105 protein-coding genes, 2 tRNA genes and 2 riboswitches (2 of these 109 running past the window's edge) are annotated in these 115343 nt (G+C 63.3%); of the genes, 78 read left to right on the top strand and 29 right to left on the bottom strand.

What is annotated here, in order from left to right; translation table 11 throughout:
• The 4 genes from AC50X5_RS01055 to AC50X5_RS01040 form a co-directional block, all read left to right on the top strand.
• Window positions 1-488: the 3' portion of an ATP-dependent Clp protease proteolytic subunit gene (locus tag AC50X5_RS01055; RefSeq protein ID WP_493984814.1), read on the top strand. Its footprint begins 148 nt before the window's first position; only the last 488 of its 636 coding nucleotides appear in the window; its start codon lies off the left edge, out of view; it ends in the stop codon at window positions 486-488.
• Window positions 489-525: 37 nt separating this feature from the next.
• Window positions 526-1185, top strand: coding sequence for an ATP-dependent Clp protease proteolytic subunit (locus tag AC50X5_RS01050; RefSeq protein WP_493984742.1), 660 nt, complete (start codon window positions 526-528; stop codon window positions 1183-1185).
• Between the two features lie 182 nt (window positions 1186-1367).
• Window positions 1368-2654, top strand: coding sequence for an ATP-dependent Clp protease ATP-binding subunit ClpX (gene clpX / locus AC50X5_RS01045; RefSeq protein ID WP_494974343.1), 1287 nt, complete (start codon window positions 1368-1370; stop codon window positions 2652-2654).
• Window positions 2655-2686: 32 nt separating this feature from the next.
• Window positions 2687-3301 carry a mycothiol-dependent nitroreductase Rv2466c family protein gene (locus AC50X5_RS01040; protein ID WP_494974342.1) on the top strand — a complete coding sequence of 205 codons (615 nt, stop codon included), beginning with the start codon at window positions 2687-2689 and terminating at the stop codon, window positions 3299-3301.
• A gap of 323 nt (window positions 3302-3624) precedes the next feature.
• Here AC50X5_RS01040 and valS read toward each other — a convergent pair whose 3' ends face one another.
• Window positions 3625-6246, bottom strand: coding sequence for a valine--tRNA ligase (gene valS / locus AC50X5_RS01035; RefSeq protein ID WP_494974341.1), 2622 nt, complete (start codon window positions 6244-6246; stop codon window positions 3625-3627).
• A 51-nt stretch (window positions 6247-6297) separates the two neighbouring features.
• Here valS and AC50X5_RS01030 point away from each other — a divergent pair, with 51 nt between their 5' ends.
• Window positions 6298-7104 carry an SDR family oxidoreductase gene (locus AC50X5_RS01030; protein WP_494974340.1) on the top strand — a complete coding sequence of 269 codons (807 nt, stop codon included), beginning with the start codon at window positions 6298-6300 and terminating at the stop codon, window positions 7102-7104.
• 19 nt (window positions 7105-7123) lie between these two features.
• On the opposite strand, the gene AC50X5_RS01025 is transcribed toward AC50X5_RS01030, so the two are convergent.
• Window positions 7124-8164, bottom strand: a complete 1041-nt coding sequence (locus AC50X5_RS01025; protein WP_494974339.1) for an endonuclease/exonuclease/phosphatase family protein — start codon at window positions 8162-8164, stop codon at window positions 7124-7126.
• A 416-nt stretch (window positions 8165-8580) separates the two neighbouring features.
• Here AC50X5_RS01025 and ileS point away from each other — a divergent pair, with 416 nt between their 5' ends.
• From ileS to ndk, 4 genes are read left to right on the top strand one after another with little or no spacing between them, the layout of a single operon-like run.
• On the top strand, window positions 8581-11940 hold the full coding sequence (ileS, locus tag AC50X5_RS01020) for an isoleucine--tRNA ligase (protein ID WP_494974338.1): 3360 nt from the start codon (window positions 8581-8583) through the stop codon (window positions 11938-11940).
• 4 nt (window positions 11941-11944) lie between these two features.
• Window positions 11945-13303, top strand: coding sequence for a bifunctional folylpolyglutamate synthase/dihydrofolate synthase (locus tag AC50X5_RS01015; protein WP_494974337.1), 1359 nt, complete (start codon window positions 11945-11947; stop codon window positions 13301-13303).
• A gap of 3 nt (window positions 13304-13306) precedes the next feature.
• Window positions 13307-13759: a DUF4233 domain-containing protein gene (locus AC50X5_RS01010; protein ID WP_494974336.1), complete on the top strand. Its 453-nt coding sequence runs from the start codon at window positions 13307-13309 to the stop codon at window positions 13757-13759.
• A gap of 37 nt (window positions 13760-13796) precedes the next feature.
• Window positions 13797-14210, top strand: a complete 414-nt coding sequence (gene ndk, locus AC50X5_RS01005; protein ID WP_494974335.1) for a nucleoside-diphosphate kinase — start codon at window positions 13797-13799, stop codon at window positions 14208-14210.
• Between the two features lie 92 nt (window positions 14211-14302).
• Here ndk and AC50X5_RS01000 read toward each other — a convergent pair whose 3' ends face one another.
• Window positions 14303-14983 carry a vitamin K epoxide reductase family protein gene (locus AC50X5_RS01000; RefSeq protein ID WP_494974334.1) on the bottom strand — a complete coding sequence of 227 codons (681 nt, stop codon included), beginning with the start codon at window positions 14981-14983 and terminating at the stop codon, window positions 14303-14305.
• 446 nt (window positions 14984-15429) lie between these two features.
• Between AC50X5_RS01000 and AC50X5_RS00995 the strand changes: the two genes are divergently transcribed.
• The 12 genes from AC50X5_RS00995 (at window position 15430) to AC50X5_RS00940 (ending at window position 28370) form a co-directional block, all read left to right on the top strand.
• Window positions 15430-18612, top strand: a complete 3183-nt coding sequence (locus AC50X5_RS00995) for an Rne/Rng family ribonuclease (RefSeq protein ID WP_494974333.1) — start codon at window positions 15430-15432, stop codon at window positions 18610-18612.
• Window positions 18613-18689: 77 nt separating this feature from the next.
• A riboswitch (TPP riboswitch) is annotated at window positions 18690-18787 on the top strand.
• Window positions 18778-20346: a bifunctional hydroxymethylpyrimidine kinase/phosphomethylpyrimidine kinase gene (locus AC50X5_RS00990; RefSeq protein ID WP_494974332.1), complete on the top strand. Its 1569-nt coding sequence runs from the start codon at window positions 18778-18780 to the stop codon at window positions 20344-20346. Its footprint overlaps the riboswitch before it by 10 nt.
• Before the next feature lie 339 nt (window positions 20347-20685).
• Complete coding sequence (gene rplU / locus AC50X5_RS00985) at window positions 20686-20991, top strand: 50S ribosomal protein L21 (RefSeq protein WP_463937905.1); 306 nt, start codon at window positions 20686-20688, stop codon at window positions 20989-20991.
• 61 nt (window positions 20992-21052) lie between these two features.
• Window positions 21053-21316, top strand: coding sequence for a 50S ribosomal protein L27 (gene rpmA / locus AC50X5_RS00980; RefSeq protein ID WP_009372867.1), 264 nt, complete (start codon window positions 21053-21055; stop codon window positions 21314-21316).
• 112 nt (window positions 21317-21428) lie between these two features.
• The gene (gene obgE / locus AC50X5_RS00975; protein WP_494974331.1) at window positions 21429-23024 is read left to right on the top strand and encodes a GTPase ObgE; all 1596 of its coding nucleotides are present in this window, start codon (window positions 21429-21431) and stop codon (window positions 23022-23024) included.
• Window positions 23017-24162, top strand: coding sequence for a glutamate 5-kinase (gene proB / locus AC50X5_RS00970; RefSeq protein ID WP_494974330.1), 1146 nt, complete (start codon window positions 23017-23019; stop codon window positions 24160-24162). The genes obgE and proB overlap by 8 nt, the downstream gene beginning before the upstream one ends.
• A 151-nt stretch (window positions 24163-24313) precedes the next feature.
• On the top strand, window positions 24314-25582 hold the full coding sequence (locus AC50X5_RS00965) for a glutamate-5-semialdehyde dehydrogenase (protein ID WP_494975194.1): 1269 nt from the start codon (window positions 24314-24316) through the stop codon (window positions 25580-25582).
• 172 nt (window positions 25583-25754) lie between these two features.
• The gene (locus AC50X5_RS00960; RefSeq protein ID WP_494974329.1) at window positions 25755-25994 is read left to right on the top strand and encodes a hypothetical protein; all 240 of its coding nucleotides are present in this window, start codon (window positions 25755-25757) and stop codon (window positions 25992-25994) included.
• An 11-nt stretch (window positions 25995-26005) separates the two neighbouring features.
• The gene (nadD, locus tag AC50X5_RS00955; RefSeq protein ID WP_494974328.1) at window positions 26006-26665 is read left to right on the top strand and encodes a nicotinate-nucleotide adenylyltransferase; all 660 of its coding nucleotides are present in this window, start codon (window positions 26006-26008) and stop codon (window positions 26663-26665) included.
• 7 nt (window positions 26666-26672) lie between these two features.
• Entirely contained in the window at window positions 26673-27737 is a 1065-nt protein-coding gene (locus tag AC50X5_RS00950; protein WP_494974327.1) for a hypothetical protein, read from the top strand.
• 49 nt (window positions 27738-27786) lie between these two features.
• Complete coding sequence (gene rsfS, locus AC50X5_RS00945) at window positions 27787-28188, top strand: ribosome silencing factor (RefSeq protein WP_493984761.1); 402 nt, start codon at window positions 27787-27789, stop codon at window positions 28186-28188.
• A 106-nt stretch (window positions 28189-28294) separates the two neighbouring features.
• Window positions 28295-28370 (top strand) — tRNA-Ala (locus AC50X5_RS00940).
• 55 nt (window positions 28371-28425) lie between these two features.
• Here the strand turns inward: AC50X5_RS00940 and AC50X5_RS00935 are convergent.
• Window positions 28426-28593, bottom strand: coding sequence for an alpha/beta hydrolase (locus tag AC50X5_RS00935; protein ID WP_494975193.1), 168 nt, complete (start codon window positions 28591-28593; stop codon window positions 28426-28428).
• 125 nt (window positions 28594-28718) lie between these two features.
• On the opposite strand from AC50X5_RS00935, the gene AC50X5_RS00930 reads away from it, so the two are divergent.
• From AC50X5_RS00930 to AC50X5_RS00910, 5 genes are all read left to right on the top strand, one after another.
• Window positions 28719-29198: a hypothetical protein gene (locus tag AC50X5_RS00930; RefSeq protein ID WP_494974326.1), complete on the top strand. Its 480-nt coding sequence runs from the start codon at window positions 28719-28721 to the stop codon at window positions 29196-29198.
• A gap of 98 nt (window positions 29199-29296) precedes the next feature.
• A tRNA-Ala gene (locus tag AC50X5_RS00925) sits at window positions 29297-29369 on the top strand.
• A 201-nt stretch (window positions 29370-29570) separates the two neighbouring features.
• Window positions 29571-30737 (top strand): NAD(P)-binding domain-containing protein, encoded by a 1167-nt coding sequence (locus AC50X5_RS00920; protein ID WP_494974325.1) that lies wholly within the window; start codon window positions 29571-29573, stop codon window positions 30735-30737.
• Window positions 30734-31891, top strand: a complete 1158-nt coding sequence (locus tag AC50X5_RS00915) for a class I SAM-dependent methyltransferase (protein WP_494974324.1) — start codon at window positions 30734-30736, stop codon at window positions 31889-31891. The genes AC50X5_RS00920 and AC50X5_RS00915 overlap by 4 nt, the downstream gene beginning before the upstream one ends.
• Before the next feature lie 92 nt (window positions 31892-31983).
• Window positions 31984-33186: an ROK family transcriptional regulator gene (locus tag AC50X5_RS00910; protein WP_494975192.1), complete on the top strand. Its 1203-nt coding sequence runs from the start codon at window positions 31984-31986 to the stop codon at window positions 33184-33186.
• A gap of 31 nt (window positions 33187-33217) precedes the next feature.
• Here the strand turns inward: AC50X5_RS00910 and AC50X5_RS00905 are convergent, their stop codons facing one another.
• Window positions 33218-33421 (bottom strand): hypothetical protein, encoded by a 204-nt coding sequence (locus AC50X5_RS00905; protein WP_493984766.1) that lies wholly within the window; start codon window positions 33419-33421, stop codon window positions 33218-33220.
• A 171-nt stretch (window positions 33422-33592) separates the two neighbouring features.
• Between AC50X5_RS00905 and AC50X5_RS00900 the strand changes: the two genes are divergently transcribed.
• Genes AC50X5_RS00900 through AC50X5_RS00870 form a run of 7 tightly spaced genes read left to right on the top strand, consistent with a single transcriptional unit; the run spans window position 33593 to window position 39775 of the window.
• Window positions 33593-34558: an AAA family ATPase gene (locus AC50X5_RS00900; RefSeq protein ID WP_494975191.1), complete on the top strand. Its 966-nt coding sequence runs from the start codon at window positions 33593-33595 to the stop codon at window positions 34556-34558.
• A gap of 3 nt (window positions 34559-34561) precedes the next feature.
• On the top strand, window positions 34562-35437 hold the full coding sequence (locus tag AC50X5_RS00895; RefSeq protein WP_494974323.1) for a DUF58 domain-containing protein: 876 nt from the start codon (window positions 34562-34564) through the stop codon (window positions 35435-35437).
• Entirely contained in the window at window positions 35427-35894 is a 468-nt protein-coding gene (locus AC50X5_RS00890) for a hypothetical protein (protein WP_494974322.1), read from the top strand. The genes AC50X5_RS00895 and AC50X5_RS00890 overlap by 11 nt, the downstream gene beginning before the upstream one ends.
• Complete coding sequence (locus tag AC50X5_RS00885) at window positions 35885-36868, top strand: vWA domain-containing protein (RefSeq protein WP_494974321.1); 984 nt, start codon at window positions 35885-35887, stop codon at window positions 36866-36868. The genes AC50X5_RS00890 and AC50X5_RS00885 overlap by 10 nt, the downstream gene beginning before the upstream one ends.
• Entirely contained in the window at window positions 36865-37908 is a 1044-nt protein-coding gene (locus AC50X5_RS00880; RefSeq protein WP_494974320.1) for a vWA domain-containing protein, read from the top strand. Before AC50X5_RS00885 ends, AC50X5_RS00880 begins: the two co-directional genes overlap by 4 nt.
• Window positions 37905-38684, top strand: a complete 780-nt coding sequence (locus AC50X5_RS00875; RefSeq protein ID WP_494974319.1) for a hypothetical protein — start codon at window positions 37905-37907, stop codon at window positions 38682-38684. The genes AC50X5_RS00880 and AC50X5_RS00875 overlap by 4 nt, the downstream gene beginning before the upstream one ends.
• A gap of 53 nt (window positions 38685-38737) precedes the next feature.
• Window positions 38738-39775, top strand: coding sequence for an MsnO8 family LLM class oxidoreductase (locus AC50X5_RS00870; RefSeq protein WP_494974318.1), 1038 nt, complete (start codon window positions 38738-38740; stop codon window positions 39773-39775).
• A 21-nt stretch (window positions 39776-39796) separates the two neighbouring features.
• Here AC50X5_RS00870 and AC50X5_RS00865 read toward each other — a convergent pair whose 3' ends face one another.
• On the bottom strand, window positions 39797-40663 hold the full coding sequence (locus AC50X5_RS00865; RefSeq protein WP_494974317.1) for an AraC family transcriptional regulator: 867 nt from the start codon (window positions 40661-40663) through the stop codon (window positions 39797-39799).
• 467 nt (window positions 40664-41130) lie between these two features.
• On the opposite strand from AC50X5_RS00865, the gene AC50X5_RS00860 reads away from it, so the two are divergent.
• Window positions 41131-42093 carry a methylenetetrahydrofolate reductase gene (locus AC50X5_RS00860; RefSeq protein WP_494974316.1) on the top strand — a complete coding sequence of 321 codons (963 nt, stop codon included), beginning with the start codon at window positions 41131-41133 and terminating at the stop codon, window positions 42091-42093.
• Between the two features lie 67 nt (window positions 42094-42160).
• Window positions 42161-44491 carry a 5-methyltetrahydropteroyltriglutamate--homocysteine S-methyltransferase gene (gene metE, locus AC50X5_RS00855; RefSeq protein ID WP_494974315.1) on the top strand — a complete coding sequence of 777 codons (2331 nt, stop codon included), beginning with the start codon at window positions 42161-42163 and terminating at the stop codon, window positions 44489-44491.
• A gap of 193 nt (window positions 44492-44684) precedes the next feature.
• On the opposite strand, the gene AC50X5_RS00850 is transcribed toward metE, so the two are convergent.
• Window positions 44685-45191 (bottom strand): DUF2004 domain-containing protein, encoded by a 507-nt coding sequence (locus tag AC50X5_RS00850; protein ID WP_494974314.1) that lies wholly within the window; start codon window positions 45189-45191, stop codon window positions 44685-44687.
• A 45-nt stretch (window positions 45192-45236) separates the two neighbouring features.
• Window positions 45237-46154 carry a LysR family transcriptional regulator gene (locus AC50X5_RS00845; protein WP_493984778.1) on the bottom strand — a complete coding sequence of 306 codons (918 nt, stop codon included), beginning with the start codon at window positions 46152-46154 and terminating at the stop codon, window positions 45237-45239.
• Between the two features lie 363 nt (window positions 46155-46517).
• Here AC50X5_RS00845 and nrdH point away from each other — a divergent pair, with 363 nt between their 5' ends.
• From nrdH to AC50X5_RS00820, 5 genes are all read left to right on the top strand, one after another.
• Entirely contained in the window at window positions 46518-46763 is a 246-nt protein-coding gene (gene nrdH / locus AC50X5_RS00840) for a glutaredoxin-like protein NrdH (protein WP_463933700.1), read from the top strand.
• Between the two features lie 69 nt (window positions 46764-46832).
• The gene (gene nrdI, locus AC50X5_RS00835) at window positions 46833-47300 is read left to right on the top strand and encodes a class Ib ribonucleoside-diphosphate reductase assembly flavoprotein NrdI (RefSeq protein ID WP_494975190.1); all 468 of its coding nucleotides are present in this window, start codon (window positions 46833-46835) and stop codon (window positions 47298-47300) included.
• A 47-nt stretch (window positions 47301-47347) separates the two neighbouring features.
• Complete coding sequence (gene nrdE / locus AC50X5_RS00830; RefSeq protein ID WP_494975189.1) at window positions 47348-49468, top strand: class 1b ribonucleoside-diphosphate reductase subunit alpha; 2121 nt, start codon at window positions 47348-47350, stop codon at window positions 49466-49468.
• 104 nt (window positions 49469-49572) lie between these two features.
• Window positions 49573-50547 carry a class 1b ribonucleoside-diphosphate reductase subunit beta gene (nrdF, locus tag AC50X5_RS00825; RefSeq protein ID WP_494974313.1) on the top strand — a complete coding sequence of 325 codons (975 nt, stop codon included), beginning with the start codon at window positions 49573-49575 and terminating at the stop codon, window positions 50545-50547.
• Between the two features lie 169 nt (window positions 50548-50716).
• Window positions 50717-51703, top strand: a complete 987-nt coding sequence (locus AC50X5_RS00820) for a hypothetical protein (protein ID WP_494974312.1) — start codon at window positions 50717-50719, stop codon at window positions 51701-51703.
• Between the two features lie 312 nt (window positions 51704-52015).
• On the opposite strand, the gene AC50X5_RS00815 is transcribed toward AC50X5_RS00820, so the two are convergent.
• On the bottom strand, window positions 52016-52882 hold the full coding sequence (locus AC50X5_RS00815; RefSeq protein WP_494974311.1) for an SAM-dependent methyltransferase: 867 nt from the start codon (window positions 52880-52882) through the stop codon (window positions 52016-52018).
• 275 nt (window positions 52883-53157) lie between these two features.
• On the opposite strand from AC50X5_RS00815, the gene AC50X5_RS00810 reads away from it, so the two are divergent.
• The 5 genes from AC50X5_RS00810 (at window position 53158) to AC50X5_RS00790 (ending at window position 57976) form a co-directional block, all read left to right on the top strand.
• Window positions 53158-54174 carry an ABC transporter substrate-binding protein gene (locus AC50X5_RS00810; protein WP_494974310.1) on the top strand — a complete coding sequence of 339 codons (1017 nt, stop codon included), beginning with the start codon at window positions 53158-53160 and terminating at the stop codon, window positions 54172-54174.
• Between the two features lie 30 nt (window positions 54175-54204).
• Window positions 54205-55038 (top strand): ABC transporter ATP-binding protein, encoded by an 834-nt coding sequence (locus AC50X5_RS00805; protein ID WP_494974309.1) that lies wholly within the window; start codon window positions 54205-54207, stop codon window positions 55036-55038.
• Between the two features lies 1 nt (window position 55039).
• Window positions 55040-55933 (top strand): ABC transporter permease, encoded by an 894-nt coding sequence (locus AC50X5_RS00800; RefSeq protein ID WP_494974308.1) that lies wholly within the window; start codon window positions 55040-55042, stop codon window positions 55931-55933.
• Window positions 55930-56727, top strand: a complete 798-nt coding sequence (locus AC50X5_RS00795) for an ABC transporter permease (protein WP_494974307.1) — start codon at window positions 55930-55932, stop codon at window positions 56725-56727. Before AC50X5_RS00800 ends, AC50X5_RS00795 begins: the two co-directional genes overlap by 4 nt.
• Window positions 56728-56869: 142 nt before the next feature.
• The gene (locus tag AC50X5_RS00790; RefSeq protein ID WP_494974306.1) at window positions 56870-57976 is read left to right on the top strand and encodes an LCP family protein; all 1107 of its coding nucleotides are present in this window, start codon (window positions 56870-56872) and stop codon (window positions 57974-57976) included.
• A gap of 58 nt (window positions 57977-58034) precedes the next feature.
• Here the strand turns inward: AC50X5_RS00790 and AC50X5_RS00785 are convergent, their stop codons facing one another.
• The 4 genes from AC50X5_RS00785 to AC50X5_RS00770 form a co-directional block, all read right to left on the bottom strand.
• Window positions 58035-58955 (bottom strand): alpha/beta fold hydrolase, encoded by a 921-nt coding sequence (locus AC50X5_RS00785; protein ID WP_494974305.1) that lies wholly within the window; start codon window positions 58953-58955, stop codon window positions 58035-58037.
• Between the two features lie 97 nt (window positions 58956-59052).
• Window positions 59053-59820, bottom strand: coding sequence for an SCO1664 family protein (locus AC50X5_RS00780; RefSeq protein WP_494974304.1), 768 nt, complete (start codon window positions 59818-59820; stop codon window positions 59053-59055).
• Complete coding sequence (locus AC50X5_RS00775) at window positions 59820-60365, bottom strand: DUF3090 domain-containing protein (RefSeq protein WP_494974303.1); 546 nt, start codon at window positions 60363-60365, stop codon at window positions 59820-59822. The genes AC50X5_RS00780 and AC50X5_RS00775 overlap by 1 nt, the downstream gene beginning before the upstream one ends.
• A gap of 16 nt (window positions 60366-60381) precedes the next feature.
• A complete protein-coding gene (locus tag AC50X5_RS00770; protein ID WP_494974302.1) occupies window positions 60382-61095 on the bottom strand; it encodes an MSMEG_4193 family putative phosphomutase in 714 nt (237 codons plus the stop codon).
• A gap of 410 nt (window positions 61096-61505) precedes the next feature.
• On the opposite strand from AC50X5_RS00770, the gene AC50X5_RS00765 reads away from it, so the two are divergent.
• Together AC50X5_RS00765 and AC50X5_RS00760 are read left to right on the top strand one after the other, a co-directional pair.
• On the top strand, window positions 61506-63359 hold the full coding sequence (locus AC50X5_RS00765; RefSeq protein ID WP_494974301.1) for a S8 family peptidase: 1854 nt from the start codon (window positions 61506-61508) through the stop codon (window positions 63357-63359).
• A gap of 212 nt (window positions 63360-63571) precedes the next feature.
• The gene (locus AC50X5_RS00760) at window positions 63572-64849 is read left to right on the top strand and encodes a multidrug effflux MFS transporter (RefSeq protein ID WP_494974300.1); all 1278 of its coding nucleotides are present in this window, start codon (window positions 63572-63574) and stop codon (window positions 64847-64849) included.
• Window positions 64850-64912: 63 nt separating this feature from the next.
• Here the strand turns inward: AC50X5_RS00760 and AC50X5_RS00755 are convergent, their stop codons facing one another.
• The 3 genes from AC50X5_RS00755 to AC50X5_RS00745 form a co-directional block, all read right to left on the bottom strand.
• On the bottom strand, window positions 64913-65425 hold the full coding sequence (locus AC50X5_RS00755) for a 2'-5' RNA ligase family protein (protein WP_494974299.1): 513 nt from the start codon (window positions 65423-65425) through the stop codon (window positions 64913-64915).
• A 7-nt stretch (window positions 65426-65432) separates the two neighbouring features.
• Window positions 65433-66830 carry a dihydrolipoyl dehydrogenase family protein gene (locus AC50X5_RS00750; protein WP_494974298.1) on the bottom strand — a complete coding sequence of 466 codons (1398 nt, stop codon included), beginning with the start codon at window positions 66828-66830 and terminating at the stop codon, window positions 65433-65435.
• A gap of 61 nt (window positions 66831-66891) precedes the next feature.
• Window positions 66892-67956, bottom strand: coding sequence for a spore photoproduct lyase family protein (locus tag AC50X5_RS00745; protein ID WP_494974297.1), 1065 nt, complete (start codon window positions 67954-67956; stop codon window positions 66892-66894).
• Window positions 67957-68138: 182 nt separating this feature from the next.
• On the opposite strand from AC50X5_RS00745, the gene AC50X5_RS00740 reads away from it, so the two are divergent.
• The 5 genes from AC50X5_RS00740 to AC50X5_RS00720 all read left to right on the top strand — a co-directional run bounded on the left by AC50X5_RS00740 (window position 68139) and on the right by AC50X5_RS00720 (window position 71846).
• Window positions 68139-69533: a GAF domain-containing serine/threonine-protein kinase gene (locus AC50X5_RS00740; protein WP_494974296.1), complete on the top strand. Its 1395-nt coding sequence runs from the start codon at window positions 68139-68141 to the stop codon at window positions 69531-69533.
• A gap of 123 nt (window positions 69534-69656) precedes the next feature.
• Entirely contained in the window at window positions 69657-69974 is a 318-nt protein-coding gene (locus AC50X5_RS00735; protein WP_494975188.1) for a putative quinol monooxygenase, read from the top strand.
• Between the two features lie 121 nt (window positions 69975-70095).
• Window positions 70096-70608, top strand: coding sequence for a DUF2231 domain-containing protein (locus tag AC50X5_RS00730; protein WP_494974295.1), 513 nt, complete (start codon window positions 70096-70098; stop codon window positions 70606-70608).
• Between the two features lie 41 nt (window positions 70609-70649).
• Window positions 70650-70913, top strand: a complete 264-nt coding sequence (locus AC50X5_RS00725) for a DUF3072 domain-containing protein (protein ID WP_494974294.1) — start codon at window positions 70650-70652, stop codon at window positions 70911-70913.
• 42 nt (window positions 70914-70955) lie between these two features.
• Window positions 70956-71846, top strand: coding sequence for a ribonuclease Z (locus AC50X5_RS00720; RefSeq protein ID WP_494974293.1), 891 nt, complete (start codon window positions 70956-70958; stop codon window positions 71844-71846).
• 105 nt (window positions 71847-71951) lie between these two features.
• Here AC50X5_RS00720 and AC50X5_RS00715 read toward each other — a convergent pair whose 3' ends face one another.
• Together AC50X5_RS00715 and AC50X5_RS00710 are read right to left on the bottom strand one after the other, a co-directional pair.
• Window positions 71952-72794, bottom strand: coding sequence for a LysM peptidoglycan-binding domain-containing protein (locus AC50X5_RS00715; protein ID WP_494974292.1), 843 nt, complete (start codon window positions 72792-72794; stop codon window positions 71952-71954).
• A gap of 3 nt (window positions 72795-72797) precedes the next feature.
• Window positions 72798-72965: riboswitch (cyclic di-AMP (ydaO/yuaA leader) on the bottom strand.
• Between the two features lie 84 nt (window positions 72966-73049).
• On the bottom strand, window positions 73050-73616 hold the full coding sequence (locus AC50X5_RS00710) for a GNAT family N-acetyltransferase (RefSeq protein WP_494974291.1): 567 nt from the start codon (window positions 73614-73616) through the stop codon (window positions 73050-73052).
• 179 nt (window positions 73617-73795) lie between these two features.
• On the opposite strand from AC50X5_RS00710, the gene AC50X5_RS00705 reads away from it, so the two are divergent.
• Both AC50X5_RS00705 and AC50X5_RS00700 read left to right on the top strand, forming a co-directional pair.
• Window positions 73796-75100 (top strand): aggregation-promoting factor C-terminal-like domain-containing protein, encoded by a 1305-nt coding sequence (locus AC50X5_RS00705; RefSeq protein WP_494974290.1) that lies wholly within the window; start codon window positions 73796-73798, stop codon window positions 75098-75100.
• 13 nt (window positions 75101-75113) lie between these two features.
• Complete coding sequence (locus tag AC50X5_RS00700) at window positions 75114-75635, top strand: DNA alkylation repair protein (RefSeq protein WP_494974289.1); 522 nt, start codon at window positions 75114-75116, stop codon at window positions 75633-75635.
• A 6-nt stretch (window positions 75636-75641) separates the two neighbouring features.
• On the opposite strand, the gene AC50X5_RS00695 is transcribed toward AC50X5_RS00700, so the two are convergent.
• Window positions 75642-76535 carry a glucose 1-dehydrogenase gene (locus AC50X5_RS00695; RefSeq protein ID WP_494974288.1) on the bottom strand — a complete coding sequence of 298 codons (894 nt, stop codon included), beginning with the start codon at window positions 76533-76535 and terminating at the stop codon, window positions 75642-75644.
• A 165-nt stretch (window positions 76536-76700) separates the two neighbouring features.
• Here AC50X5_RS00695 and AC50X5_RS00690 point away from each other — a divergent pair, with 165 nt between their 5' ends.
• Entirely contained in the window at window positions 76701-77261 is a 561-nt protein-coding gene (locus AC50X5_RS00690; RefSeq protein WP_494974287.1) for an NUDIX domain-containing protein, read from the top strand.
• Here AC50X5_RS00690 and AC50X5_RS00685 read toward each other — a convergent pair.
• Window positions 77255-77926, bottom strand: a complete 672-nt coding sequence (locus AC50X5_RS00685) for an endonuclease/exonuclease/phosphatase family protein (protein ID WP_493985354.1) — start codon at window positions 77924-77926, stop codon at window positions 77255-77257. The two genes, AC50X5_RS00690 and AC50X5_RS00685, sit on opposite strands and share 7 nt — an antisense overlap.
• A gap of 149 nt (window positions 77927-78075) precedes the next feature.
• On the opposite strand from AC50X5_RS00685, the gene AC50X5_RS00680 reads away from it, so the two are divergent.
• Together AC50X5_RS00680 and AC50X5_RS00675 are read left to right on the top strand one after the other, a co-directional pair.
• Complete coding sequence (locus AC50X5_RS00680) at window positions 78076-78879, top strand: thioesterase family protein (protein ID WP_494974286.1); 804 nt, start codon at window positions 78076-78078, stop codon at window positions 78877-78879.
• A 7-nt stretch (window positions 78880-78886) separates the two neighbouring features.
• Window positions 78887-79636: a lipoate--protein ligase family protein gene (locus AC50X5_RS00675; protein ID WP_494974285.1), complete on the top strand. Its 750-nt coding sequence runs from the start codon at window positions 78887-78889 to the stop codon at window positions 79634-79636.
• Between the two features lie 102 nt (window positions 79637-79738).
• On the opposite strand, the gene AC50X5_RS00670 is transcribed toward AC50X5_RS00675, so the two are convergent.
• Window positions 79739-79996 (bottom strand): mycoredoxin, encoded by a 258-nt coding sequence (locus AC50X5_RS00670; RefSeq protein ID WP_463933662.1) that lies wholly within the window; start codon window positions 79994-79996, stop codon window positions 79739-79741.
• Between the two features lie 150 nt (window positions 79997-80146).
• Here AC50X5_RS00670 and AC50X5_RS00665 point away from each other — a divergent pair, with 150 nt between their 5' ends.
• Window positions 80147-80896, top strand: coding sequence for an SOS response-associated peptidase (locus AC50X5_RS00665; protein ID WP_494974284.1), 750 nt, complete (start codon window positions 80147-80149; stop codon window positions 80894-80896).
• Between the two features lie 150 nt (window positions 80897-81046).
• Window positions 81047-81334, top strand: a complete 288-nt coding sequence (locus AC50X5_RS00660; RefSeq protein WP_494974283.1) for a chorismate mutase — start codon at window positions 81047-81049, stop codon at window positions 81332-81334.
• 2 nt (window positions 81335-81336) lie between these two features.
• On the opposite strand, the gene AC50X5_RS00655 is transcribed toward AC50X5_RS00660, so the two are convergent.
• Entirely contained in the window at window positions 81337-81726 is a 390-nt protein-coding gene (locus AC50X5_RS00655; RefSeq protein WP_463933656.1) for a hypothetical protein, read from the bottom strand.
• Between the two features lie 154 nt (window positions 81727-81880).
• Here AC50X5_RS00655 and AC50X5_RS00650 point away from each other — a divergent pair, with 154 nt between their 5' ends.
• The 6 genes from AC50X5_RS00650 to pdxS all read left to right on the top strand — a co-directional run bounded on the left by AC50X5_RS00650 (window position 81881) and on the right by pdxS (window position 90101).
• The gene (locus tag AC50X5_RS00650; protein ID WP_494974282.1) at window positions 81881-82234 is read left to right on the top strand and encodes a hypothetical protein; all 354 of its coding nucleotides are present in this window, start codon (window positions 81881-81883) and stop codon (window positions 82232-82234) included.
• Window positions 82231-85731: a DNA polymerase III subunit alpha gene (locus AC50X5_RS00645; protein ID WP_494974281.1), complete on the top strand. Its 3501-nt coding sequence runs from the start codon at window positions 82231-82233 to the stop codon at window positions 85729-85731. The genes AC50X5_RS00650 and AC50X5_RS00645 overlap by 4 nt, the downstream gene beginning before the upstream one ends.
• Window positions 85732-85806: 75 nt before the next feature.
• A complete protein-coding gene (gene thrS, locus AC50X5_RS00640) occupies window positions 85807-87822 on the top strand; it encodes a threonine--tRNA ligase (protein WP_494974280.1) in 2016 nt (671 codons plus the stop codon).
• Window positions 87823-87837: 15 nt separating this feature from the next.
• The gene (locus AC50X5_RS00635; protein ID WP_494974279.1) at window positions 87838-88419 is read left to right on the top strand and encodes an HIT family protein; all 582 of its coding nucleotides are present in this window, start codon (window positions 87838-87840) and stop codon (window positions 88417-88419) included.
• Complete coding sequence (pgsA, locus tag AC50X5_RS00630) at window positions 88409-89038, top strand: phosphatidylinositol phosphate synthase (RefSeq protein ID WP_494974278.1); 630 nt, start codon at window positions 88409-88411, stop codon at window positions 89036-89038. The genes AC50X5_RS00635 and pgsA overlap by 11 nt, the downstream gene beginning before the upstream one ends.
• 136 nt (window positions 89039-89174) lie before the next feature.
• Window positions 89175-90101, top strand: a complete 927-nt coding sequence (pdxS, locus tag AC50X5_RS00625; RefSeq protein ID WP_494974277.1) for a pyridoxal 5'-phosphate synthase lyase subunit PdxS — start codon at window positions 89175-89177, stop codon at window positions 90099-90101.
• A 216-nt stretch (window positions 90102-90317) separates the two neighbouring features.
• Here pdxS and AC50X5_RS00620 read toward each other — a convergent pair whose 3' ends face one another.
• Both AC50X5_RS00620 and asnB read right to left on the bottom strand, forming a co-directional pair.
• A complete protein-coding gene (locus AC50X5_RS00620) occupies window positions 90318-92345 on the bottom strand; it encodes a M3 family metallopeptidase (RefSeq protein ID WP_494974276.1) in 2028 nt (675 codons plus the stop codon).
• Window positions 92346-92466: 121 nt separating this feature from the next.
• Window positions 92467-95142, bottom strand: a complete 2676-nt coding sequence (gene asnB, locus AC50X5_RS00615; RefSeq protein ID WP_494974275.1) for an asparagine synthase (glutamine-hydrolyzing) — start codon at window positions 95140-95142, stop codon at window positions 92467-92469.
• A gap of 106 nt (window positions 95143-95248) precedes the next feature.
• Here asnB and pdxT point away from each other — a divergent pair, with 106 nt between their 5' ends.
• The 9 genes from pdxT to AC50X5_RS00570 all read left to right on the top strand — a co-directional run bounded on the left by pdxT (window position 95249) and on the right by AC50X5_RS00570 (window position 105048).
• Complete coding sequence (gene pdxT, locus AC50X5_RS00610; RefSeq protein ID WP_494974274.1) at window positions 95249-95938, top strand: pyridoxal 5'-phosphate synthase glutaminase subunit PdxT; 690 nt, start codon at window positions 95249-95251, stop codon at window positions 95936-95938.
• A 3-nt stretch (window positions 95939-95941) separates the two neighbouring features.
• A complete protein-coding gene (locus AC50X5_RS00605) occupies window positions 95942-96697 on the top strand; it encodes a YebC/PmpR family DNA-binding transcriptional regulator (protein WP_463933640.1) in 756 nt (251 codons plus the stop codon).
• A 31-nt stretch (window positions 96698-96728) separates the two neighbouring features.
• On the top strand, window positions 96729-97307 hold the full coding sequence (ruvC, locus tag AC50X5_RS00600; RefSeq protein ID WP_494974273.1) for a crossover junction endodeoxyribonuclease RuvC: 579 nt from the start codon (window positions 96729-96731) through the stop codon (window positions 97305-97307).
• 90 nt (window positions 97308-97397) lie between these two features.
• Window positions 97398-98042 carry a Holliday junction branch migration protein RuvA gene (gene ruvA, locus AC50X5_RS00595; protein WP_494974272.1) on the top strand — a complete coding sequence of 215 codons (645 nt, stop codon included), beginning with the start codon at window positions 97398-97400 and terminating at the stop codon, window positions 98040-98042.
• Window positions 98035-99120: a Holliday junction branch migration DNA helicase RuvB gene (gene ruvB / locus AC50X5_RS00590; protein WP_494974271.1), complete on the top strand. Its 1086-nt coding sequence runs from the start codon at window positions 98035-98037 to the stop codon at window positions 99118-99120. Before ruvA ends, ruvB begins: the two co-directional genes overlap by 8 nt.
• Window positions 99121-99290: 170 nt before the next feature.
• The gene (gene yajC / locus AC50X5_RS00585; RefSeq protein ID WP_494975187.1) at window positions 99291-99695 is read left to right on the top strand and encodes a preprotein translocase subunit YajC; all 405 of its coding nucleotides are present in this window, start codon (window positions 99291-99293) and stop codon (window positions 99693-99695) included.
• Window positions 99696-99741: 46 nt separating this feature from the next.
• Window positions 99742-101496, top strand: coding sequence for a protein translocase subunit SecD (gene secD / locus AC50X5_RS00580; RefSeq protein WP_494974270.1), 1755 nt, complete (start codon window positions 99742-99744; stop codon window positions 101494-101496).
• Entirely contained in the window at window positions 101497-102513 is a 1017-nt protein-coding gene (secF, locus tag AC50X5_RS00575; RefSeq protein WP_494974269.1) for a protein translocase subunit SecF, read from the top strand.
• A gap of 144 nt (window positions 102514-102657) precedes the next feature.
• Window positions 102658-105048 (top strand): RelA/SpoT family protein, encoded by a 2391-nt coding sequence (locus AC50X5_RS00570; protein ID WP_494974268.1) that lies wholly within the window; start codon window positions 102658-102660, stop codon window positions 105046-105048.
• Between the two features lie 713 nt (window positions 105049-105761).
• On the opposite strand, the gene AC50X5_RS00565 is transcribed toward AC50X5_RS00570, so the two are convergent.
• The gene (locus AC50X5_RS00565; protein ID WP_494974267.1) at window positions 105762-107354 is read right to left on the bottom strand and encodes a DUF349 domain-containing protein; all 1593 of its coding nucleotides are present in this window, start codon (window positions 107352-107354) and stop codon (window positions 105762-105764) included.
• A 70-nt stretch (window positions 107355-107424) separates the two neighbouring features.
• Window positions 107425-108243 carry a peptidylprolyl isomerase gene (locus AC50X5_RS00560; protein WP_494974266.1) on the bottom strand — a complete coding sequence of 273 codons (819 nt, stop codon included), beginning with the start codon at window positions 108241-108243 and terminating at the stop codon, window positions 107425-107427.
• Between the two features lie 271 nt (window positions 108244-108514).
• On the opposite strand from AC50X5_RS00560, the gene hisS reads away from it, so the two are divergent.
• Complete coding sequence (gene hisS, locus AC50X5_RS00555) at window positions 108515-109858, top strand: histidine--tRNA ligase (protein WP_494974265.1); 1344 nt, start codon at window positions 108515-108517, stop codon at window positions 109856-109858.
• Here hisS and AC50X5_RS00550 read toward each other — a convergent pair.
• Window positions 109855-111114, bottom strand: coding sequence for an APC family permease (locus AC50X5_RS00550; protein ID WP_494974264.1), 1260 nt, complete (start codon window positions 111112-111114; stop codon window positions 109855-109857). The genes hisS and AC50X5_RS00550 overlap by 4 nt on opposite strands.
• A gap of 95 nt (window positions 111115-111209) precedes the next feature.
• Here AC50X5_RS00550 and aspS point away from each other — a divergent pair, with 95 nt between their 5' ends.
• The gene (gene aspS / locus AC50X5_RS00545) at window positions 111210-113000 is read left to right on the top strand and encodes an aspartate--tRNA ligase (protein WP_494974263.1); all 1791 of its coding nucleotides are present in this window, start codon (window positions 111210-111212) and stop codon (window positions 112998-113000) included.
• A 78-nt stretch (window positions 113001-113078) separates the two neighbouring features.
• Window positions 113079-113870 carry a GNAT family N-acetyltransferase gene (locus tag AC50X5_RS00540; RefSeq protein WP_494974262.1) on the top strand — a complete coding sequence of 264 codons (792 nt, stop codon included), beginning with the start codon at window positions 113079-113081 and terminating at the stop codon, window positions 113868-113870.
• Window positions 113871-113943: 73 nt separating this feature from the next.
• On the opposite strand, the gene AC50X5_RS00535 is transcribed toward AC50X5_RS00540, so the two are convergent.
• Window positions 113944-114591 carry an acVLRF1 family peptidyl-tRNA hydrolase gene (locus AC50X5_RS00535; RefSeq protein ID WP_494974261.1) on the bottom strand — a complete coding sequence of 216 codons (648 nt, stop codon included), beginning with the start codon at window positions 114589-114591 and terminating at the stop codon, window positions 113944-113946.
• Between the two features lie 61 nt (window positions 114592-114652).
• A complete protein-coding gene (locus AC50X5_RS00530; RefSeq protein ID WP_494974260.1) occupies window positions 114653-114964 on the bottom strand; it encodes a hypothetical protein in 312 nt (103 codons plus the stop codon).
• A gap of 171 nt (window positions 114965-115135) precedes the next feature.
• Between AC50X5_RS00530 and AC50X5_RS00525 the strand changes: the two genes are divergently transcribed.
• Window positions 115136-115343 carry the 5' portion of a replication-associated recombination protein A gene (locus AC50X5_RS00525; protein WP_494974259.1) on the top strand. Its footprint extends 1226 nt past the window's final position, so the window shows 208 of its 1434 coding nt (coding positions 1-208); the start codon lies at window positions 115136-115138; the stop codon falls past the right edge of the window.

Genomic DNA, 115343 nt, shown 5'->3' with positions numbered 1-115343 from the left:
ACAAGGACATCTACCTCTACATCAACTCGCCCGGCGGCTCCGTCACGGCCGGCATGGCCATTTATGACACCATGCAGTTCATCCCGAACGACGTCGTTACCGTCGCTACCGGCCTGGCCGCATCGATGGGCCAGTTCCTGTTGTCTTCGGGTACCAAGGGCAAGCGTTACGCCACCCCGAACGCCCGCGTGCTGATGCACCAGCCCTCCGGCGGCATTGGCGGCACAGCCTCGGACATCAAGATCCAGGCAGAACTCATCCTGCACATGAAGAAGGTCATGGCTGAGCTCACCGCAGAACAGACCGGGCAGACCGTGGAGACCATCCTTCGGGACAACGACCGCGACAAGTGGTTTACCGCTCAGCAGGCGCTTGAATACGGCTTCTTCGACAAGATCGCCGGCCATGCAAGTTCGGTGTCAGGCGGCGGCGGTACCTCTAACGGCTCAAACAGCTCATCTGACGCGCAGCAGTCGTCCGAGCAGTAATCCGGCATTCAGAATCCAAGATCAGGAGCAACCACACATGAACTACAACTTCGGATCGTCTGCCGGCAACCTGCCTACCAGCCGCTACGTCCTGCCCCAGTTCGAAGAGCGCACGCCTTATGGCTTCAAGCGCCAGGACCCCTACACCAAGCTCTTCGAGGACCGCATCATCTTCCTCGGCGTGCAGGTGGACGACGCCTCTGCCGATGACGTGATGGCGCAGTTGCTGGTTCTGGAGTCCACGGACCCGGACCGCGATATCACGCTGTACATCAACTCGCCGGGTGGTTCCTTCACGGCCATGACGGCCATCTACGACACCATGCAGTACATCCGGCCGGAAATTCAGACCGTTTGCCTCGGCCAGGCCGCCAGTGCAGCGGCCGTCCTGCTCGCCGCCGGTACCCCCGGGAAGCGGCTCGCGCTGCCGAACGCACGCGTCCTCATCCACCAGCCGGCTCTGTCCGGCGGGCAGGGCGGTCAGGCCTCTGACCTCGAGATCCAGGCCGCAGAAGTCATGCGGATGCGTTCCTGGCTGGAAGACACCCTGGCCCACCACTCGGGCCGGACGTCTGAACAGGTCAACAACGACATCGAACGCGACAAGATCCTGACCGCCGCCGAGGCCATGAATTATGGCCTGATCGACCAGGTGCTCGACTCGCGCAAGATCAAGCCACAGGCAATCACCCGTTAGGATGAGTGCCCCGGACGCCGGTGCAGCCCTGTTTTTTTGGGCCGCACCGGCGTTCGCATTCCACCCAAGACGTCCAATGTGACCTAGAGTGGATGTTGTCACTGCCGGGCAACCCGGCAGGACGGAACTACAAGCAAACGGTGCATTGCTGCATCGGCGGCAAGAAACTAAGGGGTTCCCACATGGCTCGGATTGGCGAGAGCACCGATCTGTTGAAGTGCTCTTTCTGTGGCAAGAGCCAGAAGCAGGTCCGCAAGCTGATTGCCGGTCCCGGCGTCTATATCTGCGACGAATGCATCGAGCTCTGCAACGAGATTATCGAAGAAGAGCTTGCAGAGGTAGCAGACCTGGGCAGCTTCGAACTTCCCAAGCCCCGCGAGATTTTCGACTTCCTGCAGGAATACGTCATTGGCCAGGAACCCGCCAAACGTTCGCTTGCTGTCGCCGTCTATAACCACTACAAGCGGATCCAGGCCGGCCACGCCCCCAAGAGCAGCAGCCTCGCGGACGGCGGACACCACGACGACGTCGAGATTGCCAAGTCCAATATTCTCCTCATCGGCCCCACCGGCTGCGGGAAAACCTACCTGGCACAGACTCTTGCCCGCAGGCTCAACGTTCCCTTCGCCGTCGCGGATGCCACCGCACTTACGGAGGCCGGCTACGTTGGGGAAGACGTGGAGAACATTCTCCTGAAACTCATCCAGGCCGCTGACTATGACGTCAAAAAGGCCGAACAGGGAATCATCTACATCGATGAGATCGACAAAATTTCCCGCAAGAGCGAGAACCCGTCCATTACCCGCGACGTCTCCGGCGAAGGCGTCCAGCAGGCACTCCTGAAGATCCTCGAGGGGACAGTCGCTTCGGTACCGCCCCAGGGCGGCCGGAAGCATCCGCACCAGGAATTCATCCAGATCGACACCACCAACGTGTTGTTCATCGTGGCAGGTGCTTTCGCCGGGCTGGAAGAGATCATCGGCTCGCGCTCCGGCCGTAAGGGGATCGGGTTTGGCGCCCCCCTGAATGAGGTCAGCAAAAATGCCGATTCCTACGGCGAGGTGATGCCGGAGGACCTCCTGAAGTTCGGGCTGATCCCGGAATTCATTGGCCGCCTGCCGGTCATCACCACCGTCTCCAATCTGGACCGCGACGCCCTGATGCAGATTCTGTCCACGCCCAAGAACGCCCTGGTCAAGCAGTACCAGAAGATGTTCCAGATCGACGGCGTCGAACTCGTCATTGATGATGGCGCGTTGGAAGCAATCGCCGACCAGGCACTCGAGCGGGGCACTGGCGCACGCGGCCTCAGGGCCATCATGGAGGAAGTCCTCCTCCCCGTCATGTTCGACCTCCCCAGCCGGCAGGACATCGCCAGCGTTGTGATCAACGCGGACGTTGTCCTCAACGGCGCCGAACCTGCGCTCATTGAACACGAACCTCCCGCAAAGCGGCGTAAGTCCGCCTGAGGGTACTCCGCTCACCAAACGTCAAGGATCCCATGACTGAAACCTCACTGAACCGCGCCGATTTCTGGTTCGATCCGCTGTGCCCCTTCGCTTGGATCACCTCCCGCTGGATCGGCGAGGTGGAACAGGTCCGCAACATCAAGACCGAATGGCACGTGATGAGCCTTTCCGTCCTCAATGAAGGACGCGAGCTGGAACCGGCCTACCGCGAATCCATGGATAACGGCTGGGGGATGGTCCGGGTCATCATCGCAGCGAAGGAGCAGCACGGCGATGCTGTGATCAAGCCGCTGTACGACGCCATGGGCAGCCTGATCCACGACGGCGGCGAGAAGGACCGCGCCCTGGTCATCAGCAAGGCCCTGGCAGACTGCGGATTACCGGCCGCATTGGCAGAAGCGGCCGGCACGGACGAGTACGACACCCAATTGCGGGCCAGCCATGAGGAAGGCATCTCCCTGGTTGGCCAGGATGTCGGCACGCCTGTGGTGGCGTTCAACGGCACCGCTTTCTTCGGCCCGGTGCTGACGCGCATCCCGCGCGGTGAGGAAGCCGGCCGTCTCTGGGACGCCACCGTTACGCTGGCTTCCTACCCGCATTTCTTTGAGATTAAGCGCAGCCGCACTGAGCGGCCCGCCTTCGACTGAACGCAAAAGAGCCCCGGAAGAACTACTTGGATGTAGTTCTTCCGGGGCTCTTGCGTACCCTGGCGGGCAGGACCACAATGGTTCTTACCCACTTCGAAAGAAGAGGGACGCAGGAACCAAAGATTCAGTGATGTGTATCTGACGCAGCCATCGTCAAAGTCAGATACAAGCTACCAGTGACGTGGTAGGAAGACCTGGAGCTCTGAGGATCCTGCCAGACCAGCAAGTCGTCACCAGATGGCCGAAAGTCGAAGCCCCACCAACGGCAAAACGCTGATGGGGCTTCCCCTTTGCCCAAAAACAGGGGGTCGGCAGCGGGCGGCTTATGCCTGGGAAGGCTCCTCGGCCGGAGCCAGCTGGACGTCACTGACGGTCAGCTCCACATCGCCGGCAACCAGCGTGATGTCGCGGGCATTGGAGGCCGCCTTGAGGTCACCAAGGCCTGCCTTCAGCTGCGTCGTCAGCAACTCGGATGCAGTAATGGTCGCGGACAACACCTCGGTACGCTGCTTGACCTTGGCCTCAGACTTCGCCTTGCGCACGCCGCTGAGGGCTTGTCCCACCGTGGCCAGCATGGTGGTGTCGCCGCCAGTTACGTCCAGGGAAGCCGGCCAGTTGGCCTGGTGGACGGAGCCGTTCCGCCACCAACTCCAGACCTCTTCCGTGGCAAACGGCAGGAACGGGGCAAAGAGCCGCAACAGGGTGTCCAGGGTAGTGGCCAGGGCAGCCAGCACCGAGGCCTGTTCCTGCTCACCCGCGGCACCGTAGGCGCGGTCCTTGATGAGTTCCACATAGTCGTCCGTGAACTGCCAGAAGAAGCTCTCCGTAATCTGCAGTGCCCGGGCGTAGTCATAGTTCTCGAATGCCTTGGTTGACTGCGCCACAACCTCTGAGAGCTGCGCCAGGACGGCGCGGTCCAGGGGATTGGTCACGACTGCCAGGTCGTGGGAAACCACCGAGTTCTCCGTGGCACCCAGGTTCAGGACGAACTTGGAGGCGTTCAGGAGCTTGATGGCCAGGCGGCGGCCGATCTTCATCTGGGCAATTTCGTAGGCCGTGTCAGCCCCGAGCTTTGCCGAGGCTGCCCAGTAGCGCACAGCATCCGAGCCATATTCCTCCAGCACGTCGGTGGGTACCACCACGTTGCCCTTGGACTTGGACATCTTCTTGCGGTCCGGGTCCAGGATCCAGCCTGAAATGGCGGCGTGCTTCCACGGTGCGCAGTTCTCCAGGGCATCTGCGCGCACCACGGAGGAGAACAGCCAGGTCCGGATGATGTCGTGGCCCTGGGGGCGGAGGTCAAACGGGTAAACCTTGCCGAAGAGCTGCTCGTCACGCTTCCAGCCGCCCACGATCTTGGGCGTGAGCGAGGACGTGGCCCAGGTGTCGAGGATGTCGGCGTCTCCGGTAAAGCCGCCGGGCACGTCACGCTGGGCCTCATCGAAGCCGGGAGCGGCATCAGCTGCGGGATCCACGGGGAGTTGCTCGTCCGACGGAACGATGGGGGAGTCGTAGTCGGGATTGCCGTCCGCGTCCAGGGGGTACCAGACCGGAATCGGCACGCCGAAGAAGCGCTGACGGGATACCAGCCAGTCCCCGTTCAGCCCTGAAATCCAGTTCTCGTAGCGCGATCGCATGAAGGCCGGGTGGAAGTTGATTTCGTGCCCACGCGCGATCAGCCTCTCCCGGCGTTCCTCGTCCCTTCCGCCGTTGCGGATGTACCACTGGCGCGAGGTGACAACTTCGAGGGGCTTGTCGCCTTTTTCGTAGAAGTTCACGGGGTGCATGATCTTCTTGGGCTCGCCATCGAGCAGCCCGGAAGCACCGAGAAGTTTCACCACTTCTTCCTTGGCGCTGAAAACGGTCTTGCCGGCGATGGCGGCGAACGCCTCGCGACCGGCGCCGGTGGTGATCCACTCAGGAGCTTCACTGATGATCCGGCCGTCCCGGCCCACGATGGCACGCGTGGGCAGTTGCAGCTCGCGCCACCAGGTGACGTCGGTCAGGTCGCCGAAGGTACAGACCATGGCGATGCCGGAGCCCTTGTCTGCCTTGGCCAGCGGGTGGGCCCTGACCTCAACCTCAACACCGAATACCGGGGACGTGACCTTCTTGCCGAACAGCGGCTGGTACCGTTCGTCGTCGGGGTTGGCAACCAGCGCGGCGCAGGCGGCCAGCAGTTCAGGACGGGTGGTCTCGATGTAGACCTTTTCGCCGTCTTCGGTGAAGAAGGGATAGCGGTAGTAGGCGCCTGCTACTTCGCGGTCTTCAAGCTCGGCCTGGGCAACGGCCGTGCGGAAGGTTACGTCCCACAGAGTAGGCGCTTCTGCCATATAGGCGTCCCCGGCAGCCAGGTTGGCCAGGAAGGCGCGCTGCGAGACTGCCCGCGAGTTGTCGTCGATGGTGCGGTAGGTGAGCTCCCAGTCCACGGACAGGCCAAGGGTCTGGAACAGATTTTCGAAGACCTTCTCGTCCTCCACGGCAAGTTCTTCACAGAGCTCGATGAAGTTCCGGCGGGAGACGACGTCGAAGTCCCGCTGGTTCTTCGCAGGCTGCGCAGGCGCACGGTAGTCAGGGTTGTACGGGATGGACGGGTCGCAACGGACGCCGTAGTAGTTCTGCACGCGGCGTTCGGTGGGCAGGCCGTTGTCGTCCCAGCCCATGGGGTAGAAGACGTTCTTGCCGTTCATGCGCTGGTAGCGGGCCAGGACGTCTGTTTGTGTGTAGGAGAACATGTGCCCCACGTGCAGCGAACCCGATGCGGTGGGCGGGGGAGTGTCGATCGAGTAGACCTGCTCCCGTGTGGTGTCCGGGTTGAACTTGTAGGTGCCTTCGCTAAGCCAGCGCCGCGTGAGGGCAGCTTCGAGGCCCTCAAGGGCAGGCTTGTCGGGGACGTTGATAGGGGCGGTTTCGGGCGTGTCTATGCCCTGCGTGGATTCAGCCATTCCCCAATTGTTTCATGGCCCGCACCTGCTCGATGCCGTTAGGGTGGTGCCATGACTGACGATTCCCAGGACAAGACAGCACCGGAAAAGGACGCACCGGAAAAGGCCGCATCGGAAAAGGCGGCAGTCGTCACCGGGGCCAGCACCGGAATCGGCGAGGCTACGGTGCGCGCCCTGCGGGCGGATGGCTGGACGGTCTTCGCGGTCGCCCGGCGGGCGGACCGGCTCGAGGAGCTGGAACAGGAGACCGGTGCGGTAGCCGTGCCGGCGGATATTACTGACGACGCCGACGTCGAACGTGTCCTGCAGACCGTCTCCGACGCAGGTGGTGCGGGAACACTCATCAACATTGCCGGAGGCGCCCGCGGGGCGGACCGGATTGGCGAGGCGAAAGTTGAGGACTGGGATTGGATGTACCAGGTCAACGTGCTGGGCACCATGAAACTCATCCGTGCTTTCCTGCCGCAACTGCGGGCAAACGGTGAAGGCACCGTGTTGAACCTGACGTCGACGGCGGGACTTGCCGCCTACGAAGGCGGGGCCGGCTATAACGCGGCCAAGTTCGCCCAGCATGCGATGACCGTAGCGCTCCGGCTGGAAGAAGCGGAACACAACGTCCGCGTTATTGAGGTGGCACCAGGCCTGGTCCAGACCGAGGAATTCGCGCTAAAGCGGCTGGGCAGCCAGGCTGCCGCGGAAAAGGTGTACCAGGGCGTTGAAAAGCCCCTTACTGCCGGGGATGTTGCCGACGTCGTCAGGTACGCCGTGAGTGCCCCGCACCACGTGAACCTGGACCAGATTGTGATCCGTCCGGTTGCGCAGGCGGCCAACCATAAGCTGATCCGCAAACCCAGCTAACGGGCACCGGGAGGGCCGGTCAGGCCGCCGGAATGCTGAGGGTGGCCATGATGGCGGCGTGATCCGTACCTGGCACGGTATGGACGGCATAAGCGGAACTGCCCACGCCCGCGCTGGTCACCAGGTGGTCGATCGCGATGCCCGGCAATAACTGTCCTTCCATGGGCCAGGTGGGGACCAGCCGCGAACCGGCTGCTGCTGCCACGTCAGCCATGCCGGCCCTTTCTGCACTATCGGTAGGGCCGGGCGACAGGATCCTGCGGAACTCGGCGTGGTCCAGCGTGGCATTGAAATCACCAGCCAGGAGCCGGTGGCCCGGCCCCTGGCCCACTCTTCCTATGGCGTCAAGGTCGCTGCGCCACTGGGCCACCCTCACATCCACCGGCGGCAGGGCATGGACATTTGTCACTTCCAGAACGGCAACGGATCCACCTGAGCCTGCCGTCAACCGCACCGTCGGCATCTGGAAGGGCGTATCGGGGATCAGGCCGGCGTGCTCCAGTGGATAGCGTGAGTAGGTCGCGCTCCCGGCACCGTCGTCAGTAGGATCACTGATCCTGAAGGGGAGTATCCGCTCCAATCCCTCCCTGGAGAGCCTTTCCTGCAAGCCCAAAGTATGTTCCTGAATGGTCAGGAGTCCAATGCCGTTGTCCCGGACCAATTGCACGATGCTGCCCGCATCCGCTTGTCCGAACTCCGCATTGATGTTCATGACGTTCACCTCAACGGCCGGGCGGCCGGCGGCGTCAGCCTGGGCAGGACGTCCGGCATCGGGCGGGAACAGCCAGAACAGCTGGCAGGCCACCAGGGCGCCCGTGACTATCTGCATCCAGCGGCGCCGGGACAGGAGTGCAAAGGCCAGGGCGCACACGGCGGGAACAGCAAGCCACGGAGTGAACGCCAGCAGTTGGACCACCAGGACAGGCCATTCGGCCGGGATGGCACGGAAAACCGACAGCACCAGCACGGGCACGGCCGCCAGGACGGCGAACCAGCCAAAGATCACTGCCGAGCGTGTTCCGGGGACTGTGTCGTTGCCGGTGCCGGTGGTAGCAGTCATGGGAACGAGTCTAGGCAACAGATCGCACCACTTTTCCAAAAGATGTAACGCTTGTGTCGCTGAAGCGGCGGGGCCGCCGGCCGTGGCAGCGAATGGCGGGATAAGCTGCGGCGATAGTAGACTGAAAAGACAGCTTCGACCCGGCTATCACCGGTGAGCTTCCGGAAGAACGCGCGGTCCGCCAGGGAACTGGCAGATTGCGTCAGTAGAACCGGACGGGTAAGCCCGTCACAGCAGTAATGAGCGGCCGACGCCGGAGCGGACTTTCGTCAGGAAGTCCCGTTCCGAAGTGGGCAAGTGAGGTGGTACCGCGGCAGGTGCAACGCCCAAGGGCGCGGCATGAACCGTCCTCGCATCCTGAACGGAGCCTGGCAGCGATCCTGCCCGGTTCACCAGCTCAACCCAGGATGATGAGAATGACGTACTACCCCAAGGCTTCAGCCACTACCGTCGGCACCCACTCGAAAAGAGGTGCAGCGGGCGTATCCGCCTCCGTGAAATTCCCGGAGATCGAGGAACGGATCCTCAAGTACTGGGATGAAGATGGTACGTTCCAGGCCAGCATTGACCAGCGCCCGGCCGAACTCCCCGGCGGAGCTCCGGGAAGCAATGAGTTTGTTTTCTACGACGGCCCGCCCTTCGCCAACGGCCTGCCGCACTACGGTCACCTGCTGACCGGCTACGTCAAGGATCTCGTCGCCCGCTACCAGACACAGCGCGGCAAGCGTGTGGAGCGCCGCTTTGGCTGGGACACCCACGGCCTGCCCGCCGAACTGGAAGCCATGAAGCAGCTGGGCATGACCGACAAGACCCAGATCGAGGCCATGGGCATCGACAAGTTCAACGACGCCTGCCGTGCTTCCGTGATGAAGTACGCCGGCGAGTGGAAGGACTACGTCAGCCGCCAGGCCCGCTGGGTGGACTTCGAGAACGACTACAAGACGCTCAACGTTGAGTACATGGAGTCCGTGCTCTGGGCCTTCAAGCAGCTGCACGAGAAGGGCCTGACCTACAACGGCTACCGCGTGCTGCCGTACTGCTGGAAGGACGAGACCCCGCTGTCCAACCATGAGCTGCGCATGGACGACGACGTTTACAAGAACCGCCAGGACCAGACCGTCACCGTGACCTTCCCGATCAAGGCGGGCGAATCGGAACTGTCCAGAACGCTTGAAGGCGTGCAGGCACTCGCCTGGACCACCACGCCCTGGACGCTGCCCACCAATGCCGCGCTCGCCGTCGGCCCTTCCATCTCCTATGCCGTCCTGCCGGTCGGTCCGAACGGTATCAAGGCAGCATCAGCAGACGCTCCGGTGAATGGCAGCTTCCTGCTGGCCGCGGACCTGGTGGGAAGCTATGCCAAGGATCTGGGCTATGACGACGCCGCGGCTGCACAGGCCGCCGTTGTCTCCACCCACAACGGCACCGAGCTCGAGGGCCTGGAGTACCAGCCGCTGTGGCACGACTTCGCCGACACCGAAAAGTACGGCACCCAGAACGCCTGGCGCATCCTGGTGGCGGACTACGTCACCACCACCGACGGTACCGGCCTGGTCCACCAGGCGCCGGCCTACGGTGAAGAGGACCAGAAGATCTGCGAGGAAGCAGGAATCCCGGTGGTGCTTTCGGTCGACGAGGGCGCAAAGTTCCTGCCCTTGTTCGCCGGCGGCGACCTTCACGACATCGTCGGCCTGCAGGTGTTCGAGGCCAACAAGCCCATCACCCAGGTGCTGCGCGCCCAGGGCCGGCTGGTGCGCCAGGCGAGCTACGAACACAGCTACCCGCACTGCTGGCGCTGCCGCAACCCGCTGATCTACCGTGCGGTCTCCTCCTGGTACGTGGAGGTAACCAAGTTCAAGGACCGGATGTCCGAGCTCAACCAGGACATCAACTGGATCCCCGGCAACGTCAAAGACGGCCAGTTCGGCAAGTGGCTGGCCAACGCCCGCGACTGGTCCATCAGCCGCAACCGCTACTGGGGAAGCCCCATCCCGGTGTGGGAGTCCAGCGACCCCGAGTACCCGCGCACCGATGTGTACGGCTCCCTCGCGGAGATCGAGGCAGACTTCGGCAGGCTGCCGCTGAACAATGACGGCCAGGTGGACCTGCACCGGCCGTTCATCGACGAACTCACCCGCCCCAACCCGGACGATCCGCGGACTCCCGAGGAGGGCCAGTCCGTGATGCGCCGCGTGGAGGACGTCCTGGACGTGTGGTTCGACTCCGGTTCCATGCCTTACGGCCAGGTGCACTACCCGTTCCAGAACGAAGCATGGTTCGACACCCACAACCCGGCCGACTTCATTGTGGAGTACATCGGCCAGACCCGGGGCTGGTTCTACATGCTGCACATCCTGTCTACGGCACTGTTTGACCGCCCGGCGTTCCGCAACGTCATCAGCCACGGGATCGTGCTGGGCTCGGACGGCCAGAAGATGTCCAAGAGCCTGCGCAACTACCCCGACGTCACCGAGGTCCTGGACCGCGACGGTTCCGATGCGATGCGGTGGTTCCTGATGGCCAGCCCGATCCTCCGCGGCGGCAACCTGGTGGTCACCGAACAGGGCATCCGCGACGGCGTGCGCCAGGTCATCCTGCCGCTCTGGAACGTGTACAGCTTCTTCACGCTGTACACGAACGCCTCCAACGCAGTGGATGGGCAAGCGGAAGGTTATGACGCCACGCTTCGTTACGACGGCTACAGCGACACCCTGGACCAGTACCTGATGGCCAACACGGGAGACCTGGTGCGCACCATCACCGCCCGCATGGACGAGTACGACATCTCCGGAGCCTGCGATGCTGTGCGCAGCTACCTGGACATGCTCACCAACTGGTACGTCCGCCGCAGCCGCCAGCGCTTCTTCGACGAAAGCACTGACGCGTTCGACGCCCTGTTCACGGCACTGGAGACAGTGTGCCGGGTGTCAGCGTCCTTGCTGCCGCTGGTGTCCGAGGAGATCTGGCGCGGCCTCACCGGCGGCCGATCCGTGCACCTGGCCGACTGGCCAGATGCTTCGCTGTTCCCCGCCAACCCGGACCTGGTGGAGGCGATGGACCGGGTGCAGCAGATCTGCTCCACCGGATCGTCACTCCGCAAGGCCGCCAACCTTCGGGTACGCCTCCCGCTGCAGGAACTGACTGTGGTGGCACCCGGCGCGGATTCGCTGCAGGGTTTTGCCGCCGTCGTCGCGGATGAACTGAACCTCCGCTCGGTCCGGTTGCTGGACGCCGCAACCGCCTCTCCGGAGGAATTCGGGATCCAGCAGAAGCTGGTCGTCAACGCACGCGCCGCAGGCCCGCGCCTGGGCAAGAACGTCCAGCAGGCCATCAAGGGCTCCAAGTCCGGCGACTGGACTGTGGACGAACAGGGTGTGGTGACGGCGGGAGGACTTGCGCTGGAACCCCATGAATACAGCCTGGAAACCGTTGTTGCAGAGTCCGACGGCGGCGCGGGGGCATCTTCTGCTGTAGCAGTTCTGCCCGGCGGCGGCTTCGTTGTGCTCAACACCGAGGTCACCCCCGAACTTGAAGCCGAAGGGATGGCGCGCGACATGGTCCGTGCCATCCAGCAGGCCCGCAAGGACGCAGGGTTGAACGTCAGCGACCGGATCCGAACCACGGTCAAGGCACGGCAGAACGTGGTGGACGCACTGGCGGCCAACGCCGAACTGGTCAAGGTGGAGACTTTGACCCTGGTGCTCGAAACGGAAGCGGCAGACCTTGCCGACCCCGACGTCGTTGTAGAAAAAGTTGAAGAAAAAGTGGGGGCCTAAGCCTATGAGTGACGAATTCTCCGTGGAGAGCGTCTACGCCGAGCTCCTGGGCCGCGCACCGGAAAACAAAATGGAACCCCGGCTTGCTCCGCTGTTCCGCGCCATGGACGTGCTCGGGGAGCCGAACAAGTCCTTCCCGATCATCCACGTGACCGGCACCAACGGCAAGACCTCCACCGCCCGGATGATCGAGGCCGGGCTCCGCGCCCATGGCCTGAGCACCGGCCGGTACACCAGTCCGCACCTGAGCAAGGTGACGGAGCGGATCAGTATTGACGGGCACCCGGTGCCGGACGAGACGTTTGTCCGGATCTGGGACGAGATCCGCCCTTACCTGCAGATCGTGGACGCCGAACTGGAGGCCGCCGGCGAACCCCGCCTGACCTACTTCGAATGCCTCACTATCCTGGGCTTCGCCGTCTTCGCCGACCAGCCAGTCAACGTGGCCGTCATCGAGGTAGGCCTTGGTGGAATCACCGATGCCACCAATGTGGGGGACGGGCTCGTTTCCGTCGTCACGCCCATCTCGCTGGACCACACGGACCTGCTGGGTGACACCACCGAGGACATCGCGTATGAAAAGGCGGGCATCATCAAACCCGGCGGGTATCTGGTCAGTGCCGCCCAGCCGGTGGACGCCGCCCAGGTTCTGCTGGAGAAGGCCCGCGAGGTACAGGTTCCCTTCCGCTTCGAAGGCGTGGAGTTCGGCGTCGAATCCCGCACGGTCGCCGTGGGCGGGCAGGTGGTGACCATCCAGGGCATTGCAGGCCGGTACCCGGAGGTTCTGATTCCCCTGCACGGCGCGCACCAGGCCCAGAATGCCGCCGTCGCTGTTGCAGCCCTTGAGGCATTCTTTGGCGGCGAAAAGGAGCTCGACGCCGAGGTGCTCCAGGAAGCCTTCGCCAGCGTCACGTCGCCTGGCCGTCTCGAGGTGGTCCGGACCGCGCCCACCATCATTGTGGACGCCGCCCACAATCCGGAGGGCATCAGGGCGTCAGCGGAAGCGATCGAGGAGGCTTTCAGCTTCACCCGGCTGGTGCCGGTGGTGGGTGTCCTCAAAGAAAAGGACGCCGAAGAGATCCTGCGCCAGCTCAAGGAATCCCTCGGCGGGCTGGCCGAGGAATACTGCTTTACGCAGTCAAACTCGCCACGCGCCGTACCAGCTGCCGAACTGGCCGAACTTGCCGTTGAAATGGGCTTTGGCGAGGACAACATCCACATCGCCGAGAAGCTGGACGACGCCTTGGAATGGGCTGTGGAACGGGCAGAAGCCAATGAGGACCTCTCCGGCGGCGTGCTGGTGACGGGTTCCATCACGCTCGTTGCCGAAGCACGGATCCTGCTGGGAAAGACGGAGGCCTAGGCCATGGCGAAGCTGACTAAAGCCCAGCGCGAATGGAGACCCGGCATGCCAAAGAAACGCCGGTCCACCAAAATCATGTTCGCCTCCACCGTCCTCCTGCTGGAAGCATTCGTGGCCTTCTTCGCAACACTGGCCGTGTTTGGACTACGGCGCGGCGAATTCCCGCCGGCCATCATCTTGTCCGTCGGCATCGTGCTGAGCCTGGTGCTGGTGTTCGCCTGCGCCGTCCTTTCCCGGCCCTGGGGGATGACGGTTGGCTGGGCATTACAGGTGGTCCTGATCCTGACCGGCATCATCGAGCCCACCATGTTCGTTGTGGGGCTCCTGTTCGCGCTCGCGTGGTGGTACGGCCTCCGGGCCGGCGCCCGGATAGACCGGGAGTCCGCCGAGCGGGCCCGGGAGCAGGCCGAATGGGAAGCCAGCCACCCGGAGCCCCCGCCGCCGGCAGCACCGTAGAATAACGAGCAAAACCACCCGATGTATTGGAGCAGCTGTGACCACTGAACGCACCCTGGTACTGATCAAGCCCGACGGCGTAGCCCGGAACCTCACGGGCGCCATCCTTGGCCGGATCGAAGCAAAGGGCTACACCCTGGCCGAACTGAAAAAGGTGCACGCCAGCCGTGAGCTCCTGGAGCAGCACTACGAGGAACATGTAGGCAAGCCGTTCTATGAGCCCCTGGTGGAATTTATGCTCTGCGGACCCGTCGTGGCCGCGATTTTTGAAGGCCACCGGGTGATCGAGGGTTTCCGCTCCCTGGCCGGGACCACTGATCCCACTACCGCCGCCCCCGGTACCATCCGTGGCGACTTCGGCCGCGACTGGGGCGGGAAGGTGCAGCAGAACCTGGTCCACGGCTCGGATTCCCCGGAATCCGCCGAGCGCGAGATCAAGATCTGGTTCTAAGCCTCATCAAAGTGACAGGAAAGGCCAATGTTCATCGCGAACATTGGCCTTTCCTGTTATGCCGGCGGTGGCTCCAGCTGAGGAAAAGTTATCTAGAAGCCGGAAGTTCCGGCGAAGATCTGGATAAACGCGAAGAAAATCGAGGCGATGACGGCGACGTAGAGCAGGGCCACAATGATCCAGCCGGAATCTCCCACAAGCTTGGTTGCCCTGGCTGGCAGCGGGATCACGCCCGCACTGATATTGCGGATGGTCACCCAGACAAAGAGCGGGATCATCGCCGCCCACACCACCATGCAGAACGGGCAGAGCACGCCGATGTCGTAGAGCGCCTGGGACCACAGCCACACCACAAAGGCGAAGCCCAGCGTGACCCCGGCCTGGAGTCCTAGCCAATACCAGCGCGCAAACGTGGCACCGGCCAGCAGCGCCATCCCCGTGGTGATGACCACGGCAAAGGCCACGATGCCCATGAACATGTTGGGGAACCCGAACACCGAACTCTGCCAGGTCATCATCACCTGCCCGCAGGATATAAAGGGGTTTACGTCGCAGACGGTCACGTAGTTGGGGTCCTTGAGCGTTTCCAGCTTCTCCAGGACCAGCGCGCCGGAGGCAAGCCAACCCACGACGCCGGTGATCACCAGCAGCCAGCCGATGTTTTTGTTCCGGGCCGGGGCAGGCAGGGCCGGGGAAGTGCCGCCCGTCGACGTGACGGGGGCGGTTGCTGCTGCGTTGTCCGCAGGCCCACCGGCAGGAATGGTCTTAGACATGGAAATTCGGCGTCCTTAGGTTGGGGTGCTCCTTGGGCGATTGTAGCGCCGCCTGCTGAATATGTGTCCCAGTTTGGGCTCACGCCTACCTCCTGAACCTGTGACGGTGTGAGAGAATAAACGTGGCTGGAGGCCGATCCACATTCGGGCTCCGGTCCGGTGACTTGTCTCCAAGACCGCCAATGATGGGCAGGCAGCCCGTGGATCATTCAATCCCGGCGCCATGCAATGCCATTGGAAGGCACCTGTTGTGGCCGGTTGTAGATACCGGTTGAACAACAGGTTCAACGGCAAAGCCGCCGGCTCTCACGGGCTGCCGCACCCCACTGCCGGTGCGAACCTGGGAGCATCCAATTGACTTCTGTCAACGCCTGCGGGTTTTGACAATATGTGCCCCAATGGGTGCCGGATGTGGCGGTACGTCAGGGGCAGGAGTGTTGCCACATATGGATAATGACCAGGTATTAGCCGTTGACGAAGCATCGGCCGCAATGGACGCAGGGGAAACTGCCAAGAAGGCTACCCGTACGCGGAAGAAGGCAGCGCCCAAGGCCAAAGCCGCGGCCGCTGTTCCTCCTGAAGCGAATGGAGTCGAAACTGACGGCGAGGCAGCCGCCCCCGCTGAAGCTATTGAACCTGCCGGCCAGGCAGCCGCCCCCGCTGAAGCGCCGGCAAAAGCAGTCCGCCGCACGCGCGCCCCGCGCGCCAAAGCAGCTGTAGAAGAGGCCGTTGCGCCGGAAGCGGCTCAGGAATCGGCCGTGAACACAGCAGCGGACGTGCCGGTTGAAGAAGCAGCCGCACCTGTAGCGGACGTCCCGGAGAAGCCGGTACGACGCCGTCGGGCAGCGACGCGCAAGGCCGCGTCACCCGCTGTCGCCGAGGAACCCGTGGCCGCCGAGGTGCCCGTAGCTCCGGTGTCTGCCCCGGAAGAACCTGCCGTGCAGGAAGCTCCGAACCAGGCCCTGCCTGCCGCCGGGGCCGAAAGCCCTGCGGCAGCTGATGCGGAAGCTCCTGCCAATCCGTTTACTTCACTGTTCCTGGAACCTGCCCCGGCATCGGTGCTTTTCCAGGCACCCGACCTCAGCGCCGTGGTGCGCCCCGCACCTGTCGAGGACGAGGCCGAAGCCGAAGAGCAGGACGAGAACGACGACGAGGCCGGTGAGGATTCCAGCAGCCGGCGCCGCCGCCGCAGCCGTGGGCGCCGGAGCCGGGGACGTGCCGACCGTGATGAAGACGGTGAGTCGGCAGGCGAGGGCTCCGAGGATGAAGCCGAAGGTGAAGGCGCCACAGCTGAAGACGGTGTGACGTCACGCCGTCGCCGGCGTCGCCGCCGTGGCGACCAGGACCTCGAACTGACTGGTGGCGAGGATGACGATCCGCCCAACACCGTGACCCGCGTCCGTGCGCCCCGCGCCGTCAGCGAGGCACCCGTCAACAACCGCGTCACCAGCGTCAAGGGATCAACCCGCCTGGAGGCAAAGAAGCAGCGCCGCCGTGAATCGCGCGACACCGGACGCCGCCGCACCGTCATCACCGAGGCCGAGTTCCTGGCCCGCCGTGAGTCTGTGGACCGCCAGATGATCGTGCGTCAGCGCGACGACAGAATCCAGATCGGCGTCCTTGAGGACGGCGTTCTGGCCGAGCACTTTGTGTCCAAGACCCAGCAGGATTCCCTGATCGGCAACGTGTACCTGGGCAAGGTACAGAACGTGCTGCCCTCCATGGAAGCTGCTTTCGTGGACATCGGACGCGGCCGCAATGCCGTGCTGTACGCCGGTGAAGTCAACTGGGAAGCTGTCAACCTTGAGGGCAAGCAGCGCCGGATCGAGAACGCGCTGAAGTCCGGCGACACCGTCCTGGTCCAGGTGACCAAGGATCCGGTAGGCCACAAGGGCGCCCGCCTGACCAGCCAGATTTCGCTTCCGGGCCGTTACCTCGTGTACGTACCCGGTGGATCCATGACGGGCATCTCACGCAAGCTGCCCGACGTCGAGCGTAACCGCCTCAAGCGGATCCTCAAGGACCGGCTGCCCGAAAATGCCGGGGTGATTGTCCGGACTGCTGCCGAGGGTGCCTCGGAAGAGGAACTGACTCACGACATCAACCGCCTCCGTGCGCAGTGGGAGGGCATTGAAGGACAGGCCAAGTCCACCAAGGTCCTGGCCCCGGAGCTGCTGTACGGAGAACCTGACCTCACCATCAAGGTTGTCCGCGATGTCTTCAACGAGGACTTCTCCAAGCTGATCGTGTCCGGCGAGGAGGCCTGGGACACCATCGAGGCCTACGTGACCTACGTGGCACCGGACCTGGTGGGCCGCCTTGAGAAGTGGACCCAGGACCAGGACATCTTCGCTGCCTGGCGGATCGACGAGCAGATTGCCAAGGCCCTGGACCGCAAGGTCTTCCTGCCTTCGGGCGGTTCGCTGGTGATTGACCGCACGGAAGCCATGACCGTGGTGGACGTCAACACCGGCAAGTTCACCGGCAGCGGCGGCAACCTGGAAGAGACAGTCACCAAGAACAACCTCGAAGCTGCCGAGGAAGTGGTTCGCCAGCTGCGCCTGCGCGACATTGGTGGAATCATCGTGATCGACTTCATCGACATGGTGCTGGAATCCAACAGGGACCTGGTGCTGCGCCGCATGGTGGAGTGCCTGGGCCGTGACCGCACCAAGCACCAGGTCGCTGAGGTCACATCACTGGGCCTGGTCCAGATGACGCGCAAGCGCATGGGCACCGGTCTGCTGGAAGTCTTTGGTGAGCAGTGTGAGGTCTGCGCAGGGCGGGGTGTAGTCACGCACGACGAACCTGTGGAGCACCGCCGCGCCAATGTTGTGGCTGCTGACCACCACGCGTTCCGCAGCGACAACCAGCGCAGCGAGGCACCCCGCATTGAGGCACAGCCTGCACGGGGCGAACGTAAGCGCCGTCGCGGACGCGGCGGCCAGCAGCTTGACGTTGCAGCACCGGCGGCCGTGGTGCACACGGTTCAGTCCGAACCGAACGACGCCGAGCGCCACGCCAAAGCCGAGGCAACCCGCGCGGCACTTGCCAACATCGCCGCCGCCGCACATGCTGCCCACCAGCATGACCAGGAACACGCGGCTCCGGCAGCTGCGCCGGCCGCTGTTGAAACGGTGCGCGAAACACGGGAACCTGAAACCACGGCTCCCCAGCCTCCGGTCGCTGCTCCCGCCGCTGTTTTGACGTTCGGCGGCGAGAAGGTTGCACTGCCTTCGGTCGCCCACACGGACGAGGAACAGCCGCAGCCCAAGCTCACGCTGGACAGCCTCGCCGAAGCGTTCGCCCACCTGGGTGAACCTGCAGCCGAAAAGGTCACCGAGACAACTGGCGCCCGCACGGTGTCCGCTGCTCCGGCAGCCGCTGCCGCTCCCGAAGCAGCAGACCCGTCACGCTCACGCCGTCCGCGCCGCAACCGCAGTGCCAGCCGTGCGCAGGGTGCAGCGAACGAGACCAGCGTAGAGCAGCACGCGCCTGCTCCCGCTGCCACAGGTTCACACAGCCATGAAGCGAAGGCTCCGGTCTCTGCGGCAGCTGCTCAGGCCAGCAAGCCTGATGCCTCCCAGCCGATCATCCTGGGCGTGGGCGTACCGGCATCTGAGCTCTAGCGCTGACTGAGTGAAGGGTCCGGTCCCGGCGGTTGCAGGCCGCGGGACCGGGCCCTTTTTCGTCTGCGTTAGGCTGTAGTACTGACACGGGGTGCCAGGCATCGGAGCCGGCTGAGATAAGACCCGTTGAACCTGTCCGGTTAGCACCGGCGAAGGGATGTCCACGTGACTTCGTCATTCATACTGCCTGCAACGTCAACCAGCACAGCCAGCAATGGCACGTCCAGTCAGCCCCCAAGGCACTCGATTCCCCGGGTGCTGTCCATCGCGGGTTCGGATCCATCCGGCGGCGCCGGAATTCAGGCTGACCTGAAGAGCATCGCGGCCAACGGTGGTTACGGCATGGCCGCCATCACGGCGCTCACCGCACAGAACACACGCGGCGTCCGGGGCATCCACGTACCGCCGGAGTCGTTCCTGGCGCAGCAGTTGGACGCCATCAGCGAGGACATCACCATTGATGCCGTCAAGATCGGCATGCTGGGTGAGGAGGAAGTGGTCACGGTGGTCGGGGAGTGGTTGCGGAAGGTGCGTCCCGCCGTCGTGGTCCTGGATCCTGTCATGGTCGCCACCAGTGGGGACCGGCTGCTCAAGGAACAGGCCGAGCAAGCGCTGCTCAGGCTGCTGCCTCTTGCGGACCTCGTCACGCCCAACCTTCCGGAACTGGCAATTCTCCTGGGGGAGGAGCCCGCACAGGACTGGGCGGGCGCACTGGAACAGGGTAAGCGCCTATCCACGGCCAGCGGAGCCACGGTCCTGGTCAAGGGCGGACACCTCGACGGCGGTACCTGCCCTGACGCCCTCGTCAACAGTGCAGGGCTGCTGTCCTCGGAGGTCGTGGAGTTCCAGGGGCGCCGGATTGCCACAAATAACAGCCATGGCACGGGTTGCTCGCTGTCCTCCGCCATGGCCACCGTGATGGCGAGGCTAGGCAACTGGGAGGAAGCGCTGGCGGTGGTCAAACCTTGGCTGGAAGGGGCGCTTGCCGGGGGCGGCAGCCTCGCCGTCGGAAGTGGAAAGGGCCCCGTCCATCACTTTCACCACCTCGTCCCTGCGGGTGCAGACGGCGCGGGGACTGACCTGCCCGGCAGTTTCTCTGACCTTCTCCGGCGGGAAGCGGAGCCTTACCTGGACGATATCTACGCACTGGACTTTATCCGGGAACTGGCGTCCGGAGCCCTGACCGAGGAGCACTTCGCGTATTACCTGAGCCAGGACTCCTTGTACCTGAACGGCTACTCGCGGGTGTTGTCGCGGGCAAGCGCGTTGGCGCCCACAGAGGCGGAGCAAATGTTCTGGGCGCGCTCGGCGCTGAGCTGCCTTGAGGTCGAATCGGAGCTGCACAGGACCTGGCTGGCTGGCCGCCCGTCGCCCACGGGCCAGGGTCCGGTGACCAAAAGCTACGTCGATCATCTTCTGGCGGCCTCGTCCGTTGGCAGCTACGGCGTCCTGGTGGCAGCGGTGCTGCCGTGCTTCTGGTTGTATGCGGAAGTGGGGGAGCGTCTCCACGGTCAGTTCCTGGCAGCCGAATCACCGGCGGGACATCCGTATGCAGACTGGCTCCGTACCTACGCGGACGAAGCTTTCGCCGAAGCCACCCGGCAGGCGATTGCCATCGCCGACGCTGCGGGAAGGAACGGATCTGCGGCCGACCGCTCGGCCATGCTGGCTGCCTTTACCCAGTCATGCCGGTTCGAGGTGGACTTCTTCGACGCGCCGCGCCGGTTTGCCTGAGCCTGGCGGACATGTCCTGTGCGTACGGGTAGGATAGTCAGGCACGGTTCCGGATGTGCGTTCAGCATTGCTGAGAGAAATTGCTTAGTGATTTGTACGGTACAGCCCGGAACCAGCCTCATTTGCGGCCGGAGCCAGATTTAGCGTAAACTGGATCTTCGGTGCTTACGCCAACACTTGGGTTATGACTCCCCGGACCAGCCAATCGGCAAGTCCAGGTAATAGCTCACGGGTCCCCCCGGGGAATCCACGGCGTTGAGGCACAGCGGGAACCGACCACTTTGAGTCCAGGTTCCGCACGCAAATTTAGTAATGACGTCGAGAGAAGTGAGTTCCCCAGTGTACGCGATTGTCCGCGCAGGTGGCCGCCAAGAGAAGGTTTCCGTTGGAGACTTCGTTACCATGAACCGCGTCCCCGGTGGAGCCGGCAGCACTATTTCGCTGCCCGCGCTGCTTCTGGTGGACGGTGACAAGGTCACTTCCGCTGCCGCGGACCTGGCCAAGGTGACTGTTACGGCTGAGATCCTTGAAGACCTCCGTGGTCCCAAGATCGTCATCCAGAAGTTCAAGAACAAGACCGGTTACAAGAAGCGCCAGGGTCACCGTCAGGAACTGACCAAGGTCAAGATCACCGGCATCAAGTAACTTCGGTTACTCGTTCAGGTTTCCCCTCAGATTCCCAGAATTCCTAAGGCAGGCATATCAAATGGCACATAAAAAAGGCGCGAGCTCCACTCGCAACGGTCGTGACTCCAACGCCCAGTACCTCGGCGTAAAGCGCTTCGGCGGCCAGGTCGTTTCCGCAGGCGAGATCATCGTCCGCCAGCGCGGCACCCACTTCCACCCGGGTGCAGGCGTAGGCCGTGGCGGCGACGACACCCTGTTCGCACTGACCCCGGGAGCCGTTGAATTCGGTACCCGCCGCGGTCGCCGCGTTGTTAACATCGTTGCTGCTGCAGCTGCAGAGTAACAACCAGATCTGTTGCGGTGGAGCGGACCATTGGTCCGCTCCACTGTTCTTTTAACCGCATTACAATCATCTTGGCGTTCCTGACGTCCGGAAACAGCAAGAGGAGATCCACGTGGCCAGCTTTATAGACCGGGTAGTACTGCACGTATCCGGCGGTACCGGCGGCCATGGGTGCGTCTCTGTACACCGTGAAAAGTTCAAGCCTCTGGGCGGTCCCGACGGCGGCAATGGTGGCAACGGCGGCGATGTCATCCTGCGCGTCGACCCCCAGACCACCACGCTGCTTGACTACCACCACGCACCCCACCGTCACGCCACCAACGGCGGGCCGGGCATGGGCGACTGGCGCGGCGGCAAGAACGGTGAAACCCTCATCCTCCCCGTCCCCGAAGGCACTGTGGTCAAAGCCAAGGACGGCACCGTCCTGGCGGACCTGGTCAGCCCCGGCATGGAGTACGTTGCTGCTGCCGGTGGCATCGGAGGCCTGGGCAACGCTGCCCTGTCTTCGCAGAAGCGCCGTGCTCCCGGCTTTGCGCTGCTGGGCATCGAAGGCGAGTCCAGTGACATCATCCTGGAACTGAAGTCCATTGCGGACATCGCCCTGGTGGGCTTCCCGTCAGCCGGAAAGTCCAGCCTGGTCGCTGCGATGTCTGCAGCCCGCCCCAAGATTGCCGACTACCCGTTCACCACGCTGATCCCCAACCTCGGTGTTGTGCAGGCCGGCGAGGTCCGCTTCACCATCGCGGACGTTCCCGGACTGATTGAGGGCGCCAGCGAAGGCAAAGGACTGGGGCACAACTTCCTCCGTCACGTTGAGCGCTGCGCCGCCTTGGTGCACGTCCTTGACTGCGGCACGCTGGAATCGGACCGAGATCCGCTTGCGGACCTCGCCATCATCGAAGCAGAGCTTGAGAAGTACGCCGTTGACATGAGCTACGCCGGCACGGACGGCGAAGTGGTACCCCTGAACCAGCGCCCCCGGCTGGTGGCCTTAAACAAGGTGGACCTTCCGGACGGCCGCGACATGGCCGGGTTTGTCCGCCCGGACCTGGAAGCGCGCGGCTACCGCGTCTTTGAAGTCTCTGCCACCAGCCATGAGGGCCTCCGCCAGCTCGGCTTCGCGATGGCAGAGATTGTCAAGACGGCCCGCGAGAACCTGGCAGCTGCACCGCCCAAGGTCCAGCCGCCGGTGCTGCGTCCGCGTGCCGTCAATGCTGCAGGATTCCGCATCCGCCGCGAAGAGCAGAACCTGGAACCGCTGTTCCGCGTGATTGGTGAAAAGCCTGTCCGTTGGGTTAAGCAAACCGACTTCACCAATGAGGAAGCCATTGGCTACCTCGCTGACAGGCTGGCCAAGCTCGGCGTGGAAAACGAACTCTTCAAGCAGGGTGCCAAGCCAGGCGATGCCGTGGTAATCGGTGAGGATGACGGCGTCGTCTTCGACTGGGAGCCCACCATGATGGGCGGTGCGGAACTCCTTGCCGCCTCGCCTCGAGGCACGGACATCCGCTTCGCCGACATCGGCGACCGCCCCACGCGTGGCCAGAAGCGCGAGGAACAGCAGGAACGCAAGGACGCAAAGGCCGCCGCCCGCGCGGAACTCGAGACCGAACGCAAAGCGGGCATTTGGACCGAATCGGTCAGCAAGCGCCGGTCCGCCAACCAGCCGCTCAGAGAGAGCGGACTGGCCTCGGAAGACGATGCCTAGCCCCGCCCTGGCCAGCCAGCCCGCAGCAATAGACCGCAGTGTGCTGGCCAGCGCGCGCCGGATTGTGGTGAAGGTCGGTTCGTCATCCCTGACCAGCATCAAGGGCGGCATATCCGAAGAAGCGCTTACGGCGCTGGCCGATGCCCTCGCTGCCAAGCGGAACAGCGGCACTGAGATCATCCTGGTGTCCTCGGGTGCCATCGCCGCTGGACTGGCACCGCTGGGCCTTGCCAAGCGGCCGCGCGACCTTGCCACGCAGCAGGCCGCGGCCAGCGTGGGGCAGGGGCTCCTGATGGCGCGCTACACACACGCCTTCGGAGCGCACGGTGTGACAGTCAGCCAGGTCCTGCTGACTGCAGACGACCTCATGCGCCGCAGCCAGCACACCAACGCGCTCCGCGCCCTGGACCGGCTCCTGAACCTTGGCGTCGTTCCCGTGGTTAACGAGAACGACACCGTCGCCACCCACGAGATCCGCTTCGGCGACAACGACCGCCTGGCTGCCCTCGTAGCGCACCTGGTACGTGCCGATGCCCTGGTGCTGCTTTCCGACGTCGATGCCCTGTACGACGGTCCGCCGTCGAAGGGCGCCAGCAGAATCCCTCTGGTTGCCGGACCGCAGCACCTGGAAGGTGTCTCCATTGGCGCGGCCGGAAGGGCAGGAGTCGGCACCGGGGGCATGATGACCAAGGTCGAGGCCGCCACGATCGCCGCCGGCTCCGGTATTCACGCGTTGGTGACCTCCACTGCCAACGCCGGCAAGGCGCTGGCAGGGGAAGACGTCGGCACCTGGTTTACCGTGAATGGCGCCAGGAAGCCTGTTCGGCTTCTCTGGCTGGCCCACCTCGCGTCGGTCCATGGGCGCCTGGTGCTCGACGCCGGCGCCGTCAAGGCCGTGCGCGACCGCCACACTTCGCTGCTGCCGGCTGGCATTTCCGGTGTGTCCGGGGACTTTGAAGCCGGGGATGCCGTGGAGATGGCGGGACCGGACGGCACTGTCATTGCCCGTGGCCTGGTTAACTACTCTGCCGGTGAACTTCCGCAGATGCTGGGCCGCTCCACCAAAGATCTGGGCCAGGCCCTGGGGCGTGGCTATGATCGCGAAGTTGTTCATGTTGACGACCTGGTGCTCCTCTAAGCGAGAGGCTCGCTAAACTTGAACCATGACTGAGGCACTGACCCACCACAACGCCGCCAAATCCGACGCTGCTAAATCCAACGCTGCTGTTTCCGACGCCGCCATTGCTGATGGTGCCATCGGCGACGCGGCCGCCCCGGAGAGCGCGCCGATGGATGCCGCAGGCGTTGAGGCGGCAGTCCACGCGGTGGCGGATCGTGCCCGTAAGGCGTCGCGTCCCATGTCCCGTGCCAACCGGGCGTGGAAGGACCGCGGACTCCGCGCCATCGGCAAGGCTCTCGTGGAGAATAAGGGGTCCATCCTCGCTGCAAATGCCCAGGACGTGCGTGCCGGCAAGGCCAACGGCACGTCTGCGGCCATGCTGGACCGCCTGACCCTGAGTGATGCACGGATTGACGGCCTCGTCGCTGCCTTGGAGAATCTTGCCAACCTGCCTGATCCCGTAGGCAACGTGGTGCGCGGCCAGACCCTCCCCAACGGCCTTCGCCTGCGCCAGGTCAACGTGCCCATGGGTGTGGTGGCAGCCATTTATGAGGCCCGCCCCAACGTAACGGTGGATATCGCCGGCCTGGCACTCAAGAGCGGCAACGCCGTGATCCTGCGGGGGGGGGGGGGGGCCCCCGCCACAAACGAAGCCCTTGTCCATGTGCTCCGTGGCGCGCTGGATTCCGTTGGCCTGCCTGCCGATGCTGTGCAGACCGTCGACCAGTACGGCCGCGACGGCGCCAACGTGCTCATGCGGGCCCGCGGCAAGGTCGATGTCCTGATTCCCCGCGGCGGCCGCGAGCTGATCCAGACCGTCGTCACCAATTCCGCTGTCCCCGTCATCGAGACCGGCGAAGGCAACGTCCATATCTTCCTGGACGAGTCCGCGAACGAGGACATGGCCGTTGACATCCTTTTGAACGCCAAGACCCAGCGGCCCAGCGTCTGCAACACCGTGGAGACGCTGCTGGTGCACTCCGGGTCTACGGTGCTTCCCGCCGTCGCAAAGGCGCTTGCCAGTGCCGGCGTCAGGCTGCACGTTGACCAGAGGATCCGTGAGAACCTTCCCGACGGCGTGACTGCAGAGGACGCCACGGACACCGACTGGGGCACCGAGTACATGGATCTGGACCTTGCCGTAGCCATGGTGGACAGCCTCGATGACGCCGTGAAGCATATCCGCACATGGTCCACCGGCCACACGGAAGCCATTGTTACGAACAATCTCGCCAACGCCGAGCGCTTTATTGCCGAAGTGGATTCCGCTGCTGTGATCGTCAACGCCTCCACGCGTTTTACCGACGGCGGCGAACTTGGCCTGGGTGCCGAGGTGGGCATCTCGACCCAAAAGCTTCACGCCCGTGGTCCTATGGGCCTGACCGAACTGACCACCACCAAGTGGATCGTGCAGGGCGAAGGCCAGGTCCGAGGGTAGCAGGGGCCCGACCTGAGCGAAGCGAGGGTTGGGAGCTGGTTGGGGCCCACGCCGGCGAGGGGCCCGACCTGAGCGAAGCGAGGGTTGGGAGCCCGCGGGGAGTAACATAGTACAGAAGTCCGGAACGGCTGAATCATCCGCCGTCGAAGTTCCTTGAACATTAGGGGAGAACATGCTGCTCGAGCAGATCGCCATGACCGTTGCCGCCGCAGGCGAGGCCGAACACGAGGAACTGGCCCCGTTGTGGGCTGACCCGCTGGTCTTTGGTCTGGTCATGTTTGCTTTCATGCTGGTCCTCCTGTTCATCACCTGGTCCTATTCCAACCTCGGGAACCGTCACGCCGCCGTTGAGGAGCACGCTGACCCGCACCGCCAGCACCCCAACAAGCACGATCACGGCCAGGGACACTGAACGTTCCCATAGTGCTTCCCAAAGGCAGTGGAACGGGCCGGCTGAGGCTGGGCGTGATGGGTGGAACCTTCGATCCCATCCACCACGGGCACCTCGTTGCCGCCAGTGAGGTGGCGGCAAAGTTCGGTCTGGATGAGGTAGTTTTCGTTCCCACCGGGCAGCCCTGGCAGAAGTCGCACAAACGGGTCAGCTCCGTTGAGCACCGGTACCTCATGACGGTGATCGCCACGGCGTCGAATCCCCGCTTCACGGTGAGCAGGGTCGATGTGGACCGTCCCGGTCCGACATACACCATCGATACCCTGCGGGACCTCAGGAGCCAGCGCCCGGATGCGGACCTCTTCTTCATCACGGGTGCCGACGCTTTGGCGCAGATCCTGTCCTGGAAGGACATTGACGAGCTGTGGTCGCTGGCGCACTTTGTGGGAGTGACCCGTCCCGGCCACGTGTTGGACGGGATGGGACGCAAGGACGTCAGTCTCCTGGAGGTCCCGGCCATGGCCATCTCCTCCTCGGACTGCCGGGCACGCGTCGCAGAGAACAATCCTGTCTGGTACCTGGTGCCGGACGGGGTGGTGCAGTACATCGCAAAGTATGGGTTATATGCGGATGGGGAATCCGCAATTGAACAGCAGCCAGAAACGTCCGCCGAATCCGCCAGTACTGAATGAGTTTGTTATGAGTCAGGAACAGCCACCACTGCGGAGCCGTCGCGAACTGCGGCAGGCCCGAGCCGAGGCCGCGCCCGAATCCGGCCTGACATCAAGGCAGCAGCAAGCGCCCCCGCCGCGTACGGACCGGGTCCGCCGGGTATCCGCCAACCCCATGGATTCCGTACCGGAGCGTGGAGGGGAGCGCTCCTCTCAGGTCCGTGCCCGCGACAGGGCAGCCCTTCGTGCCATGAAGGAACAGCAGGACAGGGAAGAGCCGGAGCTCAGCACGGGGCCGCCCACGCGCCGCCAGATGCGCCTGCGCCAGTTGCAGGAACAAAGTTCGACGTCGGCAGTACCGGTAGTGCGGGCTCCCGGCCGGAAGCCACAGCCAGCCGCCGGCGGAATGACCGTTGAGCAGGCCCTCGCCGCCCGTTCAGACCTCGCGGAGCAGGCAAAAAGTCACCTGCAGCGGCTGGAACAGTCTTCCGCGGCGGATCCGGAAACTGTGGATCCGGAGATCCTGAAGGAGCAGTTGGCCCTGGCTGAGCGGGCCGCTGTCATTAACCGCAGGAACGTTCACCATCAGCGCCCGGCGGATCCGGATTCCGCAACCCCGGTCCGTTCCGATCCCGCTGAAGCCAGCAATCTTGGAATGGTTACCCCGTTGGAGTTTGTCCAGGTTCCTGGCGTGGACCGGCCAGTGATGAAGCCTCCTGCTACCTCGTACGTTCCGGTGGTGACGCAGTCCGGGCCCAAGCTGGCGCGGTCGGACGTCAGCAAAGCGGAAACTTCCAGCAAACGTTCCTGGGTCATTGCCCGTGCGGAGGCCGCCGCCCGGGCCGCGGATCGCCCCGCAGCCCAGGACCCGTCAGCTTCCCGTCCCGAGCCTGAACTGCCTGCCGCGCAACTTCTCGAGGAACAGGCGCCCATCGCTGCCAGTAGCGCCTACGGGCTGGAGCCGCTGGACGCCGCCACGGCTGGACTGGCCCGCGCACAGCGGATGAAGTACATCCAATACGGTGTCCTTGCGTTTGGTGCCCTGGCACTTGTTGCAGGACTCGTTCTCATCATCAGCGGTATGACGCGCTAAAGCGTCGTTTCCGCACATTCTTAGCTTTAGAAAACCAACAAGGAGTCCCGTGACTGCAATCGATTCATCCGTAGAATTAGCCCGCCATGCAGCCAGGGCGGCAGCAGACAAAATCGCCCAGGACATCGTGGCGTTGGATGTCAGCGAGCGGATGGCCCTGACCGATATCTTCGTGATCGCCTCTGCCCCCAGTGAACGCCAGGTTAATGCCATCGTTGACGGCATCGAGGAGGAGCTCAGCAAGCTGAATCGCCAGCCTGTCCGCCGTGAGGGCAGGTCCGGCGGGCGCTGGGTCCTGCTCGATTACTCAGACATCATCATCCACGTCCAGCATGAGGAAGATCGCGTTTTCTACGCGCTGGAGCGGCTCTGGAAGGACTGCCCGGTCGTGGACCTGCAGCTTGCTGACGATGCGTCCGCGAGGCCTGCAACGTCCGGGGACTCCCTCTAAACAGACCCCCAGCCGTGCAATATTCCGGATTTGGAATTTTCGGAAATGCTGTTCTAAGATATTCGAGTTGCTCCGGAGGAATCCGGTTCAATATCCGGCATTTTCCGGGGCTGTGGCGCAGCTGGTAGCGCACCTGCATGGCATGCAGGGGGTCAGGGGTTCGAGTCCCCTCAGCTCCACCAGAAGAGGTCTCATGCAAAAATGCCCCGCCTGATGGCGGGGCATTTTTCGTACCCGTCAGGGCCGCTTTGTCCTAATTGCTTCAAGAACCTCGGGCAACGAAGTGACGCCATCAGAGGCAAGGAAATGGCCCGCTCCCGGGATTACCCGGGCGGGTATTCCGAGGAGGCCGGCAAGGCGCTCGGTATGGCCAGCCGGTACATACGGGTCCTCGTCTGACCGGATAATTGTGAGGCGACTGATGTGGTTACTTTGCCGTTAGGTGAACGGCGACCTGGCAGGACCGGTTGAATTTCGCGGTACTCCCGTTGGGCCTTGCCTGGTGCCGCCCCGCCAACGGACCATGGGGCATGACGTTAATTCGCATCCGTCGCAGCTCCCTGGCCCTTGCCGGCATTGCGCTGGTGCTTGCCGCTGGTGGCTGCTCCAACACTTTGGGGAAAGAGCCGCCGTGTATGCCGCCGGAGTATTCGGTCAGCCCGGAGAGCGCCATGCCTGGGGAGACGGTGACTATTGCCGCCGTCGATGTGCACTGTAATCCCCGCTACGGTGCGGACGCCCTGATCCGGACCAGCGTCACTGACCAGGCGGGCACTGAGATGATCACCGCCACCACCGAGATGAATGATGCCGGCGGGTTCAGCCACTCCTTTGAAGTGCCTGCACGGGCGGCCCCAGGGCTGGCACAAGTGACGGCCATGCCCTATGGAATCGACTGGTGCGATGACACCGGCACCAACAACAGAGATGCGGGAGCGGCAGCGAACGTTGAGAGGGTTTCCTGTGCGATACCGGTGAAGCCACTGACCATCACAGCCGGCGCCCGGTAGTGCGGCGATGCGGGCCGCCAATTAGGTCCCGTCGGGATTCTGCACTAAGCTAAACGGGTTGCTTCCGGTGTTGAAGGTTGGCTTGGGAGCACGTGTTCGGGGCTGTGGCGCAGCTGGTAGCGCACCTGCATGGCATGCAGGGGGTCAGGGGTTCGAGTCCCCTCAGCTCCACCGATTACACCCCGGTCTTCGGACCGGGGTGTTTTTTGTTGCCTTCCCGGGGAGGGGAAATCTACCGGTGCCCTTCACCCGCGACGGCGGTGCAGCCACCAACGCTATCGCTGCCCTGAACCGCGAAGCCGCAGTACGCCCCGACTATTATTGTCAGATGAATTGAGCCTTCGCGCCCACAACCTGGCCGGCGGTGGCCCAATGCAACGCAAATTACCAGTAGCGAAGAAGGTCCAGCTGAACACCGAACCGCAGCAGGCCAGCGTCGTCGTCATCGGCGCCGGCCAGGCCGGCCTCTCTGCCGCCTACCACCTGCAGCGCCGCGGCCTTGTCCCGGCGGGTAGTGACGCGGCCCGGGACGCCGGTAACACCGGAAGCTATGTGGTGTTCGACGCCGAGGAAGGGCCTGGAGGTGCATGGCGCCACCGCTGGAAGAGTCTGCTCATGGCCACGGTCAACGGCATCAGCGACCTGCCGGGGATTCCCAAGCCCGACGTCGATCCCTCCGAACCCAGTTCCGAATTCCTCACACGCTACTTCGGCGGCTATGAACAGCAGCTGAAACTGGCGGTGCAGCGGCCGGTGAAGGTGGCAAAGGTCCGCACGGCCGATGACGATCCTTCCGGCCGGCTGCTGCTCGAGACTTCGGCGGGGTCATGGTCAGCCGCTGCCGTCATCAATGCCACCGGCACCTGGACCAGGCCATTCTGGCCGATCTATCCCGGCCAATCGAGCTTCAAAGGGCGCCAGTTGCACGTTGCCGACTACGTCTCCGCTGAGGAGTTCCGCGGCCGGCACGTCATCGTGGTGGGCGGCGGCATTTCCGCAGTCGGCCTGCTCGAAGAGTTCTCCAAGGTGACCACCACCAGCTGGTTCACCCGCCGCCCGCCGGTTTGGCGCGATGGTGAATTTGATTCCCAGGCGGGCCACGACGCAGTTGCCCTGGTGGAAGAACGCGTACGGCAGGGACTTCCGCCGCAGAGCGTCGTGTCCGTGACCGGCCTGATTTGGACTCCTGCACTGCGGGCAGCAGCAGAGCGCGGTGCCTTGGACAGGCAGCCAATGTTCACTGCCATCGAGCCCGACGGCGTCAGGCTGGCGGACGGCAGCCTGCTCAAGGCCGACGTGATTTTGTGGGCCACCGGGTTCCGGGCCGAACTGGAGCACCTCGCCCCACTGCATCTCCGGGGACCGGGAGGCGGCATCGCCATGAACGGAACCCAGGTGGCTGCGGAGCCGCGCGTGCACCTGGTGGGCTACGGCCCGTCGTCGTCCACGATCGGAGCCAACCGGGCAGGCCGGGCCGCGGTCAGCGCGATCCTCCGGCTGCCCGCACTGGCAGAGACGTTGAAAGGGACCAAGGCATGACTTTACAATCCGTAGAGGCGCTGTTTGGGCAACTGCGCCGTTTCCCGGACATCGAAGCGGAGAACCTGCAGTCCTGGGATGCCACCGACCGTCTCCTGCTCGAGGCAGCCTTTGAGCTGCCTGCCGTGCACAGAGCTGCAAAGCCTCCTGTTCTTGCCGTCATCGGCGACCGTTACGGCGCGCTCACCCTCGGTGCGCTTGGACATCCCGAACATCAGGCGTTCAGCGATGTCCGGGTCCACCAGGACCTCACCACCGGGATCCGCGCGCTTGAGCATAATGCGGCGGCAGCGGGACTGACCGGCTGGCGGCAGCTGCCGCTGGGGGAGGAACTGCTGGCTGGCGCCGGCGTCGTACTTCTTCAGTTGCCAAAGACGCTGGCTGAACTTGAGGAGATTGCGGAAGCCGTAGCGCGCTGGGCACTGCCGGATGCCACGCTGTTGGCAGGCGGGCGCGTGAAGCACATGAGCCTGGGCATGAACGCGGTCCTGGAGCGGTATTTTGGCCGCGTCCAGCCACAACTGGCTCGTCAGAAGTCGCGGTTGATCGTTGCGGACCAGCCATTGCGGCCGGAGGGCCAACCCAGGTTTCCGGTGCGCGAGTACAACCAGGAACTGGACCTGACAATAGCCGCCAGGGGAGCGGTTTTCGCAGGCACCCGGCTGGACATCGGCACCCGCTTCCTGCTCACATTCCTTCCACAGATGGCCGCGGCAGACCATGCTGTGGACCTGGGCTGCGGCACCGGAATTTTGGCCGCCATGTATGCCCGGCATAATCCGGCCGCGCAGGTCACCGCCACGGACCAGTCCGCTGCCGCGGTGGACTCCGCGCGCGCCACCGCAGAAGCGAACGGACTGGCAGGCCGGGTCAACGGCCTGCAGGACGACGCTCTTTCCACCCTGGCGGACGCCAGCGTCGGCCTCGTGTTGCTGAACCCGCCTTTCCACCTGGGCAACTCGGTGCATTCCGGCGCAGGGCTCAAGTTGATCGAGGCGGCGGGCCGGGTACTCAGGCCCGGGGGCGAGTTGTGGACGGTGTTCAACAGCCACCTGGGCTATCTGCCGGCCCTGCAACGGACAGTGGGCCAAACGAGTGTGGCAGGCCGGAACCCGAAATTTACAGTGGCGCGCAGCGTCCGCACAGAACGGTGACGTACCATTTCAGACACTAGCCGAACCGCATAGGGGATAACGTGAGAGAGACCCGCCAGCCCTCGCCAAGGCGCGGCACCAACCTGCCGCGGATGGGCGACTTCAACCTCACCGTCATCCTGGACGCGATCCGCCGCTCCACCGGGGGGCTCAGCCGCGTCGAACTTGCCCAGATCGTCGGGCTGTCACCCCAGACCATTTCCAATATTTCGCGGCGCCTCCTGGACCAGCACCTTATTGTGGAGGCCGGCAAGGAAGGCAACGGGCCGGGCAAGCCACGCACCATCCTGCGGCTGAACCCTGGGGGCCAGTACGCGATCGGCGTCCACCTCGATCCCGCCGTGACCACCTTCGTTGTGTTGGACCTGGTGGGCGAGGTGGTGCAGCACGCAAGGATTACTACGCCCGGTGGCACCAATCCGACGGCGGTGATCGCCACGATCGCCAGCACCATCGAGACCCTGATCGCCGATTCCGGGGTGGACCGCAGCCGGATCGCAGGTATTGGCGTGGCAGCACCCGGACCCATCGACCTGAACCAGGGCACTTTGGTGAACCCGCCGCTGCTGCCGGGATGGGACCGGGTGGAACTGCGCGATGCGCTCCGCGACGCCACCGGCTACCCGGTGCTGGTGGACAAGGACGTCACCAGTGCCGCCGTGGCAGAGACCTGGGCCGGCGGACCAAGCGGGGCCGGCAGCTTCATCTTCATGTACATGGGAACAGGCATCGGCTGCGGCCTGGTCCTCAATGACGAGGTAGTCCGCGGCACGTCCGGGAATGCCGGTGAAATCGGCCACATCATGGTTGACCCTGACGGCCCGGAGTGCGACTGCGGGCTCCGGGGTTGCGTCAAGTCCTCCTGCATACCCCAGGCACTGGTGGCAGAGGCCGCCACTGCCGGGATTCTCGACGGGCCGTTGAACGGCCTCAGCGCGGCAGAGATCCAGGACAACTTTGCCCGGCTGTGCCAGCTGGCTGATGACGGTAACAGTGCAGCGGCAGCTATCTTGGACCGTTCAGCCGTGCTGGTGGCGCGGGCCGCTTCCGTGGTGGCGAATGCACTGGATGTGGAGCGCGTGGTGTTTGGCGGGCCGTTCTGGGCGCACATCTCCGCACGCTACCTGGCCGTTATCGCGGACGCCATCAATGACGCCAGCGCCGCCGCGGTGATCCACGACGTCGAGGTGGTCAGCTCCGGCGTCGGCGAAGACGTAGGCGCCGTAGGCGCCGCTTGCCTGGTGCTGGAGCACACGCTGGCCCCGCGGGCGCAGCGCCTATTGCTGGAAACCTGAGGCGCTACGCTGCGACTCGCGGCATCCTGCGTCAGTCGATGTCCTCGAAAACAACCCCGTAGGGAAGCGTGTCATCGATGTGCGCCTGGTGACCTGTGGAGCCGGTGTTGTAGGTGACCCGGACGCCGTGCAGCTCATCTGCTGCTGATTGCTGCAGGACAGGTCGGACCGCGGCAACCACCCTCTCGCTCTGGTTGGCGAGATATTGCTTGTAACTTTCTGGAAGCTCTTTCATGGCATCAGGGTAGTCCTCGGCGGCGCTGATGGGGAGGCCTCCCCATTGCGGCTTTGGGGCCAGGCCGCTTGGATAGGATGGCCGATGGCGGACCTCATTTCACCCAGACAGCAGCAAGGGGCTAATTCAGTGCAGTTGACCAGCGAGACAGCCAGGATAGATGCCGTTGAAATGGCCCGGGCTGTGCAGGTGGTTGCCAACATCTCCCGGAGCTTCGAAGCCAAGGTGGTAGGGCAGGCCAGGCTTCGCGAGACCTTGCTGATCGGCCTGCTGACCGGTGGCCACATCCTGCTGGAAAGCGTTCCCGGACTGGCCAAGACCACCGCCGCGCAGACCATCGCGGATGCGGTCAGCGCCGATTTCCGCCGCATCCAGTGCACGCCCGACCTCCTTCCCAGCGACATTGTCGGGACTCAGATTTACGACGCCGGCAAGGGGACTTTCGTCACCCGGCTGGGCCCGGTGCACGCCAACATAGTCCTGCTGGACGAAATCAACCGGTCCAGCGCCAAGACGCAGAGCGCCATGCTGGAGGCCATGCAGGAACGGCAGACCTCCATCGGCGGCCAGGAGTACAAACTCCCGTCACCGTTCCTGGTGCTCGCTACGCAAAACCCCATCGAGCAGGAAGGCACCTACCAGCTGCCTGAAGCCCAGATGGACCGCTTTATGCTCAAGGACGTGCTGGATTACCCCAGCCCCGTCGAGGAAATGGAAGTTATCCGTCGCCTCGATGCCGGCGTCTTCAGCCAGGACCAGAAGCCTGCGGCCGCGGCATCGCTCGACAGCGTGATCGGCGTCCAACAGTTGGTGGGCCGGATTTACCTGGACCCGGCCATCCTCAACTTCATTGTCGGACTGGTGTATGTCACCCGCAATGCCGGCAGTTATATCGACCAGCGGCTCGCAGGTTTCATCGAGTTCGGTGCCAGTCCGCGTGCCAGCATCGCTTTCAGCCAGGCGGCCCGCGCCCGGGCGCTGCTGCACGGCAGGGACCACGTGATCCCCGAAGACGTCAAGGCGCTGGCACACCGCGTCCTCCGGCACAGGCTGATCCTGGGTTTCGAGGCTGTGGCCGAGGACGTTCCCGTGGAATCGGTGATCGACGCCATCGTCGCTGCCGTCCAGACTCCCTGACGCATGGCAGCCCTCCTGCAGCGCGTGAAGTCGAAGATGTTTATCTTCGCCCATAGAAAGGTCCGGGGACTGCTCGACGGCGAATACGGTTCAGTGTTCAAGGGCAGCAGCCTGGACTTCGACGATCTCCGCGCCTACGTGCCGGGGGACGATGTCCGCGCCATTGACTGGAAAGCCACCGCCCGGCACAGCTCGCCCCTGATCCGGCGCTATGTGGCGGTCCGGAAACAGAACGTCCTGCTGGTCACGGATACCGGACGCAACATGGCGGCCGCCTCCCGCGGCGGGGAAACCAAAAAGGACCTTGCCGTCCTGGCCCTCGGCGTGATCGGTCTTTTGGCCCACAACCATGGCGATGCCGTGGGGCTGGTATCCGGAGACTCCCAAGGATCCCGGCACCTTCCGGCCAAGTCCGGGGAAGCGCACCTGGAGCGGTTGTTGCGTGATGTGGACACCGCCTCGCTGACCTCGCCGCAGAGCAGGCTTCAGAACCAACTTGAATACATCGCTTCCACCTTCGGCCGGCGGATGCTGCTGTTTGTTGTGGCGGACGAGGTCGCCGCGGATGCAGGCCTGGAGAAAGTGCTCCGGCGCCTGCGGGCGCAGCATGAAATCCTGTGGCTGACCATCCGCGACGCAGAACTGGTTTCCGCAGCCGGTGACGCCATGTTCAGCGTGGATGGCCTCGCCCCGCTGCTCCACCGCCTGGCCCGTTCCCACGAGGTGGCAGAAGCCTACGCGGACTCGACAGTCCGCAGGGACGCGGACCGGAGCGCCATGCTCCGCAGGGTGGGGATTTCCGAAGGGGAACTTGGCAGCAGCGGCGAGGTCATTCCTGCCCTGTTCGCCCTTTTGGAAAGGCACCGGCGTGCAGGATAACGACGGCTTTTACGCTCCACTGGCCTATGGGTCCTGGTGGGGCGTGTCAGGAGTGATGGTGCTGGCGCTTGTTGCCGCCTGGTTTGCCTATGTGCTCCTGTCCACACGCAGGCTCACCACTGTAAAAACCACCCGATTGACGCCGCAGGCCGATGGCGCCATGCTCCGCGAAACCTACCTTGAGCGGATGGACGCCGTGGTCGAAGATGCCAGGTGCGGAAGGATCCCCTTGCGTACGGCGCACCAGGAGCTCAGCGTGCTCGTTCGTAAGTACGTCAGGGATGCCTCCGGGGTTGATGCTCCGCGAATGACCTTGGAGGAGATCGCCCGCCATCCGCTGCCAGGGCTTGCCAGCGCTTTGGAACAGTTGTATCCGGGGGAGTTCGGCTTGGAGCCGCTGCCGTCCATCGACGCCTCGGCGGCAGCCGCGAAAGCGGTGGTGGCCTCATGGAACTGATCAACTGGTGGCTGTTGCCGCCCGCCGCCCTGCTCCTGGCAACAGCTGCGTGGTGGGCAATGAAGCGCCGGGACCGGGCACCCCGCGGAACGCCCGCAGCCCACACCCAACGACTCACCGCCCTTCCCGCCTACCAGAGCGCGGTCCGCCGCTATCGGATGCTGCTGGCGCTGCTGACAGCGGCCGGCGTCGTTGTGCTGGTGTCCGCCGGCGTCGCCGCTGCCCGGCCGGTCCAGAGCGTGACGGACCGTCCGGAGCAGCGCAACCGGGACATCATGCTGTGCCTGGACGCCTCCGGGTCGATGAGCGACGCCGATGCCGCCGTACTCGGAGTCTTTCGGGAGCTGGCGGCTGAGTTCGATGGCGAACGGATCGGCCTGACGCTGTTTGACAGTTCAGCTGCCCAGTTGTTTCCGCTCACCGATGACTATGAACTGGTGCTGGACCAACTGGAGCAGGCTCAGGCCGCCTTCGAAGGGACGGCGGACGGTACTGCCATCCTCTCCGGGACGTGGCTGGGGCCCGGTTCGTCCCTGATCGGCGACGGCCTGGCATCCTGCGTGCAGGGCCTGCCGGGGCCCAACGACGGATCCCGGCCGCGGTCGGTGGTGTTCGCAACAGACAATATGCTGGCGGGCGAACCGATTTTCACGCTGGAGGAAGCGGCGGGACTCGCAGTGGACAAGGAAGCCCGCATCTACGCGTTGAACCCCGGCGATTTTGATTACGGCGATGCTGCAGACCAGCCCGGAAAGCAACTGCGCGCCGTGGCCGAGGGGAGTGGCGGCGCCTACTACAGCCTGGAGAGCAGCGAAGCGGTACCGGAGATCGTGCGCCAGGTTCAGGAAAGGGAAGCCGCAGCCGTCCAGGGTTCACCCCGCCGCATCGTCCATGACCAAGCCGGTTGGCCGCTGGGAATCGCGCTATTGGGCGGCGTGTTGCTGGTGGGCCTGGCGTGGAGGGCCGAGCAGTGACCTTCCTTCCGGTATTTCCCTGGTGGCTACTGGCTGTTCTCATGCTTGCGGCACTGTTTCCCGCCGTCGTCATTCTTGTACGCACCTCCGCCGCTGGTGACAGGAGAAAGCAGTTGCGCACATGGCTGTTCCGCGGTGCCATGCTGATTCTGCTGGCAACGGCGGCCGCCAGGCCGGGCACAGGCGGAGGAACGGTCCAGGCCACGGCAGTGGACGTGGACGTCTATCTTGTGGTGGATACGTCCAGCAGCATTGCCGCAGAAGACTTCGGAGACGGGACAAGGCTCGACGGCGTCCGCCAGGACATTGCCGCCCTCGCCACGGAACTGGCCGGTTCCCGCTTCTCCATGATCACCTTTGATTCCGGCGCTGCCGTCAGGATGCCGCTGACCACGGATACCGGGGCGGTGGAAACGCTGGCAGCTGTCCTGGCGCCGCAGGTCACCGATTATTCGAACGGCAGCAGCATTACTGCGGCCGGACCCATCCTGGAGGAGCGGCTGAAGGCCGGCCGGGACAGCCACCCCGAGCGGCTGCGCTTCGTTTTTTACCTGGGCGATGGCGAACAGACCAGCGCGGACAAACCAGGCCCCATGAAGGTGGATTCCTCTCTGGTGGATGGTGGAGCAGTGCTGGGCTACGGGACTGAAGACGGTGGCCGGATGCTGGAATACGCTGGCTTGCCGCTCTACGACGACACCGCAGGGGAGCCGCGCGGCTACATCCAGGACCGCTCGGGTGAGGTCGCCATGGACGCGGTATCCCGGATCGATCTGCCGGCCCTGCAGGAGATCGCCACCCAGCTGGGAGTTCCACTGGTGCACCGGCAAGCGGGGAGCCCGGCGTCGGACATGCTGGTGGCGGCGCGCCCCGACCAGCTGCAGCGGGTGGCGGCTGCGCCTGGAACGCAGCACGATGAATCGGTTCCCGGACGCGTCGAACTGTACTGGATTCCTGCCTTCGGCGCTTTCGTTCTCGCGGTCAGGGAAACCGCGCTGACAGCGAGGAAGCTGAAGGAGCTCGGGGGGAACAGGATATGACACAGGAGACCGGGACCCGGCACGGGGCAGGGCCGGACCGGCGACGGCTGGACCGGCGACGCAGGTTGCTGCTGTGGTCCGTCCTGCCGGTCCTGCTCGCGTTGCTCCTGGCGGCGAAACTGCTCAGCGTGGCCCTGTTCAGTGCGCAGTCCGTCAACGCTTTTGAAAACCGGGACGCAGCGGCTGTGGCCGGGGCCGCAGCAGGATTAGGCGTGGTGAACTTCCTGGAAACCCACAAGCAGGCCTTCGCGGAAGGGGATGCGCTGGTGCTGGCCGGGGACTTCGCCGGAGCCAGGCTGTGGTTTGAGGAAGCGCTGGCGGCCGGTCCCGGCGCTGATGAATGCCGCATCCGGGTGAACCTTACCCTCAGCATCGAGCGGCTGGGGGATGCCGCCGCCGAAGCGGGGGAGGCGGCTGCATCCACTTTGTTCCAGGAGGGCCTTGACGTTGCCCAGGGAGCTTCGGAAGGTTGCTTTGTCGAAGGTGCCGACGCCACACCGGGCTTCAATGAGGCAGGGGAAGGCGAACACCTGGCAGCGGCCCAGGAGCGGCTGCAGGAGAAGCTTGACGACGCCGGCAGCCGGGCAGGTGCCGAAACCGAAGAGCCCCCCGGGCCAGATCCGGAAGAAGAGCCTGAACCCGCCGATGCCGGCCGGCAGAGCCAGCTGGAACGGCTCAAGGAGATGGCAGGGCGCGCCCTGCAGGACCGGACTGAGAGCGAAGACCGCCAAAAGTATCTGGAAGACACCGGCCCGCCTGTCGATAAGCCGTGGTGACGCCATGAGCAGCAGCGTCAGGTGTCCGGATGAAAAACGCTGCTACCTGCGTTATGACTGAAATGCAGCTGCCTTCGATCCCCGTCTCCATCCTGGACCGCGCCAATGTCCGGGAGGGGGCTACGGCAGATGCTCTTGCTGCCACGCTGCGGCGGGCACAACAAGCCGAGCAGCTGGGCTATCACCGGTTCTGGGTCGCTGAGCACCACGGTGTGCCAGGGATCGCCGGTTCGGCGCCGACAGTGCTGATGGCCGTGGTGGCTGCACAGACCGAACGAATCCGTGTTGGTTCGGGCGGGGTCATGCTCCCGAACCATCAGCCGTTGGTCGTAGCCGAGCAAATCGCCACCCTGCAGGCACTCTTTCCGGGTCGGATAGACCTCGGAATCGGACGCTCGGTGGGCTTCACGTCCACGGTTCGGGCTGCGCTCCGACAGGACCGGGACGCCGCTGACCGGTTCGAGGCGGACCTGGCGGAGTTGTTGTCCTACCTCAGCGGGACCTCCGTCATGACTGCACGACCGTACGACGACGGTGCAACCCCTCCTTTCGTTCTGGCCACCGGCAAAGGTGTTGACATCGCCGCCGACGCCGGTCTGGCCATTGTTGTTGGCGGCCCGGTCTTCTCCGCCCGTAACGCGGAACGTGCCCGTGGCGTGCTGGAGCGCTACCGCAGGAACTTCCGGCCCTCCACGTATTACCCGGAACCGTACGTCATTCTTTCCACGAACGTGGCCGTAGCGGAGTCTTTCGAACAGGCGCAGGATTTGCTGCTGCCTGAGGCCTGGGCGATGGCTGAATCGCGCACCCGCGGGCAGTTTCCACCGCTTATACCGGCGGAGTCCATCAAGGAGCGGCCGATGACCTCCCGGCAACGGGACATCGTCGCCGAGACGCTGAGCGCGGCCGTGTATGGAACCGCCGAGCAAGTGATGCAGGGACTCAACTCGTTGCTGGCGGCGACCGGCGCCGACGAACTCATGGTTACCACCAACACCTTTGACACGGCCGCCCTGGCAGCTACTGACCGGGCGCTGGCCGGAATTTTCGCACTGCCAGCTTTTGCTCTTATGACGAGCAGTTCTGAATAGTCCTTGCCAGTATCAGCTTGATCAGGCGCGTTCTACCGGGAGCCACAACTCACAGCTGGCTGTGCTGAAGTCCGTGGAACGGTCAAGGATCGCCACGATCGAGGGTCCGGGACGCAGCCGCCACGGGCTTGACGGAAACCAGTCGGCAGCCGTGGCTGCCCACGTCGACTGCAGAGCCGCCGGGTACTCACCCTCTGTGTGGAACACCGCCCAGGTGCCCGCCGGAATCTCGATGGCATCAAGCCCCTCAGGGGTCGGCGTCGAGGCCTGCACGGCGATGCCGTGGAGGTAGGTCAGCTCGCTGCCTTCGGTATAGTCCGGGTCGACGTCGGCACTGACCTGTAGCAGGCCTGCCGGCTCAGTGTTGCTCATTTCCTTGAGCCGGGCGTGCTCGGCTGCTGGCAGTGCAGCGATGTGCGCCTGGATGTGCGGGTTGGTTCCCTCGTGGATGAGCGGCACACGGGCGGAGTGGCCGACGAGCCTGAATGCCGGTCGATCTGCGATACGAGCGTCCATAGTGGTGTTCCCTTCGACGGTCAGGCGGAACCTGAGCTGTGGTTGTGTACGAAGGGGGCCTCTCTGTCGGCGCATGTCACCTGGGCCGACGCCATGCACGGATCGGAACGCCCGTCCGAATGCTTCGGTCGAACTGTAGCCGTACCGCACCGCAATACCCAACAGGTCACCGTCGCCGAGAACGTCTCCGGCGGCCACAGCCATACGGCGTCGCCGGATGTACTCGGAGAGGGGCATGCCGGCCAGCGATGAGAACATTCGCCGGAGGTGATACTCCGTCGTTCCAAGACCGATTGCCAGCTTGGTTACGTCAATCTCGTCCGTCAGATGATTCTCAACGAACTCGACGAGTTGATTCAGCGCTCCGATCACGGTTCCCCCTTCGGTGTCTATCCTGCTAGGCCAACCCGACCGTCACCCTACTATCGCGGTCCGATGCAGTCGCTCCTGATCGCAGACCGGGCCTGAGGTCCCCTCACCTCGACATCTGCTTCTCCTGAGGCTCTTTGGCGAACATTGTTCAGCCTCTGAGATTCATCTCCCGTAAAAGTGCGTCTTAATTCGACAACTGACTTGTTCCCACGGGACGCCTCTCCTAGAGTTCAATACAAGTTACCGACGTAACGTGTCAGCGATCCTCCGATCAGGAGGGTGTGGGTGCCCCCATGTGGGCCTGACATTTGCTCACGGACCAACTTCATTTCAGGAGTACCAGTCGCGACTGGCGCTCTGTTGGAGTTCCTTCCGTGCATCCCAAACTCAACACATTGAAACTCCCGCGACGTCCGCCTTTTGACGGTGGCCGTTACAGACGATCAGTGACCCAGCCAAGGACGCAAATGTCACCACCAAGCCTTATTGACGCACATCCCGATCTCAGCGGTACAGCCCCCGTTGCGCTCTCCTACGAACTCTTCCCGCCGCGCTCGCCGGCAGCAGCAGAAAATCTTTGGAACACCATCCGGGAGCTCGAAAGCACCGATCCGGACTACGTCTCCGTGACGTATGGGGCCAGCGGCTCCAACCGGGACACCGCCGTCGAGCTTATTAACCGGTTGCTCCTTGAAACCACCCTGCGGCCGTTGGCTCACCTGACGTGTGTTGGCAACACGCCGCAGGAACTCGCAGAAATCATCGGCGAACTGTTGGACCATGGCGTTCGCGGCATCCTGGCCCTTCGTGGCGACCTTCCCCGGGACGGCGCCAAGCCGGTTTCCGGTTCGCTGCGGTACGCCCAGGACCTGATTGAACTGATCCGCCGGGTGGAGCAACGCCGTTCAGCATTGTTGTGCGCCGGCAAGATCGCCATTGGCGTGGCGGCATACCCTACCCGGCATCCGGAGTCACCCACAGAGGCGCACGACGTCGAGGTGCTGCTGGCCAAGCAGCGTTCCGGAGCGGACTTTGCGATCACCCAGGTGTTCTTCCGTACGGAACAGTACGCGGACCTCGTCAGCCGGGCACGCCGTGCCGGGGTCACCATCCCGATCATTCCGGGAGTGATGCCGTTGACCAGCCTTCGTAGGGTCACCCGCCTGGGCGAGCTGACCGGCGTCGAACCTGCCCCGGAACTGCTGGAGCGCCTTGCCGTTGCCGACAGCGACGCCGAACGCCAGCGAATTGGCGTCCGTGCCACGGTGGATCTGGCCAACGCCGCACTCGACGCCGGTGCCCCCGGCCTTCACCTCTATACCTTCAACGAGCACCAGAGTGCCCTTGAGGTGCTGGACAAGCTTGCCCTGCCACGCAACCCGCGCAGTGCCGGGCGACGCCTGGCCGCCAGCCGCCAGCTCGCCGGCTGAGCTACCCCAAGTACCTTTCCCTTTTTTGCCCGTCATTCATTGACGTAACAAACCCAAGGAATTTTTCATGACTGAACAGCGCACACCTTTCCCCGCAGCCTCCCTCCTGGGCTATCCCCGCATCGGCCGCCGCCGTGAATTGAAGAAGGCTGTGGAAGCCTACTGGGCCGGCACGATCGACGCCACCGCCCTGGAAGCAACCGCGCTGGACATCCAGCTCGGCACCGCCCGGCGGCTGCAGGAACTCGGCCTGACCGAAGCGGCTGCCGTTCCCGGCACCTTCTCCTTCTACGACCAGGTACTGGATACCACCGCACACGTGGGCGCCGTACCGGCCCGTTTCGGGAAGCTCCTGAACGCCGACGGCCAGCTGGACCTGGACGCCTACTTCACCCTGGCCCGCGGCAACGCGGAGCAGCAGCCGCTGGAAATGACCAAGTGGTTTGATACCAACTACCACTACCTGGTGCCGGAAATCGGCCCGGAAACCGAGTTCAGGCTCGCCTCCACCCGGAAGGTGGACGAGTTCTCAGCCGTCCTGGACAACGGCATCGAAACCCGCCCCTACATCGTTGGTCCGGTCACCTACCTGCTGTTGTCCAAGGCATCCGACGACGCCCCTCCCGGCTTTGAGCCGCTGTCCCGGCTTGAGGACATCCTGCCCGTTTACGTTGAACTCCTGGGCAAGCTGGCTGCTGCCGGCGCCAGCTGGGTGCAGCTGGACGAGCCTGCCCTGGTGGTTGACCAGGACATCCCGGCCGCGCAGGTGCAGGCCGCCGTGACCCGTGCCTATGAGGTCCTGACCGCTGCCGCCGGCCGCCCCCAAATCCTGGTTTCCAGCCCGTACGGTGCCCTCGACGGCCAGCTCGGCACGCTGGCCGCCACCAACATCGAGGCCCTGCACCTGGATGTGTTCAAGGGTGCTGTTCCGTCCGCTGCCGCACTGACGGGCCTGGGTGACAAGACCCTGGTGGCAGGCGTGGTGGACGGCCACAACATCTGGCGCAATGACCTGGCTGCTTCCGCCGGAAAGCTGGATGCCCTGAAGGCCGCAGCCGGCCGCGTTACCGTGAGCACTTCCACTTCCACGCAGCACGTCCCGCACGATGTTGCCGAAGAAACCCAGCTGTCCGAGCAACTGCGCAGCTGGCTGGCGTTCTCGGACCAGAAGGCAGTTGAGGTCCGCACCCTGGCCGACTACCTCGCCAATCCAGCAGCCGCAGAGGCAGCCATCGAAGAAGCGTCAGCCGTCATCGCTTCCCGCGCCACCGCCGAGGGGGTTCGCCGCGACGAGGTCCGCGCCCGTACGGCCGCCCTGACAGCGGCTGACTTCAGCCGCTCGGAGTACGGCGTCCGCGAGGCCGCCCAGACGGAGGCGCTGGCACTGCCGCCGCTGCCTACCACCACCATCGGCTCCTTCCCGCAGACGTCGGAAATCCGCTCCGCCCGTGCCCGCAACAACAAGGGCGATCTGACCAACGAGCAGTACGAGCAGCTGATGAAGGATGAGATCAAGCGTGTTGTCCAGCTGCAGGAAGAGCTTGGCTATGACGTCCTGGTGCATGGTGAGCCGGAGCGCAACGACATGGTCCAGTACTTCGCCGAGAACCTGGAAGGGTTCGACGTGACGGTCCACGGCTGGGTCCAGTCCTATGGCTCACGCTGCACGCGTCCTTCCATCCTGTGGGGCGACGTCACCCGCTCGGCGCCGATCACGGTTGCCTGGGCCGAGTACGCGCAGTCCCTGACCAGCAAGCCCATGAAGGGCATGCTCACCGGTCCGGTCACCATCCTGGCGTGGTCCTTCGTCCGGGATGACCAGCCGCTGGGCGAGACCGCTAACCAGGTTGGCCTGGCCCTCCGGGACGAGATCGCTGACCTCGAGGCCGCCGGCATCAAGATCATCCAGGTGGACGAGCCCGCCCTGCGCGAACTCCTGCCGCTGCGCAAGGCTGACCACGCCGATTACCTCAAGTGGTCCGTTGACTCGTTCCGCCTGGCCACGGCCGGTGCAGCCGATGCCACGCAGATCCACACCCACCTCTGCTACTCGGAGTTCGGCGTGATCATCGACGCGATCGACGGCCTCGACGCCGACGTGACCTCGATCGAAGCAGCCCGCTCCCGTATGGAGGTTGTCCATGACCTGGAGAGCCACGGCTTCGGCCGTGGTGTTGGCCCGGGCGTCTATGACATCCACTCGCCGCGTGTCCCGGGCGAGGGCGAAGTTACCGACCTGCTGTCCACGGCTGTCAAGCACGTTCCGTCCCGCCAGCTCTGGGTCAACCCGGACTGCGGCCTGAAGACTCGCGGCTACGCCGAGACTGAAGAGTCCCTGCGCAACCTGGTGAAGGCTGCCAAGACGGTCCGCGCCGGACTGCTGGAAGCAGCCAGGTAGGAATCTGCTGATCGAGCTCGTCGAGATCCGGGTTTCGACAAGCTCAACCACCGGGAATCTGCTGATCGAGCTCGTCGAGATCCAGGTTCCGACACCTCAACCACCGATTAGACAACGACGCCGGCGGGTCGCCTTGCGAAAGGCGACCGGCCGGCGTCGTGCTTTAAGCATTTCTTCTGCCGTCATTGGGGTGTCAGGATTCCCAGAGGATTTCGTCGTCCACCACGCCGTCCTGGTCAGCCGAAGCCACGAGCACTTCATCGGTGAAGTGTTCGCCCAGGGTGAAATCCAGCACGAAGTAGCGTTCGGGCGAGCCGGGAAAAATCCCTACATGGCCGAGCCTGAGTGCCTTCAGGAAAACCTCGTTGGTCAGCTGACGTTTGTCAGTGACGCCAAAGACTTTCTGCAGGTGCTCGTCCTTGATGGCGTTGCAGTGGAAGTGGAGGTACTCCCGGGGGCTGGTGCCCTCCTGTTCGAGTTCCTCCGCGATCATCTGCAGCACCTCTTCCACCACTTCCGGGAGGTACCGGAGCCGGTAGTCCACCTTGTGCATGGCAGCTTCGTCAAAGTGGTCGTGCGACGTGATGTTCAGGTCCAGTTCCAGTGGTTGGCCGGCCAGCTCATGTTGGGCTACGAAGTAATGATCGCGGCCGTGATTGAACTCAATTTCACCAAAATGACGGCTGGCTACCTTGTTCATGTCCTCAACATAGTCCCCGAACGCCGCTCATTCCAGCATTCCCGGCTAATTTGCCGAGCTGCCCAGGGTGCTGAACGTCTCGGCCAGCAGGTCCACGAACAACTGCACTCGGGCGGTTTTCTTTTCGTTGATCAGGAGGGCGAAGACGTTCCTGGCCAGGCGGATCTCGGGCACATCAAGGACCACGACGCCGGCCGGACGGTGCTGCAGCGCGAGTTCCGGGACCAGGGCCGCGCCCAGGCCTGCTGCCGCCATTTCAAGGCTGGCGTGGAAATCATCACTGTGCGCCACCACGCGCGGGTGCAGGTTGCAGCTGACGAATAGTCTTTCGATGACCGTGGCGTCCGCGCTGCCGGGATGGTGCATGATCCAGGGCATTTCGGAGAGATGGTCCGCGGCAACTTCAGCTTCCGCACGGAAGCCCCAGGCAGCAGGGAGCACTACCCGGTAGTTGTCGTCACCGATCCACTGGCGGTTGATCGTGTGCGGCCAGGCAAGCCCGGTCTGGCCCACCTGGAACACCAGTGCGAGGTCCAGTCCGCCGCCGTTCCGCAGGCCCTGGATGGTCTGGCCCGGCTCGCCGACTGATACTGTCAGGTCAATTCCCAAATCCTTCCACGCGGGGTTCTGCAGGATGCGGGGGAGGACGTAGGTAGCCAGGCTGGGAAAGATACCGACCCGCAGCTCTTGCCGCACCATGTCCCCGCTGCGCGAAGCTGCTGCCAGCAGGGCATCGATGTCGGTCAGGACTTTGCTGGCGTGCCGGATCATCACCGCCGCTGCTTCCGTGGGAACCACGCTGCGCGCGGAGCGTTTGAAGAGTTCGACGCCGGTATCGCGTTCCAGCGCCGACATCTGCTGGGACACGGCTGAGGAGGTATAGCCCAGGCGGGCGGCTGCAGCCGCGAAGGAACCCAGCCGCACCACTTCGATGAGTGTCTTGAGGTGAACGGGGTTGATCAAGGGGGTCCTCCAATGCGGTGCAGGCGCGCGGCGAGAAATCGTGCCCGGCGCGCTGCGGCCGGCACGCGCTCCATTCTGGCACGGGGGCGCGACACGCCGCTTGGGCCGCGACACGCGGAGGATTAATTGTGCCTAACTACTCCACAGGGTGTGGATGGACGCCCTCGGACTGGCGGAATCCCGGGCAATTTTCGGCGCCGTGCCTGTGGATTAAAAGTGCATAAAATGACATACTTGTAATACATCATCTAGGGGTTCCGTCCGTCGGTCTGCACAAGATGTAGTATCAACTTACGGATTGGGCGGAGCGGAAGTTTGCTCCTCCTGGAAGAGAAGAAGACGTCGAAAAAGGGGAATGGAATCATGACCGTCACGGTTTACACGAAGCCGGCTTGTGTTCAGTGCAATGCAACGTACCGCGCGCTGGATAAGAAGGGCATCGCCTACCAGAGCGTTGATATTTCGCAGGACGCTGAGGCCCTGGACCGCCTCAAGGCCCTCGGCTACATGCAGGCTCCTGTTGTTGTGACCGATCAGGATCACTGGTCAGGATTCCGCCCGGACAAGATCGAGGAACTGGCCCTTGCTTCAGTTTCCTCCGTCGCCTAAGGCCATCCCAAACCTACCCTTCGAACACCATTTCAAGCAGCTGAGGTGACTCTCGTGGCAGCACTGGCAATGACGGGAGCGCCGGCAGGATCCCAGCTTTCCGCAGGCCCCCAGGTCACGGAAAGCCAGCTCATCTTTTTCACTTCGTCGTCCGGGAATACCGGCCGGTTTGTCAGCAAACTGGGCCGGGACGCGGCACAGATCCCCCTTTATTCCAAGGACGCACCGCTCCTTGCCACCCTGCCCTTCGTTCTGGTGGTGCCTACCTATGGCGGAACCGGGGGAGAGGGATCAGTACCCAGGCAGGTCATCCGGTTCCTGAACAACCCGCGGAACAGGCAGCTGATCCGCGGTGTCATCGGAGCCGGAAACACCAACTTTGGGGACAACTACTGCATGGCCGCGGACATCATCGCCGCGAAATGCGGGGTTCCCCGCCTCTACCGCTTTGAACTAATGGGCACGCCAGAAGACGTGGCCCGCGTAAACCAAGGATTGGATACGTTTTGGACACGACTGTCTCAGACACAGAAGTAACCAGGGCCCACGGCACTGTCTCAACTGCCGCCGTCGAAAAACCGGAGATGCCCGCCGCCTACAAGGGCTTGGGTTATCACGAGCTGAACGCGATGCTGAACCTCTACGGTCCCAACGGCGAGATCCAGTTTGAGGCTGACCGCGAGGCCGCCCATCAGTACTTCCTGCAGCACGTTAACAACAACACTGTGTTCTTCCACGACCTGGAAGAGAAGCTCGATTACCTGGTGAAGAACCAGTACTACGAGCGCGAAACCCTCGACCAGTACACGATGAACTTCATCCGCGAACTCTACAACCGCGCGTACAAGAAGAAGTTCCGCTTCGAAACGTTCCTGGGCGCCTTCAAGTTCTACACGTCCTACACGCTGAAGACGTTCGACGGCAAGCGCTTCCTGGAGCGCTACGAGGACCGGGTCTGCATGGTTGCCCTGCACCTGGCCCGCGGTGACGAGCAGCTGGCGCTGCAGATGGTGGACGAGATCATCGAAGGCCGTTTCCAGCCGGCTACTCCCACCTTCCTGAACGCCGGCAAGAAGCAGCGCGGCGAGCTGGTCTCCTGCTTCCTGCTCCGCATCGAAGACAACATGGAATCGATCGGCCGGTCCATCAACTCCGCCCTGCAGCTCTCCAAGCGCGGCGGCGGCGTGGCGTTTGCCTTGACCAACATCCGTGAAGTGGGCGCGCCCATCAAGCAGATCGAGAACCAGTCCTCCGGCGTTATCCCCGTGATGAAGCTCCTCGAGGACAGCTTCTCTTACGCCAACCAGCTCGGTGCCCGCCAGGGTGCCGGCGCTGTGTACCTGCACGCACACCACCCGGACATCTACCGCTTCCTGGACACCAAGCGCGAGAACGCCGACGAGAAGATCCGCATCAAGACCCTCTCCCTTGGCGTCGTCATCCCGGACATCACCTTCGAGCTGGCCAAGCGGGACGAGGACATGTACCTGTTCTCGCCGTACGACGTCGAACGCGTCTATGGCATGCCGTTCTCTGACGTCTCGGTCACCGAGAAGTATTACGAGATGGTGGACGATTCCCGGATCAAGAAGACCAAGATCAAGGCGCGTGAGTTCTTCCAGACCCTCGCCGAGATCCAGTTCGAATCCGGCTACCCGTACATCATGTTCGAGGACACCGTGAACCGGGAAAACCCGATTGACGGCAAGATCATCATGTCCAACCTGTGCTCGGAGATCCTCCAGGTTTCCCAGCCCACCACGTACAACGATGACCTGTCCTATGCGGACACCGGCAAGGACATCTCCTGCAACCTGGGCTCGCTGAACATCGCCAAGACCATGGACAGCCCGGACTTCGGCCTGACCATCGAGACGGCCATCCGGTCCCTCTCGGCAGTGTCCGACATGTCCAACATCACCTCGGTGCCGTCCATCGCCAAGGGCAACGATCAAAGCCACGCCATCGGCCTGGGCCAGATGAACCTGCACGGCTACCTTGCCCGCGAGCGGGTCCACTACGGCTCCGAAGAAGGCCTGGACTTCACCAACATCTACTTCTACTCGGTGGTGTACCACGCCATCCGCGCCTCCAATAAGCTGTCCATCCAGACCGGGCAGACCTTCGGCGGGTTCGAGAAGTCCAAGTACGCGTCGGGGGAGTTCTTCGACAAGTACACGGAGCAGGAATGGGTTCCGCAGACCGAGAAGGTCAAGGAACTGTTCAGCCACATCCACATCCCCACGCAGGATGACTGGCGCGAGCTGAAGGCTTCTGTCATGAAGTACGGCATCTACAACCAGAACCTGCAGGCCGTGCCGCCTACGGGCTCGATCTCCTACATCAACAACTCCACCTCCTCGATCCACCCGGTAGCGTCCAAGATTGAGATCCGCAAGGAAGGCAAGCTGGGCCGCGTGTACTACCCGGCTCCGTACCTCACCAACGACAACCTGGAGTACTACCAGGACGCGTACGAGATCGGCTACGAGAAGGTCATCGACACCTACGCTGCCGCTACCCAGCACGTGGACCAGGGCCTGTCCCTGACGCTGTTCTTCAAGGACACCGCCACTACGCGTGACATCAACCGGGCCCAGATCTACGCCTGGAAGAAGGGCATCAAGACCATCTACTACATCCGTCTCCGCCAGCTCGCGCTGGAAGGGACCGAGGTAGAGGGTTGCGTTTCCTGCATGTTGTAGTCCCGTTGGTCGAGCTTGTCGAGACCATGTGAAGTACGACGGCGGGTGGCCGCCCGCCGTCGTACGCTTTAACTCAGTATCCACCCAACTTTTTAGGGGAAGACATGACCGAGAAGGTCAAGCTGCTCAGCCACGTCGAGGCAATCAACTGGAACCGCATCCAGGACGACAAGGACGTGGACGTCTGGAACCGCCTGGTCAACAACTTCTGGCTGCCGGAGAAGGTGCCGCTGTCCAACGACATCCAGTCCTGGGCCACGCTCACCCCGGATGAGCAGCAGCTCACCATGCGCGTGTTCACCGGCCTGACGCTGCTGGACACCGTGCAGGCGACTGTCGGGGCTGTGTCGCTCATTCCTGACGCGTTGACCCCGCACGAGGAAGCCGTCTACACGAACATCGCGTTCATGGAGTCGGTGCATGCCAAGAGCTACTCCTCGATCTTCTCCACGCTGGCTTCCACCAAAGAAATCGACGAGGCCTTCCGCTGGTCCACCGAGAATGCGAACCTTCAGAAGAAGGCGCAGATCGTCATGGACTACTACCAAGGCGACGACCCCTTGAAGCGCAAGGTGGCTTCCGCACTGCTGGAGAGCTTCCTGTTCTACTCTGGCTTCTATCTGCCTATGTACTGGTCCTCACGGGCCAAGCTGACGAACACGGCCGACCTGATCCGCCTGATTATCCGCGACGAGGCCGTACACGGCTACTACATCGGCTACAAGTTCCAGAAGGGCCTGGAAGGCCTGTCCGAGGAGCGCAAGCAGGAGATCAAGGACTACACGTTCGAGCTGCTCTTTGAGCTGTACGAAAACGAAGTCCAGTACACCCACGATCTCTACGACTCCGTCGGCCTGGCCGAGGACGTCAAGAAATTCCTGCACTACAACGCCAACAAAGCCCTGATGAACCTGGGCTACGAGGCGATGTTCCCGGCCTCCGTCACCGACGTGAACCCGGCCATCCTGTCGGCGCTGTCCCCGAACGCGGACGAGAACCACGACTTCTTCTCCGGGTCCGGTTCTTCTTACGTCATCGGCAAGGCTGTCAACACCGAGGACGAGGACTGGGACTTCTAGTCCTCTCGGTTGCCTTTACATTGTGACGGCTTAGACCGCCGCCACCTAAATGCCCGGCGTTTCGAAGACGCCGGGCATTACTGTTCCCAGATTGGCATGGAACCCTCTAGCAAATCGTCAATTACCGCCGGGAGTTCACTTGGCGACGAGACAAGGACCTGTATCGCATATGGAAAACCATCAAACTGGAAAAACTCCGGATGCGCGTCCAGACAGAGTGGAAAAGTCGACTGGCAGGAGGGTACTAATCCAGATTGGGAGCCTGTTGGCAATCGCACTGGTCTCCATATTTCTGCTGGCCAAGGTCACTGTTAGCCCCGAGTTCGTAAGCCCAATGAAGGACGCTCTGGACTCGCAGCAATCTTCGGCTCTGGCAATGGCGGGCTCGGCTTCGGGTCTCTCAATTGTGCTCGCAGCTGTGCCAACTGACGCTACAACCCCTGTGGCGAACCAGTTGGCGAATCTAAGTTCCTTTTTCGTCATCAGTATCGCTGCCATCATTCTCCAGAAGGCCCTCATATCGGTCGTCGGCTACGTCTCCTTCACGTATCTCATACCTCTCGCCTGCGGATTAGGGATCACCTACCTAATCTTCAGGAAGGAAGCTCTGCGAATTATGGCAGTCAAGTTGGCTGCGCTCGGCCTGATCATCGTCGCGGTTATCCCAGCCTCCCTCGCGGTTGGAGCAGGGATAACCGACTCATACGAGAAATCCGTTGAGGAGACCGTAGCCGCAGCTGACTCCACAGCAGAGAAGGTGGAGGCGCTTGCCTCACCGAAAGAAGTCCCAACGGGTACGAGCGGCAATGTCTTCGACCAAGCCCAGGAAGCCCTTGAGGGCGCCGTGCAGTCAGTGACTGGGACTATTCAGGGTGGTCTGACCGCCGTTGAAGACGTCAAAAACGAGGCAGTCGCTTCGCTGAACTCGTTTGTGGAGCGGACCGCCCTGCTCATTGTCACCACCTGCTTGATACCAGTTTTGACGGTTCTCTCTTTCGCATGGCTGGTCAAGCTTTTTTTGGGCATTGATACCCACGTTGGAAGCACCGGGCGATCGTTGCACTCCATGACGGCTCGGAGTATCAGAAGGGCTGGCCGAACCGTGGGCGACGGGATAAGGACCGGCCGGATGTCTGCCGAACGTCGCGAGAGCTAGGAGTTCCAACTCGTCCTTTCCAGGGAGGAATGATGGATAACGAGAGAGGTACCGGGCAGGCGCGGTAATCTGCCAGAGCGTCACCAGCAGATGCCCCGGGTCACTTGAAACTCAGGATCGTTGAAATTGGCCCAACTGGAGGGGCGATTGCAGTCCAACGACCACATGCCGCTGATTTGGACTCGAACTCGCGCAAAGTGATGCCGATTTCGCAGTCGCGACGAACCATAACCAGGACCCGGCAAGGCCGGACTAAGGGAACGTGAGTGGCGCCTCGCTTTACGTGCTGACCGCAACGCTTGTCCACCGTGCTCATAGGGCAGGCGGCCGTGGTGCACCGTCCTCGCCCGCCTTCGACAGCGTGAAGATCCCGTACCGCATCGCACCGGTGCGGTAGGCCAGAATCAGGCGGGGGAGACTCAGCATGAAGACGCGATTGCGAGCGCGGAGGGCGAAACGGCGGGTCTCGCGCTCGAGTACCAAGGCTTTCAGAACCCGCAGGGCGCAGATTGTCCAGGTCCGGGCTACGCGGCGGCTCACATCCTCATAGCCGGTGATGGCAAAGCCTGCTGCCCTTGCCATCGCCTCGTATTCCTCGCGCGTACCCATCGAGGGCAGGCGTCCTTCACGGCAGATTGGCTCGAGCAGGTGGCGGACCTTCCAACCGTTGGCTTCGGATTCGGCGAGCCACGCGCAGATGACGAAGCGCCCGCCGGGCGTCAGGACGCGATGTGCCTCAGTGAAGAACCGGGGCTTGTCCACCATGTGCTCACTGGACTCGATCGCCCATGCGGCATCGGCCGAGGCATCGGGCAGCCCGTTGGCGAGCCAGTCGCGGAGCTGGATGTACACATCGGGTACAGGATGCTCGGCGGCGTAGCGGACCTGCTCAGCGGAGAGCGTGAAACCTGTAACGCGGATCCCGTGTGTCGCTGCAAGCTGCCTTGCCGTGGAGCCGTAGCCGCAGCCGATATCGACGCAGTCCTCGCCGGGTCTGAGGCCCAGCCGGTCACCTACGGCGTCGACGAGTGCCTCAACGGCCTCGACAGGCGTCTCGCGACCCGTTGCCCACAGCCCGTGATGGACATGATCGCCCCACAGACGACGATAGACGGGATCGAGCTCGTCGTAGTGATCTGCGACGGCTACGGCGTCCTGGGAGATATCGGGAACGATCACGCCCTCACCCTACAAGGCTGATCCGTGCCAGTGGAAGGTTCTTCTCCGGGACCCGCAGCTTCCAGGTATGCAGCCAACGGCCCTGGCGAGCCAACCTGATCTTGTTACCCATCGGAAACATGCTGCTCCCTGTTCGAAATAAATGCTCCATATGGTGGAATCCTCCGGTGCGATGGTGCCACCGGAATCGGCCGCATCCCGATATGGAGAACAACATGAACAGCATTCAGGAACAGGCCACGGCCCACCCTTCACGCAGGACCCTACTAATCGGAATGTCGTCACTTGGCCTGTTGGCCCTCACCGGCTGTGGCACGGAATCGGCGGCCGCGCCGGGCTCTTCGTCTGCAGCCTCATTCGGGCCACTTGAGGTCCAGCTGTCATGGCTTAAGAATGCAGAGTTTGCCGGCGAGTACTTTGCCGACTCCCAGGGCTACTACAAGGAAGCCGGCTTCCCGGAGGTCAACCTGATTGCCGGCGGCCCTGGCGGTGCCTCTGCCGAGACCATGGTTCTGTCGGGCAAAGCCCTGGTGGGAACGTCATCACCCGTAGGCGTGGCCCCGGTGATCCTCAATGAAGGCGCGCCGTTGAAAATCATCGGAACCACCTACCAGAAGAACCCCTTCACTATCGTCTCGCTGGCTGGCAATCCGATCACGAAGCCCGAAGACCTGATCGGCAAAAAGATCGGTGTACAGGCCGGTGTCAACGAGACCCTGTTCGATGCGCTCCTCCAGGTCAACAAGATCGACGCCGGCAAAGTCACGAAGGTGCCGGTCCAGTATGACCCGCAGCCGTTGATCAACGGCGATGTCGAAGGCTTTTTCGCGTACCTGACCAACGAGGTCCTCACGCTGGAACTCGGTGGACACACGACGGCGGTGCTGCCGTTCGCAGACAACGGCCTGCCGTTCATCGCGGAAAGCTTCGTAACGACGGAAGACTCCATCAAGGACAAGCGTGCCGAACTGAAGGCCTTCCTGCTTGCTTCCATCAAGGGCTGGAAGGATGCCGTGGCGGATTCCGAGGAGTCCGCGCGCCTCGCCGTCGAGGTTTACGGAAAAGAGCTTGGCCTGAGCATGGACAAGGAGAGGGGCCAGGCTGAAGCGCAGAACACCAAGCTGGTCACAAGCGACGAAACCGACGCCAACGGCCTGTTCACCATCTCCCAGGAGCTGCAGGAGAAGAACATCGAGATCCTCAAACTGGCCGGGTTCGACACCACGGCGGACAAGATTTTCGACATGAGCCTCCTCGAAGAGGTCTACGAGGAAAACCCGGGCCTGAAGTAGCTGTTGAATACCCAGGCAAGGACTGTGGACATGGAAACAAACGTTGAGACCTCCCCGTCGCCGGACACCCGGTTCCTTTCGGGCACTGGCATCAGCCTCAAGGAGCTGGGCAAGACCTTCACCTCAGGCCGTCGCGAGGTGGTGGCTCTGGAGCAAGTCAATCTGAACACGTCCAGGGGATCATTCCTGTCCTTGCTTGGGCCTTCGGGGTGCGGCAAGTCCACCATCCTCAGGATCCTGGCGGGGCTGGAGAAACCGGGCACCGGTCAGGTGCTGGTGGACGGGCTCACTCCGGCAGAGCTCCGCGCCGGGAACGAACTCGGTATCGCTTTTCAGGACTCGGCGCTGCTGCCCTGGCGCAGCGTGGAGGCCAACATCCGCTTGCCTTTCGAGGTGGCGGGAAAACCGGTGGACCAGGGGATGGTGGACGAACTGATCGGCTTGATCGGCCTGAAGGGTTTCGAACAGGCCAGGCCGGCAGAACTTTCCGGGGGCATGCGCCAGCGTGTGTCAATCGCCCGTTCGCTTGTTCTCAAGCCCTCGGTACTGCTCCTGGATGAGCCGTTCGGTGCCCTCGACGACATGACCCGGCAACGCCTGAACCTGGAGCTGCTGCGGATCTGGACTGAGAAGCCGGCCACCACGCTCATGGTGACCCACGGTATTTCCGAGGCGATCTTCCTCTCGGACGTGGTGGCCGTCATGAGCGCCCGCCCTGGACGCATCAAGGAAATCATCACCGTGGATCTGCCACGCCCACGCACCCCGGAGATGATGCGCACACCGGAATTCCATGCCTACTGCGACCGGGCTTCCGAACTGCTTTTCGGTGACGTCGGGGCAGCAGCGGAAGCGGCGCACTGAAATGGCCGGCACTGAGATGGCCGGTACCAAGGTGACCGGCACTGGCAGGCTCGCCAGTCTCTTGGCCCGCCGTGACAGTCTTCCGCCGTGGAGCTTCGGCCTCGCCGGCGTCCTTATCGCGCTGGCCCTGTGGTGGATTGGCGCGGTAACGGTGCTGGCAGGCGTCGGGGCCTCCGCCGACGGCAGGGGTGGAGCCATCCCGACCCCGTTCGACGTCGGCCGCCAGCTGTTTGCCGACGGCTTGGGTTTCTACTGGCCCAACGTGAACGTCACTGTCACGGAAGCCGCCGTCGGCTATTTCTGGGGCAACCTGGCGGGCCTGCTGCTGGCTGCAACGGTTCTGCTGGTTCCTGCCTTCGAACGGCTGGTTACCCAGCTGGCGGTGATCAGCTACTGCCTGCCAATCGTGGCGATCGGCCCGCTGGCATTCATCATCATCGGCTCACCCGGGCGTGGCGAGCCGTCGGGGACTGCGGTGCTGTTGGCGGGCATTTCAGTCTTCTTCACTACCGTGGTGGGTGCCGTGTCCGCACTCAAAAGCGCCGACAAATCCAGCCTTGACCTCATTGCGGTCTATGGCGGCGGCCGGCTCAAACAGCTGCTCAAGGTCCAACTCATGTCTGCGCTGCCCGGTATTCTGACGGCCCTCAAGATCGCGGTCCCGGCCGCCGTTTTGGGCGCGGTACTGGGTGAATACGTAGGCGGCGTGGACCAGGGGATAGGCCCGGCGATGGTCAATGCCCAGCAGAACCTGCAGATTGCGCGGGCATGGGGCGTTGCGTTAGTGGCCGGACTTGTTGCAGGCCTTGGCTATGCAGCCCTTGGCGGCATCACCCAACTGCTGGTGCCATGGTCCGCCTCAAGCGCCAGCATACGAAAAGGAAGCTCGAAATGACCGGATCGCTCCTGAAGGGCCTCGACCAAAGCCTGATCAACCTGGTGGTGTCACTGGGAGTGGTTGTGCTGCTGTGGATGGGACTGCTGCAGTTCTTCCAGATCTCACCGTTCGTAGGCAAGGGCCCGCTGGATGTGTTCAGCTACCTTTTCACGGTGCCCGCCGCGGAGGCGAACAGGACTTCAATCCTCCTGAACCTCGGCCAGACACTCATCGATGCCTCCATTGGCTTCGCTGCGGGCATCGCGGGAGCAGTGGTCATTGCGGCCTTGTTCGTGGTGTTCCGCGGCGTGGAACATGCCCTCATGCCCATCGCCATGTTGCTGCGTTCCGTGCCCCTGGTGGCATTGGCGCCCATCATCATCCTGATCTTCGGACGCCAGGAACCCGCAGTGGCGGCCATCGGTGGCATCGTCGTGCTGTTCCCGGCGCTGGTGACCGTAGTGTTTGGGCTTCGCTCTGCGTCGCCAGCCATGCTCGAGCTGATCGAGGTGTACGGCGGATCGCGCTGGACCTCCCTGGTGAAGGTGGCGCTGCCGTCGTCGTTGCCCGCGTTCTTTACGGCCCTGCGGATCTCCATACCGGGAGCCATCACAGGTGCCCTCCTTGCTGAATGGCTCGCGACCGGCAAGGGAATCGGCTACGCCATCATCTCCGCCGTGTCCCGGGCCAAGAACAACGAGGTGTGGGCCGCCGTCGTGGTCATCACACTTGCGTCGATCATCCTGTACTCCTTGGTCTCGCTTCTGGAGCAGATGGTTCTGCGCCGCGCGGGTCACACTAGCGAAAACTAGCCCGCCAAAAGGTGATACACCCACGTGGCAGGTGACAGTTTGGATACACCTGTAGCCAAGGGGATGCCTGGAGGCGGAGACTGATCCCATCCAGGACAGCCTGGGGGCGGCACGCCGACGTGTGAGCACCAAAGGGGACACCATGAGTACACCCGCTTCTGATCCATCCGGCTCCCGCCCGCACGCATTCGGCTGGATGCCGCATGGCCGCCGCCGCTGGATCGCCGGGTTGCTGGCACTGGCACTCGTGGTGGTGGCCGTCGTCGCGATCTTCAACCTCAATGCCAATCTCAACCGCACCGGCACTGAAGCGGTGCCGGTTGCCACGCAGGACCCGTCACCGACGGCGACGCCGTCTGTGACTCCTTCCGAAACACCGCCGCCGGCTCCGCCGCCCCCGCCGCCTCCGCCACCACCCATTGCGGAGCTTCCGGCCGAGGCGATGAACATCCTGGTGGTGGGCAGCGACAGCCGCGGAAACGCACGCGACGAGGCTGCGCACACGGCAAACACCGGTCAAGGGTCGGACCATCGCTCGGACACACTGATGGTGGTCCACGTACCCGCCGACCGGCGGAGCCTTTCCGTCGTCTCCATCAACCGCGATCTGTGGGTGGATATCCCCGGCTACGGCGGAGCCAAGATCAACGCTGCACTGCAGCTTGGCGGCCTGGATCTGGTGGACCGCACGGTTGAGCAGCTGCTTGGTATTCAGATCAACCACACCCTGATGATGGACTTCAATGGCTTCCGCGCGCTGATCGACGGCCTGGGTGGACTCGACGTCAACGTGACGGTGCCGTTCCAGTCCACACACGACACCCAGCAGTACTTCCCACCGGGAGTAAACCATTTGTCCGGCCAGGCCGCCCTGGAGTTCGCCCGTGAGCGGTACGCGTTCGCGGATGGCGACTTCCAGCGGGTCCGCAACCAGCAAACGCTGCTGAAGGCCATCCTCTCCCGCTTCACCACCAGCGGCGGCTTGCACGATGTCACGGTGGTGCGGTCACTGGTTCATTTTGCAGCCTGCTGCCTCACCGTCGACGGCGGCTTCGACCCCGTTCAGGCGGCCATCCTTGCGTACAGCCTGCGGAACCTTGATGCCAACGCGATCGGCACCATGACACTTCCGACGGCGGGAAGCGGCTTTATCGCCGGCCAGTCGGTTCTGCTTCCGGACTACGGCTCCATTAACGCGGTAGGCGCGGCGCTGCGGGAAGGCCGGATCGGCGAGCTTGCCCGGCCGTAGGGGGCGGGGTCCACGCCTGTTAAGGCGACACCAGGTGTAGGAATTCAAAAAGGCTGAATCAGGTGCAGTGCAGAATTTTGAGCAACTGTTGCACCCGCTCCGGCTGTTCGACGTGCGCGAAATGGCCGCAACGATCAATAGTGGCGGTTTGGAGGTGCGGAATCATGCTGCTCAGCCGGCTGAGGTCAGATGGCGGGGTGAACACGTCGCTGTCTCCCCGGATGGCGAGCGCCGGGCAGCATATGCCGTGCCATTGGCTGAAGTCATAGCAGGCTGCCGCCTTGGCAGCAGCTGAGAAGCTGGCCGGCCTGGCGTCATGGCCGAGCCTGCGGATCACGTCCGGGGAAGCGGCTGTGGGATCAGCGAAGAACGGTGACATCAGCGGTCCCATGACGGGGGTGGCACTCACGGCCCGTACCAGGGCTGACCCTGCCGGGCCAAGGGCGGCCAGGGCGCGCATCAGCAGCAACATGCCGACAAATGCCGGATTCTTGAACAGAGTGCGCAGTGGAATCCGGGCTGCCTCCGCAGCAGCGAATGTCGTGGCCGAAATGGTCGCCACGCTGGCCGTTCGGTCAGGTGATGCCGCGGCCATATGGAGCGCCAGGAATCCGCCCATCGAGTGGCCCACCAGGTTCCATCGCAGGTAATTTAGCGAGCTCAGTATCCCGGTCACAGCCTGTGACGTCGCTTCAAGGCTGAGGCTTTCCATCCGGGCGCCTTGGGTGGACTCGCCCCAGGCCGGCAGGTCAATCAGCACCCTGTCCCGCACCGGCGTCCCGGAAAGCAACGGGCGGAAGGTGGCCCAGGTTCCCGCAGCACCATGCAGGTAGACGTCCGCCACGCCGGAGGCGACTGACCGGTCACCGATGCTCCGTTGCACACGCACCATGCACGGACCCAGATCGGTGGGAAAAACCTGCTGCGTCATAGTGGCCGCTTCCGGGACGGCGACTTCCTGCTCAACGATGCTGATCAACTCCTGGGCCTCGGGCTTCCCCTTTTATTCGTAGCCGCCCGCCTCATGGACGGTGTCGGCTCGTTGAGGGTACTTATTTCGCCCGTGACGATATTCCTCAGAACAGCGGCCAGGGCATGGCGGGCATCTCACCACTCGGAGCCGGAAACCGCCCTGCCATACGCAACGTTTCACAGCGCGCCGAGAGCGAATCGATTTCTTCGGCGCTGAGCAGGTCCGCCAGGTTTCGGCCCAGCTCGCCGTGCAGTCCTTCGCCGACACGATTGACGCCGTCGAGTTCCTCAGCTGTCAGTGCGTCTCCGAGCCATCCCCACAGCACAGTGCGCAGCTTGGGGTCGCTGTGGAAGGTAAGCCCATGGTCCACGCCGTGCCGGTGTCCGTCGCCCATGGCAAGGATGTGATCGCCTTTGCGGTCGGCGTTATTCACGACGACGTCGAACACGGCCATGCGTCTGAGCGCCGGCGTGTCCTCGTGAATGAGGGCGACCATCCGTCCCTTCTCATCCTGACCCTCGAGGACGTGTTTCCAGCCGGTCTCCGGTACGTCATCCATCGCGACGAGGTCCACCGCATCCTGGTCGGGGTCGGTCACCTGCCAGAGCTGCACCATCCCTTCGCCCAACGGACCGTCGCGCAGCCAGGTGCGAGGCACCACGTTCCAGCCGAGGACCTCCGAGACCAGATAGGCGGCAACCTCCCGGTGGGCAAGGCATCCGTCGGGAAAATCCCACAGCGGTTTCTCGCCCCGTATCGGCTTGTAGACGACCGTCGTGTCGCCGATGCTGCCCACAAAAGTGGCGTTTGACGCCGTCGTGATGCGGCCGGTGAGAGTCAGCTCGGCGGTCAGCAGGTCGGGCGCCGGCATCAGACCTCGGGAAGGGCGCAGGTGTGCCCGTCGGCGTCGATGGGCTCCCCACAGATGACGCAGATTGGACGCCCGGCGCCCACCACCTCACGGGTGCGCTTGGCGAAGGCCCGCGCAGTGCCAACCGGCATGAGCACCCGCAGCACTTCGGACGCGTCCTCATCGTCATCAGGGAAGGCGCCGTCGGGCTCGATAGCGGGGATCGGGTAGGCCTCGATGACGATTTGCGCCGTCGTCGGATCCCATCCCAGGGACATGACCCCAGCTCGGAACTGCTCCTCGACAGCCTCGAGCTGGTCATTGTCGACAAGCTCAATGGGAGTACCGGTGGGAACGCTGAAGGGGTTGCCCTCGAGGGTGATGAGCTGATCGAGAACTTCGTCGATCTTTTCGGCGAGCTGGGCCGACTGCTGCTTCTCCAGGGCGATGCTGACGATCTGCTTCCCTGTGCGCACCTGCAGGTAGAACGTGCGCTGTCCCGGATCGCCGATGGTCCCAACGACGACCCGGTCTGGCCAGGCGAACTCGTGAACGGTTGTAGGCATGGGATCTATTTTAGGCTCATCGGGCCGGTGGCGCCGTGTGCCCGGCGCCACCGCCGACCGGCGCATCGTCGGAGCCGGTGCTGTTCGACAGCCATGAGAGGTCGCCGGCGTCGGTATTGGTGGCGTATACGCTCGGCCGGCTTGCACCGTAGCGCACGATCGACGCGGAGGCGGGGCCCACGTTGATTCGCTGGAACAGGTCAAGGTGCATGCCGAGCGCATCGGCGAGGATGGACTTGATGATGTCGCCGTGACTTACGGCCACCCACACGGCTCCGGGCCCGTACTCGGCTTCCAAGGCCGCATCGTGGCGTCGGATCGCAGCCACCGCGCGAGCCTGCATCGCGGCCATGGATTCACCGCCGGGAAAGACGACGGCGGACGGCTGCGACTGTACAGCCGACCACAAATCTTCGGTCGCGAGATCATTGAGCGTGCGGCCCTGCCACTGGCCGTAATCGCACTCGATGAGATCGGGATCGACAGTGATATCGACCGGCGCGAACGCTGTGTCGGCACGTCGGTCGAGGATGAGCTGGGCGGTCTGCTGACATCGCTCCAGGGGACTTGATACCACCGCGACGACGGGCACGGCCGCAAGCCGGTCTCCGGTTATAGCCGCCTGTTCCTGCCCAAGCTGGTCCAGGCTGACGCCGACGGCCCGCCCGGCCAGCAGCCCGGTAGCGTTGGCTGTGGTGCGGCCGTGCCGCACGAGGATAACTGTCGCCATCCACCCAGCCTAACCACCCGCTCGAGCAGCAGCGGCCTGGTGAGTACAGGTGGGGGTGTGCCTCAAGGGATAGAGCGCCGGTTTGCCAGAGGTGATTCACATTCAGTTTGCAAAGCAGAATCTTGAGCATGGCGTTCTCCTGTTACGAAGCATGCCTGCCGGTAGAACTTAGCGGCCTGCTTCACACGTTCAAGCCCACCCCTATCGCCCGCCCGAAGCTTTGTTGCCCGGATGGGTCGCTACGTGCGCTGTCACGATTTTGTGCCGCTATATTGATAATTGTCTCTGAGCATAAATTCAGGGGAGTGCGGGCCACAATGGCTCACAAAGTATGGGCCCGGTATTTATGAGGCCGCGCTGCGTGATCATACGGCTTCCACCCATAAGCCGTTTCAGCAGAAGGCAGCCGCATGAAGATGGGTCTTTCCTACGCCGCAAAGGCCGTTAGTTCGGCTGCACTTGCTTCCGCAGCTCTGTTGCTGATTCCGGCTGTTGCTTATGCTGAGCCCGCGACCGAGGCCCCAGCGGCCCCGGACGTTACGTCTTCCGCTGCTTCTCCGGAGGGAGAGCGAAGGTACATCGTCCAATATGGCGAGCACGCGAATTCCGAGGCTGAGTCTGCTTCGCTGGAGCAGAAGGGAATTGAGGTAAAAGAAACTCTTTCCCACGCAATAAAAGCATCAGTTGTCGTAGCTACCCCGGGGGAAATAGAGAATCTGAAGAATTCCGACGTCGTGGCCTCCGTGGAGTTCGACACTCCCGTTTCGGTTTTTGGCGCTACGTCCCTGTGGGGCCTGGACCGGATAGATCAACGATCAGGACGGGACGGTGAATACTCCATCGGCGACGAAGGAGCCGGGGTTCTTCTTTACGTCATTGATACAGGCGTCAACACCTCCCATACGGACTTCGCCGGCAGGGTTCCCACCGGCTGGACCGGAATTCACGACGGCAGGGGATACCAGGATTGCGGAGGTCATGGCACACACGTGGCAGGAACCGTGGCCGGAACGACGTACGGCGTGGCCAAGAAAGCGCAGATCATTCCCGTGCGGGTGCTGCAGTGCGACGGAAGCGGTTGGTCCTCGGAAGTTATGGCAGGGATCGACTGGGCAATCTCCCATCACGCTGCCGGTCAGCCTGCCGTCATGAACCTGAGCGTGGGTGGTTTTACCAACAGTTCATTCGACGAAACCGTGCAAAGTGCCGTCAATGACGGAATTACGGTCGTGGCAGCGGCCGGCAACGACGGAATGGATGCCTGTGGTTCATCTCCTGCCAGGGTCCCATCGGCTATCACTGTAGCGGCCACGAACATTTATGACGCGCAGGCACCGTGGTCCAACTACGGCTCCTGCGTAGATGTGCAGGCGCCCGGAACCTTCATCAGGTCGGCCTGGATCAACTCGACCAACGGATACAACACGCTGGACGGTACTTCGATGGCTGCTCCGCATGTTTCCGGCGCAGCGGCCATCCTGCTGTCCCGCGACCCCGGGCTAAGCCCCTCGCAGGTTCACCGGGCTGTCATCACCAACGCGACGACGGGGCTGATCACGGCCGACAAAGGTGCAACTCCCAACCGGTTGCTGTTCATCCCCGCGCCCACTCCCGCACTTCCTTCTTGTTCGGATCTGCGACCCGGTGGTGCGTGGGCCGGCGTGGGCCTTCATTGCGGACTTCAGGGCACAGCCGGTTCCGCCGCTTCTCCTCCTGAAGAGTTGATAACGCCCACTGAAGATCCGGCGGCAACTGCCGTCGAAGTGACTGTCGAAGTGCCTAGCGAAGCGCCGGGCCAAGCTCCTGAGTCCACTCCGGAAGTGGCAGCTCCCATTGAGAAGTCCGCCCCCGCTCACGAACTTGAAGAGCGAGCCACAGTTCCAGAGCCTGAACCTGCGCACACTCCGTTGTCCGCCGAACAGGTTCAAGCCGCCTCCCCCCGCAGCATCGCTGGAGCCGACACCGGGAAGCAGGACGCAGCGGTTGCCCCCGACGTTATAGCCCCTGATGCCGTGGCGGATGAGGAGACCCGGCTACGCGCGGCGGCGAACCAGTCGGGAAGCGCAGCCGTGAGCTCATCTTCCGTCCCGGCGACCGGTGGCGCCGCTGCCATCGCCGCCAATGAAGCCGCGATCGAAGGCGCCACGGAGCTCAAGGCCGCCACCGGAACAGATAATGCCGCCTGGGCTGTTATTGCCGCGCTGGTTCTCGCGGCACTCCTGATTGCCTTCGCTATCTTGAGTCGCCGGGGTAAGACAGGGTAGGCCAAGTACTTGTCTCCAAGGTGGGCCGCTTGCCGGCCACCGGTGAAGATAACCTTGAACCACCTTTGACCAGGCATGGCTTCCTTTCGCCACATAGCGGACGCCCGTTCAGGAAGGCTCAGCCGGGGTACTAGCATGGCTTCAGTTGAACCGCTCAAGCCACGCGGCGGACCCACACCCCGGGGTGCTTCTACAGACGTTAGGTTTGCCGCGTGACAGATCGGTCCCACCTTCAAACCACCAGTAAGCAGTCACCGCGAAGCCTGAAGTACATTCTCATGCTTGGCGCCCTGGCCGCGCTCCCTGCCGTCACTACGGACATGTACCTGCCCACCCTGCCCGCAGTGGAGGCTGATCTCCGAACGTCCCAGACCGCCGTCCAGCTGACGTTGTCCGGAACCCTCGTCGGGGCGGGCATCGGCCAGCTGGTGATCGGCCCGTTCTCGGACCGGTTCGGACGCCGCCTGCCGCTGTTCATAGGCATATCGCTGCACGTGGTCATTTCCTTGTTGTGCTCCATCACGCCGAACATCGAAACGCTGACAGGGTTGCGCGTGCTGCAGGGGTTCTTCAACGCGGCCGCTGCCGTGGTGGCGCTCGCTGTGATCCGTGACCGCTTCGTTGGTTCGGCTGCAGCCCGGCTGATGTCCCGGCTGATGCTGGTGATCGGCGTCGCGCCGCTCCTGGCCCCCACCGTGGGCCAGGCCATCGCCGGGCTATGGAACTGGCGTGCCATTTTCTACGCTTTGGCGATCATCGGCGTGGTCCTGGTGGCGATCGTCTGGAAGTTTATGCCGGAGACGCTGCCGCAGGACCGACGCAGTCCCGGCCACCCCAGGCATGTGGCTGGCGCCTACTGGGCGCTGCTGCGGGACAAGCAGTTCATGGCGTTGGCGGTCATCCCCGGGCTTGGGCTTGCGATGATCATGAGCTACGTGGTGGGTTCCCCTTTCGTCTTCCAGAATGAATACGGCCTCACCGCCCAGCAATTTGCCCTCGTCTTCGCGTTTAACGGGGCCGCGCTGGTCCTTTCGGCTCAGCTGAATGCCGCCCTGGTTCGCAAATTCGCTCCCGTCAACCTCCTGCGCACCGCCCTCCTGGTGCAGTTGGGCTTAGCCCTGCTGCTGCTCGTAGTGGTAGCGACAGGGGTCGGCGGACCGTTCGGCCTGATCGCAGGTCTGTGGCTGGTCCTGTCAGCCCAGGGCATGATTCCGGCAAATGCCTCCGTGCTGGCCCTACACAATTACGGCCACATGGCGGGAACGGCGGCAGCGGTTATCGGGGCCCTGCAGTCCGGTGTCGCCGGGCTCGTCAGTCCCTTGGTTGGGGTTTTGGGCGGAAATGCGCTGTCGATGATCACTGTCATGATTGGCTGCTGTCTCCTGGCCGTGATGGTGCTTGCGGCCGGGACTCCTGCCTACCGCAAGGGCGGCTGGCCGGAGCACACGGGACGGGATGATGACCGGCGGGTCAGTCCCGGCGATCGGTGAGATCAGCCTTTGCCGGTTCTGCCAAGCGCTGGTACCCGGTTGAGACGGCGAGTGCCTTGCGCGTTACGCCCCGGCCCCGCTGAGTGCAGTCAAGGTCCTGGTGCTCCTGTCCCACAGCCTGGCCTGTGAACACTGCCCGCCGGTTCTGGCGTCCAGGGCATCAAGGGCTGCGCCCAGCTGGTGGCCGGGGATGCGACGTGCCAGCGTAACGTGCGGCGTCCAGGCATCTGGCTCTGTATGCGCGAAGGCGCCGGTGCAGTGCCCGTGCAGGGCAGCATGCAGTGTCAGCAGGGTCCGCGACATCACCACCGCCCGCGCCAGCACGTACTTGCCCCGTCCCGCATCAAAAACTACAACCCCGGCAAACCGGACATCAAACGGCAACCCGTTGTCCCACAACTCCTGCGCACCGGGTCCAAGACTAAGCTCGGCTCCCGCGGCCAAGGTGATGTGGGGGCTGTTGCTGGGGGAGGTGTGGGCAGCCAGGCTGGGCAGGCCCAACTCCGCCAGCCGTGCCCAGTCAGCCCTGATCTGGTCATCAAGGGACGCGTCGAAGGTCAGCTCAACGCTTCGCATGCAACCGTCACCAGGACTCTTTCCCGGCTCCCCGAACCAGCTTCCGTGCCGCATGGCCGATGATGGAGCTGTACGTGGGATAGGCGAACTTCACCCGGGCAAGGGTGGCTACGTCCGTGCCGGCCGCCATCGCCGACGCCACCGCCTGGATGACCTCCACCGCATTTTCACCTACCGCATGGGCGCCGAGGATCAGCTCCCGGTGCCGGTCCGTGACCAGCTTCAGGAAGCCCTGTTCCCGGTCGTCGATAATGGGCCGTTCCACCGATCCATAAGGCACGACGACGACGGCGCACTCCGCGTCGCGTTCCTTCGCCTTCGCTTCGGTGAGGCCAACGCCGGCATAGTCGGGATCGGTAAAGCCGCCCTCCGGCAGCAGGTGGTGCGGGCTGGTCCGGTGCGCACCCAGGACGGCGTTTTCGGCGGCGGTTTCACCTTCAAACACCGCGGCCTGCACCAGCATGGAGGTTCCGTTCGCGTCGCCGGCGACAAAGATGTGCGGGACATTGGAGCGAAGGTAGTTGTCCACGGGAATGGCGCCCCTGCCGGTGGTGACGCCTGCCGCCTCGAGGCCGAGGCTTTCCATGTTTGCCGGCCACCCTGCAGCCATGACGACGGCGTCCACCTGTGCCGACTGCGCGCCGTCCTCCCGCTGCCAGCGGATCTCGAGGCCGCCGTCGTCGTGTCTTTCAATGCCGTCCACCCCGCCGATGCCGACGTCGACACGCACTCCCCGGGAACGGAACCCGTCCGTAACTGCGGTGGAGACGTCGTCGTCCTCTGTGGTGAGGATGCGCGGCGCGAGGTCCAGCAGGGTGACCTGGGAGCCGAGGGCATCGAAGATGGTGGCCAATTGTGCGCCGGTATGGCCGCCGCCAATAATCGCGAGGGAGCGCGGCAGGTCAGGAAGGTCCAGGATTTCGTGGGGAAGTACGGCAAGCTCAGCGCCGGGAATGGGCAACCGGCGGGCACTGCCACCTACGCAGAGAATGATCGACGAGGCAGTGACCACGCGCCCGTCGATCGAAACCTCCTGCGGACCTGTGAATGCCGCATCCCCTTCCAGAAGCGTGATTTTTAGCCGCTGCATGGTGTCGCCATACGCTTTCGCTTCCAGGACGCGGTCCACGGTGGCGCGGACCCGGCGGACCAGTTGCGGCCAGTCCACGGAAGGTTCGTGCAGCACAATCCCATAGTCCCGGGCGGTACGCACCTCCCGGTACAGGCGTGCGGTCTTGGCCAGCACCCTGGTCGGCACGCAACCGGAGTTCACGCAGGTGCCACCCAGGCGTGCACGCTCCACGACGGCGGTACTTGCTCCCAGCTCCGCTGCCCGCGTTGCCGCGGCCATACCCGCCGGTCCCGCTCCGATCACCAGCACGTCAAAATCCATATCGGCCTCCATGGCTTCCATCCTGCCCCAACCAACGGCCTTTGGTCAGGGGTGCAGAGCGCGTAGCCCGGCCTCAGAAGGCGTAGCGGATCCGGCAGTACGGTGCGATGTCGTTGATCAGCGCAGTCAGTTGCCGTACGTAAGCGCCCTTGGTTCCGGTGCGGTACCGGACGTTGGTGAAGCCGTTGGAGGAAACTTTCGCTTCCTGCAGTTCCGGGCGCCACAGCACTTCCTCGGCCTTCGGATGCCAGCCCAGGTTCACTTCGTGAAGCCGCTCGTTGTGGGTCAGAAAGATTACCTCGGCTGCGAGTTGCGCTTTAGCGGCGGGTGTCAGGGTCGCATCGAGCTGGCGTAGCAACTGCTCCCAGTCACTGAGCCAGGTGTCGGTGATGATGACGGGGGAGAAGTTCACGTGCACCTCATAGCCCGCCTCGACGAAGTCGTTGATCGCGGCCATGCGTTCGGCCACCGGCGAGGTCCGCACATCGATCGACTTGGCAAGGTCCGCGGGCATCAGCGAAAAGCGGATCCTGGTGTGGCCACCGTGATCCCAGCTGAGCATGGCCGGGTTCACGTACTTGGTGGCGAAGGACAGTTTGGCGGTAGGGAGGTCGCGGAAGAGGGTGACCAGGTCCTCGACGTTGTCGCTGATCAGCGCGTCAACGGAACAGTCGCTGTTTTCGCCGATGTCATAAACCCAGAGTTCGGGATCGCACTGGTTGGGTTCGAGTTTGAGGCCCTGGCGGTTTACATGGCGCTCAAGTGATCTACTAATCTGGTCGATGTTCGCAAACACGGTCACCGGATTGCTGTACCCCTTGTGCCGGGGAACGTAGCAGTACGCGCAGGCCATGGCGCAGCCGTTCGCCGTCGACGGCGCAATAAAGTCCGCGGACCGGCCGTTCGGCTTGACGGTCAGCGCCTTTTTGACCCCGAGGATCAGCGCTTCAGTCTTGATTCGGGACCAGCGTGGCACGTTCGTTTCATCGCCGTGCACTTCCGGGATGTTCCAGTGGTTTTCAACGGGCACCACCTCCGCATCCGGCCAACGCGCGACAATCTCACGACCCCTGGGCAGTTCCAGGGCGGCACTCTGCGCGTAGATGCGCCGGATCTGCAGAAGCCGGTTGAATTCCATGCTTCAATTCTCCCAAATCGCTGGTCTCCGCAACGGAAATTAAGCCGACGGCGGCATCCGTAAAATTCCCGGCAACTGCCCTTGCTCCACTACCATGAAAGGTGAGCTGCATAACACTCCAAACCCGGCCGAATGACGTCGTCCCGAGGGCGGCTGTGGCAGGGCCGGGTACGTGAGGAAGCATGATTGTGGGATCGGTACGGATTGGGCACCTCCTCAGCGGACGGTATCGGGTCGAAAAGTTAATTGGCATCGGAGCACAATCAAGCGTCTACCGTGCTGCTGACCAGTTGCTCCGCCGCGACGTGGCAGTCAAGGTATTCCGTCATCACGACGGGGACGTCGAGCAGGTCCGCCGGCAGGAAGCGGAGGTGCGCATCCTGGCAGGCATGAGCCATCCCGCACTGGTCACCCTTTTCGACGCCGGTGCGGATCTGAGCAATCCGGATAATCCCCTCAGCTACCTGGTCATGGAACTGGTCCGCGGCCCGGACCTTCGCAGCCAGGGGGCTGCCGGTCCCATGTCGGCCGCACGCATGGCTCATATCGGGCATGACCTTGCCGACGGATTGGCTTACATTCATCACCACGGAATAGTGCACCGGGACGTCAAACCCGCCAATGTCCTGCTGGTGGAGGATGGCAGCGACAGCAGATTGAAGGCCAAGCTCAGTGATTTCGGCGTCGCGCTTTTGCTGAGCGATGGCCACCCTGCGCCGGCGGGAGCTTCGTCCGGTACACCGCACTACCTCAGCCCGGAACAGGCTGTTGGAGAGCAGCCAGGGCCCGCCAGCGACGTCTACTCCCTTGGGCTGGTCCTGCTGGAGGGGCTGACAGGAAAAATCACCTATCCCGGTGCTCCCATCGAATCAGCGGTGGCCCGTCTGCTGCGGGATCCCCACATACCTGAAGCAATAGCTCCCAGATGGGTCAAATTGCTGACGTTCATGCTCGCCCGGAACCCCGCGGACAGGCCCACGGCGCTGGAGGTGTCGCTGTCCCTGCGGAAGGAAATCGCCATCAATATGGGCCGCCGCAGTATCGAATCCACCGGGGCGGTACAGGACGAAGAGGGGAGAATGCGCGCCGTCCACCGCTACCGCATCCTGGATACTCTTCCGGATGGGACATTTGACCGCGTGGTGGCAGTTGCTGCCCGGATGTTCGCGGTACCCGTGGCAATTGTCAGCATCGTTGACCATGACCGCATCTGGTTCAAGGCCCACCACGGCACCGATTTGGAGGAGACTGGAAGGGATCCCGGCTTGTGTGCCTCGGCCATCCTTCAGGACAAGCCCTGGGTGGTGGAAAACGCAACACTCGATCCGCGCGCCCTGGCCAATCCGCTGGTAGCCGGCGAGGCGAACATGAAGTTCTACGCGGGGGTGCCGCTGCGGACGCCTGACGGATACAACTTGGGAACCCTGTGCGTCCTGGACCGGGAGCCAAGGGAATTCAGTGCTGACGATGCCGAAACCTTGGAGAACCTGGCCGCGATCGTTATGAATGATCTGGAACTCAGGCTCCAGACGATGCACATGCTCGCCACGACTGAGAAAGCGGAAGCGGGCAGATAGAAGGTGCGGTGACTACCTGGTTTGGGCATGGCAGACTTCAAAGTGCCGCTCAAGCCGTTGCGGCGCCCACGAAAGAAGCGCGGATGCCGTTGTCGCCCGTGCCAGTCCAGCTAAGGAATGACATTGATCTTCATCACCGCAAAATTCCCCGTCCAGCCCGAACACGCAGATGCCTGGCCGGAAATCTCCAGGGCTTTCACCGAGGCGACCAACGCCGAAGAGGGCTGCCTGTTCTTCGAATGGTCCCGGTCGCTGGATGAGCCGAACACCTACGTGCTGATTGAGGCGTTCCGGGATGACGAGGCCGGCGGCACCCACGTACAGTCGGCACACTTCCGGGAAGCTGCCCGCACCCTGCCGCAGTACCTGGCGGCGACTCCGGACATCATCAATGTCAAGGTGGACGGGTGGTCCAAGCTGGCGGAGCTGGCGGTCGACTGACAGGAACTGGCCAGATCATACTGCGCGCTGGCCAATACAAGTAAGTATGCTTACTGTTGAGGGAAGAACATATTGCAGGTGTCCCGGTTCTGTGCGGGACAGACGTAGGAAGGCGCGGACTGTGGAGAGCAGGGCTAAAGCTGCAGGACACCCTATTCATCAGCAGATGGTGGTGTTTCCCCTCGGATTACTTGCAACCGCAGTGGTGTTCGACATCATCGGCCTGCTGTTCAGCACCGAGCAATTCACCTCGGCCGCCTACCTGATGATCGCCGCCGGGGTCCTGGCCGGTCTCCTGGCGTCGGTGTTCGGCACAATCGATTACCTGGCCATTCCGGCAGGAACCAGGGCCAAAAGGATCGGCCAGCTGCATGGCGGAGGAAATCTGGTCCTGCTCGCACTTTTCGCGGTGAGCTGGATTATGCGGGCGGGAACGGAAGCCAATGTCCCTTCCACCTTTGTTCTGATCCTGGAAATCATCGCTCTTTTGATTTCCTTTGCCACGGGCTGGCTCGGCGGCGAGCTGGTGGGCCGGCTGGGCGTAGGTGTCGATAACGATGCAAACCTTGATGCTCCCGCGAAGCTGACTACCGGAATCTCCGTCAGGGGTGCCGGCGGGGGCGAGAAGCTCTAGTCAACAACAATGCCCTTCGGGCCTGTTCTAAGGTGGATTTTATGAGCAGTTCAGACAACGAGACACTTGGCAGCCCTGTTCCCGAACCGGACGCAGGCCTGAACCGCGACCCCAAGGAATGGGTGACGGGCGACGAGCCCATGACGGCTGCCCAGCGCAGCTACCTGGACACACTGGCGCGCGAAGCTGGCGAGGAGATCCCAGCTGACATCAGTAAAGCCGAGGCTTCCGAGCACATTGACCGGCTGCAGCAGCGCAGCGGCCGACTTTCCGGCGGCGGCGTCGAAAAGCAAATCGGAGGCTGAGCCGGCAGCTGGCCAGCCGAGCCTGGCGGCTCCATCAAAAACATGCGCGAACTCATTGTCCTCGGCACTGCCTCGCAGGTTCCCACCCGGACCCGGAACCACAACGGTTACCTGCTCCGGTGGGATGGGGACGGCTTGCTGTTCGATCCGGGTGAGGGGACGCAGCGGCAGATGATCCACGCAGGCATCTCAGTCACCCAGGTGACGCGCATCTGCCTCACCCATGTGCACGGCGATCACTGCTACGGATTGCCGGGCGTGCTCTCGCGCATGGCGCTCGACGGCGTTACGCACCCCGTGCATCTGCATTATCCGGCGTCGGGCCAAGACGTGGTCCGTGCCCTGGTATCGGTCGCGACCCCGGGCCTTGACCTGCAGTTCCACCCGCACGGGGGCGCTGGGGCCATAGCCGATGGCCTCGAGGTCCGGCCGCTGAAGCACCGTATCGAGACCTACGGCTACCGGCTTACGGAACCTGACGGCAGGAGCCTGCTGCCGGAGCGGCTTTCCGCGGCCGGGATATCCGGGTCGGACGTCGGGCGCCTGCAACGGGATGGGGCTCTGGCCGGGGTGCGGCTGCAGGACGTCAGTGTTCCGCGGCCAGGGCAAAGCTTCGCATTTGTGATGGATACGGCCGAATGCGCGGGGGCTGAGGAACTGGCATCCGGCGTTGATCTACTCGTGGCCGAATCAACCTTCAGTGATGAGGACGCTGCGCTCGCGGAAGAATACCGCCACCTCACCGCCGGTCAGGCAGGAAAGTTGGCGGCCAGCGCCGGCGTCGGCACGCTGGTCCTTACGCACTTCTCTTCGCGGTACGGGGACGATACCTCACTCCTTGCCGGTCAGGCGGCTTCGCGGGCGGCAAGTTCCGCGGTTATCGCGGCTATGGACATGGACAGGATCGGGCTTCCCAAGCGCCGGCAGCGGTAGTCCCAGCAGCCCATGGAGGTGGGTGCCGGCTTAAAGAGGAGCGGCCCCCACCCTCGCCGTCAACGTGACGGTGAGGATGAGGGCCGGTACCAGCTGCGCTAAGAGTTACGCAACGCGGACGAAGGAAGCTCCGCTGAGCCAGCTAATGGAGTGGACCTCGGTCTTGTTACCGTCCACGCCACCGCTGACGACCTGGCCGTCACCGGCGTAGATGCCGACGTGGCCGGCCGTGATGACCAGGTCACCGGGGGCCGGGGTGGAAACAACGCTGCCGAAGGCGAAGAAGTGGCTGGGAGCGATGTCGCCGACGCTGATGCCGACGGACCGGAGGGCCTTTTCAACCATCGCGGTGCAGTCCTGGTAAGTACCAAGCTGGCTGTACGCGTTTGCCAGCAGGGCTGCTCCGGTACCGGTACCGGTTGACGCTGCAGTGGAGGACATTGCAGTGATGTTGACCGCCGAGGCGGCCGGAGCCGGGGCGGGTGCCGGTGCGACTGTGGTGGCTGCTGCAGGTGCTGCCACAGCCGGTGCTGCTGCTACGGAACCTGCACCAGGAATCTGGATCTGGTCACCGGGGTAGATGATCGTGGTCAGACCCAGGCCGTTGACAGCCAGAACGTCGTTCAGGCTAACGCCGTACGCTGCGGCAATTTTGCCCAGGGTGTCACCTGAAACCACGGTATGGATGTCGGCCGCAACAGCTGCTGCCGGCGCGACGGGTGCTGCTGCAGCCGCTTGAACGGTGACGGAACCGGACTCATCCACTGCGTTGACGCTTGCCTGGGCAGGGGCGCCAATGCCGAAGATCAGTCCGGAAGCCGCGGCAACGGCCAGGGCCGGGCGACCAACGGTAAGGGCGTGGGACTTGGCCGAGTGGCTCAGGCCTGCAAGGGCGACTGAGCCGGCAGGGGTTGCCCGGTGACGGGCGGTGATAGCGTTTTTTGACACGGTTGATTGCCTCTCCCATGCCTGCGGGGTGAGCTGTCGGGTTCGGGTAGGAGATACCCGGCCGGTGTTCTCTGCTGAACAGAGCAGAACCGACTTAACCCCAAGGCCTCAGAAATGAAGCCGCGGAAACTTGGTTCCCCCGTCCCTGCCATGATCAAGCGATGGGGTCCCGGATCCAGTGGCAGGGCTCGGCATACTGGCGGGAATGTCCCGAGTTGGGCGGGACACCCATCGACATTACCTTCTTCTCCGCCCCTATGTCACATTGGGATAACGGAATGGGCTTTTCGGCGTGTCGAGTCCCTCCGATGTCACGTGTCCATATACGTCTCGTTTTCTTGCTCGCGACCCGCGCCGGCTAACTAAATCGGGAAGTTCCAGATGCAGGATCGGGTAGGGGCGGCCGTCACCGTCAAGCACGCTACGGCGCACCTGCACGAATCCTCGGCTGATGTAGAAGCGGTGAGCGTCCGGGTTCTGCTCGTTCACGTCGACTCTGGCAACCCCGTTGCTCGCAATTGCTTCAGCCAGCAGTGCGCTGCCAATCCCATTCCCACGGACATCATTCGAGACGAACAACATTTCGAGGTTTCCTTCTGCAATGCCTGCGAAGCCGACAGGCCTTCCCCCATGTTCGGCCACGACCAGAGTCACGGCCGGGAAGTAAGCCGAAGCGAGGCTGCCTTCGATGCGCTTGAAGTCGGCTTCTTCGAGGAAGTCATGCGTAGCGCGAACGGCGCTGCGCCAGATCTCGACCAAGGCAGGATATTCCGAGACGCCCAGGGCTGGCCGGATAGTGAATTCGATAGTGTGGTTTTGCATCTTTGACCTTTGTGAAGCTGCCGCGTGATACTGATGACAGCCTGTCAGTGGGCCCGGACCATTGTCCATTTGGTGTGCCGAATGCTTTTCCTGGGGTCCAGCGTCTTAGCTGGATGCGGTGCGGCGACCAGGTGAATCCACAAAGGTCCGCTTCAGTCGTGCAGGTAGGCTGGGGAACTATGCCTCCTTCTGCCTTCAGAGTCATACGTCCCCTGCTCGCGGGATTCCTGGCGCTTGCCCTTGCGGGTACCATCGTGCTTCCCTCAGCCACCGCAGACGAGGCTCCGCCGGGCGGCTACCCCAGCTGGCAGGACGTCGAAAAGGCCAAGCAGAATGAGTCGGCCACTGCCTCCGAAATCGCCACCATTACCGGACTGCTGGACGGGCTCCGGTCCCACTCCGAAGAGCTGGGAGACGCGGCGGTGGCTTCGGCCGCAGAGTACGCCATAACCCAGGATGCCCTTGCTGCGGCCACAGCGAAGCTCGAGCTGGTTACCGCCCAGGCCGCTCGGGCCAGCGCCGAACTTGCCCGCTACAAGAAAGAAATCGGTGGCCTCGCAGCCGAGTCCTATAAAACCGGCGGCACCAACATGGGCATCTTCGTGGCCCTGGACGCCGTCCAGTCCGACAGCGTCCACGGCCTGAACATCGTTCAGATGGTGGGTGATAAAACAGCGGCACTGGTAGCAAAGGCCGCCGCTGCAGAAAAAGCAGCCCGGGCCCGGGCCGGCCAGGAACGCGTAGCCCAGGCTGAGCGCGAGCGCCTTGCAACCGAATCCACATCGAAGCTGGATGCCGCGCGTACCGCCCAGGCCGCCGTGGCCACCCATCTGGAGGAGCAGCAGAAGCACAGCGCCGAACTCACCGCCCAACTGGCCTCCCTGAAAGGAACGACGGCCACTGTCGAGTCTGAATTCCGCGACGGTCAGGTGGCGCTCGCGGCCTACCAGGCCGCCCAGGCCGCTAAGCGCGCCGCTGCGGAGGAACAAGCCCGCCAACAGGCAGCGGCCGCTGCCCGCGATGCGGCTGTTGGCCGTCCGGTTCAGGGATCCGCCAACCCGGCACCTGCCGCCCCTGCACCGCCCGCCCCGCCTGCCGCCGTCGTACCTGCTCCGCCGCCCGTCACTGTCACCCCTTCGCCGCCGGTAGTCCCGGTAGTGCCCGGAGGCGCCGTCAACGATCCCGCCGGTGCGAAGGCCTACGCCTCCTCCCGGCTGGGTGCATTCGGCTGGGGCCAGGACCAATTCCAGTGCCTGGTGAATTTGTGGACCAAGGAATCCAACTGGCTCACCACTGCCACCAACCCATATTCAGGCGCCTACGGCATTGCCCAGTCCCTCCCGGCCAGCAAGTATGCCAGCGCCGGCAGCGACTGGCTCACCAACTACCGGACCCAGGTGGAATGGGGCCTGTCCTACATACAGGACAGGTACGGTTCGCCCTGTGCGGCCTGGGAGCATTCGGTGGCGGTGAACTGGTACTGAAGTGGTTCCGGCCGTGAAAGAGCAGGTGGAGCAGGCCACCGGATTCCTTGACCGCACCCTGCAGAACGAAGGTGCCTGGTACAGGGCGGATGACGTCGAATCCCGGCTCGGTGGCGTCCTGGCCTCATATGGCTCTTCCATCGGCGCTGTCCGTGGCACTGTCCGCGACGCGCTGAACAAGTTCAGGGAGTTGGACCACGACGGCGTCACCATGCTGGCATCCGCCCTTTGGGGGCGTCCCCGGCCGGAAAGCAAGCCAGTCTTTGAAAGGCGTCTCGCCGCCGTGGTCCTGCTGCAGTCGCGGGTGGGTCTCCTTCGGCATTCGGACTTGACGAGGATCGAAGGCTTCCTGCGTTCTGCCGAAACCCAGGAGCTTGCCGGGCCGCTGGTCAACGACGTCATTCTGCCGCTGCTCGCCGCGCTGAGCGGGCGGAACCGGCAGAAGGCCGACGTCGTTATTGCCCGCTGGCGGCAGGATGCAGACCCGCGGTTGCGGCAGGCCGCCCTGCTGGCGAAACCGTCGGACCCACCCTAAGTCGCTTTATGGTGTGGGGTTGCCACCGTTGACATTCAGTGTTTCGCCCACCACATAGCTTGACTCGGCCGACGCCAGGAACACGTAGGCCGGCGCCAGCTCTGCCGGCTGTCCGGCGCGGCCCAGCGGCGTGGACTGGCCAAACTCAGGCAGCTTTTCCTTGGGCTGGCCGCTGCTGACCTGCAGCGGCGTCCAGATGGGTCCGGGCGCCACCGCGTTGACACGGATGCCCTTCGGTGCCAGCTGCTGCGCGAGACCCTTGGTGAAGTTGTTGATGCTGGCCTTGGTGGTGGCGTAGTCAATCAACGTAGGTGACGGGTTGTAGGCCTGGATCGACGTGGTGTTGATGATGGTGGAGCCGGCCGGCATGTGCTTGACGGCCTCCTTGGTCAGCCAGAACATTGCGTAGACGTTGGTCTTCATGGTGTGGTCGAACTGCTCGTCAGTGATGCCGCCGATCTCTTCCTGAGCGACCTGCTTTCCCGCATTGTTAACCAGGATGTCCACGCCGCCAAGGACCGCAATTGCGGTGTCCACCAGTTCGCGGCAGGTGGCCTGGTCCTTCAGGTCACCGGGTACCTTGACTGCTTTCCGGCCGGCGGCCTCGATGATGCCGGCAATCCGAGCCGCGTCCTCTTCTTCCTCCGGAAGGTAGGACAGTACGACGTCGGCACCCTCCCTTGCGAATGCGATGGCGGTGGCCGCGCCGATTCCCGAGTCAGCTCCGGTGATTATCGCTTTCCGACCGTCAAGCCTGCCGGTACCGCGGTACGTTTCCTCACCCAGATCAGCTTTGGGTGTCAGTTCTGCATCAAGGCCGGGCTCCGGCTGGTGCTGCTTGGGCGGGGAAATCTCCGGGTAGGCGGTCACGGGGTTCCGGAAGGTGTACTGGTCCGTCATGGTCGCTCCTCTTGAGTGGCTTGACTCTGCACCTGCAGGCGATGCAACTGCAGACAATGGCATCTGCAAACAATGCTAAGCATGCTTACGTTCCTAGCCTAGGGGTGGCCAGGCGTTTATGCCAAGCCGGACCCACCTACGGATGCGGCCTGTCAGACTTGGAGGATGAACTACGATGCAGCAGCCACCTCAGACGCGCGTATCGACAGTGCGCGGAAGGCCGAGGCGCTGTCCTCCGAGGCTCCGCCGAGTATCAGAAACAAGCCCCGGGACGCGGGTGACGCCTGGGTGGACGGCGAGCGCGGCCGGTTCTGGGGCCGCTTCGGAGCCGCGGGAGTACTTGCCTACGATCCTGCCAAGGGCGTGCTGCTGCAGCATCGCGCGGTCTGGAGCCACAACGGCGGAACCTGGGGGCTGCCGGGCGGCGCCCTGCATCAGGACGAGGATCCGGTGACCGGAGCCCTGCGGGAAGCATCTGAGGAAGCGGCAGTGCCTTCGGACGGCGTCGAAGTCCTTTTCACGTCGGTACTGGACCTGGGCTACTGGTCCTACAGCACGGTGGTGGTGCAGGTGACCGAACCCTTCGAACCGGTGATCAGCGATCCGGAAAGCATCGAACTGCGATGGGTTCCGGTTTCCGAGGTCACCGCCCTGGACCTTCATCCTGGCTTCGCCGCGGCCTGGAATTCACTGAGCGCCAGAATGCTGGCACTGGCCGGTCAGTAGCCGTATTCGGCGGTGACCAGAATGGGGAGGTGGTCTGACTTCCCCCGCGGCATCGTCTGCACGCTGGTGATGTTCAGCCCCACGGACGTCGCGAAGTCAAAATGACCCTTGAAGACCTTGTAACGGGTGTAGGTCCGCTTGTCACTCAGTGACAAGGCATAGCCCGAGTTCTTCATGTGGGTGTCCAGCTTTTTGGTGAAGAAGGGGTAGTTGAAGTCACCCACCATGAGCGTCATCAGGCCGCTTCCCATGGTGAGCAGTTCCGCATGCGCGGCGTGGATCTGCTTGCGGCGGAGCGAGTTTGAGGCGGTCAGCGGGGCGGCGTGGAATGAGCCAATCACCAGATGGTGGTCTGTTTCGTTGTCCACCACGCGGGTGCCGATCAACCGCTCGTGGGCGGGGGCCAGGATCCTGTCATGAAAGGACTTCTGCAGGGCAAAGGACTGGGTGCTGACAGCCGTAAAGCGGTCTTCACGGTAGTAGATGGCCAGTCCCAGGCGGTTGGTCTTCGTGGTGTCCGCGAGTTTCAACGGCCCAAGGGTGGCGGGCAGGTCTTTGGAATCGCACTCCTGCAGGCACATTGCATCCACGCCGAATTCGGTGGCCAGATGCAACAGTTCGCTGCTGGCCGCGTGCTTGCGGAGGTTGTAGCTGATGACGCGCATAAGGAACCACTTCCTCCAAAGGTTGATGTCACGAACAGGCAACGAGTCTAACCATAACGGCTGCCCGCAAGCTTTCTGGCGGCAGTGCCGTTACAAGGCGATAAAGTGAATTCCAGACTTGATTGACGCCATTGAAAGGGCTTTTTCCGTTGACTGCTGATCCGTCGGGCCTTGCTGAAGGCGATCACTACTACAAGTCGCTGGGCGAGGGCCGCTACCGGTCCACGATCCACGCCCAAGGTGCCTGGAACGACCACGAGCAGCATATGGCGCCCGCCTCGGGCATCATGGCCCACGCCTTGGAGAACTTTCAGCCTCGGCCGGAATTGCGCATGGCCAGGCTTAGCTACGAGATCCTGGGCCTGATCCCGGGCGGTGAATTCCAAGTCACCACCACACTGCTGCGTCCGGGAAAGACCATCGAACTGGTGCAGGCGGAGCTCACAGCCAACGGCCGCCCGGCCATCCGTGCCACCGCCTGGCGGATGCTGACTTCGGATACGTCGGAAGTGGCCGCCGTCGAGGATCGCCCCATCCCCGGCCCCCACGATTGCAAACCCTATGACGCCGCGACCATCTGGCCCGGCGGCTACATCCGTTCGCTGGAATTCCGGGTAGCGGACGGACACCGCCCCGGCGCGGGCACCGTCTGGCTGACTACGCCGCACCCGTTGACCGACGGAGGTACGCCCAGCGATCTTGCGCGGCTGGTCGGGCTCGTGGACACTGCCAATGGCATAGCCACCCGGGTGCCTCCAGGCAAGGACAGCTACGTGTTCCCCAATCTGGACCTGCAGATCCACATGTACCGCAAGCCCGCGGGGGAGTGGCTGGGGCTGGAGAACAAAGTGTCGTTCGGCTCGGACGGAATCGGGCTTACTTCCAGCGTGCTGCACGATCTCCAGGGACCCTTCGGGCGCGCCGAACAGATCCTGACGTTGCGCAAGAGCTGAAACGCCAATGACCGCGACAGAGGCTGCAGGATTTTCCCACACCGGCGCCCGCCCGGTTCTGGCTGTTATGAAGCAGCAGGAAACGCTCGGCGCCGCCGGAGACCTTGACCGTGCCCTGGAGCTGCTTGCGCAGGCGAAAGGAGGCCGGATCGGCCCCACCCTGAGGCTCTACCGCCCTGAGCCAACGGTGGCATTCGGCCAGCGGGATGCCAAAATGCCGGGCTTCGAGGCGGCGACGCAGGCCTGCCGGCGGCTGGGGTTCGAACCGCTGGTCCGCAAGGCGGGAGGCCGCGCGGCCGCCTACCATCGCAGCAGCCTGGTGGTGGACCATATTGAGCCCGCCGCGGACGCGATCTCCGCAGTAAAAGCGCGCTTTGGCCTGTTCGGCAGCCTGCTGGCCGGAGCGCTGCAGAATGCCGGCGTAGATGCTGCTGTAGGCGAAATTCCCGGCGAATACTGCCCGGGAGAATTTACTGTCCACGGTGTGGACCCTGCGGATTCCGCACACCGGATCAAGCTGATAGGCACCGCGCAGCGCGTTGTTGCCGGAGCCTGGCTTTTCAGCTCGGTGATAGTGGTGGAGGACTCCGGCCCCATCCGTGAAGTCCTTACCGATTGCTACGCCGCGCTCGGCCTCGACTGGGACCCGGCAACGGCAGGGGCAGCCAATGACCTGGTCCCGGGCATCGACGTTGGCATCGTTGAACAGGCCGTCATCGATGCCTACGCCGTACACAACCGGCTGGAATTCACCTGACCTCCCTGTCGCGGGCACTGCCGGGCAAAAACAGATCAGGGCCGGGGGATACCCGGCCCTGATCTGCCTCTTAAACTGCTCCCACTGCGGGAGCTGCAGCTGCTAAGCGGCCAGCCGGCTCTTGACCTCGGCGGCTGACGGGTTGGTCGCGGCAGTGCCGTCCGGGAACAGGACGGTGGGTACCGTGCGGTTGCCGCCGTTGAGCTGTTCGACGAGGTCCGCGGTACCTTCCACTTCCTCGATGTTGATCTCCGTGTAACCGATGCCCTGGGCATCCAACTGCTTCTTCAGGCGGTTGCAGTAACCGCACCAAGTGGTGGAAAACATGGTGATGGTGCCGGTCTCGGGGGTGAAATCCACGAAATTCTCCTAAACGATGGGGTTCTCGACTGTCTCAACGGTAACCCGCATCGGAAGTATTCCCGTCGCCGTGGCCGTGGATGCGCCCGGATGACAGCGGTTGCCGCGGTCCCGGATGACACTCGTCGGTGACGATGGCATGCTGGTGCCATGTGTGGACGCTACGTGATGGCCAGGGCGGTCGGAGACCTGCTGGCCCAGTTTGACGCCCGGTTGGAGGAAGAACTGGAGGTTCCGCCGTCGTGGAATGTGGCGCCGACGGATCCGGTGCCCATCGTCCTGGAGCGGATATTGGACGGTGATACTGTCCGCCAGCTTCACGTGGCGCGGTGGGGACTGGTGCCGTCGTGGGCCAAGGACCCGAAGATCGGTGCCAGCATGATCAACGCACGCAGCGAATCGGTGCTGGAGAAACCCGCCTTCCGCAAAGCGATCAAGGCCCGCCGCTGCGCTGTTCCGGCCGACGGCTACTACGAGTGGAAAAAGGGCGCCGGAAAGGCCAAGCAGCCGTACTTCGTACATCCCGGCGACGGCCACGGACTGGCCTTTGCCGGGTTGTACGAATGGTGGAGAAACCCGGCCGTACCCGAAGGGGAACCGGGGCAGTGGATGCTGTCGACGTCGATCCTCACAACCGATACCCCACCTCCGGGATCCGAGTCGACGGTCTTTGGAAAGCTCACCGAACTTCATGACAGGGTTCCGCTGCCCATGAGCAAGGAAGCTATGGAGGCCTGGCTGGATCCTGAAGCTGACGACGCCGCGGGTCTGGTTGATTTGGTCAGGTCCGGAGTCAAGGACGCGGCGGCGGACTGGCATGTCGATTCGGTGGGTCCCGCCGTCGGGAATGTGCGCAATAACGGGCCTGAACTCATCCAGCCCGTGGAGGCACTGTTCTAACCGACAGGCTCCAAGACTCCTGCATAACGCCGACAGGCAGGTGCGCACATCACCCGGACGACGGCGCGAAGCGTTCGACTACGGCAAGCAGGCTCGCTAGTGTCGAGGAATGGCCGCAATTTACGGGAATGATGAAACAACAGAGACGCTTTGGCCGACAAGGAACAGCTCGCCGCAGTCCGTGTTGCTGTTGATGAAGTGGATGAGCAGATCGTCACGCTGATCGCCAGGCGGGAGCGGCTCATCCGCATTGCCGGAACGCTCAAGGGAGACGACGCCGAGGTCCGTGCGCCAGGACGCGTTGAGCGGATTATTGAGCACGTCAGGGACGCCGCCGAAAAGAAGGACATCGATCCGGACATCGTGGAGCGGACCTACCGGGAAATGATCTCCGGTTTCATCGAACTGGAGATGAAGGTCCACAAGCAAAGCAGCTGAAGCTAGAGCGCTTCCTCAACGGGAACGCCTGACTGGAACTCCCTGCCGTCAGCTTCGCTGAAGGCCGATATCACATGCCCCTTGCCTAATCCATGGATGGCGTCGATGGGGAAATGGCCGGTAATCGTGTTGCCTGAGTGGGTCACCCCGCCCAGGTCGTAGTTTTCTTCAGTACCCTGTTCATGGTTGAACGAGTAGAAGGCAATGGCCTCCCCGTTCATAAATTCGATCCCCAGCCGTCTCTGTGACGAGTAGTCCGGGCTGGCAGCGACCAGCCCAACCACATAAGCGCCCGATCCCGGGATGTTGCCGTCGACGTCGAAGCGGGCAATGAGATCGGAGCCGTTGGCCTCGATGTTGACCTTTTTGAGGAGTGCGTCATGGGTACTCATGCCACCATCCTGCTCCCCGCAGTGGTGTCCGTCCACCCCATGTAGTTTTTGTCCTGGGCCGGGCGTAGACTTTGGTTATTCGAATATGTGTTCGAGTGTTCTTGAATAATCCGTTTGAGTAGCAAGTTTTAAGTGACCAGTTCCAGGAGGTGCCATGGGCATGTTCAGCGAGTCGGTAGACGTCGTCTGTACCACTGCCGGGCAGCCGTTGCGGCTTCGGTGGGCCGGCAGGGAGTACACCCTTTGTGCCGATCCGGTGCGCTGGTATGAACGGCGCCAGTGGTGGGCGGAGGAAAGCCGGGCTCCGCTGGGCTCCGGCCCAGGACTGGTGGACCACGAAATCTGGCGGGTCCAGGTCCGGGAGGACACCCCCACCGGAAGGAAACCTGCCCCCGGGCCTCAATCAGAATTGCCGGACAGCCTCACGCTTGACCTGGTTCGGCACGCGGCCAGTGGCCGTTGGCGGCTGCTGCGTATCCACGATGCCCTTCGATCCCAAAGCGCATGACCTTTACCCACCTCCACGTCTCCACCGCCTTCAGCGCACACTATGGCGTTTCCTGGCCGGATGAACTGGCCCAGGCCGCCGCCTCGGAAGGGGCCACCGCGCTCGCCTGCACGGACCGGGACGGCCTCTACGGCACTGTCAAACACCTTAAAGCCTGCATGAGCGCAGGAATCGATCCCATAGTCGGGGTGGACCTCGCGATTTTCGACGACGAGGGCGATCTCCGCACCCAGACCTCCGGCAGGGTAGTGGTACTCGCCCACGGGCACAATAACGGAGCAGGTTACCGGGCGCTGTGCCGGCTTATTTCTGACGCGCACGCCCGCACCTCCGGCAAAGCCGGAGGCGCGGTCCCGGTGGCGGTCACCCGCGCGGAGCTCGCGTCCCGGGTGCTTGATCCCGTTACCTTGAAGCCGGTCCTGACCGTGCTGCTGGGACCCGATTCCGACGTCGGACGTGCCATGGGCGGCCGCCGGTACCTCCGCCCCCGCACCCTTTTCAAACAGTGGATCGACGCCATGCCGCCGCGCTCGCTGGTTGCCGAGGTTGTCTCCCAGCTGAGCGCTCCTGGCCAGCCCATGAGTACCGCACAGGCCGTCCGCATGCTCCGGCTGGCCGAAGAGCACCACGTCACCGCGATTTTGAGCAACGCGGTCCGCTACTGTGCCGAAGACGGTGCGGCTACGGCCGACGTCCTGGATTCGGCCCGGACCCTCAAATCCCTGCCTGAGCTTCTCTCCGCCGAGCCCGTCCTCGCTCCTAATGGCCAGGCCTGGCTCAAACCGCCGGCACTGATGCGGGAGCTCGGCAAGGAAATCATTTCCGCCGCCGGGTACGGAGGTGCAGACCTCAAACAGATCCTGGCCCAGACCGAGGCGCTCGCAGACCGTTGCCGCTTGGATCCGGTAAGTGACATGGGCTGGAAACAGCCAGTGGTGCCGGAGGCATCTGTCATTGGCATTGACCAGGAGCCTTATCTGGAGCTGAGCCAGCGGTGCGAGGCCGGCATCGGCAGGAGGTTCCCGGGGATGACGGGCAAGGCTGAGGCCCTCATGCGCCACCGGCTTGACCATGAACTGACGATCATCCAAAACCTTGGTTTTTCCTCCTACTTCCTCACAGTGGCGGAGGTGTCACGGATGATCCAGGACATGGGCGTCAGGTCTGCCGCACGTGGCTCGGGAGCATCCAGCCTGGTCAATTACCTGATTGACGTCAGCCAGGTGAACCCGTTGCAGCATGACCTCATCTTTGAGCGTTTCCTCTCCCGGGACCGGGCCACCCTGCCGGACATCGATATCGACGTCGAAAGCGCCGAACGGCACAACGTGTACCGGCGGATCTTTGAACGGTTCGGTTCGGAACGGGTCACCCTGATGAGCATGCAAAACGGCTACCGGGCCCGTGGCGCGGTCAGGGACGCCGGCATGGCACTGGGGATGGACAACGACGACGTCGGCCAGATTGCCAAGCAGCTTTGGCGGTTTTCGGCGCGGAACTTCCGTGAAGCGCTGGTGGAAAAACCCGAGTTGAGGGAGTTCGCCGGGCGGGTGGAGCAGCGGGACTACAGCGAGAACCAGCAGCTCGACATGCTGGTGGACCTGACGGAGCGGCTGGACCGGTTGCCCCGGCATATTTCCATGCACCCCTGCGGAGTAATCCTGGGGGATGCCACGCTTCTGGACCGGACGCCCGTCCAGCCAAGCGGCCTTGGCCTGCCCATGAGCCAGTTTGATAAACACGACATGGATCCGATGGGCATGCTCAAGCTGGATGTCCTGGGCGTCAGGATGCAAAGCGCCATGGCCTTCGCGGTGCGGGAGGTGATCCGCATCCATCCGGGAAAGGCGGAGGTGGTGGCTGCCGGCCGCCACCCCGCCGGCCAGGATGGCCGAGGCCCGGACTATATTGCAGAAGACGGCCACATAGATCTCAACGCCGTGCCGTTGGATGATGAACCCACCTATGAACTGATCCGCAGCACCCACACCTTGGGCTGCTTCCAGATTGAATCGCCCGGGCAGCGTGAACTGATCGGGAAAATGGCTCCCCGGAATTTCAACGATCTCATCATTGATATTTCGCTCTTCCGGCCTGGCCCCATGCAGTCGGATATGGTGCGGCCGTTCCTGGAATCCCGCCATGGCTTTGCGCCGGAGGTCTATCCGCATCCGGACCTGTTGCCGGTGCTCCAGGAAACCCACGGTGTCACGGTGTTCCACGAACAGATCCTGAAAACCTTCAACGTGATGACGGGCTGCGGGTTGGCCCGGGCAGATGAATTCCGGCGTGCTTTAGGAAACGAGGCACGGGAAGGGAAGGTGGAGGAGTTCTTCCGGAAGGAAGCCCATGCCAAGGGCTACTCCCCGGAGGTAGTGGACAAGGTCTGGGGCACGCTGAAGGCCTTTGGCAGCTTTGGTTTCTGCAAAGCCCATGGGGCTGCCTTCGCAGTGCCCACATATCAGTCGGCCTGGCTGAAGGCCCACCACCCCGAAGCCTTCCTGGCCGGTCTCTGGGAGCATGATCCAGGGATGTACCCCAAGCGGCTCCTGGTTTCTGAGGCACGCCGGCTGGGAATCCCCATCCTGCCGCTGGACATCAACCGCAGCCATGCCGAATACCGGGTGGAACGCGTTGAGGAGGGGCCGGACCGCGGCAAACTGGGGATTCGGCTGAGCCTCAATGGAATCTTCGGGCTGTCCGCAGTGGAGCTTAAACGGATCGTGGCCGGCCAGCCCTACGACTCCCTGGCGGACCTCCGGGCCCGGGCCCGGATAACCAAACCCAGCATTCGCAGGCTTGCCCAGTTGGGCGCCTTCGATTCACTGCACCGCGGATCCGGCGGGGAGGCCAACCGGGCAGACCTCGTCCAGCATCTGCGGAACCTTCACAACCTCCAGAGCACCTCCGGCAGCCGCAGGGGCGTGGAGGTCGTGGAAGGGCAGTTGTCCCTGCCCTTGGGGGACGTTGAACTGCGGAACATCAAGCCCGGACTTCCCCAGCCCACCCTGGTGGACCATGTCCGGGCAGAGCTGGACCTCATGGCCGTTGATGCCAGCGGCCACCTGATGGAGAGCCACCGCCCCCTGCTTGACCGGCTGGGTGTCACCACCGCAGACAAACTCCTGGGACTGCGCAATGGTACCGAGGTCCTTGTTGCCGGCGTCAGGGTGGCCACCCAGACGCCGCCCATGCGTGGCGGCAGGCGGGTGGTATTCATCAGCATCGACGACGGCACGGGCTGTGTTGATTCGGTGTTCTTCCACGAGGCGCAGGAGCAAGCCGGGCCTTTGCTGTTCGGAACCCGGTTGCTGCTGGTCAGGGGAATTACCAGGCGAACCGGGCCCCGTGGCATCAGCCTGAGTGCGTCCATGGCCTGGGACCTCAGCAAGGTGGAGACCCTGCCGTTCCCCGGCCCTGCTCCTGCCGGTCCTGAGGTCCCGCATCCTCTGGAGGGTATCCGGCAGACCCTGGCGATCACCGGCTTCAGTGGTTGATAGCATGGACGATGGCTGGCTGTGGTCCCCGTACGCCACAAGCTATGAAGCCTCACCACTGAATAGGAGACACCCGTGTCAGATGCCCAGCAGATCACCCTCATCGTCGATGGCGAAGAGAACAAGGTGACTACCGGGACCACCGGGGCAAAACTCTTTTTCGAACGCCGCGATGTTGTGATTGCCCGGGTCAACGGTGAACTCAAGGACCTGGACCAGGAGTTGCCGGACGGTGCCGAGGTCGAAGGCGTCACCATTGAATCTCCCGACGGACTTAACGTCCTTCGCCACTCCACGGCGCACGTGATGGCCCAGGCCGTGCAGCAGTTGCGTCCCGACGCGAAGCTGGGCATTGGCCCGTACATCACCGACGGCTTCTACTTCGACTTCGACGTCGCCGAGCCATTCACCCCGGAAGACCTGAAGACCCTGGAAAAGATGATGCTCAAGATCGTCAACCAGAACCAGAAGTTCGTCCGCCGGGTGGTCTCCGAGGACCAGGCCCGCGAGGCCATGAAGGACGAGCCCTACAAGCTGGAACTGCTGGGCAAGAAGAACGATGCCGATGCCGTCGACGCCGGTGAAGGAGTCAGCGTTGAGGTTGGCGCCGGGGACATCACCATTTACGACAACATTGACCGCAAGAGCGGCGACGTCATCTGGTGTGACCTCTGCCGCGGCCCGCACCTGCCGAACACCAAGCTCATCTCCAATGCGTTCGCCCTGACCCGTTCATCGTCGGCGTACTGGCTGGGCAACCAGAAGAACCAGCAACTGCAGCGCATCTATGGCACAGCCTGGCCCACCAAGGACGCGCTGAAGGCCTATCAGGAACGTATCGCCGAAGCTGAGCGGCGCGACCACCGCAAGCTCGGCGTCGAACTTGACCTTTTCTCCTTCCCGGACGAGCTGGGCTCGGGCCTGCCGGTGTTCCACCCCAAGGGCGGCATTATCCGCAAGGAGATGGAGGACTACTCCCGGCGGCGCCACGTCGAGGCCGGGTACGAGTTTGTCTACACCCCGCACATCACCAAGGGCCACCTGTATGAAGTCTCGGGACACCTGGACTGGTACAAGGACGGCATGTTCCCGCCCATGCGCGTGGATGAGGAACTTAACGCCGACGGTACAGTCCGCAAGCCTGCCCAGGACTACTACCTCAAGCCAATGAACTGCCCCATGCACAACCTGATCTTCCGGTCCCGCGGACGGTCCTACCGTGAACTGCCGCTGCGGCTCTTCGAATTCGGTTCCGTCTACCGGTACGAAAAGTCCGGTGTGGTGCATGGCCTGACACGCGTCCGTGGCATGACACAGGACGACGCGCACATCTACTGCACCCGCGAGCAGATGAAGGACGAACTGACAAAAACCCTGACGTTCGTGCTTGACCTGCTGAAGGACTACGGCCTTAACGACTTCTACCTGGAGCTCTCCACCAAGGATCCGGAGAAGTATGTCGGCGAGGACGCAGCCTGGGAAGAAGCAACCCGGACCCTCGCCGAAGTGGCCGAAGAATCCGGCCTGGAACTGGTCGCCGATCCAGGTGGAGCCGCCTTCTACGGCCCGAAGATTTCGGTCCAGGCGAAGGATGCCCTCGGCCGTACCTGGCAGATGTCCACTATCCAGCTGGACTTCAACCTTCCCGAACGTTTCGAACTGGAATTCCAGGCAGCCGACGGCACCCGCCAGCGTCCCGTGATGATCCACCGTGCACTCTTCGGTTCCATCGAGCGGTTCATGGGCGTGCTGACTGAGCACTACGCCGGAGCCTTCCCGGCTTGGCTGGCGCCTGTCCAGGTGGTGGGCATTCCGGTGGCGGAGGCTTTCAACGACTACATGTTCGACGTCGTGGATCAGCTTAAGACTGCCGGTATCCGTGCTGAGGTGGATATCTCCTCGGACCGCTTCCCGAAGAAGATCCGCACCGCGAGCAAGGACAAGATCCCGTTTGTCCTCATCGCCGGTGGCGAGGATGCCGAGGCCGGGGCTGTTTCCTTCCGGTTCCGCGATGGCAGCCAGGACAACGGCGTGCCAATCGCTGAAGCAGTACAACGGATCAGCGACGCCGTACGGAACCGCGCAAGCTAGCGAAGGATCACACAGGTGCAGGAGAACGCAGGCTATTCCGGGGACGCCGGCGTAACCGACGAATTTGAACTCGCCGGTGTGCCGGACGCTTTCCAGCGCCTGTGGACTCCGCACCGGATGGCCTACATCAAGGGCGGCCAGTCACAGTTCCAGAACAAGGATGACTGCCCGTTCTGTGTAGGGCCAGCGCGAAGTGACGAGGAAGCCCTTATCGTGCATCGGGGCAGTACTTGTTACGTGGTGCTGAACCTGTTTCCCTACAATCCGGGTCACCTGCTGGTTTGCCCGTACCGCCATGTGCCGGACTACACGGATCTCACTGCCGAAGAGACCATGGAATTTGCCCTGCTGACGCAGACTGCCATGCGCGTACTGCGTAAGGTAGCCAACCCGGGAGGTTTCAATCTCGGAATGAACCAGGGTGTGGTGGGCGGCGCCGGAATCGCCGCCCACCTCCACCAGCACGTGGTGCCGCGGTGGGGCGGAGACGGCAACTTTTTCCCCATCATTGCCCAGACCAAGGCCATCACCCAGACCCTGGACGAGGTCCGTCTCCAGGTCTCCCAGGCCTGGCCGGGGGAAGCCGATGCTGAATAGGTACGCGAGGACCTTTTTTACGTCCCTGTTTTCACCCCTGGCCCGTTGGCTGCTCCGCATAGGCGTAACGCCCGACGCCGTCACGATTGTGGGTACCGCCGGGGTAGTGGTTGGCGCCCTGGTGTTTTACCCTCTGGGCCAGCTGTGGTGGGGCACGTTGTTCATCACTGCGTTCATCTTCTCGGATGTTATCGACGGCATTATGGCCCGCCTTTCCAACGGCGGCGGACGCTGGGGAAACTTTCTCGATTCGACCCTTGACCGCCTTGCTGACGGCGCCTTGTTCGCCGGAGTTGCCATCTGGTTCTTTACCGGCGGGGCAGACCGTTCTATTGCGATCGCCGCGCTGCTCTGCCTGGTCCTGGGCATGGTGGTGTCCTACGTGCGGGCAAAGGCTGAATCGCTCGGCTTTGATGCAAACATAGGAATCGCCGAGCGCGCCGAGCGGCTGGTATCAGTGCTTGTCGTCACGGGATTCACCGGCCTGGGCCTGCCTCCGGTAGTGCTGCTGGTGACGCTGGTGGTGCTGGCCGCAGCCAGCCTGGTCACGATTGTGCAGCGGATGCGGACTGTCCGGCTGCAATATCTGGGCGATTCAGGCGTCGTTCCGGAAACATAAATTCAGCCCTGCCCCTGCTGGGGACTAGTATTGGTTGTGCCCGATCACGTGATCCGGCACACCCGCGGGTATAGCGCAGGCAGCGACTGCCACCTGTTTCCCGCTGACGATTATCTAGCTACCCATAGGGGTTTTTGTGTCTACACCAGATGTAAGCAACGAAGCCGGCGTGCCCGCCGCAAGCGTAACGGGCAGCAGCCGTGTCAAACGCGGCATGGCGGAGATGCTCAAGGGCGGCGTCATCATGGACGTCGTTAACGTCGAGCAGGCCCGCATCGCCGAAGATGCCGGTGCTGTTGCCGTGATGGCGCTGGAACGCGTTCCGGCTGACATCCGTGCCCAGGGCGGTGTCTCGCGCATGTCGGACCCGGACATGATCGACAAAATTATCGACGCCGTGTCCGTCCCGGTTATGGCCAAGGCCCGGATCGGCCACTTCGTCGAAGCCCAGATCCTGCAGTCCCTCGGCGTTGACTACATTGACGAGTCCGAAGTTCTGACCCCGGCCGACTACGTCAACCACATCGACAAGTGGAACTTCACGGTCCCCTTTGTCTGCGGTGCCACCAACCTCGGTGAAGCCTTGCGTCGCATCAATGAGGGCGCGGCCATGATCCGCTCCAAGGGCGAGGCCGGCACCGGGGACGTCTCCAACGCCACCGGCCACATGCGCAAGATCCGTACCGAAATCGCCAAGCTCGCAGCACTGCCCGAGGACGAGCTGTACGTTGCCGCCAAGGAACTCCAGGCTCCGTACGAGCTGGTGAAGGAAATTGCAGCCACCGGCAAGCTTCCTGTGGTGCTGTTCACCGCCGGAGGCATCGCCACCCCGGCGGACGCCGCCATGATGATGCAGCTCGGCGCCGACGGCGTGTTCGTTGGTTCCGGTATCTTCAAGTCCGGCAACCCGGCTCAGCGCGCAGCTGCCGTTGTGAAGGCAACCACCTTCTACGATGACCCGGACGTCATTGCCAAGGCCTCCCGCGGCCTGGGCGAGGCCATGGTAGGCATCAACGTGGACGAGATCCCGCAGCCGCACCGCCTCGCCGAGCGCGGCTGGTAAGTCTTCCGGCCTGCGGCCGAAAGCCGGCGTCATCCTCTGCGCGCTATTCCCCGCGCTCTGTAGCAGCTAACGTTCTGGTCAAGGCGCGGGGCCCCTTTTACGCGCGCTGCCGGATCACACCGACTTTCGTTTTGCTTTAGATTCTAACCGCGACGGCGGCGGGTCACCTGCTTTGGTGACCCGCCGTCGTTGGTGGTTGAGCTTGTCGAAACCCCGCTATCCCAGGCCGCGGCGTTTCAGCAGTGGCTCCAGTTGGGCTTCCCGGCCCCGGAAGGCGCGGAAGGACTCGAGCGGATCGCGGCTGTTTCCCCTGGACAGCAGCTCGGTGCGGAAGTGCTCGCCGTTGGTGCGGGTCAGGCCGCCGTTTTCCTTGAACCATTCAACACTGTCGGCATCCAGCACCTCACTCCAGATGTAGGAGTAGTAGCCGGCCGAGTAGCCGTCGCCAGCGAAGATGTGTTGAAAATAGCCAGTGCGGTAGCGCGGCGGGATCAGGGCGTGGGCCACGCCGGCCGCCGCCAGCGCCTTCGCTTCAAACTCCACGGCGTCTTCGGGGATCCCCTCCGCCGCAAGGACATGCCAGGCGAGGTCAAGCAACGCGGCCCCAAGGTACTCGGTTGTCCCGAAGCCTTCGCCCCACAGCTGCGACGCTTCCAACCGGTCGACGGTTTCCCGGGGCAGTGCTTCGTTACTCTGGTAGCGGCGGGCGTAGTTTGCCAAAACTTCCGGCCACATGATCCACATTTCGTTGACCTGGGACGGGTATTCCACATAGTCGCGCGGCACTGCCGTTCCGGAGAACCTCGGGTAGGTGACGTTGGAGAGCAGTCCGTGGAGCGCGTGACCGAACTCATGGAAGACGGTGCGCACCTCGTCCAGGGTCAGCAGGGTGGCCTCACCTGCCGGTGGCTTGGAGATGTTGAGGGTGTTGATCACCACTGGACTGGTGTCCAGGAGGGTTGACTGGTCCACCAGCGAGTTCATCCAGGCGCCTCCGCGCTTGGTCTCCCGCGTATAGTAATCGCCCAGGAAAAGCCCCAGGCCCTTGCCATCAGCATCAAATACCTCCCAGACCCGGACGTCAGGGTGGTAGCCCGTAAGGTCTCCGCGTTCATTGAAGGTGAGGCCGAAGAGCCGATGTGCCGCAAAAAACACTCCGTCCTTTAAAACCCTTTCGAGCTCAAAGTACGGCCTCAGCGCTTGTTCATCGACGGCAAAGCGTTCACGACGCACCTTGGCTGAGTAGAACGCCCAGTCCCATGCTTCGAGGGGATGCCCGGCGGACTCCGCCAAAGCTGCTGCCTCGGCGTCGGCATTCCTGACCGCAGGCGCCGCCAGGCGGTGCAGCATAGCCTCTACAGTGGCGAAGTCGGGGGCAGTCTGGCGTTCCACGACCAGCTCCGCGTAGTTTGCGAATCCTAACAGCGCAGCCTTTTCGGCGCGGAGCCTTGCCAGTGAACTCGCCAGTTTCCTGACATCGAAAGGACCGCCGTCACTGCCCCGGGCGATGGAGGCGTTATAAAGGCGCTGCCGGAGTCCGCGGTTCTCCAACACGGCCAGGGCAGGCTGGTTGCTGGGCGGGATAAGGGTCAGGAGATACTTGCCATGGTGCCCTGAGGCACTCGCGGCTTCCGCGGCGCTGGCTATGTCATCTGCGGGCAGGCCGGCCAGTTCCGCGGCATCATCAACCAATACGCCGGCGGCCTTCATGGCCTCCTTGGTACGCTGGCCGAACTCCGTGCCAAACCGGGATAGCTCGGCATTGAGTTGCCTGAGTTTTTCCTGACGCGCCGGGTCCAGCTGAATGCCGGACTGGCGGAATTCTCGAAGGTATTCGGCCACCAGGCGGTGGGATTCGGCATCCAGGCCGGAGGTGTCGATGGCCGCAAACCGTTCGTAGAGCGCACGGTTGAGGTAGATGGCGTCCTGATGCGCAGTAATTTTGGGCATCACGTCCGTTTCGAGATGCCGGATCACCTCCGAGGCGTCTGCCGAAACAAGAGTGAAGAACGCGTTGGCGGCCCGCTCCAGGACCTTGCCCGAACGTTCCATGGCAACCGCGGTGTTCTCGAAATCAGCCGGCTCCGGATTGGATATGATCACGTCAATCTCTTCGAGCTGGTCCTGCAGGCCGGCTTCCAGTGCCTCGGCGTAATGGCCTTCCTCAATCCGGGCGAACGGCGGCAGCTGATAGGGGAGGCTGCTGGGGGCAAGCAGCGGATTGCTGCTGGAAGTGTTCGTCATGAACCAACACTGTCATGACCCTGCTGCGACGCCCGGTATTGGCCGTTAAACAAAACTGAGTAGCAGTAACTGCCGTTTAGGAGCATCTAAACGGCAGTTACTGCTACTTAGTTGGGGGAAATCAGGCCTGCTTGAACACGATGGACATCGGGGTGGCCTGCGCGCCCTGGCCCTGTGGGTTGTCCTTGAATATGGCCTGCACAGTTTCCTTGGCCAGGCCGGTGTCGTGGCCCATCGCCACGACACCGAGGTCGTTGGCGTCCATGATGGCCGTGCCGGCAAACGTTGCGGCATATTCGGCCGGCACCGTCTTGCGGACGAGCTCGCTGATCCGCCGCGCCACAGCTTCCGGGTCCTTCGGTGCCAGCTTCACGGAATTGGCGGAGGAACCCAAGCTGTAGGGGGTGGCACCATCGATGGCGTTGATGTTGTTTCCCACCACGTCGTAAAACACGCCGCTCTTGCCCCGCAACTTGCCCACTACGCTCGCAGCGGCGGCCTTGGCGATCAGCGGCAAACCCACCTCGTTGATGGCGATCTGCATGGACCACGGGCTTCCCAGCCCGATCCCGGCAGGGGTCCGCATCACAAACTTGCTGAGCACGCGGGCGACGGGGGAGACCTTGATCTCCCAGACCGGGAAGGACCGTCCTTGGGTGATCGCGACGATCTTTTCGCTCACCAGAAGGTACCAGGGGGTGCCGGCGACGGCCGTCCGGGTTTCGTCGTCGGCTGAGGGAAGGCCGTCGAAGAACCGCTTGACGTAGCCAACCACCTCCGGATCCAGCTCCGTTTCCCGGGTGAAGACCCCTGTCTGGATGGGGTAACGGCGGAACGTTTCGCCGCCCGCCTCTGCCGGTACGGTGATCTCCAGTTGCTTGCCCGGGTTGGCCTCGTAGTCGCTCTTGTTGAGCTTTACGTCGTCCGGAGTCTCATTCCGGTCGATGAACTCCCGGAACCACAGCTCAACGTTGAGCAGGCGCCAGAAAACCATGGTGTCGGCGTCGTTCTTTCCGTTCAGGTATTCCTCGAACGCGGTCAGGACGGCTTCGCGGTTCCAGTACGGCCGCTCGGCGAAGGAGTTGGACATGAAGACCTGGTAGATCCGCTCCTTCATCAGCCCGAACCACTCGGCTTCCGGGGTGGTGAAGCCGATCTTGTTGCGGCGGTTGCTGATCTTTTCCGGCAGCAGGCCACGGGTGGCGTCCCGCAGGATGCGCTTGTTCCAGCCGCCCTTGATGATGGATTCGTCGGAGAGGCTGAAGAGGAATTTGACCACTTCCTTGTCCAGGAACGGTACGCGGCCTTCCAGGGAGAAGCGCATGGTGTTCTTGTCCTCGTAGCGCAGCAGCGAGGGCAGGGACTTGTGGAAGAGGTCATCAATCAGCCGAAGCTTCATGTTGTCCGGGATGTTGCTGAACTTCTCGCCCCGATGGGCTCCGACGAAGTCCTTCTTCAGCAGCGAGGCCATGGTGACGGTCTTCCTGGCCGTCAGCTTGGAACGCAGCCGGAAGCGGCCCAGCCGGTAGAAGATATCCAGCGACTGGCTCGCCTCGCGCAGCAGGGTGCTGTAATCACCCTTGGCCTTGAGCTGGCGCAGGTAGGCGAAGTAGTAGGGGATGTAACCGGCCATCATCTCGTCAGCACCCTGGCCGTCGAGCAGCACCGTGACGTGCTTGGACGCTTCCTTCATCACGCAGTACTGCGCGTAGGGGCCGGAGGAGATAATGGGCTCCTCCATCGTGCGGACGAAGTCTTCCAGGTCCTCGGCGAAGCCCTCCGGGGTGGGCAGGATCTTGTGGGACTCGATGTTGCCGCTGCACGTGGCGATGGCGGCGTCTGCGTAATGTTCCTCGTCGTTGATCGAGTTCGGGAAGACTGCGCTGAAGGTATTCTGCTTCGTGCCTAGAGATTCGGTGGCAGCGGCGTTTTCCTGCATCAGTTTGTTGATGGTGACCACGACGGCGGACGAGTCCAGGCCGCCGGACAGCGCCGAACCAACAGGGACTTCAGACTGGAGTCGGAGCCGGACCGCTTCGGTGAAACGCTGCCGGTACTCTTCGGTCACCTCAGGCGTGTACGGCCGGTTGATGCTGGAGAGTTCCTCCAGTTCCTCACGCAGCCGGGTGAAGGCGGAGATGCTGTACTGCCCGGTGGCGGTGTCGATTTCCATCATTTCGCCGGGCAGCAACTTGTTGACGCCGTCAAAGAAGGTCTCGGCTGAGTCGTCGTGGATACGGTACTGGAGGTACCGGTACAGAATGCGCTCGTTCGGCTTGCGGTCGATTTTTCCGCTTTCCAGCAGCGGCCGGATCTCAGAGGCGAACATGATCTTGGGGGATTCGCTGGTGCCGGCATTGGCCCAGTACAGCGGCTTAATGCCGAAGTGGTCGCGGGCCAGGACCAGGACGTCGCGCTTTTTGTCCAGAATGGCGAAGCCGAACATGCCGTTGAACCGGTCAAAGGCGGCGGTGCCCCACTCCTCGTAGGACTGCAGCACAACCTCGGTGTCCGACTGGGTCCGGAACGTACGTCCCAGGGCTTCGAGTTCGGCACGCAGGTCGAGGTAGTTGTAGACCTCGCCGTTGTACACCAGGACGGTGGCGGCATCAGAGCTGATCATCGGTTCCTGGCCGTGCGCGACGTCGATGATGGACAGTCGGCGGTGGGCCAATCCGGTGTTGCCTTCGGTGAAGTAACCCTCGCCGTCCGGGCCGCGGTGCTCAATGCACGCATTCATTGCCTTCAGCAGGACTTCGTCTTCTCCAAAACCGTGGTATCCGGCGATTCCGCACATACTGCTACCTCTTCAATCGTCTTTCGAGTCCCGGTCAATACTACTTGGGATGTACTGCCGAGGGCCCCGGATGCAGCCCCAGTGCCTGAGCCCCTAGACTGTCACAGTGCAGAATCAGCAAGCTTCCTCCCCGGTTGTGGGCGTCCTGGCCCTGCAGGGGGATGTCCGTGAACACCTCCAGGCCATCGAATCCGTGGGGGCACGAGCAGTAGGAATCCGCCGCCCGTCCGAACTCGACGCCGTCGACGGCCTGGTGATTCCCGGCGGTGAATCCACCACCATGGACAAGCTGGCCCGCATGTTTGAACTTGCCGATCCCATCCGGAACCGGATTGCGGACGGCATGCCGGTGTACGGTTCGTGCGCTGGAATGATCCTGCTGGCCAACGACATCGCCGATCCTGCCAAGGATCTCAAGGGCAACCCGCAGCAGACGTTCGGTGGCCTGGACATCACTGTACGGCGCAACGCCTTCGGCCGGCAGCGCGAATCCTTCGAAACCAGCCTGGACTTCAAGGGCCTGGATTTCAGCGCGGGGGAGACCGGCGTGGAACCTGTCCATGCAGTGTTCATCCGCGCGCCCTGGGTGGAACGGGTAGGGTCCGACGTCGAAATCCTGGCACAGGTGGAACCTGCGGATCCCGGGCACGCGTCCCACGCGGCCCCACTGCCGGGGACCGCTAGAATTGTTGCAGTGCGTTCGGGCCAGCTGCTGGCCACCTCCTTCCATCCGGAAGTGACCGGGGAGAAACGCGTACACGAACTTTTTATCCGCATGATCAGAGGAGAAGCGTAAAGCATGTCAGGCCACTCCAAATGGGCAACGACCAAGCACAAGAAGGCCATCCTCGATAGCCGACGTGCCAAGTCGTTCGCCAAGCTGATCAAGAACATCGAAGTAGCCGCGCGCATGGGTGGCCCCGACCTCGCCGGTAACCCCAGCCTGGAACTCGCTGTCACCAAGGCCAAGAAGACTTCCGTTCCCGCAGACAACATCGACCGCGCCATCAAGCGCGGGGCCGGATTGACCGGTGAAGTGGTTGACTACACCGAAATCATGTACGAGGCACGTGGCCCGCAGGGTTCGGCACTGCTGGTTGAATGTCTGACGGACAACAAGAACCGCGCCGCCTCCGAGGTCCGGCTGGCAATCTCGCGCAACGGCGGCACGATCGCCGATCCCGGTTCCGTCAGCTACCTCTTCACCCGCAAGGGTGTTGTCAACCTGCCCAAGAACGGGCTCAGCGAGGACGACATCCTCATGGCAGTCCTCGATGCCGGGGCCGAAGAAGTCAAGGACAACGGCGACAACTGGGAAATCCACTCGGAGCCCACGGACCTCCCCGCCATCCGCGAGGCGCTCACCGCGGCCGGAATCGAGTACGAGACCGACGAAGTCGAGTTTGTGCCGTCCATGCAGGTAGAGCTCGACGTTGATGGCGCCCGCAAGTTCCTCAAGCTCGCTGATGCGCTTGAAGAGCTCGACGACGTCCAGAATGTCTACAGCAACGCCGACCTCAGCAATGACGTCCAGGCAGCCCTGGAAGCTGAGTGAGCCGCTCCACTTCTAAGGCCGAGGCCCGGAATTGACTCTCAGGGTATTGGGAGTTGATCCGGGCCTCACCCGTTGCGGCATCGGCGTGGTGGATGTGGAACGGAACCGGCGGGCAACCCTGGTGGCCGTCGGCGTCGTCGGCAGCACGCCGGACAAGTCCCTGGACCATCGGCTTCTGGTCATAGCAGAGTCGATCGATGAGTGGCTGGACCGCTACAAACCGGAAGTGCTCGCCGTCGAACGCGTTTTTTCGCAGTTGAACGTCAGCACGGTCATGGGTGTTGCCCAGGCCTCCGGAGTGGTGATTGCGGCAGCGGCACGGCGGGGTATCCCGGTGGCACTGCATACGCCATCGGAGGTAAAAGCGGCCGTCACCGGCAGCGGCTCGTCCAACAAGGAAGCGGTCACCAAGCTGGTGACCAAGATCCTTCGCCTGGACGCCCCGCCCCGCCCGGCCGACGCCGCCGACGCCCTTGCCCTGGCCATCACACATGCCTGGCGGGCCGGCAGTGGTGCTGCTGTTGCCACCACCGGGCCCGGGAGCCAATCACTGACCCCTGCGCAGCGTGCCTGGGCAGACGCGGAAGCCAAGGCGCGCCGCGGACGATGATTGGGCGGAACCCCAGCTGACGCTTGCTAGGGTATTCGTAGATATGTTCGGATAGCCGGTGCGTGCCGGCAGTACAGCAGGAGCGCGGCTTTGATCAGTTTCCTTCGCGGCACAGTGGCACATGTGGGTTTGTCCTCCGCAGTGATCGATCTCAATGGCGCAGGGATGAGCGTTCATGCCACCCCGCAGACGCTGAGCCGCCTGAAGACCGGGGAGGAAGGCAAGCTCTTCACCACCCTGATCGTCCGTGAGGACTCGCTGACCCTCTTCGGCTTCGCTACCGATGATGAACGGGAAGTCTTTGATGTATTGCTCAGCGTGAGCGGGGTCGGGCCGCGTCTGGCCCTCGCCGTCCTGGCCGTCCACGAACCCGAGGCCATCAGGGTGGCTGCCCATACCGGAGACACCAAGGTGTTCACCAAGGTCCCCGGCATTGGACCAAAAGTTGCAGGCCGGCTTGTCCTTGAACTTGCCGGCAAGCTGGTGCCGCATGGGACGCCGGTGGCATCGCCGGCCGCCACAGTTACGGAGCTGATGTGGAAGCCGCAGGTGATGGCCGCCATGACCAGCCTGGGCTGGTCTGAGAAGGATGCTTCCTCCAGCATCGACAAATCCCTTGCTGACAGCCCGGAAATAGCCGACCGCGGCAACGTGGCGGAAATCCTCCGTGCAACACTCCGCTGGCTTGGCCAGGACGGAGCCCGCACGGGGGCGAGGGCGGGAAGCCGTGGCTGAACCTTCCATTGTTGCCGGTTCCGAGGAGCCGGAGGAAAGGGTCATCGAGGCCGCGCTGCGTCCACGGAACCTGGACGATTTTGTTGGCCAGCACCGTGTGCGCAAGCAGTTGTCACTGGTCCTGCAGGCATCGCGGATGCGCGGACGAAGCGCAGACCATGTGCTTTTCTCCGGTCCCCCCGGCCTTGGCAAGACCACTCTTGCCATGATTGTGGCTGCTGAAATGAACGCCCCGCTGCGCATCAGCAGTGGTCCGGCGATCCAGCATGCCGGGGACCTTGCGGCCATCCTGTCTTCGCTGTCCGACGGCGAGGTGCTGTTTTTGGACGAGATCCACCGCATGTCGCGGCCCGCCGAGGAAATGCTCTACATGGCCATGGAGGACTTCCGGGTGGACATCGTGGTGGGCAAGGGCGCAGGCGCTACTGCCATCCCGCTTGACCTGCCACCATTCACGCTGGTCGGTGCCACCACCAGGGCCGGGCTGCTGCCGGGACCGTTGCGCGACCGCTTTGGCTTCACGGGCCATCTTGAGTTCTACTCGGTGCCGGAACTGGAACTGGTCCTGCGTCGGTCGGCGGGCCTTTTTAATCTCAAGGTCAACTCGGCGGGCTTCAGCGAGATTGCCGGCCGGTCGCGGGGCACACCGCGTATCGCCAACCGGCTCCTCCGCCGCGTCCGTGACTGGGCACTGGTGCACGGCGTGGAACAGATCGATGCCCGCACCGCTTCTGCCGCCCTCGATATGTACGAGGTGGACAAACGCGGCCTGGACCGGCTGGACCGGGCGGTCCTGGAGGCTTTGATTATCAAATTCGGCGGCGGGCCGGTAGGCCTGTCCACGCTGGCCATCGCGGTCGGCGAGGAGACTGAAACCGTTGAGACTGTCGCGGAGCCGTTCCTTGTCCGGGAAGGCCTGCTGGGACGCACTCCCCGGGGCCGCATCGCGATGGCTCCGGCGTGGACCCACCTGGGACTGGCAGTCCCCGCCGGAGCCTTCGGCCAGGGGACGCTTGATGTTTTCGCCCCGGAAGAAGATGACGAAGCCGCGGGGGATTGGTCCCCAAACGGTCGCTAGCAGCGTTCTGCCATGTTTTCCCTTTAGACTGGGATGACGCGCGACACGTTCGGGCCATGTTCCTGTGTGTACTGCCCGGGACGGGCCGGACGGTGCCGTACTACCAGCCGTACACCCCAGCTATGTAACGCAGCTATGAAACCCAGAATGGAATTATCCCTGTGGATCCAATGACAATCCTGCTGTTCTTGATGCTCGGAGTCTTCATCTTCATGATGTTCCGGAAGAACAAGAAGACCCAGCAGGCGCAGGCAGAACTGCAGTCCAAATTTGCTCCGGGCGTAGAAGTGATGACCAGCTTCGGGCTCTTCGGCCGCATCGTGTCCATCAATGAAGAGAACAACAAGGTGGAGCTGGAACTGTCCCCGGGCAACTTGGCAACTGTCCACCGGCAGGCTGTCACCAAGGTAGTCGAAACCGTTGAAACGCCTGTTGACGAGTCCGTCGAACAGCCGGAAGCCTCCGCCGTACCGAACGACGCGTCCTCGCTGACTGCGGACCATGCCACTGCCGAGGGTGAAACCCCGGAGGAGACCCTCAGGCGCCTCAACAATGAAGGCAAAAAGGACAACTAGCCCGGGTTTGTCCTGCGCTCTCGGAAGGTTATGAGGAAGATTACCCATGGCACGTAGTGGCCCCAAACATTCAGGCCTCCGGGTCCTGGTCTGGCTCGGCGTTGTACTCGCCGTCCTGACCGCGGTCCTCGCCGGCGGCACCCTTGCAGGCCAGGCGAGCTGGGCGCCCAAGCTGGCGCTGGACCTTGAAGGCGGCACCCAGATGATTCTGGCGCCAAAGGTCGACGGCGGCTCGGAAATCACTGAGGAACAGCTCGACCAGGCGGTGGCCATCATCCGCCAGCGCGTTGATGGTTCTGGTGTTGCCGAAGCGGAAATCAGCACCCAGTCGGGCCGCAACGTCGTGGTGAGCCTTCCCGGAACGCCGTCGTCCGCAACCCGTGCCCTCATCCAGGCTTCCGCGGACATGGACTTCCGGCCGGTATTGCTTGCCGGTCCAGGCGCTCCGGTTCCGGCCGAGCAGCGGGCACCGGAGGACCAGCTCCCGAAGCCAACGGCGGAACCCGCCAATGGCAGCGACATCAACTGGGTTACTCCTGAGGTTTACCGGGAGTTCGAGGCGCTGGATTGTGACAATCCAGCGCAGGACCAGCAGGAGCGTTCGGATCCAGCGGCGCCGTTGGTGACCTGCGAGCCGGCCACTGCCGACACACCTGGCATGAAGTACATTTTGGGACCTGTGGAGGTGGAAGGCAGCAACATCGTCGATTCCAGCTTCCAGCTCACCCAGGGTGCCCAGGGTGCCGTGACCAACATCTGGGGCGTGCGCATTGAGTTCGACGCGGACGGAACCCAGAAGTTTAAGACGGTCACTGAAAGACTGCACCAGTTTTACCTCGCCGCGGGCGGGGAGACGGGGGCTGACCCCAAGTCGCAGTTCGCGATCGTGCTCGATGACCAGGTCATCTCGGCTCCCCGTGCCCAAGCGGTCATCACGGACGGCCGCCCCGAGATCACCGGAAACTTCACAGAGGCATCGGCCAAGGCGTTGTCTGACCAGCTGAAATTCGGTGCCTTGCCCATCAGCTTCGAAATCCAGAGCGAGCAGCAGATCTCTGCGACCCTCGGTGGTGAGCAGCTGCGCATGGGCTTGCTGGCCGGTATCATCGGCCTGCTCCTGGTGGTGGTGTACTCGCTGTTCCAGTACCGCGCCCTGGGCCTGGTGACCATCGCTTCTCTGGTGGTGGCAGGCGTTCTCACCTATCTGGCCATCGCGATCCTGGGCTGGACTGAAAACTATCGGCTCTCGCTGGCAGGTGTTGCCGGCCTCATTGTCGCCATTGGGCAGACTGCTGACTCGTTCATCGTGTACTTCGAACGGATCAGGGACGAGTTGAGAGAAGGCCGCGGGCTGGTTTCCGCAGTCGAGAACGGCTGGAAGCGAGCCAAGCGCACGGTCCTTGCCTCCAAGGCCGTCAACCTGCTGGCCGCCCTGGTGCTGTACTTCGTGGCCGTCGGCAACGTCCGCGGCTTCGCATTCACGCTCGGCCTGACCGCCATCGCTGACCTCATCGTGGTCTTTATGTTCACGCATCCCACCCTGCGCCTTCTGGCGAGGACCAAGTTCTTCGGCGAGGGCCACAAGTTCTCGGGGTTGGATCCCGCCCGTCTCGGAGCCGTGCCGCTGTACCGTGGCGCCGGCCGGGTCCGCACCCCGGACGACAAGTCCGTTGTTCGTGCAAGGAACGCCGGTGCAGCCGCGGAAGCAGAACGCCGCATGACCATCGCAGAACGCCGGCTCGCCGAGAAACAGGAACAACTTGCCGGGTCCTCCAAGAGCACCTCGAAGGAGGGCCAGTAAATGACTACCACCTTCGCCAATTTCGGTAACGAGCTCTACACCGGCAAGCGCTCCTACGCTTTCGTCGACACCAAAAAGTTGTGGTTCATCATCGCTGCTGTTGCGGTGGTCCTTTCCATCCTGCTTCCCATCGCCAAGGGCGGGTTCAACCTCGGCATCGAATTCCGGGGTGGGTCTGAGTTCACGGTCTCCAACGTCCAGGCCACAGATCCGGCCCTCGGCGAACAGGCAGTCGAGGAAGTTGTTCCCGGCAGCATTCCCCGTGTCGCCAACGTAGCCGGTACCACCATGCGCATCCAGACGGACAAGCTCACCGATGACGAGACACTGCGGATCAAAGAGTCCCTGACCACTGCTTACGGTGTCACTGACGATCAAGTGACTTCTACCTTCGTTGGACCGACCTGGGGTGCGGATGTTACCAAGCAGGCCCTGATCGGCCTGGTGGTGTTTGTCGTGCTGGCCTCACTGTTGATGGCGTTGTACTTCCGGACCTGGAAGATGTCGCTCTCCGCTATCACCGGCATGGGCGTGACCATGTTCATCACCGCCGGAGTGTACGCACTCAGCGACTTCGAAGTGACCCCTTCGGCGATCATTGGGTTCCTGACGGTCCTGAGCTACTCGCTTTATGACACCGTGGTGGTCTTCGACAAGATCCGGGAGAACACCGCGGAGATCAGCCGCTCCACCCGCCGGACCTTTGCCGAGGAAGTAAACCTCGCCGTGAACCAGACGTTGGTGCGTTCGATCAACACCATGATGGTGGCCATCCTTCCCGTTGGTGCCATCCTGTTCATCGGCGCCGGCCTCCTCGGTGCCGGAACGCTTCGCGACCTGTCACTGGCACTCTTCGTGGGCATCCTGATCGGCACCGCCGCGACAATTTTCATCGCGGCACCCATGTATGCCTGGCTGCGCCAGGGCGAGCCTGACCTCGTCAAGCAGGCCAAGCGTGTGGAACATCGTCGGCGCGAAGAGACCCCGCAGCGGTCAGGCCAGCCGGAAATGGCCTAGGGCCTCCGCCTTCCATTTATCAACGGGCCGGGCAGCGTCGGGAAACCGGCGTTGCCCGGCCCGTTGGCATATCCGCCCCGGTTATCAAAGTCGCCGCAGGCAGGAATAGACTGGGGTCATTAAATGCTCGTGAGGGGTGCTTCATTGGAAGAACGTTCGGCGTCGGCGCCAGTGTCAAAGGGGGACAGTTCTGCCGTGCCCGGGACCGGGACGGGAGTTGCCGCACCCGGCAGGACGGCGCAGGGGCCGGTGGAGAATTCCGGTGCCCGCCCAACGTTCCCCGGACGACGGGAGCGCACCCGTTCACGCCTGGCACGGCTGACCGGGCGGGGTGCGGCCACCTATTCACCCATTCTTGAACCGTTGCTGCGCACGGTACGCGCCAACAATCCCAAAGAAGACTTTGACCTGATCCAGCGGGCTTTCGAGATAGCCGAGAAAAGCCACCGCGGGCAGAAGCGCAAGAGCGGCGATCCTTACATCACGCACCCGGTAGCCGTGGCTACGATCCTCGCCGAGCTTGGCCTCAGCGGTACCACGCTGGCTGCGGCGCTGTTGCACGACACTGTGGAGGACACTGCCTACACCCTGGAAAACCTGAAGGCTGATTTCGGTCCTGAGGTGGCCATGCTGGTAGATGGCGTCACCAAGCTGGACAAGGTGAGCTTCGGTGAAGCCGCGCAGTCCGAGACCGTCCGCAAGATGGTTGTGGCCATGGCCAAGGACATCAGGGTCCTGATGATCAAACTGGCCGACAGACTGCATAATGCGCGCACCTGGCGTTTTGTCTCAGCGGAGTCATCGGCAAGGAAGGCCCGCGAGACGCTGGAGATTTTCGCGCCGCTGGCCCACCGGCTTGGCATGAACACCATCAAATGGGAGCTTGAGGACCTGTCCTTCGCGGCCCTGTATCCCAAGGTGTACGAGGAAATTGTCCGGATGGTGGGCGACCGGACTCCGGAGCGTGAGAAGTCCCTGAGCGTTATCCGGGACCAGATCGCTGATGACCTGCGTACCGCCCGGATCAAGGCGACCATTACCGGCCGCCCCAAGCACTATTACTCGATCTACCAGAAAATGGTGGTCCGGGACAAAGACTTCGACGACATCAACGACCTCATGGGTGTCCGGGTGCTGGTGGACTCGGTGCGGGACTGTTATGCGGCGCTAGGGACCATGCATTCGAGGTGGAACCCGCTGCCGGGCAGGTTCAAGGATTACATCGCGATGCCAAAGTTCAACATGTATCAGTCGCTGCACACGACAGTGATTGGCCCTGGCGGCAAGCCCGTGGAGATCCAGATCCGAACCCACGAGATGCACCGCAGGGCAGAGTACGGTGTTGCGGCCCACTGGAAGTACAAGGACCAGCCCAACCGGACGGCGGTAGCCCCCGGGAACAGCCGCGATGGCGACATGGGATGGCTGCGGTCCCTGGTGGACTGGCAGCAGGAAACCTCGGATCCGGGGGAGTTCCTGGATTCGCTGCGTTTTGAAATCAATGCCCGCGAGGTATTCGTCTTCACTCCTAAGGGTGAGGTTATGGCCCTGCCCGCAGGTTCCACCCCGGTGGACTTCGCCTACGCCGTCCACACCGAAGTTGGACACCGGACCATCGGCGCCCGCGTTAACGGCAAGCTGGTCCCCCTCAACAGCGAACTGAACCACGGCGACTGGGTGGAGATCTTCACGTCCAAGGCCGAAGGCGCCGGCCCCAGCCAGGATTGGCAGCACTTCGTTAAGAGTGCCCGCGCCCGGAACAAGATCCGGCAATGGTTCAGCAAGGAACGCCGCGAGGAAGCAATCGACCGCGGCAAGGAATTGCTGACCCGCGCCATGCGCAAGCAGAACCTGCCCCTCCAGCGCCTTATGACCCACGAAGCCCTGGCCGCCGTGGCAGAAGACCTCAAGTATGTGGACATCTCCGGGCTCTATGCAGGAGTCGGCGACGGCCACACCTCTGCGCAGTCTGTCATGGAGAAACTGGTTGACCGCCTGGGCATCAATGACAGCCCTGATGACGAACTCAATGAAGTCAGCATCCCCACCCATGTGTCCAAGACCAAGTTCTCGGACTCCGGAGTGGTGGTTCGCGGCGTAGGTGACGTGTGGGTGAAGTTGGCCAGGTGCTGCACACCCGTCCCGCCGGACCCCATTCTTGGCTTTGTGACGCGCGGTTCGGGGGTCTCGGTGCACCGGACGGACTGCACCAACGTGTCGGACCTGAAGGACCAGCCGGACCGGATCGTGGACGTCGAATGGGCGCCTACCCAGTCCAGCGTGTTCCTGGTGGAGATCCAGGTGGAAGCGCTCGACAGGAAGTCGCTGTTGTCCGACGTGACCAGGGTGCTTTCCGAGAACCACGTGAACATCCTCGCGGCGAGCGTGCACACGTCAACGGACCGACTGGCTATCTCGAAGTTTGCTTTCGAAATGGGCGACCCCAAGTACCTCCATCACGTGCTCAACGCTGTCCGCAGGATCGACGGCGTCTTCGATGTCTATAGGACCACTGGCAACAAGAGACGCAGCTAGCAGGGCAAGCTTTTCCAGGGCGGCCCTCTTGTGGGGCAACCGTGGAGTGGCCTCGATGGCCAGTGTCAGCAACCTGAGCCGGACATCCTGTTGCGGCCGGGCCAGAAGTCCCCGCAGCGCCGGGACTGCGCGCGTGGCATCCACGTGCAGGGCGATGTCCAATGCCGTGCGCAGCGGACTGGACACCATCAGGCCACCGATACTCACCACGTCAAATGGCCCAAGGCGGACCTCGTGAAGGGTGCATCCGCGGGTGGAGCGCAGGCTCGAAATCCGGCGCTTGGAATCGACCAGAAGGGCGAGCCTGTCCGGTTCCGGCGAGCAGCCGTGGATCCAGGCAGCGGTCAACCGGCCGGCCACCACCCGCTGCCGGATCACCGGCGGCACCCCCAGCGCGGCCGAACGGGCCCGCAGCTGCGGCGTTGCCGAATGGCCCGGCGGGGCGTAGCCCTGCTGATAGACCTGCTGAAGAACACCGTCCGTTGCCATGGCCTGGAGCTCGCTCCAGGTGAACAGTTGGCCCGCGGCGTACAGATCCATGAACTGCACTGCCGGCAGAGGTTCCAGGGCAGCTGAAGCCCGGGATGGGGAAGTCATTGCCATTCAGCAATCCTCCCGTGGACGGCAGGGACGGGACAGGCCCCGTGCCGGCTATGTGGATAACCGGTACGGGGCCTGCTCTATGCCGGACGGAGCCCGGCGGTTGCCTGTACCTAGGAGAGTTCGCTGGCCGAACGCTGAAGCTGGTCCAACCAGGCCTCGCGGGCTTCCAGGGCTTCCTTGGCGGCCTTGGTCTTCCGCTGGTCGCCTGCCTTCTCTGCAGCCGCCAGGTCATCCTTCAAACCGGCAATAGCTGCCTCAAGCTGGGACAGTGCGCTATTGGTCCGGGCCTTGGTCTCCGGGTTGGAGCGCTGCCACTTCTCGTCTTCAGCCTGGCGGACCGCATCTTCGACGCGGCGCAGTCCGGCTTCGATCCGCCCCATGTCGGCGCGGGGTACCTTGCCGGCTTCTTCCCAACGATCCTGGATTGACTGCAGCTGCTTCTTGGCAGCGGCGATGTCCTTGACAGGCAGGATGGCATTGGCCTCCACCAGGAGTGCTTCCTTGACCGTCAGGTTGGCCGAGTACTCCTGGTCGATTTCGTCATTGGCTGCCTGGCGTGCGGTGAAGAACGCGTCCTGGGCCGCCCGGAACCGGGACCACAGGGCGTCGTCGTCCTTGCGGCTGGCGCGCGGTGACGCCTTCCACTCGTCCATCAGACGCCGATACTCACCAGCGGCATATCCCCAGTCAGTCGATGTGGAAAGCGCCTCAGCCTCAGCGATGAGTTTTTCCTTCGCCGACTTTGCCGCGGCATTGTTGCTGTCCAGCTGTGAGAAATAGGCACGCCGGTGCCGGTCAAAGACCGTCCGCGCGGCACGGAACCGCTTCCAAAGGGCTTCTTCGTTGCTGCGGCCGAGCCGGATGCCGCTCTTCTGGGCCGTCTTCCAGGTTTCGAAGAGTTCGTTCATCCGTGCACTGGAGGTTTTCCACTGGACCTGCGCGGGATCAGCGCCGGCAATCGACTCTGCTTCAGCCACGATGGCTTCGCGGGCCTCGAGTTCTGCAGTCCTGATGGCCTCGTGCTCGGCTTTTTCACTGCGTTCCAGTTCAGCGATCTGATCGCTCAGGGCGTCCAGCCGGGCTTCGGCGGACCGGATATCACCCACCATGTTCTTTTCGGCGAGCTGATCGCGCAGGTGATTGACAGTCTTTTGCATGTCCGCGCTGGGCGCTTTGGAGTTCACGCGCTGTTCCAGGAGAACGATCTGGGCCAGGATGTCGTCGAATTTACGGGCAAAGTAGGCAAGCGCCTCATCATCGCTGACGCCGGGATACTGGCCGGCAGGGTGCTCCTCGCCATCAATCCTGAGAAACACGTTGCCGTCGCCTTCGACGCGGCCCCATTGTGCAGCTTCCGCCAGTGAAGTGGCCGGAAGGATCGGCGCCGGGGCGGCTGCGGGAGCAGCGGCAGCGGGCCTGGGCCGCGAGGCGAAAGCTGCGGGAGACGGGGCAGCCCGATGCGGATTCGGCGCAGCAGCAGGAACGGGAGCCGGAGCTGCCGTTTCGGGTGCCTGTTGGGTTTCCCCCGTTTCAGCGGCTGGCTCTTCAGCGGCCGCCGGTTTCTGGGCATCGGACGGTTCAGCCGCCGTCGTGTGTTCTTCAGCTGCTGCGGACGCTGCGCTTTCCGGAACAACGGGGGTCTCCACCGCAGTGTCCTGCTTGGCTTCTACTGCCGTTTCGTCGGATTTCTGACTGTCTGTCACCGCTAAAAATCTTTCGCTTGGAGGAAACTGCTTCCATCTGCCTGGGTACCGGCGCCCTGCTGGGCAGCCGTTACTCGTTCAGAGACAACGAGTCTATCGTGACTGCCTGCACCGGTGTGCCGTCGTTCTCGCTGTTCACGGGCGTGACGCCCGCTGCCGCGATTCCCGTGACGGTCTCAAGGCCCGAGGTGATCCTGCCCATCACTGTGTAGCCGCCCGCGGAATCAGCCGGGATGCGGGTGTCCTTGTAAACGATGAAGAACTGGGTGCCGTTGCCGTAAGCGTTGTTTCCCGTACGCGCCACGGCGATGGTGCCTGCCGGGTACATGTCATCCGCCGGCGTATTTTCCAGCGGGCCCCAGGTGTAATTGGGATCGCCGCCACCTTTGCCGTCCCCGGACCCGCACTGAAGCACACCGAATTCGTCGGCGATGGTGAGCCGGTGGCAGCTCTTTCCGGTATAGAACCCTTCGTCGCTCAGCGTCTTGAAGACCGCGGCCGCCTGGGGGGCGGCGGTGCCGTCCAGTTCCACGCCGAGCGGCGAGCCGTTCAGGACCAGTTCGCCCGTGAATGTCCTGCCGGCGGCAATGTCCGCGGACGGGACGGTGGGACTATTGGTTCCTTCCGATGCCGAAGGCGACGGGCTGGCGGACGCCGACGGGCTGGTGAGCCCCGCCTCGGCAGCCGCGAATTCGTCTTCCGTCGGATTTCCGGCAAAGACCGTCAGTTGGAGGACGACGGCGACGACGACAGCTGCGGCTCCCGCACCGACGGTGATGAAGTTATCCCGCCTGCGACGCTGAACCTGGTCCCTGCGGAGTTCACGTTTCGCCTCCATCTGCTGGATCCGCCGTTTCGCATCGCGCGAGCTGCGTGGGCTGGCCGCCAAGGGTCCTCCTCTGGTTGGGCCACCGGCACACCCGTGGGGGCAAAGCCGGCGGTAGGTTCGAATGGCAGTCGCCGCTCCGGGCCGAAAGTCTGGTCAGGTCCTTGCCCCGCCTGCTGGAGGGCTGCCTGTTAGGGACTGCGGCGGCGAAAGCATAAACTGACTGCCGCACATAGTTTATGCATGACAAGCTGGGCAGCAGCGGTTCCTGAAGCGTTTCGGGCCGAATATCGGGCAAAGTTCCAGCAGCCAACACCTGAGGAGAAATTCCACCATGGCACGCACCGCCTCCCTGTCCGGATTCCCCGAGTGGCTCCCCGAGGAACGGTTGGTGGAGCAGCATGTGCTGGACACGCTGCGCCGGGTCTTTGAACTGCACGGCTTCGGTTCGATCGAGACGCGCGCAGTGGAAACCCTTGGCCAGCTTCTCCGCAAGGGCGAAATCGACAAAGAGGTCTACGGCCTGAGCCGGCTGCAGGACGATGACGGAAACAACGGCGCCGCCAGCCACGATCCCAACGCACTGGCCCTGCACTTCGACCTCACAGTACCTTTTGCCCGGTATGTGGTGGAAAACGCGGGCTACCTTGCGTTCCCCTTCCGCCGCTACCAGATCCAGAAGGTCTGGCGTGGTGAGCGCCCGCAGGAAGGCCGTGCCCGTGAATTCACCCAGGCGGACATCGATGTAGTGGGCGACGGCGAACTGCCGTTCCGCTACGACGTTGAAATCGCCCTGGTCATCGCAGAGGCCCTCAGTGCCTTGCCCATTCCGGAATTCCGGCTGCGCATCAACAACCGCAAACTGGCCGAAGGTTTCTACCGGGGGATTGGGTTGGAAGATACTGCCGGAGTCCTCCGCAGCATCGACAAGCTGGAGAAAATCGGTGCAGCCAGGGTATCCGAGCTCCTCCAATCCGAATTGGGCGCCACCGCGGAACAGGCGGAACTTGCCCTTAAGCTGGCAAGCATCCGCACCGAAAACACCTCGTTCGTTGGCCAGGTACGTGCTTTGGGTGTCAGGGACCCGCTGCTCGAAGAGGGCTTGAGTGAGCTCGAACAGGTCATCGAAGCAACCGTGCAGCGCGTGCCCGGCAAGGTAGTGGCAGACCTCAGCATCGCCCGCGGCTTGGATTACTACACCGGCACCGTGGTGGAGACCGTACTGGTCGGGCACGAACAGCTTGGTTCAATCTGCTCCGGCGGCCGCTATGACGCTTTGGCGTCCAAAGGCAACCGCAAGTTCCCGGGTGTGGGCCTGTCCATTGGTGTTACCCGGCTGGTGTCCAGGATCCTGAGCCAGGACTTCGCCAAGGCCTCGCGGTCGGTTCCCACGGCGGTGCTCGTAGCGCTGAACAATGACGACTCATGGAGCGCCGCACAGGACATCGCCGGACAACTGCGTGGCCGAGGGATTGCTACGGAAGTTGCCGCCAAGGCGGAAAAGTTCGGAAAGCAGATCAAATTCGCTGACCGCCGCGGCATCCCGTTTGTCTGGTTCACGGACGATGACGGCAAGCACCAGGTCAAGGACATCCGTTCCGGCGAACAATCGGATGCGGACCCCTCAACCTGGACGCCGCCGTCAGAAGACCTGGCAGTCCAGGTCGTGACGAACTAACTTCGCCGCCGAAGGGCCGCCCATCGGTACCCAACACCGACTGCCAGCACAGCCAGCATGACCATCACGGAGGCCAGTGGCAGCGTCACTGCAAGGAGCAGGCAGGCGACGAAACCCACTGCCGCTAACCATTTCGGGGCGTAGCGGGGGTGCGTCCGGAGCGTAAAGGCGGAAGCATTTGCCACCGCGTAGTAAAGCAATACACCGAAGCTGGAGAAGCCAACCACAGTCATCACATCAGTGCTCAGCAGCAGAACGATGACGACCGCGCAGACCGTTAGCTCCGCATTGAACGGTATGGAATGCGGTCCACCAATTTTGGCCAGCGGCCGGGGTAGATCGCCTTCGCGCGCCATGGCCATCGCCGTACGTCCAACCCCGGCCACAAGTGCCAGCAGTGCTCCCAGGCAGGCTGCAGCAGCACCGACCTGAACCAGCCACGCCCCCTGCTCCAACCGGGAAAACCGGACGGCATCAAGCAACGGTGAGGTGGAGGTGTTCAGGACGCCGGACGGCAAATGGGATTGCAGCAGGAGCGCCAAAACGACATAGATGCCGAAGGCTGCGGCCAGGGCCACAAGAATCGCCCGCGGGATGGTCCGTTCCGGGTCCTTCACCTCTTCGCCGAGGGTGGCGATACGCGCATAGCCCGCGAACGCGAAGAACATCAGGCCGGCCGCGGGCAAGATGCCCGTCGCGCCACCCGGTGCCGGCCCGGACAAAGCCCCGTCGGCGGTGCCCGGGCCGGCAGAATGCGGACCGAGCACGGATGCGAGTGCGACGAAAATAAGCGTGGTCAGCACGATTCCCAGCAGGATGCGGGTGAGCAGGGCCGTCCGTGTCAGGCCCAGCAGGTTGACCCCGGTTAGTGCAACGACGGCGGCAACGGCGAGGGGAGTGGCCCAGTCGGGTGCAACATAGTGGCCAAAAGTGAGGGCCATGGCGGCGCAGGAGGCCGTCTTCCCGGTAACGAAACCCCAGCCGGCCAGGAACCCCGGCCAATCGCCCAGTTGCTGACGGCCGTAAACATACGTTCCGCCGCTGGCCGGATATTTCGAGGCCAGCACCGCGGAGGCGACTGCATTGCAGTAGGCGACGACGCCGGCCACCAGCACTGCCAGGACCAGGTATTCGCCAGACAGGGATGAGGCAGGAGCAAAGACGACAAAGACGCCTGCGCCCAGCATTGATCCCAAGCCGATCGCTGAGGCGTCGAAGACACCAAGCGTCCGCTTGAGCCCGGGTTGCGCATTCATGGCTGGGGACGGTCCTTTCCAACGGGTAAACTCGAACGGGATCGTTCCAGGAATGATCCTATATACCTTTACTTTTCCCTTCAGGAAGGCATCCTGTGCTGCGCACACATGACCTTGGATCGCTTCGTTCCGAGCACATTGGACAGACCGTAACCCTGGCCGGCTGGGTTGGCCGCCGTCGTGACCATGGCGGGGTGGCGTTCGTGGACCTTCGGGATGCCTCGGGTGTGGCGCAGGTGGTCGTGCGTGAAGAGGAAGTCTTCCACGGGCTGCGCAATGAATATGTCCTCCAGATCACCGGTACGGTCTCACAGCGTCCTGAAGGCAATGAGAACCCGGCACTGGCCACCGGCGACGTCGAGGTCATCGCCGATGACGTAACCATCCTCAACACCTCGGATCCGCTGCCGTTCCAGATTGATGAGCACGTTGAGGTGGGCGAGGAAGCCCGGCTCAAGCACCGTTACCTGGACCTGCGCCGTCCCGGGCCTGCCCGGAACCTCCGCCTTCGCTCAGAGGCCAACCGGGTTGCCCGCGAGCTCCTGCACCGCGATGGCTTCGTGGAAATCGAGACGCCTACCCTGACCCGGTCCACCCCGGAAGGTGCCCGTGACTTCCTGGTCCCGGCGCGTCTTGCCCCGGGCTCCTGGTATGCGCTGCCGCAGTCCCCGCAGCTCTTTAAGCAGCTGCTGCAGGTGGGAGGCTTCGAGAAGTACTACCAGATTGCCCGCTGCTACCGTGACGAAGACTTCCGTGCCGACCGCCAGCCGGAGTTTACGCAGCTGGACATCGAGGCCAGCTTCGTCGATCAGGATGACATCATCGCCCTCGGCGAGAACATCGTTAAGGCTCTCTGGAAGCTGATCGACGTCGACATCCCCACGCCGATCCAGCGCATCACCTATGCCGACGCCATGGCCCGCTTTGGTTCCGACAAGCCGGACCTGCGCTTCGGCGTGGAACTGACCGAGCTCACTGATTTCTTCAAGGACACCAACTTCGGGGTTTTCAAGGCCCCCTATGTCGGCGCCGTGGTGATGCCGGGCGGCGCCTCCCAGCCCCGCCGTACCCTGGACGGCTGGCAGGAGTTCGCCAAGCAGCGCGGACACAAGGGGCTCGCCTACGTACTGTTCAAGGAAGACGGCGAGCTCGCTGGCCCGGTGGCGAAGAACCTCACCGAGATGGAACGGGCCGGCCTGGCTGACGCTGTTGGGGCCAAGGCGGGCGACTGCATCTTCTTCGCTGCCGGCGAGAAGACCGCTGCCCGTGCCCTTCTCGGTGCAGCCCGTGTTGAGATTGGCCACCGCACCGGCCTGATCAACCCCACGGACTGGGCCTTCTGCTGGGTGGTTGACGCCCCGATGTTCGAACCTGCCGCTGCCGCTGTTGCATCCGGTGACGTGGCTGTTGGCGCCGGGCAGTGGACCGCCGTGCACCACGCCTTCACTTCGCCCAAACCGGAATTCATGGACACCTTTGACAAGGACCCTGAGTCGGCGTTGTCCTACGCCTACGACATCGTCTGTAACGGCAATGAAATTGGTGGCGGGTCCATCCGTATCCACCAGCGCGACGTGCAGGAGCGGGTCTTCGAGCTGATGGGCTTGTCCAAGGAAGACGCCCAGGAGAAGTTCGGCTTCCTGCTGGAGGGCTTCAAGTTTGGTGCCCCGCCGCACGGCGGCATCGCATTCGGCTGGGACCGGGTTGTTTCGCTGATGGCGGGCGTGGAGTCCATCCGCGACGTCATCGCCTTCCCCAAGTCCGGCGGCGGTTACGATCCGCTCACCGCGGCACCGGCCCCCATCACGCCGCAGCAACGCAAGGAAGCCGGCGTCGACTTCAAGCCTGAGGCCAAGCCGGCCGCGAAGCCGGATACGGCCTCCTAGCAGCAAACACACCACTGGGCTCCCCGGCCGCTGTCACAACGGAGGGGGAGCCCTTTTGGCTTGACGGAGGGAGCGCCAATGTCCGCCACATCAAGGGCAGCGGATCTGGAGCTGATCGCAGAACTTATGGATGCTGCCTGGCCGGCAACTGTCCGGGAGGACACCGGGGACTGGGTCCTGCGTGCAGCCGCGGGAGTGACCCAGCGGGCCAATTCGGTATGGCCCCGGAGGGAGGCCGTGGATCACGCGAGCGCCCTTCGAGCCGCCGAACAGTGGTACCGCGGGCAACGCCTGCCGGTCATCTTCCAGGTTTTCGATGACCATGGAAGCGCCGGCCTGAACGCCATGCTCGACGAACAGCGGTTCAGCAGGCAATCCGAGACTCTGATCATGGTCCGTGACGCAGGCACAACAGTTCCGACTGCAGCCGGGACACCCGCCGTCGAATTTTCATCTTCCCCGTCGGAGGAATGGCTGCGCTTGTGGTGGTCGGTGGACGGGCGGGGCGGACAACCCGAACTGGCTGTTGCGCGGGACATCCTGGAGGGCTGCCCGTCACTGTATGCCCTGGTAAGGGATGACGACGGCGCGCCTGCCGCCGTCGGACGGCTCGCTGTTCCTGAGGTGGCCGGCTGGGGCGGCCTGTATGCCATGGCCACGAGCCGCCTCCACCGCAGGAGGGGCTACGCGTCAGCGGTGCTGGATGCACTCCTGGCACAGGGCTGCCAGGCGAAACTAGAGAAATTTTGGTTGCTCGTGACTGCGGGCAATACGGGTGCACAATCCTTGTACGCGAAGGCAGGCTTCAGCGAGCATGGCCGCTACGTGTACCGTCAGGCGCCGCTCAAGCGGGCGCCCGGCGGCTGCTGACCGGGAGCGGACGCGCCGCCCGGGTCTGCGCCGGACGGTGGATGACTCCGCAGCGACTGTCCAATGACGGTTATTACGACGGCGGATCGGTCACCACAATGCGGACAGCGCAGGCGTCTGTGGCTGCTTTGGCCAGGACCGTGGCCTTGGGATCCGGGACATCGAGGAATCCGAGCCGTGCCCTGGATGCGAAATCCTTCAGTACGGGCTGGGTCAGTACCTGTTCCACGAGGGCCTTGTCACCCCCGGGCACCAGATATTCCACACGGTGGCCTGCAAAGATTCGTGCTGCCTGTTCTGCTGCCGACTCCGCCAGCGCCTCCGTCTGGTTTCCCCGCCGGCGGGCGAACCGGCTCTGCGACTGGCCACCTGCTGCCGTCCGCGACTGGACATAACGGGCGCCGGTTTTGGAGGCCAGGAGGCGGCCGCCGCTGGCCAGGCCCACTGCATACCCTCCGCGCCGCACCAGGATGATGCCAAGGGACCGCTCCTGTAACGCGAGGGCCGCCAGCCGTTCCAGGGAATCCGTTCCAGTACCCGGTCGACCATCGGCCGGCCATGGCGCCTGTAACAGGGCGGTAGCGCCATCGGCCGCACGCAGCAGGATGCCGCCGTCGTCGGGCAGTTCGTTTAGAGGGCCATGGCTGGCGGCAAAGCGTTCCACCCATCCGGCAAGCCTGTGCCCGGGAACGAATGTTGTGCGGCTCGCGGATCGGTCCATACCATTGCCTCCTTGTGGCAGTCGCTGGTTTCCGGGCCGGTGGCCGTAGCAGGCTGTCAGGTCAGGTGCCGATCAGCGGGAGTGAATAAACGACCATTGCATAAAAAAGGCTCAGCCCGCCCAGGATCAGGACAGTCCATCCACAGATTTTCCCAAAAGGAGCCTGAACGCCCAAAGCCTCGGCTTTCGCGGCGTTGATAATTGCCAAGGGTCCAAAGATAACGCCTAGGAAGAACATGCCGATAACGGCAAAGAGTGTGGCATTGGATCTGAACCTCTCGCCCTCCGCATCCGGGAAGACAAACGGATCGTCATCTGCATAGTCGTAGAGCCTTGCCGCCTGGAGTTGGGGGTCGGTTCCTGGCTGGGACATGTCTGGGCCTCTCGATGGTCCTCCGTAGTGCAGCCGAGTCTACGAATATCACGGCGCCCGGATGGCCTTGGCGGCGTCACTCTGTGGATAACGTCACCAACGAAGGCGGCAGGAATGAGGGCAATTCATTGCGATGCCTTCTTTGTCGGCACCTATGAGTAGCCTTGCTGTGTGGATGATCTCTTTGGTTCGGGCGCGGACGGCGATGACGAAAACGGTGCCGCGGCCGGCGCCGAAGGCGCAGGCCAGGCGCGTGGCCAGGCCGGTACGGCCGGTTCGACGCAGCGGGGCCCGCTGGCAGTCCGGATGCGGCCACGGACCCTTGATGAAGTGGTGGGCCAGCAACACCTCCTGGGTCAGGGATCGCCACTAAGGCAAC

Source organism: Pseudarthrobacter sp. MDT1-40-2 (assembly GCF_059383595.1).
This window is presented reverse-complemented; position numbering and strand designations above follow the sequence as displayed.

Excerpts from the sequence above, each read along its gene's own strand:
- AC50X5_RS01050 (WP_493984742.1), top strand. The coding sequence starts at position 526 with ATGAACTACAACTTCGGATCGTCTGCCGGCAACCTGCCTACCAGCCGC.
- clpX (WP_494974343.1), top strand. The coding sequence starts at position 1,368 with ATGGCTCGGATTGGCGAGAGCACCGATCTGTTGAAGTGCTCTTTCTGT.
- AC50X5_RS01040 (WP_494974342.1), top strand. The coding sequence starts at position 2,687 with ATGACTGAAACCTCACTGAACCGCGCCGATTTCTGGTTCGATCCGCTG.
- valS (WP_494974341.1), bottom strand. The coding sequence starts at position 6,246 with ATGGCTGAATCCACGCAGGGCATAGACACGCCCGAAACCGCCCCTATC.
- AC50X5_RS01030 (WP_494974340.1), top strand. The coding sequence starts at position 6,298 with ATGACTGACGATTCCCAGGACAAGACAGCACCGGAAAAGGACGCACCG.
- AC50X5_RS01025 (WP_494974339.1), bottom strand. The coding sequence starts at position 8,164 with ATGACTGCTACCACCGGCACCGGCAACGACACAGTCCCCGGAACACGC.
- ileS (WP_494974338.1), top strand. The coding sequence starts at position 8,581 with ATGACGTACTACCCCAAGGCTTCAGCCACTACCGTCGGCACCCACTCG.
- AC50X5_RS01015 (WP_494974337.1), top strand. The coding sequence starts at position 11,945 with ATGAGTGACGAATTCTCCGTGGAGAGCGTCTACGCCGAGCTCCTGGGC.
- AC50X5_RS01010 (WP_494974336.1), top strand. The coding sequence starts at position 13,307 with ATGGCGAAGCTGACTAAAGCCCAGCGCGAATGGAGACCCGGCATGCCA.
- AC50X5_RS01000 (WP_494974334.1), bottom strand. The coding sequence starts at position 14,983 with ATGTCTAAGACCATTCCTGCCGGTGGGCCTGCGGACAACGCAGCAGCA.
- AC50X5_RS00995 (WP_494974333.1), top strand. The coding sequence starts at position 15,430 with ATGGATAATGACCAGGTATTAGCCGTTGACGAAGCATCGGCCGCAATG.
- rpmA (WP_009372867.1), top strand. The coding sequence starts at position 21,053 with ATGGCACATAAAAAAGGCGCGAGCTCCACTCGCAACGGTCGTGACTCC.
- proB (WP_494974330.1), top strand. The coding sequence starts at position 23,017 with ATGCCTAGCCCCGCCCTGGCCAGCCAGCCCGCAGCAATAGACCGCAGT.
- AC50X5_RS00965 (WP_494975194.1), top strand. The coding sequence starts at position 24,314 with ATGGATGCCGCAGGCGTTGAGGCGGCAGTCCACGCGGTGGCGGATCGT.
- AC50X5_RS00960 (WP_494974329.1), top strand. The coding sequence starts at position 25,755 with ATGCTGCTCGAGCAGATCGCCATGACCGTTGCCGCCGCAGGCGAGGCC.
- AC50X5_RS00950 (WP_494974327.1), top strand. The coding sequence starts at position 26,673 with ATGAGTCAGGAACAGCCACCACTGCGGAGCCGTCGCGAACTGCGGCAG.
- AC50X5_RS00930 (WP_494974326.1), top strand. The coding sequence starts at position 28,719 with ATGACGTTAATTCGCATCCGTCGCAGCTCCCTGGCCCTTGCCGGCATT.
- AC50X5_RS00920 (WP_494974325.1), top strand. The coding sequence starts at position 29,571 with ATGCAACGCAAATTACCAGTAGCGAAGAAGGTCCAGCTGAACACCGAA.
- AC50X5_RS00915 (WP_494974324.1), top strand. The coding sequence starts at position 30,734 with ATGACTTTACAATCCGTAGAGGCGCTGTTTGGGCAACTGCGCCGTTTC.
- AC50X5_RS00910 (WP_494975192.1), top strand. The coding sequence starts at position 31,984 with ATGGGCGACTTCAACCTCACCGTCATCCTGGACGCGATCCGCCGCTCC.
- AC50X5_RS00905 (WP_493984766.1), bottom strand. The coding sequence starts at position 33,421 with ATGAAAGAGCTTCCAGAAAGTTACAAGCAATATCTCGCCAACCAGAGC.
- AC50X5_RS00900 (WP_494975191.1), top strand. The coding sequence starts at position 33,593 with ATGGCCCGGGCTGTGCAGGTGGTTGCCAACATCTCCCGGAGCTTCGAA.
- AC50X5_RS00895 (WP_494974323.1), top strand. The coding sequence starts at position 34,562 with ATGGCAGCCCTCCTGCAGCGCGTGAAGTCGAAGATGTTTATCTTCGCC.
- AC50X5_RS00885 (WP_494974321.1), top strand. The coding sequence starts at position 35,885 with ATGGAACTGATCAACTGGTGGCTGTTGCCGCCCGCCGCCCTGCTCCTG.
- AC50X5_RS00875 (WP_494974319.1), top strand. The coding sequence starts at position 37,905 with ATGACACAGGAGACCGGGACCCGGCACGGGGCAGGGCCGGACCGGCGA.
- AC50X5_RS00870 (WP_494974318.1), top strand. The coding sequence starts at position 38,738 with ATGACTGAAATGCAGCTGCCTTCGATCCCCGTCTCCATCCTGGACCGC.
- AC50X5_RS00860 (WP_494974316.1), top strand. The coding sequence starts at position 41,131 with ATGTCACCACCAAGCCTTATTGACGCACATCCCGATCTCAGCGGTACA.
- metE (WP_494974315.1), top strand. The coding sequence starts at position 42,161 with ATGACTGAACAGCGCACACCTTTCCCCGCAGCCTCCCTCCTGGGCTAT.
- AC50X5_RS00850 (WP_494974314.1), bottom strand. The coding sequence starts at position 45,191 with ATGAACAAGGTAGCCAGCCGTCATTTTGGTGAAATTGAGTTCAATCAC.
- nrdH (WP_463933700.1), top strand. The coding sequence starts at position 46,518 with ATGACCGTCACGGTTTACACGAAGCCGGCTTGTGTTCAGTGCAATGCA.
- nrdI (WP_494975190.1), top strand. The coding sequence starts at position 46,833 with ATGACGGGAGCGCCGGCAGGATCCCAGCTTTCCGCAGGCCCCCAGGTC.
- nrdE (WP_494975189.1), top strand. The coding sequence starts at position 47,348 with ATGCCCGCCGCCTACAAGGGCTTGGGTTATCACGAGCTGAACGCGATG.
- nrdF (WP_494974313.1), top strand. The coding sequence starts at position 49,573 with ATGACCGAGAAGGTCAAGCTGCTCAGCCACGTCGAGGCAATCAACTGG.
- AC50X5_RS00820 (WP_494974312.1), top strand. The coding sequence starts at position 50,717 with ATGGAAAACCATCAAACTGGAAAAACTCCGGATGCGCGTCCAGACAGA.
- AC50X5_RS00810 (WP_494974310.1), top strand. The coding sequence starts at position 53,158 with ATGTCGTCACTTGGCCTGTTGGCCCTCACCGGCTGTGGCACGGAATCG.
- AC50X5_RS00805 (WP_494974309.1), top strand. The coding sequence starts at position 54,205 with ATGGAAACAAACGTTGAGACCTCCCCGTCGCCGGACACCCGGTTCCTT.
- AC50X5_RS00800 (WP_494974308.1), top strand. The coding sequence starts at position 55,040 with ATGGCCGGCACTGAGATGGCCGGTACCAAGGTGACCGGCACTGGCAGG.
- AC50X5_RS00795 (WP_494974307.1), top strand. The coding sequence starts at position 55,930 with ATGACCGGATCGCTCCTGAAGGGCCTCGACCAAAGCCTGATCAACCTG.
- AC50X5_RS00790 (WP_494974306.1), top strand. The coding sequence starts at position 56,870 with ATGAGTACACCCGCTTCTGATCCATCCGGCTCCCGCCCGCACGCATTC.
- AC50X5_RS00780 (WP_494974304.1), bottom strand. The coding sequence starts at position 59,820 with ATGCCGGCGCCCGACCTGCTGACCGCCGAGCTGACTCTCACCGGCCGC.
- AC50X5_RS00775 (WP_494974303.1), bottom strand. The coding sequence starts at position 60,365 with ATGCCTACAACCGTTCACGAGTTCGCCTGGCCAGACCGGGTCGTCGTT.
- AC50X5_RS00770 (WP_494974302.1), bottom strand. The coding sequence starts at position 61,095 with ATGGCGACAGTTATCCTCGTGCGGCACGGCCGCACCACAGCCAACGCT.
- AC50X5_RS00765 (WP_494974301.1), top strand. The coding sequence starts at position 61,506 with ATGAAGATGGGTCTTTCCTACGCCGCAAAGGCCGTTAGTTCGGCTGCA.
- AC50X5_RS00755 (WP_494974299.1), bottom strand. The coding sequence starts at position 65,425 with ATGCGAAGCGTTGAGCTGACCTTCGACGCGTCCCTTGATGACCAGATC.
- AC50X5_RS00750 (WP_494974298.1), bottom strand. The coding sequence starts at position 66,830 with ATGGAGGCCGATATGGATTTTGACGTGCTGGTGATCGGAGCGGGACCG.
- AC50X5_RS00745 (WP_494974297.1), bottom strand. The coding sequence starts at position 67,956 with ATGGAATTCAACCGGCTTCTGCAGATCCGGCGCATCTACGCGCAGAGT.
- AC50X5_RS00740 (WP_494974296.1), top strand. The coding sequence starts at position 68,139 with ATGATTGTGGGATCGGTACGGATTGGGCACCTCCTCAGCGGACGGTAT.
- AC50X5_RS00725 (WP_494974294.1), top strand. The coding sequence starts at position 70,650 with ATGAGCAGTTCAGACAACGAGACACTTGGCAGCCCTGTTCCCGAACCG.
- AC50X5_RS00720 (WP_494974293.1), top strand. The coding sequence starts at position 70,956 with ATGCGCGAACTCATTGTCCTCGGCACTGCCTCGCAGGTTCCCACCCGG.
- AC50X5_RS00710 (WP_494974291.1), bottom strand. The coding sequence starts at position 73,616 with ATGCAAAACCACACTATCGAATTCACTATCCGGCCAGCCCTGGGCGTC.
- AC50X5_RS00705 (WP_494974290.1), top strand. The coding sequence starts at position 73,796 with ATGCCTCCTTCTGCCTTCAGAGTCATACGTCCCCTGCTCGCGGGATTC.
- AC50X5_RS00695 (WP_494974288.1), bottom strand. The coding sequence starts at position 76,535 with ATGACGGACCAGTACACCTTCCGGAACCCCGTGACCGCCTACCCGGAG.
- AC50X5_RS00690 (WP_494974287.1), top strand. The coding sequence starts at position 76,701 with ATGAACTACGATGCAGCAGCCACCTCAGACGCGCGTATCGACAGTGCG.
- AC50X5_RS00685 (WP_493985354.1), bottom strand. The coding sequence starts at position 77,926 with ATGCGCGTCATCAGCTACAACCTCCGCAAGCACGCGGCCAGCAGCGAA.
- AC50X5_RS00675 (WP_494974285.1), top strand. The coding sequence starts at position 78,887 with ATGACCGCGACAGAGGCTGCAGGATTTTCCCACACCGGCGCCCGCCCG.
- AC50X5_RS00665 (WP_494974284.1), top strand. The coding sequence starts at position 80,147 with ATGTGTGGACGCTACGTGATGGCCAGGGCGGTCGGAGACCTGCTGGCC.
- AC50X5_RS00655 (WP_463933656.1), bottom strand. The coding sequence starts at position 81,726 with ATGAGTACCCATGACGCACTCCTCAAAAAGGTCAACATCGAGGCCAAC.
- AC50X5_RS00650 (WP_494974282.1), top strand. The coding sequence starts at position 81,881 with ATGGGCATGTTCAGCGAGTCGGTAGACGTCGTCTGTACCACTGCCGGG.
- AC50X5_RS00645 (WP_494974281.1), top strand. The coding sequence starts at position 82,231 with ATGACCTTTACCCACCTCCACGTCTCCACCGCCTTCAGCGCACACTAT.
- pgsA (WP_494974278.1), top strand. The coding sequence starts at position 88,409 with ATGCTGAATAGGTACGCGAGGACCTTTTTTACGTCCCTGTTTTCACCC.
- AC50X5_RS00620 (WP_494974276.1), bottom strand. The coding sequence starts at position 92,345 with ATGACGAACACTTCCAGCAGCAATCCGCTGCTTGCCCCCAGCAGCCTC.
- asnB (WP_494974275.1), bottom strand. The coding sequence starts at position 95,142 with ATGTGCGGAATCGCCGGATACCACGGTTTTGGAGAAGACGAAGTCCTG.
- AC50X5_RS00605 (WP_463933640.1), top strand. The coding sequence starts at position 95,942 with ATGTCAGGCCACTCCAAATGGGCAACGACCAAGCACAAGAAGGCCATC.
- yajC (WP_494975187.1), top strand. The coding sequence starts at position 99,291 with ATGACAATCCTGCTGTTCTTGATGCTCGGAGTCTTCATCTTCATGATG.
- secD (WP_494974270.1), top strand. The coding sequence starts at position 99,742 with ATGGCACGTAGTGGCCCCAAACATTCAGGCCTCCGGGTCCTGGTCTGG.
- secF (WP_494974269.1), top strand. The coding sequence starts at position 101,497 with ATGACTACCACCTTCGCCAATTTCGGTAACGAGCTCTACACCGGCAAG.
- hisS (WP_494974265.1), top strand. The coding sequence starts at position 108,515 with ATGGCACGCACCGCCTCCCTGTCCGGATTCCCCGAGTGGCTCCCCGAG.
- AC50X5_RS00550 (WP_494974264.1), bottom strand. The coding sequence starts at position 111,114 with ATGAATGCGCAACCCGGGCTCAAGCGGACGCTTGGTGTCTTCGACGCC.
- AC50X5_RS00540 (WP_494974262.1), top strand. The coding sequence starts at position 113,079 with ATGTCCGCCACATCAAGGGCAGCGGATCTGGAGCTGATCGCAGAACTT.
- AC50X5_RS00535 (WP_494974261.1), bottom strand. The coding sequence starts at position 114,591 with ATGGACCGATCCGCGAGCCGCACAACATTCGTTCCCGGGCACAGGCTT.
- AC50X5_RS00530 (WP_494974260.1), bottom strand. The coding sequence starts at position 114,964 with ATGTCCCAGCCAGGAACCGACCCCCAACTCCAGGCGGCAAGGCTCTAC.